114 protein-coding genes, 1 pseudogene and 2 riboswitches (1 of these 117 running past the window's edge) are annotated in these 114752 nt (G+C 51.2%); of the genes and pseudogenes, 84 read left to right on the top strand and 31 right to left on the bottom strand.

Going from position 1 to position 114752, the window contains the following annotated elements:
• On the bottom strand, nucleotides 1-212 hold the 5' portion of the coding sequence (locus tag GQS10_RS17495) for an Hsp20/alpha crystallin family protein (protein WP_166244558.1). Its footprint begins 214 nt before the window's first position; 212 of the gene's 426 nt are visible here — the first part of the coding sequence; the start codon lies at nucleotides 210-212; the stop codon falls past the left edge of the window.
• A 100-nt stretch (nucleotides 213-312) separates the two neighbouring features.
• Here GQS10_RS17495 and GQS10_RS17490 point away from each other — a divergent pair, with 100 nt between their 5' ends.
• The 3 genes from GQS10_RS17490 to GQS10_RS17480 all read left to right on the top strand — a co-directional run bounded on the left by GQS10_RS17490 (nucleotide 313) and on the right by GQS10_RS17480 (nucleotide 1836).
• A complete protein-coding gene (locus GQS10_RS17490) occupies nucleotides 313-819 on the top strand; it encodes a mismatch-specific DNA-glycosylase (protein WP_166244556.1) in 507 nt (168 codons plus the stop codon).
• 18 nt (nucleotides 820-837) lie between these two features.
• The gene (locus tag GQS10_RS17485; RefSeq protein WP_166244554.1) at nucleotides 838-1563 is read left to right on the top strand and encodes a thermonuclease family protein; all 726 of its coding nucleotides are present in this window, start codon (nucleotides 838-840) and stop codon (nucleotides 1561-1563) included.
• An 84-nt stretch (nucleotides 1564-1647) separates the two neighbouring features.
• Nucleotides 1648-1836 carry a hypothetical protein gene (locus GQS10_RS17480; RefSeq protein ID WP_166244552.1) on the top strand — a complete coding sequence of 63 codons (189 nt, stop codon included), beginning with the start codon at nucleotides 1648-1650 and terminating at the stop codon, nucleotides 1834-1836.
• Nucleotides 1837-1891: 55 nt separating this feature from the next.
• Here GQS10_RS17480 and GQS10_RS17475 read toward each other — a convergent pair whose 3' ends face one another.
• Complete coding sequence (locus tag GQS10_RS17475) at nucleotides 1892-2287, bottom strand: hypothetical protein (protein WP_166244550.1); 396 nt, start codon at nucleotides 2285-2287, stop codon at nucleotides 1892-1894.
• A gap of 133 nt (nucleotides 2288-2420) precedes the next feature.
• On the opposite strand from GQS10_RS17475, the gene GQS10_RS17470 reads away from it, so the two are divergent.
• The 4 genes from GQS10_RS17470 (at nucleotide 2421) to GQS10_RS17455 (ending at nucleotide 7357) form a co-directional block, all read left to right on the top strand.
• A complete protein-coding gene (locus tag GQS10_RS17470) occupies nucleotides 2421-4484 on the top strand; it encodes a sensor domain-containing protein (protein ID WP_166244548.1) in 2064 nt (687 codons plus the stop codon).
• Nucleotides 4485-4607: 123 nt separating this feature from the next.
• Nucleotides 4608-5648: an ABC transporter substrate-binding protein gene (locus GQS10_RS17465; protein ID WP_166244546.1), complete on the top strand. Its 1041-nt coding sequence runs from the start codon at nucleotides 4608-4610 to the stop codon at nucleotides 5646-5648.
• Between the two features lie 21 nt (nucleotides 5649-5669).
• A complete protein-coding gene (locus GQS10_RS17460; protein ID WP_166244544.1) occupies nucleotides 5670-6563 on the top strand; it encodes an ABC transporter permease in 894 nt (297 codons plus the stop codon).
• Nucleotides 6563-7357 carry an ABC transporter ATP-binding protein gene (locus GQS10_RS17455; protein ID WP_166244542.1) on the top strand — a complete coding sequence of 265 codons (795 nt, stop codon included), beginning with the start codon at nucleotides 6563-6565 and terminating at the stop codon, nucleotides 7355-7357. Before GQS10_RS17460 ends, GQS10_RS17455 begins: the two co-directional genes overlap by 1 nt.
• Nucleotides 7358-7390: 33 nt before the next feature.
• On the opposite strand, the gene GQS10_RS17450 is transcribed toward GQS10_RS17455, so the two are convergent.
• Nucleotides 7391-8338: an alpha/beta hydrolase gene (locus GQS10_RS17450; RefSeq protein ID WP_166244540.1), complete on the bottom strand. Its 948-nt coding sequence runs from the start codon at nucleotides 8336-8338 to the stop codon at nucleotides 7391-7393.
• 194 nt (nucleotides 8339-8532) lie between these two features.
• Between GQS10_RS17450 and yhfH the strand changes: the two genes are divergently transcribed.
• The 4 genes from yhfH (at nucleotide 8533) to GQS10_RS17430 (ending at nucleotide 12571) form a co-directional block, all read left to right on the top strand.
• Nucleotides 8533-8700, top strand: a complete 168-nt coding sequence (gene yhfH / locus GQS10_RS17445; protein WP_166244538.1) for a protein YhfH — start codon at nucleotides 8533-8535, stop codon at nucleotides 8698-8700.
• A 160-nt stretch (nucleotides 8701-8860) separates the two neighbouring features.
• Nucleotides 8861-9877, top strand: a complete 1017-nt coding sequence (locus GQS10_RS17440; RefSeq protein ID WP_166244536.1) for a 2-oxoacid:acceptor oxidoreductase family protein — start codon at nucleotides 8861-8863, stop codon at nucleotides 9875-9877.
• A gap of 19 nt (nucleotides 9878-9896) precedes the next feature.
• Nucleotides 9897-12200, top strand: a complete 2304-nt coding sequence (locus GQS10_RS17435; RefSeq protein ID WP_166244534.1) for a thiamine pyrophosphate-dependent enzyme — start codon at nucleotides 9897-9899, stop codon at nucleotides 12198-12200.
• A gap of 89 nt (nucleotides 12201-12289) precedes the next feature.
• Complete coding sequence (locus GQS10_RS17430) at nucleotides 12290-12571, top strand: hypothetical protein (protein WP_166244532.1); 282 nt, start codon at nucleotides 12290-12292, stop codon at nucleotides 12569-12571.
• Here GQS10_RS17430 and GQS10_RS17425 read toward each other — a convergent pair.
• The 5 genes from GQS10_RS17425 to GQS10_RS17405 form a co-directional block, all read right to left on the bottom strand.
• Nucleotides 12498-12986 carry a cobalamin B12-binding domain-containing protein gene (locus tag GQS10_RS17425; RefSeq protein ID WP_166244530.1) on the bottom strand — a complete coding sequence of 163 codons (489 nt, stop codon included), beginning with the start codon at nucleotides 12984-12986 and terminating at the stop codon, nucleotides 12498-12500. The genes GQS10_RS17430 and GQS10_RS17425 overlap by 74 nt on opposite strands.
• A complete protein-coding gene (locus tag GQS10_RS17420; protein WP_207952326.1) occupies nucleotides 12964-14589 on the bottom strand; it encodes an acyl-CoA mutase large subunit family protein in 1626 nt (541 codons plus the stop codon). The genes GQS10_RS17425 and GQS10_RS17420 overlap by 23 nt, the downstream gene beginning before the upstream one ends.
• Nucleotides 14573-15130, bottom strand: coding sequence for an isoprenylcysteine carboxyl methyltransferase family protein (locus tag GQS10_RS17415; RefSeq protein WP_166244528.1), 558 nt, complete (start codon nucleotides 15128-15130; stop codon nucleotides 14573-14575). Before GQS10_RS17415 ends, GQS10_RS17420 begins: the two co-directional genes overlap by 17 nt.
• A gap of 26 nt (nucleotides 15131-15156) precedes the next feature.
• The gene (locus GQS10_RS17410) at nucleotides 15157-16251 is read right to left on the bottom strand and encodes a type III polyketide synthase (RefSeq protein WP_243735234.1); all 1095 of its coding nucleotides are present in this window, start codon (nucleotides 16249-16251) and stop codon (nucleotides 15157-15159) included.
• A gap of 132 nt (nucleotides 16252-16383) precedes the next feature.
• Nucleotides 16384-16887 carry a hypothetical protein gene (locus tag GQS10_RS17405; protein ID WP_166244526.1) on the bottom strand — a complete coding sequence of 168 codons (504 nt, stop codon included), beginning with the start codon at nucleotides 16885-16887 and terminating at the stop codon, nucleotides 16384-16386.
• Nucleotides 16888-17005: 118 nt separating this feature from the next.
• On the opposite strand from GQS10_RS17405, the gene GQS10_RS17400 reads away from it, so the two are divergent.
• The 3 genes from GQS10_RS17400 to GQS10_RS17390 are packed head-to-tail and all read left to right on the top strand — an operon-like array spanning nucleotide 17006 to nucleotide 18624.
• On the top strand, nucleotides 17006-17662 hold the full coding sequence (locus GQS10_RS17400; RefSeq protein WP_243735233.1) for an alpha/beta hydrolase: 657 nt from the start codon (nucleotides 17006-17008) through the stop codon (nucleotides 17660-17662).
• Nucleotides 17663-17713: 51 nt separating this feature from the next.
• The gene (locus GQS10_RS17395; protein ID WP_166244524.1) at nucleotides 17714-18073 is read left to right on the top strand and encodes a Lin0512 family protein; all 360 of its coding nucleotides are present in this window, start codon (nucleotides 17714-17716) and stop codon (nucleotides 18071-18073) included.
• Between the two features lie 23 nt (nucleotides 18074-18096).
• Entirely contained in the window at nucleotides 18097-18624 is a 528-nt protein-coding gene (locus GQS10_RS17390) for an ADP-heptose synthase (RefSeq protein WP_166244523.1), read from the top strand.
• 67 nt (nucleotides 18625-18691) lie between these two features.
• Here the strand turns inward: GQS10_RS17390 and GQS10_RS17385 are convergent, their stop codons facing one another.
• Nucleotides 18692-18904: a hypothetical protein gene (locus GQS10_RS17385; protein ID WP_166244521.1), complete on the bottom strand. Its 213-nt coding sequence runs from the start codon at nucleotides 18902-18904 to the stop codon at nucleotides 18692-18694.
• A gap of 147 nt (nucleotides 18905-19051) precedes the next feature.
• Here GQS10_RS17385 and GQS10_RS17380 point away from each other — a divergent pair, with 147 nt between their 5' ends.
• Nucleotides 19052-20413 (top strand): RluA family pseudouridine synthase, encoded by a 1362-nt coding sequence (locus tag GQS10_RS17380; protein WP_166244519.1) that lies wholly within the window; start codon nucleotides 19052-19054, stop codon nucleotides 20411-20413.
• 1 nt (nucleotide 20414) lies between these two features.
• Here the strand turns inward: GQS10_RS17380 and GQS10_RS17375 are convergent, their stop codons facing one another.
• Entirely contained in the window at nucleotides 20415-22172 is a 1758-nt protein-coding gene (locus GQS10_RS17375; RefSeq protein ID WP_166244517.1) for a DEAD/DEAH box helicase, read from the bottom strand.
• A 45-nt stretch (nucleotides 22173-22217) separates the two neighbouring features.
• Nucleotides 22218-22511, bottom strand: a complete 294-nt coding sequence (locus GQS10_RS17370; protein WP_166244515.1) for a hypothetical protein — start codon at nucleotides 22509-22511, stop codon at nucleotides 22218-22220.
• A gap of 112 nt (nucleotides 22512-22623) precedes the next feature.
• Between GQS10_RS17370 and GQS10_RS17365 the strand changes: the two genes are divergently transcribed.
• Nucleotides 22624-23730: a nitric oxide synthase oxygenase gene (locus GQS10_RS17365; RefSeq protein ID WP_166244513.1), complete on the top strand. Its 1107-nt coding sequence runs from the start codon at nucleotides 22624-22626 to the stop codon at nucleotides 23728-23730.
• A 33-nt stretch (nucleotides 23731-23763) separates the two neighbouring features.
• Here GQS10_RS17365 and GQS10_RS17360 read toward each other — a convergent pair whose 3' ends face one another.
• Nucleotides 23764-24027: a YpbS family protein gene (locus GQS10_RS17360; protein ID WP_166244511.1), complete on the bottom strand. Its 264-nt coding sequence runs from the start codon at nucleotides 24025-24027 to the stop codon at nucleotides 23764-23766.
• 159 nt (nucleotides 24028-24186) lie between these two features.
• Here GQS10_RS17360 and GQS10_RS17355 point away from each other — a divergent pair, with 159 nt between their 5' ends.
• The 4 genes from GQS10_RS17355 to GQS10_RS17340 all read left to right on the top strand — a co-directional run bounded on the left by GQS10_RS17355 (nucleotide 24187) and on the right by GQS10_RS17340 (nucleotide 29621).
• Nucleotides 24187-25719, top strand: coding sequence for a tagaturonate reductase (locus tag GQS10_RS17355; protein ID WP_166244494.1), 1533 nt, complete (start codon nucleotides 24187-24189; stop codon nucleotides 25717-25719).
• Entirely contained in the window at nucleotides 25685-27220 is a 1536-nt protein-coding gene (locus GQS10_RS17350; RefSeq protein WP_166244492.1) for a UxaA family hydrolase, read from the top strand. Before GQS10_RS17355 ends, GQS10_RS17350 begins: the two co-directional genes overlap by 35 nt.
• A 174-nt stretch (nucleotides 27221-27394) precedes the next feature.
• Complete coding sequence (locus GQS10_RS17345) at nucleotides 27395-27664, top strand: hypothetical protein (RefSeq protein ID WP_166244490.1); 270 nt, start codon at nucleotides 27395-27397, stop codon at nucleotides 27662-27664.
• Nucleotides 27657-29621 carry a dihydroorotate dehydrogenase gene (locus tag GQS10_RS17340; RefSeq protein ID WP_166244489.1) on the top strand — a complete coding sequence of 655 codons (1965 nt, stop codon included), beginning with the start codon at nucleotides 27657-27659 and terminating at the stop codon, nucleotides 29619-29621. The genes GQS10_RS17345 and GQS10_RS17340 overlap by 8 nt, the downstream gene beginning before the upstream one ends.
• A gap of 60 nt (nucleotides 29622-29681) precedes the next feature.
• Here the strand turns inward: GQS10_RS17340 and GQS10_RS17335 are convergent, their stop codons facing one another.
• Nucleotides 29682-30839: an alpha-hydroxy-acid oxidizing protein gene (locus GQS10_RS17335; RefSeq protein WP_166244487.1), complete on the bottom strand. Its 1158-nt coding sequence runs from the start codon at nucleotides 30837-30839 to the stop codon at nucleotides 29682-29684.
• Between the two features lie 246 nt (nucleotides 30840-31085).
• Between GQS10_RS17335 and GQS10_RS17330 the strand changes: the two genes are divergently transcribed.
• The 12 genes and pseudogenes from GQS10_RS17330 to GQS10_RS17280 all read left to right on the top strand — a co-directional run bounded on the left by GQS10_RS17330 (nucleotide 31086) and on the right by GQS10_RS17280 (nucleotide 40280).
• Nucleotides 31086-31328 (top strand): YozQ family protein, encoded by a 243-nt coding sequence (locus tag GQS10_RS17330; protein WP_243735232.1) that lies wholly within the window; start codon nucleotides 31086-31088, stop codon nucleotides 31326-31328.
• 123 nt (nucleotides 31329-31451) lie between these two features.
• Nucleotides 31452-31844, top strand: a complete 393-nt coding sequence (locus GQS10_RS17325) for a DnaJ family domain-containing protein (RefSeq protein WP_166244485.1) — start codon at nucleotides 31452-31454, stop codon at nucleotides 31842-31844.
• 1 nt (nucleotide 31845) lies between these two features.
• A riboswitch (TPP riboswitch) is annotated at nucleotides 31846-31956 on the top strand.
• Nucleotides 31957-32050: 94 nt separating this feature from the next.
• A complete protein-coding gene (gene thiE, locus GQS10_RS17320) occupies nucleotides 32051-32695 on the top strand; it encodes a thiamine phosphate synthase (protein WP_166244483.1) in 645 nt (214 codons plus the stop codon).
• A gap of 12 nt (nucleotides 32696-32707) precedes the next feature.
• Nucleotides 32708-32911 (top strand): sulfur carrier protein ThiS, encoded by a 204-nt coding sequence (thiS, locus tag GQS10_RS17315; protein WP_166244481.1) that lies wholly within the window; start codon nucleotides 32708-32710, stop codon nucleotides 32909-32911.
• A gap of 5 nt (nucleotides 32912-32916) precedes the next feature.
• Nucleotides 32917-33699, top strand: a complete 783-nt coding sequence (locus tag GQS10_RS17310; RefSeq protein WP_166244479.1) for a thiazole synthase — start codon at nucleotides 32917-32919, stop codon at nucleotides 33697-33699.
• Complete coding sequence (thiO, locus tag GQS10_RS17305) at nucleotides 33696-34826, top strand: glycine oxidase ThiO (RefSeq protein WP_166244477.1); 1131 nt, start codon at nucleotides 33696-33698, stop codon at nucleotides 34824-34826. Before GQS10_RS17310 ends, thiO begins: the two co-directional genes overlap by 4 nt.
• Before the next feature lie 208 nt (nucleotides 34827-35034).
• Entirely contained in the window at nucleotides 35035-37194 is a 2160-nt protein-coding gene (locus tag GQS10_RS17300) for an ATP-binding protein (RefSeq protein WP_166244475.1), read from the top strand.
• Nucleotides 37191-37628, top strand: a complete 438-nt coding sequence (locus GQS10_RS17295; RefSeq protein ID WP_166244473.1) for a response regulator — start codon at nucleotides 37191-37193, stop codon at nucleotides 37626-37628. The genes GQS10_RS17300 and GQS10_RS17295 overlap by 4 nt, the downstream gene beginning before the upstream one ends.
• A gap of 4 nt (nucleotides 37629-37632) precedes the next feature.
• Entirely contained in the window at nucleotides 37633-38511 is an 879-nt protein-coding gene (locus tag GQS10_RS17290) for a GGDEF domain-containing response regulator (RefSeq protein WP_166244471.1), read from the top strand.
• 165 nt (nucleotides 38512-38676) lie between these two features.
• A pseudogene (locus GQS10_RS23275) lies at nucleotides 38677-38808 on the top strand (HIT family hydrolase); the annotation flags it as partial.
• Nucleotides 38809-38842: 34 nt separating this feature from the next.
• Nucleotides 38843-39460, top strand: coding sequence for an NUDIX hydrolase (locus GQS10_RS17285; RefSeq protein ID WP_166244570.1), 618 nt, complete (start codon nucleotides 38843-38845; stop codon nucleotides 39458-39460).
• Nucleotides 39461-39737: 277 nt separating this feature from the next.
• The gene (locus tag GQS10_RS17280; protein WP_166244469.1) at nucleotides 39738-40280 is read left to right on the top strand and encodes a hypothetical protein; all 543 of its coding nucleotides are present in this window, start codon (nucleotides 39738-39740) and stop codon (nucleotides 40278-40280) included.
• Between the two features lie 111 nt (nucleotides 40281-40391).
• Here the strand turns inward: GQS10_RS17280 and GQS10_RS17275 are convergent, their stop codons facing one another.
• Complete coding sequence (locus tag GQS10_RS17275) at nucleotides 40392-41948, bottom strand: ABC-F family ATP-binding cassette domain-containing protein (RefSeq protein WP_166244467.1); 1557 nt, start codon at nucleotides 41946-41948, stop codon at nucleotides 40392-40394.
• A gap of 131 nt (nucleotides 41949-42079) precedes the next feature.
• Between GQS10_RS17275 and GQS10_RS17270 the strand changes: the two genes are divergently transcribed.
• From GQS10_RS17270 to GQS10_RS17240, 7 genes are all read left to right on the top strand, one after another.
• Nucleotides 42080-42304: a hypothetical protein gene (locus GQS10_RS17270; RefSeq protein WP_166244465.1), complete on the top strand. Its 225-nt coding sequence runs from the start codon at nucleotides 42080-42082 to the stop codon at nucleotides 42302-42304.
• Nucleotides 42305-42385: 81 nt separating this feature from the next.
• Complete coding sequence (locus tag GQS10_RS17265; RefSeq protein ID WP_166244463.1) at nucleotides 42386-42706, top strand: YbjQ family protein; 321 nt, start codon at nucleotides 42386-42388, stop codon at nucleotides 42704-42706.
• On the top strand, nucleotides 42706-42945 hold the full coding sequence (locus GQS10_RS17260; protein WP_166244461.1) for a hypothetical protein: 240 nt from the start codon (nucleotides 42706-42708) through the stop codon (nucleotides 42943-42945). The genes GQS10_RS17265 and GQS10_RS17260 overlap by 1 nt, the downstream gene beginning before the upstream one ends.
• 190 nt (nucleotides 42946-43135) lie before the next feature.
• On the top strand, nucleotides 43136-43894 hold the full coding sequence (locus GQS10_RS17255; RefSeq protein WP_166244459.1) for an IS1 family transposase: 759 nt from the start codon (nucleotides 43136-43138) through the stop codon (nucleotides 43892-43894).
• Nucleotides 43895-44105: 211 nt separating this feature from the next.
• Nucleotides 44106-45395, top strand: coding sequence for an IS110 family RNA-guided transposase (locus GQS10_RS17250; RefSeq protein WP_166244457.1), 1290 nt, complete (start codon nucleotides 44106-44108; stop codon nucleotides 45393-45395).
• A 406-nt stretch (nucleotides 45396-45801) separates the two neighbouring features.
• Nucleotides 45802-46167 (top strand): RidA family protein, encoded by a 366-nt coding sequence (locus GQS10_RS17245; RefSeq protein ID WP_166244455.1) that lies wholly within the window; start codon nucleotides 45802-45804, stop codon nucleotides 46165-46167.
• Between the two features lie 146 nt (nucleotides 46168-46313).
• Complete coding sequence (locus GQS10_RS17240) at nucleotides 46314-46895, top strand: GNAT family N-acetyltransferase (protein WP_166244453.1); 582 nt, start codon at nucleotides 46314-46316, stop codon at nucleotides 46893-46895.
• Nucleotides 46896-46960: 65 nt separating this feature from the next.
• Here GQS10_RS17240 and GQS10_RS17235 read toward each other — a convergent pair whose 3' ends face one another.
• From GQS10_RS17235 to GQS10_RS17225, 3 genes are read right to left on the bottom strand one after another with little or no spacing between them, the layout of a single operon-like run.
• Nucleotides 46961-47947: an electron transfer flavoprotein subunit alpha/FixB family protein gene (locus GQS10_RS17235; protein ID WP_166244451.1), complete on the bottom strand. Its 987-nt coding sequence runs from the start codon at nucleotides 47945-47947 to the stop codon at nucleotides 46961-46963.
• 15 nt (nucleotides 47948-47962) lie between these two features.
• On the bottom strand, nucleotides 47963-48724 hold the full coding sequence (locus GQS10_RS17230; protein WP_166244449.1) for an electron transfer flavoprotein subunit beta/FixA family protein: 762 nt from the start codon (nucleotides 48722-48724) through the stop codon (nucleotides 47963-47965).
• Between the two features lie 14 nt (nucleotides 48725-48738).
• The gene (locus GQS10_RS17225) at nucleotides 48739-49335 is read right to left on the bottom strand and encodes a TetR/AcrR family transcriptional regulator (RefSeq protein ID WP_166244448.1); all 597 of its coding nucleotides are present in this window, start codon (nucleotides 49333-49335) and stop codon (nucleotides 48739-48741) included.
• 514 nt (nucleotides 49336-49849) lie between these two features.
• Between GQS10_RS17225 and GQS10_RS17220 the strand changes: the two genes are divergently transcribed.
• The 10 genes from GQS10_RS17220 (at nucleotide 49850) to lpdD (ending at nucleotide 62795) form a co-directional block, all read left to right on the top strand.
• Entirely contained in the window at nucleotides 49850-52024 is a 2175-nt protein-coding gene (locus tag GQS10_RS17220; protein WP_341805092.1) for a (Fe-S)-binding protein, read from the top strand.
• A gap of 14 nt (nucleotides 52025-52038) precedes the next feature.
• Nucleotides 52039-54444, top strand: a complete 2406-nt coding sequence (locus tag GQS10_RS17215; protein WP_166244444.1) for a 3-hydroxyacyl-CoA dehydrogenase/enoyl-CoA hydratase family protein — start codon at nucleotides 52039-52041, stop codon at nucleotides 54442-54444.
• Nucleotides 54445-54465: 21 nt separating this feature from the next.
• Nucleotides 54466-55650 carry an acetyl-CoA C-acyltransferase gene (locus tag GQS10_RS17210; protein ID WP_166244442.1) on the top strand — a complete coding sequence of 395 codons (1185 nt, stop codon included), beginning with the start codon at nucleotides 54466-54468 and terminating at the stop codon, nucleotides 55648-55650.
• Between the two features lie 319 nt (nucleotides 55651-55969).
• Nucleotides 55970-57778 carry an acyl-CoA dehydrogenase family protein gene (locus GQS10_RS17205; RefSeq protein ID WP_166244440.1) on the top strand — a complete coding sequence of 603 codons (1809 nt, stop codon included), beginning with the start codon at nucleotides 55970-55972 and terminating at the stop codon, nucleotides 57776-57778.
• A 32-nt stretch (nucleotides 57779-57810) separates the two neighbouring features.
• Entirely contained in the window at nucleotides 57811-59556 is a 1746-nt protein-coding gene (locus GQS10_RS17200) for a long-chain-fatty-acid--CoA ligase (protein ID WP_166244438.1), read from the top strand.
• 143 nt (nucleotides 59557-59699) lie between these two features.
• A complete protein-coding gene (locus GQS10_RS17195; protein ID WP_243735231.1) occupies nucleotides 59700-60146 on the top strand; it encodes a PaaI family thioesterase in 447 nt (148 codons plus the stop codon).
• Nucleotides 60147-60331: 185 nt separating this feature from the next.
• Nucleotides 60332-60808 (top strand): GNAT family N-acetyltransferase, encoded by a 477-nt coding sequence (locus tag GQS10_RS17190; RefSeq protein WP_166244434.1) that lies wholly within the window; start codon nucleotides 60332-60334, stop codon nucleotides 60806-60808.
• Between the two features lie 149 nt (nucleotides 60809-60957).
• Nucleotides 60958-61710 (top strand): GNAT family N-acetyltransferase, encoded by a 753-nt coding sequence (locus GQS10_RS17185; RefSeq protein ID WP_166244432.1) that lies wholly within the window; start codon nucleotides 60958-60960, stop codon nucleotides 61708-61710.
• A gap of 43 nt (nucleotides 61711-61753) precedes the next feature.
• On the top strand, nucleotides 61754-62365 hold the full coding sequence (locus GQS10_RS17180) for a GNAT family N-acetyltransferase (protein WP_207952325.1): 612 nt from the start codon (nucleotides 61754-61756) through the stop codon (nucleotides 62363-62365).
• A 43-nt stretch (nucleotides 62366-62408) separates the two neighbouring features.
• The gene (lpdD, locus tag GQS10_RS17175; protein WP_166244428.1) at nucleotides 62409-62795 is read left to right on the top strand and encodes a prenylated flavin chaperone LpdD; all 387 of its coding nucleotides are present in this window, start codon (nucleotides 62409-62411) and stop codon (nucleotides 62793-62795) included.
• Between the two features lie 145 nt (nucleotides 62796-62940).
• On the opposite strand, the gene GQS10_RS17170 is transcribed toward lpdD, so the two are convergent.
• A complete protein-coding gene (locus tag GQS10_RS17170; RefSeq protein ID WP_166244426.1) occupies nucleotides 62941-63933 on the bottom strand; it encodes a multicopper oxidase domain-containing protein in 993 nt (330 codons plus the stop codon).
• A gap of 191 nt (nucleotides 63934-64124) precedes the next feature.
• Between GQS10_RS17170 and GQS10_RS17165 the strand changes: the two genes are divergently transcribed.
• Entirely contained in the window at nucleotides 64125-65024 is a 900-nt protein-coding gene (locus GQS10_RS17165; protein ID WP_166244424.1) for a CPBP family intramembrane glutamic endopeptidase, read from the top strand.
• A 117-nt stretch (nucleotides 65025-65141) separates the two neighbouring features.
• Here GQS10_RS17165 and GQS10_RS17160 read toward each other — a convergent pair whose 3' ends face one another.
• The 3 genes from GQS10_RS17160 to GQS10_RS17150 all read right to left on the bottom strand — a co-directional run bounded on the left by GQS10_RS17160 (nucleotide 65142) and on the right by GQS10_RS17150 (nucleotide 67762).
• Nucleotides 65142-66344: an MGH1-like glycoside hydrolase domain-containing protein gene (locus GQS10_RS17160; protein WP_166244422.1), complete on the bottom strand. Its 1203-nt coding sequence runs from the start codon at nucleotides 66342-66344 to the stop codon at nucleotides 65142-65144.
• Between the two features lie 139 nt (nucleotides 66345-66483).
• Nucleotides 66484-66828: a hypothetical protein gene (locus GQS10_RS17155; RefSeq protein ID WP_166244420.1), complete on the bottom strand. Its 345-nt coding sequence runs from the start codon at nucleotides 66826-66828 to the stop codon at nucleotides 66484-66486.
• 58 nt (nucleotides 66829-66886) lie between these two features.
• Nucleotides 66887-67762, bottom strand: a complete 876-nt coding sequence (locus tag GQS10_RS17150; RefSeq protein WP_166244418.1) for an EamA family transporter — start codon at nucleotides 67760-67762, stop codon at nucleotides 66887-66889.
• 243 nt (nucleotides 67763-68005) lie between these two features.
• Here GQS10_RS17150 and GQS10_RS17145 point away from each other — a divergent pair, with 243 nt between their 5' ends.
• From GQS10_RS17145 to GQS10_RS17125, 5 genes are all read left to right on the top strand, one after another.
• Complete coding sequence (locus GQS10_RS17145; RefSeq protein ID WP_166244416.1) at nucleotides 68006-68503, top strand: divergent PAP2 family protein; 498 nt, start codon at nucleotides 68006-68008, stop codon at nucleotides 68501-68503.
• A gap of 94 nt (nucleotides 68504-68597) precedes the next feature.
• Nucleotides 68598-71771 (top strand): efflux RND transporter permease subunit, encoded by a 3174-nt coding sequence (locus tag GQS10_RS17140; protein ID WP_166244414.1) that lies wholly within the window; start codon nucleotides 68598-68600, stop codon nucleotides 71769-71771.
• Between the two features lie 51 nt (nucleotides 71772-71822).
• On the top strand, nucleotides 71823-72785 hold the full coding sequence (locus tag GQS10_RS17135; protein ID WP_166244412.1) for an RluA family pseudouridine synthase: 963 nt from the start codon (nucleotides 71823-71825) through the stop codon (nucleotides 72783-72785).
• Between the two features lie 54 nt (nucleotides 72786-72839).
• Nucleotides 72840-73367 carry a hypothetical protein gene (locus GQS10_RS17130; protein ID WP_166244410.1) on the top strand — a complete coding sequence of 176 codons (528 nt, stop codon included), beginning with the start codon at nucleotides 72840-72842 and terminating at the stop codon, nucleotides 73365-73367.
• Nucleotides 73368-73615: 248 nt separating this feature from the next.
• Complete coding sequence (locus tag GQS10_RS17125; RefSeq protein WP_166244408.1) at nucleotides 73616-74857, top strand: MFS transporter; 1242 nt, start codon at nucleotides 73616-73618, stop codon at nucleotides 74855-74857.
• A 117-nt stretch (nucleotides 74858-74974) separates the two neighbouring features.
• Here GQS10_RS17125 and GQS10_RS17120 read toward each other — a convergent pair whose 3' ends face one another.
• The gene (locus tag GQS10_RS17120) at nucleotides 74975-75880 is read right to left on the bottom strand and encodes an SDR family oxidoreductase (RefSeq protein ID WP_166244406.1); all 906 of its coding nucleotides are present in this window, start codon (nucleotides 75878-75880) and stop codon (nucleotides 74975-74977) included.
• 147 nt (nucleotides 75881-76027) lie between these two features.
• On the opposite strand from GQS10_RS17120, the gene GQS10_RS17115 reads away from it, so the two are divergent.
• The 9 genes from GQS10_RS17115 to GQS10_RS17075 all read left to right on the top strand — a co-directional run bounded on the left by GQS10_RS17115 (nucleotide 76028) and on the right by GQS10_RS17075 (nucleotide 83048).
• The gene (locus GQS10_RS17115) at nucleotides 76028-76318 is read left to right on the top strand and encodes a magnetosome magnetite crystal formation protein family (protein WP_166244405.1); all 291 of its coding nucleotides are present in this window, start codon (nucleotides 76028-76030) and stop codon (nucleotides 76316-76318) included.
• A 63-nt stretch (nucleotides 76319-76381) separates the two neighbouring features.
• Nucleotides 76382-77014, top strand: coding sequence for a hypothetical protein (locus GQS10_RS17110; RefSeq protein ID WP_166244403.1), 633 nt, complete (start codon nucleotides 76382-76384; stop codon nucleotides 77012-77014).
• A 285-nt stretch (nucleotides 77015-77299) separates the two neighbouring features.
• Entirely contained in the window at nucleotides 77300-78436 is a 1137-nt protein-coding gene (locus GQS10_RS17105) for a zinc-dependent alcohol dehydrogenase (RefSeq protein WP_166244401.1), read from the top strand.
• A 140-nt stretch (nucleotides 78437-78576) separates the two neighbouring features.
• Nucleotides 78577-78744: a hypothetical protein gene (locus GQS10_RS17100; RefSeq protein WP_166244399.1), complete on the top strand. Its 168-nt coding sequence runs from the start codon at nucleotides 78577-78579 to the stop codon at nucleotides 78742-78744.
• Nucleotides 78745-79129: 385 nt separating this feature from the next.
• Nucleotides 79130-79243, top strand: a riboswitch (SAM riboswitch).
• Between the two features lie 82 nt (nucleotides 79244-79325).
• Complete coding sequence (locus GQS10_RS17095) at nucleotides 79326-80351, top strand: methionine ABC transporter ATP-binding protein (RefSeq protein WP_341805091.1); 1026 nt, start codon at nucleotides 79326-79328, stop codon at nucleotides 80349-80351.
• A gap of 43 nt (nucleotides 80352-80394) precedes the next feature.
• Complete coding sequence (locus GQS10_RS17090) at nucleotides 80395-81069, top strand: methionine ABC transporter permease (protein WP_166244568.1); 675 nt, start codon at nucleotides 80395-80397, stop codon at nucleotides 81067-81069.
• A 46-nt stretch (nucleotides 81070-81115) separates the two neighbouring features.
• On the top strand, nucleotides 81116-81964 hold the full coding sequence (locus GQS10_RS17085) for a MetQ/NlpA family ABC transporter substrate-binding protein (RefSeq protein WP_166244395.1): 849 nt from the start codon (nucleotides 81116-81118) through the stop codon (nucleotides 81962-81964).
• Between the two features lie 156 nt (nucleotides 81965-82120).
• Nucleotides 82121-82735 carry a DUF3990 domain-containing protein gene (locus GQS10_RS17080; RefSeq protein WP_166244393.1) on the top strand — a complete coding sequence of 205 codons (615 nt, stop codon included), beginning with the start codon at nucleotides 82121-82123 and terminating at the stop codon, nucleotides 82733-82735.
• Nucleotides 82704-83048, top strand: coding sequence for a hypothetical protein (locus tag GQS10_RS17075; protein WP_166244391.1), 345 nt, complete (start codon nucleotides 82704-82706; stop codon nucleotides 83046-83048). The genes GQS10_RS17080 and GQS10_RS17075 overlap by 32 nt, the downstream gene beginning before the upstream one ends.
• A gap of 109 nt (nucleotides 83049-83157) precedes the next feature.
• On the opposite strand, the gene GQS10_RS17070 is transcribed toward GQS10_RS17075, so the two are convergent.
• The 4 genes from GQS10_RS17070 to GQS10_RS23710 all read right to left on the bottom strand — a co-directional run bounded on the left by GQS10_RS17070 (nucleotide 83158) and on the right by GQS10_RS23710 (nucleotide 86138).
• Nucleotides 83158-84435: a glycosyl hydrolase family 28-related protein gene (locus GQS10_RS17070; RefSeq protein ID WP_166244389.1), complete on the bottom strand. Its 1278-nt coding sequence runs from the start codon at nucleotides 84433-84435 to the stop codon at nucleotides 83158-83160.
• Nucleotides 84436-84572: 137 nt separating this feature from the next.
• On the bottom strand, nucleotides 84573-85457 hold the full coding sequence (locus GQS10_RS17065; RefSeq protein ID WP_166244387.1) for a polysaccharide deacetylase family protein: 885 nt from the start codon (nucleotides 85455-85457) through the stop codon (nucleotides 84573-84575).
• A 46-nt stretch (nucleotides 85458-85503) separates the two neighbouring features.
• Nucleotides 85504-85755 (bottom strand): hypothetical protein, encoded by a 252-nt coding sequence (locus GQS10_RS17060; protein ID WP_166244385.1) that lies wholly within the window; start codon nucleotides 85753-85755, stop codon nucleotides 85504-85506.
• Nucleotides 85752-86138 carry a DUF1540 domain-containing protein gene (locus GQS10_RS23710; RefSeq protein ID WP_341805090.1) on the bottom strand — a complete coding sequence of 129 codons (387 nt, stop codon included), beginning with the start codon at nucleotides 86136-86138 and terminating at the stop codon, nucleotides 85752-85754. The genes GQS10_RS17060 and GQS10_RS23710 overlap by 4 nt, the downstream gene beginning before the upstream one ends.
• A 158-nt stretch (nucleotides 86139-86296) precedes the next feature.
• Between GQS10_RS23710 and GQS10_RS17050 the strand changes: the two genes are divergently transcribed.
• Genes GQS10_RS17050 through GQS10_RS17040 form a run of 3 tightly spaced genes read left to right on the top strand, consistent with a single transcriptional unit; the run spans nucleotide 86297 to nucleotide 88696 of the window.
• A complete protein-coding gene (locus GQS10_RS17050) occupies nucleotides 86297-86767 on the top strand; it encodes a hypothetical protein (RefSeq protein ID WP_166244383.1) in 471 nt (156 codons plus the stop codon).
• 52 nt (nucleotides 86768-86819) lie between these two features.
• Complete coding sequence (locus tag GQS10_RS17045) at nucleotides 86820-87332, top strand: MEKHLA domain-containing protein (RefSeq protein WP_243735229.1); 513 nt, start codon at nucleotides 86820-86822, stop codon at nucleotides 87330-87332.
• Between the two features lie 47 nt (nucleotides 87333-87379).
• The gene (locus GQS10_RS17040; RefSeq protein ID WP_166244381.1) at nucleotides 87380-88696 is read left to right on the top strand and encodes a deoxyguanosinetriphosphate triphosphohydrolase family protein; all 1317 of its coding nucleotides are present in this window, start codon (nucleotides 87380-87382) and stop codon (nucleotides 88694-88696) included.
• A gap of 100 nt (nucleotides 88697-88796) precedes the next feature.
• On the opposite strand, the gene GQS10_RS17035 is transcribed toward GQS10_RS17040, so the two are convergent.
• Nucleotides 88797-89264, bottom strand: coding sequence for a type II toxin-antitoxin system VapC family toxin (locus GQS10_RS17035; protein ID WP_166244379.1), 468 nt, complete (start codon nucleotides 89262-89264; stop codon nucleotides 88797-88799).
• The gene (locus GQS10_RS17030; protein WP_166244377.1) at nucleotides 89239-89592 is read right to left on the bottom strand and encodes a hypothetical protein; all 354 of its coding nucleotides are present in this window, start codon (nucleotides 89590-89592) and stop codon (nucleotides 89239-89241) included. The genes GQS10_RS17035 and GQS10_RS17030 overlap by 26 nt, the downstream gene beginning before the upstream one ends.
• Nucleotides 89593-89844: 252 nt before the next feature.
• Here GQS10_RS17030 and GQS10_RS17025 point away from each other — a divergent pair, with 252 nt between their 5' ends.
• The 4 genes from GQS10_RS17025 to GQS10_RS17010 all read left to right on the top strand — a co-directional run bounded on the left by GQS10_RS17025 (nucleotide 89845) and on the right by GQS10_RS17010 (nucleotide 93920).
• The gene (locus tag GQS10_RS17025; protein ID WP_166244375.1) at nucleotides 89845-90315 is read left to right on the top strand and encodes a hypothetical protein; all 471 of its coding nucleotides are present in this window, start codon (nucleotides 89845-89847) and stop codon (nucleotides 90313-90315) included.
• 167 nt (nucleotides 90316-90482) lie between these two features.
• The gene (locus GQS10_RS17020) at nucleotides 90483-91190 is read left to right on the top strand and encodes a response regulator transcription factor (RefSeq protein ID WP_166244373.1); all 708 of its coding nucleotides are present in this window, start codon (nucleotides 90483-90485) and stop codon (nucleotides 91188-91190) included.
• A complete protein-coding gene (locus tag GQS10_RS17015) occupies nucleotides 91187-92641 on the top strand; it encodes a sensor histidine kinase (protein ID WP_166244371.1) in 1455 nt (484 codons plus the stop codon). Before GQS10_RS17020 ends, GQS10_RS17015 begins: the two co-directional genes overlap by 4 nt.
• A gap of 85 nt (nucleotides 92642-92726) precedes the next feature.
• Complete coding sequence (locus GQS10_RS17010) at nucleotides 92727-93920, top strand: DHH family phosphoesterase (RefSeq protein ID WP_166244370.1); 1194 nt, start codon at nucleotides 92727-92729, stop codon at nucleotides 93918-93920.
• A gap of 132 nt (nucleotides 93921-94052) precedes the next feature.
• On the opposite strand, the gene GQS10_RS17005 is transcribed toward GQS10_RS17010, so the two are convergent.
• Complete coding sequence (locus GQS10_RS17005) at nucleotides 94053-95381, bottom strand: TrkH family potassium uptake protein (RefSeq protein WP_243735228.1); 1329 nt, start codon at nucleotides 95379-95381, stop codon at nucleotides 94053-94055.
• Nucleotides 95382-95633: 252 nt separating this feature from the next.
• On the opposite strand from GQS10_RS17005, the gene GQS10_RS17000 reads away from it, so the two are divergent.
• The 3 genes from GQS10_RS17000 (at nucleotide 95634) to GQS10_RS16990 (ending at nucleotide 101558) form a co-directional block, all read left to right on the top strand.
• Nucleotides 95634-97238: a hypothetical protein gene (locus GQS10_RS17000; RefSeq protein ID WP_166244367.1), complete on the top strand. Its 1605-nt coding sequence runs from the start codon at nucleotides 95634-95636 to the stop codon at nucleotides 97236-97238.
• 217 nt (nucleotides 97239-97455) lie between these two features.
• The gene (locus GQS10_RS16995) at nucleotides 97456-98508 is read left to right on the top strand and encodes an efflux RND transporter periplasmic adaptor subunit (RefSeq protein WP_166244365.1); all 1053 of its coding nucleotides are present in this window, start codon (nucleotides 97456-97458) and stop codon (nucleotides 98506-98508) included.
• Nucleotides 98505-101558, top strand: coding sequence for an efflux RND transporter permease subunit (locus tag GQS10_RS16990; protein ID WP_166244363.1), 3054 nt, complete (start codon nucleotides 98505-98507; stop codon nucleotides 101556-101558). Before GQS10_RS16995 ends, GQS10_RS16990 begins: the two co-directional genes overlap by 4 nt.
• Nucleotides 101559-101623: 65 nt before the next feature.
• On the opposite strand, the gene GQS10_RS16985 is transcribed toward GQS10_RS16990, so the two are convergent.
• Complete coding sequence (locus tag GQS10_RS16985) at nucleotides 101624-102448, bottom strand: phosphatase PAP2 family protein (protein ID WP_166244361.1); 825 nt, start codon at nucleotides 102446-102448, stop codon at nucleotides 101624-101626.
• A gap of 192 nt (nucleotides 102449-102640) precedes the next feature.
• On the opposite strand from GQS10_RS16985, the gene ymzB reads away from it, so the two are divergent.
• From ymzB to yicI, 10 genes are all read left to right on the top strand, one after another.
• Nucleotides 102641-103000 carry a protein YmzB gene (ymzB, locus tag GQS10_RS16980; RefSeq protein WP_166244359.1) on the top strand — a complete coding sequence of 120 codons (360 nt, stop codon included), beginning with the start codon at nucleotides 102641-102643 and terminating at the stop codon, nucleotides 102998-103000.
• 28 nt (nucleotides 103001-103028) lie between these two features.
• Nucleotides 103029-103736: a YqjF family protein gene (locus tag GQS10_RS16975; RefSeq protein ID WP_243735227.1), complete on the top strand. Its 708-nt coding sequence runs from the start codon at nucleotides 103029-103031 to the stop codon at nucleotides 103734-103736.
• Nucleotides 103737-103932: 196 nt separating this feature from the next.
• Entirely contained in the window at nucleotides 103933-104637 is a 705-nt protein-coding gene (locus GQS10_RS23705) for an FCD domain-containing protein (protein ID WP_166244564.1), read from the top strand.
• A 22-nt stretch (nucleotides 104638-104659) separates the two neighbouring features.
• Nucleotides 104660-105874: an enolase C-terminal domain-like protein gene (locus GQS10_RS16965; RefSeq protein ID WP_166244356.1), complete on the top strand. Its 1215-nt coding sequence runs from the start codon at nucleotides 104660-104662 to the stop codon at nucleotides 105872-105874.
• Nucleotides 105875-105892: 18 nt separating this feature from the next.
• Entirely contained in the window at nucleotides 105893-106660 is a 768-nt protein-coding gene (locus GQS10_RS16960; RefSeq protein WP_166244354.1) for an SDR family NAD(P)-dependent oxidoreductase, read from the top strand.
• A 27-nt stretch (nucleotides 106661-106687) separates the two neighbouring features.
• Nucleotides 106688-107437: a sulfite exporter TauE/SafE family protein gene (locus tag GQS10_RS16955; RefSeq protein ID WP_166244352.1), complete on the top strand. Its 750-nt coding sequence runs from the start codon at nucleotides 106688-106690 to the stop codon at nucleotides 107435-107437.
• 550 nt (nucleotides 107438-107987) lie between these two features.
• Nucleotides 107988-108866: a glycosyl hydrolase family 18 protein gene (locus GQS10_RS16950; RefSeq protein ID WP_424991801.1), complete on the top strand. Its 879-nt coding sequence runs from the start codon at nucleotides 107988-107990 to the stop codon at nucleotides 108864-108866.
• Nucleotides 108867-108986: 120 nt separating this feature from the next.
• Nucleotides 108987-109346 carry an aminoacyl-tRNA hydrolase gene (locus tag GQS10_RS16945; RefSeq protein WP_166244348.1) on the top strand — a complete coding sequence of 120 codons (360 nt, stop codon included), beginning with the start codon at nucleotides 108987-108989 and terminating at the stop codon, nucleotides 109344-109346.
• A gap of 406 nt (nucleotides 109347-109752) precedes the next feature.
• Nucleotides 109753-111417: a sensor histidine kinase gene (locus GQS10_RS16940; RefSeq protein ID WP_166244346.1), complete on the top strand. Its 1665-nt coding sequence runs from the start codon at nucleotides 109753-109755 to the stop codon at nucleotides 111415-111417.
• A 112-nt stretch (nucleotides 111418-111529) separates the two neighbouring features.
• Nucleotides 111530-113860: an alpha-xylosidase gene (gene yicI / locus GQS10_RS16935; RefSeq protein ID WP_166244344.1), complete on the top strand. Its 2331-nt coding sequence runs from the start codon at nucleotides 111530-111532 to the stop codon at nucleotides 113858-113860.
• Nucleotides 113861-113919: 59 nt separating this feature from the next.
• Here yicI and GQS10_RS16930 read toward each other — a convergent pair whose 3' ends face one another.
• Entirely contained in the window at nucleotides 113920-114462 is a 543-nt protein-coding gene (locus GQS10_RS16930) for a hypothetical protein (protein WP_166244342.1), read from the bottom strand.
• Between the last annotated feature and the right edge of the window lie 290 nt (nucleotides 114463-114752).

Below are 114752 nucleotides of genomic sequence, written 5' to 3'. Positions count from 1 at the left end.
CGTATGAGCACCGTACTGCCGGACACACGCATCGACCAGTCCTGAAGCAGGCGCTTGGAGGTGCCGGGAGCCTCAATAATAATCTTGATCGTATTGTTCTGATCATAGACAACCGCTCGCGGACCTTGGCCCCAAGCGCCTTCAAACATCTCCATAATTTGGGACTGGGCATGCACGACCATTTTCATAAATCGGTTCAATTCGTTTAGCATGGGCACACCTCATTGCATTGTTCTCTTGTCATTAGCCTATGTAATTGGATTACGGCCTGTGTGGGCAAATCCCCATTCCATTTCAAAAGGAGGCTGTCACATGGACGTAATACCGGACCATATTCGCCAAGGGCTGAATGTGCTTTTTGTCGGGTACAATCCGAGTCTGCGCTCCGGGGAAACGGGGCATCATTACGCCAACCCTAACAACCGTTTTTATCGGCTATTAGCTGAATCGGGGTTAACCGCAAGGCGGTACCGCCCGGAAGAGGATCAGCAGCTTCTTGCCGATTATGGGTACGGCTTCACGAACATCGTAGCAAGGCCGACGAGGACAGCAGAGGAAATCTCCCCTGATGAATACGCAGAGGGACGTATTTTATTGAAGCAAAAGATCGAAAAACACCGCCCGAGACTCGTATGTTTTGTCGGTAAGGGTGTTTATGAGCAGTACAGCGGAAGAAAGAATGTGCCGTGGGGAGCTCAGGAAAACCCGGTTGTTTCCGGGACGATCGAATATGTGGTCCCTTCTTCAAGCGGACTGGTTCGGATCCCGATGGACGAAATGATCGAGCATTTTCGCGGAATACGCACACAACTAGAATAGACATAAGGGCAGGTAGACATGACGAAAGCTAAACGTTTGGCATATGCGCTGTTTATTGGTGCTCTGCTTCTTGTAAGCAGTACCGGCTGTTCTTCGCTATCGTTTTCTCTTCCTTGGGAAAAAGAGCAGCAATCGGCAGTGCAAACGGATAGACAGACCTACGAGGCTGTGGTTGCAAAAGTAGTGGATGGCGACACGATTCATATTGAGCAGCCTGTGATGGGGACGAAGAAAATTAGACTGCTTTCCATTGACACTCCTGAAAAAAATTACAATGGAAAATCACAGGGGAAGTATGCCGAGCAAGCAACCGAGGCACTAAAGGAGCTTCTGCCGTCAGGCACATCCATCATTGTCGAACCGGGGGAGGACCCCATTGATTCGTACGGGCGTCTGCTGGCACATATACATAAAGAGGGAATGAATGTTAACGAAGAAATGGTCCGGCTCGGATGGGCGGTTCCGTTTCTCATTTATCCTAATTTTTCTTACGCGGATTCGTATCTAGCTGCAGCGACTACAGCCAAAACACAAGGTGCAGGAATATGGAACCCGAAGGAGCCAATCAAGCTTCTCCCTTATGAATTTCGGATGAAAAATCCCGAGATTAGCAATAAAATCGTTGGTAGCTACAAGACCAAGCGGTATGTGCCGAAAAATCAATGGAGGAGCGTCCCTGTAGAGGAACGCGTCTTCTTCTTTACGCTGAAGGATGCGGAAAAAGCAGGCTTTCGCAAGCAATAAGGATGTATAATTCCCTCGCCGGATAGAAAGGATAGGAGGTAAACGTTTTGCCAAACCTATCTCGGAAAGGCGGGAAGCATTGCAATGCTGAAATGGCTGTTGAATGTAAGCCTCATCGGCTTGTTTTTGTTTATGCTGGCAGCACATGCTCTGATGTATTATTTATATGGAACTGAAAACTTTTTTATGGTGGCTCTCTCGGCATCTCTGGTATGGACGGTGGTTGTAGGCATTATTCAGCTGTCCGTACGTCGTAACACTAGGGCCCGATAAATGAAAAAAAGGCTGCGGCACCGAACAAGAATCGGCTGCTGCGGCCTTTTTACGTCTATAGAGATTGAAGCTGAGCATATTGGGTGATGGTCTTTAGCAGCCGCTCATGGATCGGGATAATGAAATCCATGGACCCGAGCTGGAAGATGCCGCTTCGATTGTGCATGGTTCCGCCGGTCACCAAAATTTTGTAGTGCTGACTTCCGGCTGACGCAAAGCTGCCGATTTCACGGACCTGGGAATGCTGAGGATGCTCCAGGCGAATCTTAGCTAATGACCGAATATCAAACGGAACAATACTAATGATATTTTCTAATTTGACGATATAGTTAACATGAGGCTTATGCAGAACGAATTCTTTCGTGGAAACGGTAAGCCCGTAGTCGCGCTTTTTATGAGAAATTTTGAGCTCGCCTTCAAGTGATTTAATCTGAATGAAATTTTCGTTCATGATGACGCCTCCTTTTCCGACAAGAATATCATAGAAACAGCGAAAAAACGACAGAAAACGATGATTTTCTTTTGGACTATGACTGGAAATTCGTTTATAGTAGAAGTATAGACTTTAGCTGGGAGTGGACATGTTGCAGCCTTTCGTGAATGAATTCTCGATGGACGACCAATACAAATTTGCGATAAATCTAGTAGAGACGTTGTCCCAATATGGAGATATTTCATTTATGCTCTGCGAGCCGGGCGGGGGCATATTACATGTCAATTCTACGTTTGAACGCACGTTTGGCTGGACGGCTCAAGAAGCAATCGCATATAATCCAGCGCTCTGTGACGAAGAAGAGGCGGCGCGTTTTCTAAACATATTATCGGAACAACGATATTCCGTTGCAAATGTCGAAATTATTCGGAAGCGTAAGGACGGATCCTGTTTTCAGGCGAAAGAATCGGTAACTCCAATTCGTAATGAAAAGGGAGAAGTGCTTGCTTACGCTTGCTTTACACTCGATCTTTCTGAGAATACCCTCAATGTTTTAAGTAAATCCGACGACGAAGAATCTTTTCGAGCTTTGTTTGATTCCAATCCAGATGCGGTGTTTTCGCTTGGGCTTGATTGCTGTTTAACCAGTGCTAACTCTGCGCTGGAGAAGATGACAGGGTATAAACAGGACCAGCTGATTGGGAAAACGCTGGATCACTTTGTTGTTCCACGGGCCCGAGAAGTCGTGATTGACCGGTATCAGGATGCATTGAAAGGGATCTCCTCCCAATTCGAAACGATGATGTACAGCAAGGATGGCGAGCATTTGCTGGTACAGCTTGTCACCCTGCCGATTACAATCGAAGGCCAAGTGAAAGGTGTTTATTGTATCGCCAGAAATGTAACCGAACAGAAGAAAACGGAAGATAAGGTTACCCATATGGCTTACCATGACGCTCTTACCAATTTGCCCAATCGCAGGAAGTTTCATGAGCACACGCAGCAGATCTTGTTTTTTGCTGCCAAAAATAATGAAAAAGCGGCTGTCCTGATGATTGATTTGGACGGGTTTAGCGCGATAAACGATGCGTACGGGCATACCATCGGGGATACGGTGCTGCAAATCGCGGCCAAACGCATGCAAAACTGTATTCGCGATATAGATATGATTGCCCGAATCGGCGGAGACGAATTTACGATTACGCTGCCTCATATCACTGAAGCGGACCATGCGGTAAAGGTTGCGGATCGGATATTATATGAATTGAACAAGCCTTTTTATGTACGAGGCTTGAAATTTGAGGTGTCCGGAAGCGTAGGAATCGCAATCTTCCCAGACGACGGGCATACCACTGACATCCTGCTTCGACATGCCGATACGGCGATGTATCGCGTGAAAGAAAACGGGAAAAACAGCTTTGGCTTATACTCGGGGGAAATGCGGCAAACGGCAACCTTCCGTCAGAGAATCGAAAGGGAGCTGTTAAATGCAATCAAATACAATCAATTTGTTCTGCATTATCAGCCTCAGTTTGACGTAACCTCCGGGAAGATCGTCGGTGTGGAATCTTTGATTCGATGGATCCATCCGGAGAGAGGCATTGTATATCCCGGAGAATTTATTCCTATCGCCGAACAGTCGGATTTGATTGTTCCGATTGGGGAATGGGTGCTTCGTACGGCTTGCATGCAGGGTAAAATGTGGTACGACTCCGGCCACCACAATTTGCGGATGGCTGTGAATTTGTCGGCGAGGCAGCTGCAGCAGGACTGCCTTGTTGAACGAATTTCCGCCATATTGCAGGAAACAGGGCTGCCTCCAAGCTCACTTGATTTGGAAATCACGGAAAGTGTAGCGATACAAAATCCCGAAACCGTCATTCAGAAGCTGAAGGCGTTGGCTGATTTAGGCATTCAAATTTCCGTTGACGATTTTGGCACGGGCTTTTCATCGCTCAGCTATTTAAAGCTTCTCCCGATTCATAAATTGAAAATTGACCGGACCTTTATTTCCGATATTGCCAACCAAACGGACGCGGCCATTGTCTCTTCGATCGTTGCGCTGGCGCATAATCTTAACCTAGAGGTTGTCGTAGAAGGTGTCGAAACGACATTCCAGAGAGAGTGGCTTCCGAAGCTAGGCTGTTCCATGATGCAGGGCTTTTTCTTCAGCAAACCGGTACCTCCGGACCATATTTCCAATTTATTAAAATGACACTTTGCGGAGTGTCATTTTTCGTCGCTTCTTATTGACGGTCGGTTAAATATGAGGTTACAATGTCAGTACTGCTTTAAAATTTTTATGCTTTTATGCACTAAAGAAAATGGGGGATTCGGGATGAAGAGAAAAGCACTTGTTAGTGCTGTGTTGGCACTTGGCTTATTGACTGCGGCAGGCTGCGGCGCGAAGACGGAAACAGGAACGAACGGCTCGGCTACTAACGGCTCCGCTGAGGCTCCGTCCGAGACGAAGGTTTACAAGATCGGGATTTCACAAATCGTGGAGCATCCGGCATTGGACGCGACTCGCAATGGATTTTTGGCGGCTCTTAAGGACAGCGGTCTTGTCGAAAAGCAAAACCTTGAAGTCGATATTCAAATTGCGCAGGGCGATCCGACCAATAACATGTCTATTGCTCAAAAGTTTGCAGGGGACAAGAAGGATCTGGTTCTGGCGATTGCAACACCATCGGCTCAAGCGGCTGTACAAGCAATCAAAGACACACCGGTATTGTTTTCAGCAGTTACCGATCCGCTCGGGGCGAAGCTTGTTGCCGACATGAAGAAGCCCGGCTCCAACGTAACCGGTGTATCCGACACGCACCCGGATGAGATTGCGAAGCTGATGGAGTTTGTGAACAAGCAGTTCCCAAACATTAAGACGATCGGCACAATTGCAAATGAAGGCGAGCAAAACTCTGTCGTACAAATTCAGAAGGCTGAAGAAGCGCTTAACAAGCTCGGAATTAAGGTAATTAGAACAGCGATTAGCAACGGTTCCGAAGTGAAGCAGGCAGCAGAGTCGCTCGTAGGCCGCGTCGATGCAATCTATATTCCGAAGGATAACACGGTCATCTCCACCTTTGAATCTGTACTTTCCGTAGCGGAAAAGAACAAGAAGCCTTTATTTGTAGGTGATATCGATTCCGTGAAGCGCGGCGGCTTTGCGACGTTTGGTTATGAATTTTTCGATATCGGTTATACAACAGGCAAAATGGCTGTAGAAATTTTGAAGGAAGGCAAGAAGCCGGCCGACCTCGCGGTTCGATTCCCGGAAAAGCTTGAGCTCTACATGAATTTGAAGGCTGCAAAAAATCAGGGCATCGAAGTGACGCCTGAGCTGAAGAAGCTCGCAGACGCGAAAAACATCATCGAATAACACAATGGAGGGGCACGCCCAATGCCGATAGCGATTACCGGAGCGATCGAGCTCGGTTTACTTTACGCCATTATGGCGTTAGGCGTTTACTTGACGTTTCGTATTTTGGATTTTCCGGATCTTACGGTTGACGGCAGCTTTACGACCGGCGCGGGCATTGCCGCTGTGCTGATCGTGGGCGGCGTCTCCCCGGCTCTTGCGACCCTTGCTGCTTTCGGCGGGGGACTTGCTGCCGGGGCCGTAACCGGCTTGCTGCATACGAAAGGGAAAATTAACGCACTGCTTTCCGGAATTCTCATGATGATTGCACTGTATTCGATTAACCTGAGAATTATGGGGAAAGCGAACATATCCGTATACAACCTAGACACTCTTTTGCCTGAAGGATCCGTTCTTTTGATTATGCCATTCGTGGTGCTGGCCATTAAGCTTGCCGTCGATTGGTTCTTGAAGACGGATGTAGGATTAGCACTGCGTGCGACAGGAGATAATGCGCGCATGATCCGAAGCTTCGGCGTGCATACAGACAATACCATCATACTTGGTGTGAGCTTGTCGAACGGTCTTGTGGCCGTCTCCGGCGCACTGATCGCCCAATATCAATTTTCTGCAGACATCCAAATGGGTGTCGGCATGATCGTAATTGGTCTTGCATCGGTTATTATCGGCGAAGTGATCTTTGGCGCTCGTTCCATCGTTCGAGCTACTATCGCAGTTGTGCTCGGAGCCATCGTTTACCGCTTGGTTGTTGCCATGGCGCTGCAAATCGGCTTGAATCCAACGGATATGAAGCTGATGACTGCACTTATCGTTATTATTGCTTTGATCGCGCCGATGCTTCGCAAAGCGGTTTCGCAAAAACGGGCGGGTCGCAGAAGGATTGCGGAATTGGCGAGAAAAGGGGAGGTGCGCTGATGCTGCGGATTGAAAATGTATCCAAGCTGTTTAACGCGTCCTCGCCTGATGAAAAGATTGCTTTATCCTCAATTAATCTTCAGCTGAAGCCTGGCGATTTTGTAACCGTGATCGGAAGTAACGGGGCGGGCAAATCGACCTTAATGAATATCATTTCTGGTGTAATGACCCCGGACCTCGGGGAAGTGCATATTGAAAACAGCAATGTGACGAATATGCCGGAGTATCAGCGATCCAAGTGGATCGGCCGTGTGTTTCAGGATCCGATGGCGGGGACCGCTCCGTCGATGACGATCGAGGAAAACCTTGCCCTGGCTTATTCCCGCGGTAAGACAAGAGGTCTTGTAATGGGTGTCAGCCGTGCGCGCCGTAAGTTATTTCGCGAGCAGTTGTCGCGGCTGGGCATTGGTCTGGAAAACCGGCTTTCGGCAAAGGTAGGCTTGCTGTCCGGCGGCGAGCGGCAAGCATTGAGCTTATTGATGGCGACGTTTACGAAGCCAAGCATATTGCTCTTGGATGAACATACGGCTGCCCTCGATCCAGCGCGGGCGGATCTCATTACGAAGATTACGAAGGAGATCGTTGCCGAGCTTAAGCTGACAACGCTGATGGTTACTCATAACATGGAGCAGGCCATTACCTTGGGGAATCGACTTATTATGATGGACAAAGGTAAAATTATTATCGATATGGCGGAAGAAGAGAAGAAGCAGGTAACGGTTGAAAAGCTGCTTGAAGCCTTCCAGCAAATTAGCGGGCATAAATTGGCCGACGACCGCGTCGTTCTTGGATAACGGTTTACATGCAAAAAGCGCAGTGCAGAGTGATTACTCTGCCTGCGCTTTTTGCAGCTGTGGCTTGATTACACCGATTCCTTCGAGGAATTGCCCAACGATCTGGTTATACTCCTCTTTATTTTTCCAATAGGCCTCTGCGTGATCTGCATTCGGCGCCAAATACAGCCCCTTGACGCCTTCTTTCTTTTCGTACAAATCGACCGACATTTCTTTAGGGATATACGTATCCTCGGTTCCATGAATAAATAAAACCGGGACTTCAACCTTATGCAAAGTGCGTATTGGGGAAGCGGCCCCGAACCGGAAGCCGCTGCGGAGCCATGCCACGAAGCTTACGATCGGAATAAGCGGAAAAGCAGGCAGCCGATATTCGATTCGAAGTCTGTACTTCAGCTGCTCCGTAAAGTCTGAATATGGACAATCCGCGATATAAAAGGCAGCACGGCTATCGATTGCCGCATGCTGCAGTGCGGTTGCGGCTCCCATCGATTCCCCGAAAATGCCGATGACACTCTCTGGACCTGTTTTCTCGAAAACCCAGTCGACACATGCCTTGAGATCCAGCTTCTCATAAAGACCATAGGTAGTCGTGGTGCCGCCGCTTTTTCCATGTCTGCGGTGATCATAGGCAAGTACATTAAAGCCTCGGGGCAAAAATAGATCCATATATTTGATCATCCCGGAATGGGAGGAGGTTACGCCATGTGCCAAAATGACGGTTTTCCGAGAAGAGGCTGGACCCGGCGCCGGAATAAATACAGCGTGGAGGGGGTAACCCATAGGGGAGTCAATTCGGACCTCCTGCTTCGTAAGCCGCTCATATACATCCTTGTCGAATTTCCTGGCCTCCGCCTCGGCAAGAAAAATGTCGAGATCGTTATGCGTCCTCATATAAAGGACGATCTTTGAAAAATAAACTGCAGCAATGAAGATCAAAGCTGTAAGAAAAGCGAAAAAGGCGATAACGTAAGGCAGCATGATGTTTCCTCCATTCGGTCCTTGTTATTGTCCTTTTATTCTTCTTATATTTTGCTCAAATTATAGGAAAAGGTCAAAAAAAGTAATGCTGTTTTTCAGTTCAGAGCAACTGTTATACAATAAATAAAACTGTTGCACAACAATAATTGTTATAGTACACTATACAACAGAATAAGGCAGAAGGAGTGATTGGAATGCAGCAACCGGAATTCAGAAGTTCGTTGTCGCCGATCGTGTTTTTTGATAAGCTTCCGCCGAAGGTTTGCCGCAGCTGCGGGCAACAAATTCAAGAGCAGGCCGACTGCTATACCCCAGATTGTCATGACTGTCAGAATCCAACACCTCATTTAAAGCGCGCATAATCGGTGAAAATGCACCTGCTTTATAAGCCTTCCTTTTAGGGTGGCTTATTTTTTTTATCTTTAAACCTATATACGTGAAGATGCATAAGCTGTTATACTATTTTTTAATAACTGTTTCATTCAACTACATAGTCCATTACTTTAGAGGGGGAGTGGAGGTATGTCAGTAGTACCGAAATCACTGCCGAAGAAGAACGAGCTTGGGTTTTTCGAAATTCGCCTGGAATCCATCGGCGGACTTGGAGCAAACCTTGCAGGCAAAATGCTCGCTGAGGCAGGTGTAAATGGAAGCGGTTTCAACGGAGTTAGTTTTTCGTCTTACGGCTCGGAGAAGAAGGGATCGCCAGTTAAGGCGCATATCCGCTTCTGTGATTTGGAAACGAATATCCGCGATACTACACCGGTAGAACGTCCTCATGTGGTAGGCATTTTCCATGAGAATTTATCGAAAACGGTCAATGTGATCAGCGGCATTTATGAAGACAGCGTCGTACTCGTCAACTCCGCAAAAACACCGGAGCAGCTGAAGGAAAAAATGAAGCTTCTCGGCGGGACAATCGCTGTTGTCGATGCAACGGGAATCGCACTGGAAGAAAAGAACCGCGCAAACATGGCGATGCTTGGTGCGCTGTTCCGGCTTTGTGAGTTCCTCGATGTCGAGCATATGAAGCTGGTCATCCGCAAGTCGCTCGAGAAGAAATATCCGCAAGCGGTTGAGCCTGCTCTGCGCACCTTTGACCGAGGCTATAATGAAGTGAATTTCCAAACGTTTTCGCTGCCGGAAGGCGTGTCGATGCCGCTTCCGACCCGGTGGGATATTCCGGTGCTCGGTTATGAAACCCAGCCGATGGGTGGTATGATTGTCAACCCAGGCAACAGCATTCTTAAAGATTTGAGTATCTCCCGTGCCGGCATGATGCCGCATTTCGATGAAGAAAAATGCATTCACTGTGCGGCCTGTGACACGGCCTGCCCGGATTTCTGCTTTGTGTGGGACGAACAGCCGGATAAAAAGGGCCGTCCGCAAATGTTCCTGCAGGGAATCGATTACCAGTATTGTAAGGGCTGCTTAAAATGCGTTATCGCCTGTCCGACCGAAGCACTCAGCTCCGAGCGCGAGACGGAAGGGTACCACGAAGAGCATCGCGTCCCTCACCGATTTACCTTAGCGAACTAAAGGAGAGTGAAATTCCGATATGGCTATGGATATTGAAAAGGAAGTTCCGCAAGGAACCGTTGAACAGCGGATCGTATACGAATCCGGCAATGAAATGGCTGCTTATGCGGCGCACCAAATCAATTATCACGTAATGGGCTATTTTCCAATCTCGCCTTCTACCGAAGTGGCGCAATTCCTCGATTTAATGAAGGCGAATGGACAGCATGACATCAAATTGATTCCTGCTGACGGAGAGCATGGATCCGCAGGGATATGCTATGGTGCTTCCGCTGCTGGCGGACGCGTATTTAACGCAACGAGCGCAAACGGATATTTGTATATGCTGGAGCAAATGCCGGTGCAATCCGGTACACGCTTCCCGATGGTAATGAACCTGGTTTGCCGTTCGGTATCCGGACCTCTAAACATACACGGCGACCACTCTGATCTGTATTATGCTTTGAATACCGGCTGGCCGATTCTTATGGCTCGAGATCCGCAAGCGGTATACGATATGAATATTATAGCAATTAAGCTGGCCGAGCATGAAGATGTTCGCCTACCAGTCATCGTCGCTTCGGACGGCTACTTTACGTCGCACCAAAAGCGCCGCGTGCAGACGTTTGCAAACAAGAGCGACGTACATGCCTTCATCGGTGAGCAGCCGACGCAATACAAGCATGTGCTCGACCGCAACAATCCGATTACGGTCGGCCCGTACATGAACGAGCCGGATTACATTAACAACTGCTATCAGCAGTCGGTGGCGATGTACAATGCAGGTGAAGTGTTTGACAAGATCCGTGCGGAATACAAGCAGCTGACGGGACGCGATTATCCGATTCTTGATTTGTACCGGATGGAGGATGCCGAGGTTGCCGTCTTCCTGATGAACTCCGCATCGGAAATTATTAAGGACGTTGTTGACCAACTGCGCGCCCAAGGGATCAAGGCCGGCTCCATTGCTCCGAATATGATTCGCCCGTTCCCGCAGAAGGAAATCGCCGAAGCATTGAAAAACGTGAAGGCAATCACGGTTGGCGACCGCGCCGATTCTTACGGCGGTCATGGCGGCAACATGGTGAACGAAATTAAAGCGGCGCTGTTCACCCATGGGAATACGACAACAAAGGTGATTTCTCGTATTTATGGCCTCGGCGGCAAAGACTTCTATGCGGAGGACGGACATCAGTTTTTCCAATTCGCCATCGATGCGATGGAATCGGGCGTTATCGAAAAACCGTTTGAGTATTACGGAATTACGGCAGGCGATCCGGCGAAGGCGCCGAAGCGCGTGCTCGAGCCGATGAAATATGAAGACCTGAAAACCGGTCTAATCCAGGTCAATAAAGATCCGGATACCGGCAAGCTGAAGGTTAAGGTTCCGCCGCTCCGTCAGCTGACGAAGAAGCCAAAGCGCTTGGCTCCGGGTCACGGAGCATGTCCGGGCTGCGGTATTTTCTCCGGCCTGGAGCTGTTCTTTAAAGGCATTGAAGGAGACATCGTAGCGCTGTATCATACGGGCTGTGCGATGGTTGTAACAACCGGCTTCCCGTATTCGGCCCATAAAGCAACGTATATTCATAACCTGTTCCAAAACGGTGCGGCCACGCTTTCTGGCGTCGTCGAAATGTTCTGGGAGCGTAAACGCCGCGGAGAGCTGGACCATCTCGGTCTGCAGGACGACTTTACGTTCGTCATGGTAACCGGTGACGGCGGTATGGATATCGGGATGGGTCCGGCGATCGGTGCGGCGCTGCGTAACCATAAGATGATTATCCTTGAATACGATAACGAAGGATATATGAATACAGGAGCACAGCTGTCGTATTCGACTCCGCTCGGCCACCGCACATCAACGTCCAACGTTGGTAAGGCGCAGGGCGGCAAGCTGTTCCATCATAAGGATACAGCGCAAATTATGGCGTCCACGCATATCCCATATGTGTTCACGGGCTCGGAAGCCAATCCTCAGGACCTGCTGCGTAAAGCGGCGAAAGCCCAATACTATGCGCAGAACGAGGGTATGGTGTACGGCAAAATTTTGATTACATGTCCGCTCAACTGGCTTTCAGAAGAAAAGGATGGTCAGGTGATCATCGACGATGCGGTAAACAGCTGCTTTTTCCCGCTCTATGAAGTGGAAAGCGGCGTAACAACGATTACGTATGATCCGGAAGAGAAGGGCAAGCGTGTTCCGGTCGCGGAATGGCTGAAAAAGATGGGCAAAACAAAGCATATGACGAAGCCTGAATATGCGGAAGCGCTCAAATCGTTTGAAGAAGAAGTGGAGCGCCGCTGGCGCCGTCTGAAAGCGAAGCACGAAAATCCGTATTTATAATATTTGTTGTTTGAGAGATGGAAAGGCGCAGCCTGCGTGCGGGACTGCGCCTTTTTCTACCTAGTAGACGGCGAAAGGAGGGAATGACGATGGCTTTTGTACTGAAGCATAAAGAGAGTGGACAAATTGCGGCAGCTGTGCAAAAGAACAGCTACGACCTCGGCTATTACGGGGTGGGCTGGTGGCATTCCGAAGAGGAGGCCGCTGAGGCGAAGGAGCGCTTTCTACAGTCTGCCGGGTGTTCCGATCCGGAGAGCTGGCTGTTTGAACAAGTGGATGAGCATAAACTGAAAATGTTTAATGTGAAGCTGAAAAATGATCCGCAGCGAAAGGTGTTTCTAACGGAAGCGGGGCAAATCGCTGTGGAGTAAAGGGTGAGGCTTCGGAGAGCTGCACGCGATCTTGAATAAAGCGGGCGATTGATGCGATGCTTGCCCCCGGCGTAAATACGCCGGAGACGCCCATCTCCAGAAGCCGGTGGATATCGGCGGAAGGGATGATCCCTCCGGCAAGCAGAAGCGGCACGTGCAGCCCGCGTGCTTCCAGCGTCCGCAGCACCCGGGGCATCTGCTCAAGATGTGTGCCGGAATGAAACGACACACCGATGCAGTGCGCTTCCACTTTCGCTGCGATTTCCGCAATTTCTTCCGGGGTTCGGCGAATGCCGGTGAACCATGCGTTCATACCGAGCTCCCGCAAGCCTTTTACAATGGAAACGGCACCGCGTGTATGTCCGTCCAGCCCGGTCTTCGCAATCACTACATTATAGGTCTGGGATTGTAACATCACTTCGTTCCTCCCGGTGTTCCCCGAATTCCTCCCGCAGTACCCCGCAAATTTCTCCTATGGTTGCATAGAGCTTTACTGCCTCTACAATCGGCTCCATCAAATTATCGGATGACTTGGCCGTAGCACGTATATTCTCGAGAGCTTTCAGCACTTTGCCGGTATTCCGGTTTTGTTTTACCGTTTGAAGGCGGTTGAATTGTTCGGTGACATGGGTGTTGCTGTTCTGCTGCGAAGCAAAGTGACCTTCGGAGAAGGAGGCGTTATCCTCCTGAAAGCAATTTATCCCGACGATCGGCTGTGCGCCGGATTGGATGCGGGTAAAGGTCGCATAGGCGGAGCTTTCAATTTGCCGCTGCATCCAACCCAGCCGAATGGCGTTTAAGCTCCCGCCCATACGGTCAATGCGTTCTAGGAGCCGCAGAGCTTCCGCTTCCAGCCGATCCGTAAGCTCCTCGACATAGTAGGAGCCGGCTAACGGGTCTACCGTATCCGCCGCACCGCTCTCCAAGGCGAGAATTTGCTGAATGCGCAGAGCGGTAACCGCATTTTCCTCGGTTGGAAGACCGATTGCTTCATCGGGCGCATTCGTATGCAGGCTTTGCGCACCGCCAAGGACGGCAGCTAACGCTTGCAGGGTGACCCGCGCTACATTGTTGTCCGGCTGCTGCGCCGTTAAGGTGACGCCGCCGGTCTGTGCGTGAAACCGCAGCCGCAGCAGCTCCGCATCGGCTACGCCGTAGCGGTCGCGCACAAGCCTAGCCCACAGCCTGCGTGCGGCACGGAACTTGGCCGCTTCCTCGAACAGCAAATTATGCGCCGCGAAGAAAAACGACATTCTGCGAAGCAGAGCACCGGCATTGATGCCGCGCCGCCTGCCTTCATCAAGATAAGCGAGCGCATTGGCAAAGGTAAAGGCAAGCTCCTGTGCGGCAGTAGCGCCGGCTTCGCGGATATGATAACCGCTGACTGAAATGGAGTTCCATTTCGGCAGCCTATGGGCCGCATATTCCATCACATCAACGGCCAGCCGAAGAGAAGGGGCGGCAGGGAAAATGTACAAGCCGCGGGCGCAGTACTCCTTTAAAATATCGTTCTGCACGGTACCGCTTAAGGTATCGGCAGGGACGCCCTGCTTCTCAGCGACAGCAATCACCATGGCCAGCAGCACTGCAGCGGGGGCGTTTATGGTCATGGAGCAGCTGACCCGATCCAGCGGGATCCCGTCCAGTGCTTGCTCCAGATCAGCCAAAGTGCTCACAGCCAGTCCAACCTTTCCGACCTCTCCGTCAGCGAGCGGGTGGTCCGCATCATAGCCAAGCTGAGTAGGCAAATCGAAGGCAAGCGAGAGACCGGTCTGCCCATTGTCCAGCAAACGCTTTAACCGCGAATTGGTGGACTCCGAATCGCCGAAGCCGGAATACTGGCGCATCGTCCACAGCTTTTCACGATACATATCGGGATATATTCCTCTCGTGAATGGAAAGCTTCCCGGATCGCCGATGTTTTGAGCAAAGTGCTCGTCCGGATTTTTGGTCTTATATATAGAAGCAATGGGCGAGCCGTCGGAATGGATAAAAGGGCGGTTACGATAACGAGACATGGTCTTGAACTCCCTTATGCTGGGCCGCCGCTGATTCCAATGCGTCCTCTTCCACTGCAATTCTCTTTCGCAGGAGGATGATATTGGCTGCCGAGGCCCATAAAGCGGTATATGTTGCCCCGAAGATGAGAGGGAGGCTCACGAGCTCTAACGCGACTACCAAATAATTCGGGTGACGGAGAAGGCGGTAAGGACCTCGTCGGATCGGTTGGGTACCGGGCAGGACTATAATTTTCGTATTCCAAAACATCCCAAGCGTGCGAATGCACCACACGCGAAGCGATTGTGCAGAAAGAAAAACCGCAAACGGAACCGTCCACCATACCGGCATCGAAAATCCCTTGGCCGCAGTCTCAATCGTTACACTGATCAGGAATATGCTGTGAAGAATGAAAAACCAATGGTAATGGTCGGCGCCCGCCTCATACCCCCCGAGCTTGGTCACTCTCGCCTCATTGCTTTTCGCAATGCGCAGCTCAATCATCCGCTGGAGGACAACAATGGCAAGGACGATCAGAAAAAATAAGCTCTGGCTGTTCATTTTTCGTTCAAGGCTCCTTTACTGAGTTATTGATATTGATCGACCCCAGGGCTTTTCGCTGCATGGAAGAGCACCAGCTCGGAGCTGAAGCCCGGACCTAGCGCCCCCAAAATCCCGTGACCTTCCTGAAACCTTCCTTCCGAAAGCATGCGCTCCATAACAAAAAACACCGTACAGGAAGACATATTTCCATATTCCCGCAAAATGTCGGCGGAAGCATCAAGCGCGCCGTCCGGAGCCTGCAGCGCTTCGCGGTACGCCTGGAGCACCTTCATCCCTCCCGGATGAAGCACGTAATTACGGATCTGGGAACCTTCCACTCCGAAGGAATGCACCAGCTCCTCGACATTCGGATGAATTTCCTTACGTACAAGAGAAGGGATATCTCGCGAGAAAACGACCTTCATTCCTTCATCGACGATGTCCCATCCCATGATATCCAGTGAATCCTTCCACGTCGTGCTTTGCGAGCCGAGCAGCTCGAGTCGCAGAGGTGAGCTCCGCTTCGGCTCCGTTTCGTCGCCGCACACCAAAACGGCTGCCGCACCGTCTCCAAATAAGCAGGTAGCGACAATGTTGCTTTTAGACCGGTCATTCGGCAGAAAGGTGAGACTGCAAAGCTCGACAGCGACGACGAGGCAGCGGTGCGTTGGAAAAGCCTTTACATACTCCAAGGCGCGTGACAGACCTGCGGCTCCCCCGGCACAGCCGAGCCCCCAGATCGGAGTACGTTTAAGATTTCGCTTGAAGCTTAGACGGTTGAATAGATGCGCGTCGATGCTTGGCGTGGCTGTTCCTGTTGTGGATACAAAAATCAAATGATCAATGTGTTCCGGCTCGAGCGATGCTTTTTGCAGGCAGCGGCGCGCGGCCTCTTCCGCGAGCTGGCAGGCGTGCTCCACATACATCCGGTGCTTCTGCTCCGGGGAATGCGGCTCGGGATACCAATCCAAAGGGGCGCAAAAATAACGCTGTTCAATTTCACTGTGATCAAAAACGGAGATCAGTTTTTCAATACCCGGATAGTGGGGGCGGAACATACGCAGCACGAGCTCCTTCACATCGCTCTGCGCTATAGGATGGGAAGGGACGGCGCTGGCCGCTTCGGAAACATAAGGCAAATGAGGACCTCCTTGCTAGGTTTACCCTAGTTTGCTATGGAGGAATTCAATTTATGCGATAGAGGGGAACTGCAGGGGATACTTAAAAAAGCGGCCTGCCGGAGTGGCGAGCCGCTTATGGGTGACGTGAAACTATGGATTTTGCTCCGAGCCGAATTCGACTACGGCATGAGTTACCTTTTGCATGCGAATGTATTCGTTATTTTCCAGGGTCGGCCGGAAGTATCCGAATAAGTATGCGGCTTCCAGAAAGGAAAGGCTTGGATAGCAGGCGACCTGCTGGTTCGTATAAGGGTTATCCATGACGATTTGCCATTCGCCCTCACGATCGGAAGCCGGGATTTGAGAAAGCACCCGGTTTTTGTGGCCGGTCATCGCTGTATATTCATCCCAAATGTGCGCCCAAGCAGGGCTGTATTGACTAGGCTCCGGGAACAGCTTTCTCGCTCTGATGAGAAGCTCCTCTATTTCCCCAATTTGATGGTCGTCATAACGCTTGATGTAATCCTTAAAATCCTCTATAAATTGAAAAAACGCGGAATACCCGGTTTGCTCCAGCTTGATTTTGCATTGGTCTTGGCTTTGGTCGTCCTGCGCGTTCTTAAAGAGCTCAAAATAGGTCGTCGTCATCGTCAAGCGCTTCATCTCCCCGCAAAAGCTTTGCACATTACTGTATCATATTTTGGGAACGGAAAAAAGGCAGGAATTGGGTTATACTGGGTATATCGAAATGCTGCTGAAGGCTGGGAAGAGAATGGAACAAAAAGCTTGTTTATTGATTCACGGCTTTACCGGGGGCCCTTATGAGCTTCATCCGCTCGCGTCTTATCTGGGACAAAAAGGGCACCGCTGTCAATCGGTTACGCTGCCTGGACATGAAGGGGATCTTCGGGCGCTGCGAAAGGTTCACCGCACGGAGTGGATTCAATGTGTGGAAGAAGCGGGAAAGGAGCTTGCCGATCAACATGGAGAATTCGACTTGATCGGCTTCTCTATGGGAGGCCTGCTCGCCGCTTACGCCGCCAACCGGCTTCCTGTGCGTCGGCTGGTGCTGGTGAATACGGCTGTGTATTATGTCAGTCCCGGCAGATTTGTGCGTGAAGCCGTACGGCAATTCCGCGATGGAAATCTGCGCTCGCTTAGCGTCAAGCAAGCGACACCGCTGCGGGCGGTTCTGCAATTTACACAGCTGGTGCGTGAGTTGAAGCCGGAATTTCCGCAGATCCGGATTCCGACCTTAGTCGTCCAGGGTGAACAGGATCAAATTGTACACCCTTACAGTGCGAACTACATATACGGACGGCTTGCAGGGAAAAAGCAGCTGATCTGGTACCCTCGTTCCCGCCATATGATTTGTCTGGATGAGGAGGCAGAACGCCTTTTTACAGATATAGAGCGCTTTCTGGATTGATTTTTTCCAGGGAAACCGATAAGATAAGCAAAAGATAAGGAGGCTGTCCGTGTGGATACATTATTTTTTGTGCAGCTTGGAATGGGTACGGATCTTCATGGCCAGGATGTGACCAAGGCATCCGTCCGTGCGGTTAAGAACGCCATTCACCATAACTCAATGCCGGGTCTTCGCAGTGTTCTGCCGGGGAATGAAATTCGGAATATGAAGGTTCGGGTCAAGCTGGCCGTGCCTTGCGATAAGCATTTGGTGGATATCGAACAGGTCAAGGCTGCTTTTCCATATGGCGAGGTTGAAGTGGAGATAACGGACGGCGGCATGCTGACCACGAGCGGTGTAGTTCTGCCCGACAAGGATGATAAGAACGACTTGATTTATGTGGTGGTTGCAGCGGTCGAAGTCGGCTATTAGAAAGAAAGCATGGGGGAAAGAGGATGCAGCGTCGCTTTGTCATAGAGGCGGTTTTGGTGGCGATCTACGGGCAGCTGCTCGTACCGGGCCGACCGGTGGAATATGTCATCCCGTACTCGACGATTATGGAGCTATATGAATTGAAGGAAGGCGCTGAGCCGGTGATGCCGAACAGTGCGGAGGATCAGTTTGTCCGCGAAAAGATCGGAGAGCTGATCGGATTTTTTGAAGCGCCGTTTACGAAAAAAAAGGTGGAGCGTGCACTGCAGGCGCCTTGGCGGACCAGCCCACCGATCCCAGTTAATGAGGATGTAACCTTTACGATTGTAAATTCCTTAGAGAGTGCCCAGTACGGAGAGCAGCTCGACCCGGTAGAAACGGAAATTGTGCTGACGGCATTGCGCACGCAGGTGCCCGTATTAACGGATCAGGTCGAATTTATAGATAAAGTGATTGAGCTGGAAATTCCCGTTGAGGTTTTCGATATCGAGGACTATGAATTTGCGCTGGAGGGACATTCTCCGGAAGAGGATTTTAACACGGGGCTGTAAAAAAAGAAGACCCGGCTGAACGAAAGAGTTTATCTTCGTTTAGCGGGTCTTTGTGTTTGGTTCAAGCCTACTTGAATTCGTACACAAGCACATTTGCGATAACCATATAAAACACCATTCCGACGATCACAGACCATAAAATGCTCAGCCAGCCTCTACGGATTTTTTGCTGGAAGAAGGAAACGAGGGCGAAGCTGAGAAGCGAGAATATTCCGAGTATAAACAGCATGCTGACGGCAATAAATGTGCCGGTCACATTGGTTATATCTACTAAACCCATAGGTCATGTACATCCTTTCCGTTGGTTGCAGCTTCAATATGCGTATACATACTGCACTAACCGAAATGATAGCATGAACCTACCTGGGGTTCAACTTAAGGTATGGCTTGTTCACATTTTCTTCATATTGGACTGGAGTGCATAACGATGGCAGGACGTCAAGGAACGAGATCAAATCGCGGGAACGGATCAGGCGGCGGAGGGCGAGCTTCCGGAAAAAGACGGGAGGAGACAGGACGCGGAGCAGGGCCGAGTGGAAAACCGGGGCTTGTGGAATATGGCAAGCCGGCGGGGAGGCGCGGCGGAGCGCCGGTTTCGAAGCCGGAAGGGAAGCGCTCGGCGGACCGCTATGACGCGGACAAAGGAGGACGGCAGCGCGCCGGTGCTGGAGCGGCCGGACGAACGGGCGGCGGCGGCCGAGAGGATACACGAGGCGGCCGAAAGCGCGGCGATGCTGCGCCGGGAGGGGCCGCTTTTGGCGGTAACGGCGGCACGGGTGGCCGCCGTGGAGGCGCCGGTGCCGCGCATGGGCGCGGAGCGGACGCTAGCCGGAGCGCGGGACGCGGCGGGCAGGGTCGCCCGGCCGCAGGGGGGCGTGCGCCGGAGCAGCCTGTCCTTGCCGCGCTTGCGCGGGGAGGCAGACGCAAAGGCGAATGGCTGGAGCTGCGCCTGCCGGATCAGCTGGCCGGCGTGCCGGTCAATCAACTCCTGAAGCAGCTGCCGCTTCCGGCGAAAATTGCCGGGAAGCTGATGGCGGCCAAAGGCGTTGATAAGCAGGGCAAGCAGCTTCGCTTAAAGCTGTTCCGCGAGGAGCAGCCGGAGTTTCCGCCGGACTGGATGGAACTTAACATTTTGTATGAGGATGATTTCTCGCTCGTCGTCAATAAGCCGGCCGGCTACGAGGTTCACCCGAGCGTTCACGGACAGCGCGGCACGCTTGCGCATGGCGTTGCGTCGTACTACGAAATGTCAGGACAGCGGATTCGCATTCGTCATATTCACAGATTGGATAAAGAAACGACCGGACCGGTGCTTTATGCCAAAAACGAGCTCGCTCATTATGTTTTTGATGAGGCGATGCGGTCGAAGCAGATTGAACGGATTTATATCGCGGTTGCGGAAGGGCGGATTGCTCAGGATAAAGGAGTAATTGATTTGCCGATCGGACAGGACAGGCATCATCCGACACGGCGAAGAGTGAGTGAAACCGGCGAACCGGCATTAACGAGGTATGAAGTGCTGGAGAGGTTTGATAATTATACGCTCGTCCGGCTCCAATTGGAAACCGGACGGACGCATCAAATTCGTGTGCATTTATCGCATATCGGGCATCCGCTCGCCGGAGATGGAATGTACGGCGGAGGCCGTCAAATGATATCCAGACAAGCGCTTCATGGAGAAAAGCTTGTCTGGCATCATCCGTGGACCGGCGAGAGGCTGACCGTACGCGCTCCGCTTCCGGACGATATGAACCGGATGCTTCAGGAGCTGCGTGGGGTGTCGCCGTAAATTAACGGCCCCGGCCGGCACCCCGGCCGCCCGGCTTGCCGCCGCCGCGGGAGGAGCCGCCTCGGCCAGCCCCCTTCGCTCCGGCGAAGGCGGGCTTTTTTGCCGTGCCGCCACCGGCCCCGCCGCCGCGCGATGCGCCGAAGCGGCTCTCGCCGCCGCGTCCGCCGCCTGCGCCAGGCGCAGCGGCGGCCTTCATCCGCGCAGCGCCGAACGGGCTCTGCGGCGCTGCGCCATCGCGCTTGCCGCCGCCCCGGCGGTCCGCGCCAAAGCTCTTGCCGCCGCTCGCGGCACCGAACTCGGCCCCGCCGCGCCCAGCGCCATCGCGCTTGCCGCCGCCCCGGCGGTCCGCGCCAAAGCTCTTGCCGCCGCTCGCGGCACCGAACTCGGCCCCGCCGCGCCCAGCGCCATCGCGCTTGCCGCCGCCCCGGCGGTCCGCGCCAAAGCTCTTGCCGCCGCTCGCCGCGCCAAAGTCGGCCTCGCCGCGCCCAGCGCCGCGGCGCTCGCGTCCGCCCGAGCGGCCGAGCTTCTCGCCGCGCGCACCGCCACCGCGCTGCTGCGATCCGCCGCGACGGCCATCGCCGTCACGCTCGCGGCGCGCGCCTTCCTTACGGCCGGAGGGAGCCTTGCGCTGCAGCCCGCCGATTTCATCATCGACGTACAGCTCGATCTTTTGGTCAATGCCTTTTTCAATCAAATTGAGGTACATGCGATCGCGCGGCGTAGCGAGCGTAATCGCCATCCCCTTTTGCCCGGCGCGTCCGGTCCGGCCGATGCGGTGAATGTAGCTTTCCGCGTCATGCGGGATGTCATAGTTGAACACATGCGTGACCCCTTCGACATCGATCCCGCGTGCGGCTACGTCCGTCGCCACGAGAAACTGCAGCTTCGCCTCGCGGAACCGCTTCATGACCGCTTCGCGTTTCGCTTGTGACAAATCCCCGTGAAGCTCGTCCACACTAAGGCCGAGCTCCTGCAGCTCCTCGGTAAGCTTTTTCGCACGAACCTTCGTACGGCAGAACAGCACAGCCAAATAAGGCTGGTACGTATGTAATAAGTCAACTAAGGTTTTTTGCTTGTTGCGGTCCGTCGTTTCGACGACAATTTGCTTAATGTCTTTGACCGTGACCTGCTCGGCTTCAATTTTGACATTTTCCGGATTTTTCATATAACGCGAAGCGAGCTTTCGCACATTTACCGGCATCGTCGCGGAGAACAGCATTGACTGGCGGTCTTCCGGCAGCCGAGACAAAATTTCTTCGACCTCGTTCAGGAAGCCCATATGCAGCATTTGATCGGCTTCGTCCAGCACCAGCATGCTGACGCGGGAAAGCCGTACCGTTCCGCGATGCAGATGATCAAGCAGACGTCCCGGTGTTGCAATGATCAGTTGAGGCTGTCCGCCCTTCAGCTTGCGCACCTGCGCATCCACATCCTGCCCGCCATATACCGGCAGTACACTTGCGCCGACAGTCGGCGCCATCGCCTTGGCGTAGCTCGTAATTTGCAGTGCGAGCTCGCGCGTCGGCGTCAGGATCAGCGCCTGTACCTCTTGGCGGTTCGTATCGATTTGCTCCAGCATCGGCAGCAAAAACGCATACGTTTTACCGGTACCCGTTTGGGCTTGGGCAATCAAATCCTTCCCGCTCAGCAGGAGGGGGATCGATCTTGCCTGTACAGGAGTAGGCTTCGTAATCCCTTCGGCGTGCAAAGCGTCGCTAATCGTTTTTCGTAATCCCAATGCTTCAAAGGCTGTACTCATGCTCTTCGTTTTCCTCTTTTCTTTATGTGTGATCGTCAGCTCCGTTTACACGAGCCGGACCACATGCACGATTTTGTGTTCGGTGATTACCTGCAGTACATGCCGGGAAGCGTCATGCTTCACCTCGCCTGAACCGACGGGAATGGAGGGCTCTGAGCCTAATCCGAAAAACAGGTCATCCGCAAGCGTACGCAGCATTTCCTGCTTTTCCTCCTGGCCCAGCTCCGCCCAGTCCTCTGCTTCCATTTCAAAAAATGTATACGAATCGCCAATTTCCTGCAGTGCTGCGGTAAAATCGACGATAATGTCAGCGTACTCTCTTCCGAAGCGAACGCCCATCGGTAATCACAACCTTTATTTATAGAGTATCCCTAGCATACCAAAAGTTCATGCGACCGTCATTTTATATCCCAAGTGGGAACCGATATAATGATGGGAGAGGTGCTTGCAGATGAAGCTTAGGACAGCAAACGAACTGGTTCAAGAAGCAGAACAATTTATCGCTATCTGTTATAACGAGCTCGGAAAGCCGGAAGAAACGGAAGGAAGGCTCCGGCAAATCTTTGAGCAAATCGACGCAACGGGCAGCTATGAGCATACTCCGGAAGAATTGGCTCATGGCGCGAGAATGGCTTGGCGCAACAGCAACCGCTGCATCGGGAGGCTGTTTTGGAGCTCGCTGCATGTGCTTGACGCACGGGGCGTTCGCACCGGGCAAGGCATGCTTGAGGCATGCTTGGAGCATATCCGCTTTGCGACGAATGGTGGCAGGATCCGGCCTGCCATCACGATCTTTCCGCAGGAAAGCAGCGAGGGGGCGTTCCGAATATGGAACCGGCAGCTGATCCGTTACGCCGGCTATCCAAGAAAAGACGCAGCCGGCCGAACAATTCGCTTCATCGGAGACCCGGTATCAGCCGCTTTTACGTCGGTTTGTCACTCACTTGGCTGGAAGGGAGACGGAACGGCTTTTGACGTGCTCCCTTTAGTCGTACAAGCATGCGGGGAGGAACCGGTTTGGGCGGAGCTTCCGACCAATCTCATTAAAGAGGTGCCGATCCGGCACTCGGAATTGGAGTGGTTTTCCGAGCTGGGAGTGAAGTGGTACGCCGTCCCTATCATATCGGATATGCTGCTGGAAATCGGTGGCATTCGATATACAGCGGCGCCTTTTAACGGCTGGTATATGGGAACCGAAATTGGCGCAAGAAACTTGGCCGATACCGAGAGATACAACCTGCTGCCGGAGATCGCACAAAGAATGGGGCTGAACACGGAGAGCAACACCTCATTATGGAAAGACCGCGCGCTGGTCGAGCTGAATGCCGCCGTTCTTCATTCCTATAAGGAAGCGGGGGTCAGTATTGTCGATCACCATACCGCTGCCGAGCAGTTCGCCCGATTTGAACAGCTGGAGAGGGAGCAGGGCCGCGAGGTTACCGGCGACTGGACCTGGCTGATTCCGCCAATGTCTCCTGCAGCAACGCCGATTTTTCATAGCGGATACGACAACCGCATCGTAACTCCGAATTATTTTCCGCAAAACGAACCTTATTAAAAGCCAAAGGGCTGTCCTCCGGGATTGGGAAGGTCAGCCCTTGTTTAGCTGTTCCGCATAGTCGCGGACCATTTGCTCCGTTACATATACTCTCGTCGGCGAAATGCCGTGATGGGCATGATCGTTAATCCGGCGCGTCGTTTCATTAATTGCTTCTACAGTAAACGGCTTTCCGGCCAAGCAATCTGCAACGGCAAGCTGGATGGCTTGCTCGCGAAGAGCGTCGAGCTCAAGGAATCGCTGCAAATGCTCGTGCTGCTTACGGGAATGCTCGGAAATCGCCTCATGGACACTCATTTTATACACCTCGGCCTACGTTTTTCGTACCTCTCATCCTACATCATCATTACTCCAAGAGCAACAAAAAACAGAAGTTTATACTTTGTGACGATTCTCACAAAGATTTTTGGCAGCGTCGAGTATGATGAAATCAGAAAAAAGAGAGGGAGATGGGCCATGAACACAAATGTGAACGTGTGCGAAGCTTTTCCGGGTCCAAACACGGAGCTTCCGGTAAAAATGCTGCAATTCGGAGAAGGCAATTTTTTGCGGGGGTTCGTTGACTGGATGGTAAATCGAATGAATGAACAGGGGCTGTTTAACGGCAGCATCGCCGTCGTTCAACCGATTGAACAGGGTATGGTTAACGTCTTAAATGAGCAAAACGGACAATATACATTGATGATGAGAGGCTTGCGCGCGGGCGCGGTAACGGAGGAGATCGAGAAGATTCGTTCGATCCGTGTTGGTGTGAATCCATACACGGATTATGACGCATACATTGCTCTTGCCAAGGAGCCGCAGTTGTCCGTAGTCGTCTCCAATACAACGGAATCCGGAATTGTGTATCGGGAGGAGGACCGCTTGGAGGATCGTCCTCAGCATACCTTTCCCGGAAAACTAACCGCCTTCCTGTACCGCAGGTATCAAGCATTTCATGGTGATATGAGCAAGGGACTCCTTATCCTTCCTTGCGAGCTGATTGACCGAAACGGTGAGAAGCTGCTGGATGCAGTGCTCCGTCACGCGGCGGCATGGGGCCTGGAAGCGGAATTTATCGATTGGTTGAAGCGCGCCAACCGGTTCTGCTGCACCCTGGTGGACCGCATCGTAACCGGATATCCGAAGGCGGAAGTGGACGAGCTGGCGGCACGGCTTGGATATGAAGACAAGCTGCTGAATACATCCGAGCTGTTCCACCTTTGGGTAATTGAAGGGGCGGGACCCTTGAAAGCTCTGTTCCCAGCAGACGAAGCCGGATTGCAGGTTGTATGGACTGAAGATATGACCCCTTTCCGCTCACGTAAGGTGCGGATCTTGAACGGTGCTCATACGATGACGGCATTAGCGGCTTATTTGGCCGGTGTAGATACGGTTCGGGAATGTGTTGAAGACGAATCCATTTCTCTATATATGAATAAAGGAATTTTTGACGAAATTATTCCTGCCTCGGGCATGCCGGAAGAAGCGATGCATGAATATGCGGAAGAGGTATTAGAACGGTTCGGCAATCCGTTCATCCGTCACGAGCTGCTCAGCATTTCGTTAAACTCGGTATCCAAGTTTAAAGCGAGAGTACTTCCTTCTATCGAGGATTATGTTCGCCGATTCGGAAAGCTTCCAAGGGTGTTGACGTTTTCGCTTGCTGCTTTAATCGCCTTCTACCGTGGAACGCAGGCGAATGGCCGGTATCAGGGGCTGCGCAATGGTGAAGTATATGCGATTCAGGATGACGCTGCAATTCTTGCATGGTTTGCCGAAGCTTGGGCTAAGTTTGATGGGACCGCGCAAAGCGCGCAAGTGCTGGCGGCTCGCGTGCTTCAGAATGAAGCGTTCTGGGGCGAGAATTTAACCCGGATTGAAGGCTTGGAAGAAGCGATTGCCAGACATCTATTGTTTATCAATGAGCAAGGAATGCAAAAGGCGCTTCGCGCCGCAGCTAGGAGGGAGCAGCATGGTGAGAACAGACCGGATCATGAGACTGAATGAGAAGGATAACGTAGCGGTTGCGCTGCACGATTTGGAGCCGGGAACACGACTTGGATTCGGGGTGCTGCAGCTAATCACCGACCAGCGCATTCCGAAAGGGCATAAAATTGCACTGCAGGACATCGCCGCCGGGAATAATGTAATGAAATACGGGTATTCGATCGGGCTGGCGAAAACGGATATCGCTGCCGGGCAGTGGGTGCATACGCATAACATGCACACTGGGCTTGAAGGAGAGCTGGAATACACTTATGTCCAAACAACCGACGGTGCAGATCGTCTTCAACAGCAGAAGGCAGATCAGCTGCCGACCTTCCTCGGCTACGAGCGTGAAAACGGGGAGGTGGGTATCCGCAACGAGGTTTGGATCATAAATACGGTAGGCTGCGTCAACAAAACGGCGGAGATTCTTGCCAAAGAAGCGAACCGTATAAACGGATTCACCGGCGTTGTGGGTACGGCAGACTCCTTCGGCGGAGTGTTTACATTCCCTCATCCGTATGGCTGCTCGCAGCTGGGAGATGACCACCAGATGACCCAGCTTATTCTGGCTGGGCTGGCCCGCCATCCGAACGCGGCAGGCGTCCTTGTGCTCGGCCTAGGATGTGAGAATAACAACATCCCGGAGTTTAAGAAGGTTTTGGGCGAATACGACCCGAACCGGATTAAGTTTTTGAGTACGCAAGAGGCGGACGATGAAATCGAGGCGGGGCTTGAGCTGTTGAATGAGCTGATCGAGCATGCCCGCACGTACCGCCGTACGCCTTGTCCGGCAGAAAAGCTGCGGATCGGCTTGAAATGCGGCGGATCGGACGCTTTCTCCGGCATTACTGCGAACCCGCTTGTCGGCGCTATTGCCGACCGGTTAACGAATGCAGGAGGTACTGCGATTTTAACTGAGGTTCCTGAAATGTTCGGCGCAGAAACGATTTTGATGGAACGCTGTGCAAGCCGAGATGTTTTTGATAAGACGGTGAACTTGATTAATGACTTTAAGCAATATTATGTGCGTCACGGTCAAGTGATTTACGAAAATCCGTCGCCCGGCAATAAAAATGGCGGCATCACGACCTTAGAAGAGAAATCGCTTGGCTGCACCCAGAAGGGCGGCACAAGCGAGGTTACAGATGTGCTTCCGTATGGCGGAAGAGCACAGAAAACGGGCTTGAACCTGCTGCAAGGGCCGGGCAACGATATTGTGGCGGTAACGGCACTGACGGCTGCAGGCGCTCATATGGTTTTGTTTACAACGGGTAGAGGAACCCCTCTTGGTGCTCCGGTGCCGACGGTGAAAATTTCGACGAACAGCGATTTAGCGGGCCGGAAATCGCGTTGGATCGACTTCAATGCAGGGGTGCTGCTTGAAGGTGAAACGATGGATGCGACGGCGGATCGGCTGATGAACCAGCTGCTGGACCTTGCTTCCGGGCGCGGTTTTACGAAAAACGAGGAAAATGGATACCGCGAAATCGCGATTTTCAAAAACGGTGTGACGTTGTAGGTCGCTTAATTTAAGCCTCATGCGTCTTGCTCTGAAAATATAACCTGCTTAACAATGTAATGGAAATCTCTTGAGTAGGGAACCCTTATACGGCCTTGTGCCGCATAAGGGTTTTCTGTATTTTCGTTGGCAGGATGTGGTATAAAGAAGAGTAGAAGTAAAGGAGGGGATATCATGAACATACAGATTACGAACGCATCGATGAAGCATTCCGCTGAAGATGGTTACGTCGGACTGGTTGAATTTACGGTGGAAGGCCATCCGCTGCCGTATGAAGCGACGTTTCACAGCACGAACGGCAAAAGCTGGAGCTACGGCCTGCGCTTTTCGAAGGAATCGGGCAGCGAGGAGCTGATTGAAGCCGTGGAGGAATACTTGGATGAAGACGACGCAGCCTTTGATTCGCTGGTGGAGGCGGCCAAGGCTCAATTGAACCATGCCTGATTGGTCGTATCAGACCCTCTTTCGTCCGCTGCTGTTCCGAATGCCGGCGAGCAAAGCCCGAGAAGTAACGCTGAAAGCGTTCGGAACGCTGGGGCGGCTTCCGTTCGGCTCGTTTGTCATCCGGACGATGGGGCATATGGAGCTTTCCCCGCTGCTGCACAGCCGGATTGGACCGATTGACGTTCGCTTCCCCGTGGGGATCGGCGGCGAGGTCGACCCGTCAGGCGCTGCGGAAGAGGGACTGGGCCAAATCGGCAGCGGCTTTATCGAGGTCGGGCCGGTGACGCCCCAACCGATCCGCGCCCAAGGCGAGGTGAGCCTTCTCCCTGAGGAGCAGGCCGTTGTGTTTCCCAGCCTCGTCACGAATGAGGGGCTGGAGGCGACGGTTCGCAGGCTGTCGAGCCGCAAAGCGGCCGTACCCCGCTTTCTATGGATTCGCGCGATGCCTGGGAGCGGGGAGGAGGAAACGGCTGGGCAGCTGCTGGAGGCGGCCGGGAAGCTGGCGGGGCTTGCTTCGGGCTTTGTGCTTGATTGGTATCGTTTGGGAATTCATAACGAAAGCATTCCTTTTGAAGGTTTATATAGCGTTGCTTCCACGTTAAAGAAGCGGTTTCCCGAATGTGCGCTGCTCATAAAAATTCCTCTGGAAGCAGCGGGTGAGGATGTCATTCGTCTTCTGCAGGGGGGCGGGACAGCAGTCGGCAGGTCGGAACCGCCAGCGCGAAGCTTGCTGGAGCGGTTCGATGGCATCGTCGTCGGCAGCAGCGTTCGTACCGCGGAAGGGGATGTCACCGGACGGGGCAATCTTGTCCGGTCAAAGCAGATGCTGCAGCGGCTTGAAGGGCTTGTGCCCGGCGGGAAAGCGCTGATCGTTTCCGGCGGAGTTCATGAGCCGGCCGACGCGCTGGAGCTTGCCGCCTGCGGAGCGACCCATTTTATGCTGAACAGCGGCATGGTATACTCCGGCCCCGGACTTCCGAAGCGTATCAATGAAGCAATTCTTTATGAGAAGCTTCCGGAAGATGAGCGAAGGGTGAGTGCGCCGTTTTGGCGCTACTGGGGCTGGATGTGCCTGCTGGGAGCAGGGATGGTGATCGGCGGTGTGCTGGCGTGGCTCGTTGCCGCCACATCGGTGCTTCTGCCATACGACGAAGCTTTCCTTGGAATGAGCGTCGATCAGATCCGGGCCGTGTATCCAAGGCTGGCCGCGTTTATCTCGCATGACCGTATTACGCTTGCCGGTACGATGATTTCCATTGGCATTCTCTATTATCATTTGGGCAAGTACGGAATGAAGCATGAGCTGCATTGGGCCAAAACAGCCGTAACGGTTTCGGCGATTGCCGGCTTCGGCAGCTTTTTTCTGTATATCGGTTACGGTTACTTTGATCAAATGCATGCGGTTTTGTCGGGCGGCCTCCTGCCTTTTTTCTTGATCTCTCTTTTTGGAAAAGGGGATCGCGCCTTAGACGGCCGACCCAATCTGCGGAATACGTCGGCATGGAAATGCGCCCAATGGGGGCAGCTGTGCTTTGTTATCATTGGCTTCGGCTTTTGTATCGGGGGATTGGTCATCTCCACTGTTGGTATTACCGGAGTGTTCGTGCCGGAGGATCTTGCCTTTCTAGGATTAAGTCCACAAGAGATTAATCAGATAAATGAGCGGCTTATTCCTGTTATTGCGCATGACCGGGCAGGGTTCGGAGGCGCGTTGTTTTCCGACGCCTTGGCCATATTGGCAGCTGCCTTGTGGGGGATTCAAGAGGGGCGGGCCTGGCTGTGGCGTATGTATTTATGGGGAGGCATCCCCGGCTTTGCCGCCGGCTTTAGCGTGCACATGCATATTGGTTATACCGACTTTATTCATTTGCTGCCGTTATATGCCATGCTAGTATTGTATATGGCGGGCTTAATTTTGCTTTATCCGTATTTGTGCATTTCCCGGGCAAGCGCATAAAGCGAGTCGCTTCCACCGGTTTCGACATGCGAACAGGGGCTTTTGTCAAGCCCCTGTCGATTACATCTTACAAAGGATGTCCGAATCGAGATGCTGCAGCGACTTCTTGCCGGAAATGGCGAGCTGAAGCTCGGTTTCAGCCGCTATATTTTTGATTACAGCTTCGACGCCCTGTTGGCCTGCTACCGCGAGTCCGTATGCATAAGGCCGTCCGATTAGCACAGCGGTTGCGCCAAGGGCCATTGCTTTAATAATGTCGGCTCCGCGGCGAATTCCGCTGTCCAGCAGTACGGGAATACGGCCCCGGACATGCTCGACAATGTCCGGCAGCGCCTCCAGCGTTCCAATTGCTCCGTCCAGCTGCCTTCCTCCATGATTGGACACGACAATGCCATCGGCTCCGTGTTCCACCGCAAGCCTTGCATCCTCGGGATGCGTTAACCCCTTAATGAGCAGCGGGAGCTTCGTATGTTCCCGGATAAAGGCAAATTCCTTCCATGTAAAGCACGTATTATTGCCCTCATCCAGCGCTTTCAGCACCGCATCGCGAAGATTTTTATCCGGCGGTTCCTTAAGGCCGTTAAGAAAAACCGGATCAGAAAAATAATTTCCCATTCCATGGCCCGTTAAAAAAGGCAGGTACGCGTTGGTCAAATCCGTTTCCCGCCAACCGAGCATGGTGGAGTCGACCGTTACGACGATTGCAGAAAAGCCGGCCTTTTCCGCGCGCTGCAAGAAGCTTACGGTGAGCTCGTGATTTTTCGGCGGGTACAGCTGGAACCAGCGCAGCGAATCACCCATGGCTTCAGCAACGTCTTCCATCGATTTGGACGATACGTTGCTCAGGACGTAGGGAACTCCACAAGAGGCGGCAGCTTTGCAGGCAGCGAGCTCCCCTTCAGTGTGGAAGATCGTATTCACTCCAACAGGTGCCAGTAAAAATGGGACAGGAACCTTTTGCCCGAATAAGATGACAGAAATATCGCGGTCGGTAATGTCACAGCAAATTCGCGGTGTCAGGCGGTATCTGTAAAACGCCTCGCGGTTTGCGCGCATCGTATCTCCCGCGCCGGCCCCGCCATGCAGGTAGCCAAACTCGCCGGACCCAAGCTTTTGTCTCGCCGCTTCCTCCCAATCCGCGATGGAAACGGGAAGCAGCGTAGCGTTCGTGTCCGCCTTATAAAAATCCATTTGAATCGTGGACGTGTTGAGCTTCATTACATGCGTACACCTCGTTTTGACACTTATGATTTGGCCTAGCACATGCCCATTAATCTAAACGGAATCAAATCGTATGGAAGTTAAATTTTCAACAGACAAAGGTTGCGACAAAGCGAAGGAAAACATGCGCGGGAACTACTTGGAAACGGCTTCTTTTTTGTAAAATGGGATATGATTTCGGTTGGATATTTTCAGCGGTTTTGGACATTCTTTAACTGACTACGCAAGTCAAGGAGGATTTCCATGAATAGCAATGGCAATCAAAACAATGACCGTCTGGCCACGGAAGGATTAATGGCAAACTACAGTGAGGTGGCCGAGGAGCATTTTGAAGCGGACGATTATAACAAGCAGGACTTTATCAATAAAGGAATCGCGGAAACGCATGAGCAGTTTTCCGACGATTATTTTTCGGGGAACAATGACGTAACGTTTTTACGTGACGGGCAGGACATGGTTGACGATGCCCCGGATCAAAGAGATTAATGCTGTTAAAAGTAAATGATCTATCGTTTGTGAGGTCGGCGCCGAGAGGGATTCAGCGCCGGCTTTTTTTGCTATAATAAAGGGAGTTTGATGGCAGAGGCTCGGTAGCGGAGGTGTCGGGGGTTGGATTTCTATCAGCGGTTAGCGGAGGACCGGATTCGCGAGGCGATGGAGCGAGGCGAATTCGACAATTTGCCGGGAAAGGGCAAGCCCCTTGATCTGGACGATTTGTCGCATGTGCCGGAGGAGCTGCGAGTCGGCTATAAGCTGCTGAAAAATGCCGGTGTACTGCCGGAAGAAATGCAGCTGCGTAAAGATATGGTCACGCTGACGGACTTAATTCGCAGCTGTACCCAGCAGGAGGAGCGAAACCGGCTGCAGCGCCAATTGACAGAAAAACAATTGAGGTTTAAGATGCTTTTAGAGAGTCGCGGAATTTATGAAACGTCGGCTTTTGTCGATTACGAGGAAAAGCTGCGGGACAAGATGGCGGAGTCTCCGAAACAGTCAAAATGAATAGCAAACTCGTGGGTGCTTGCGTGAAGCAGGCTGAGATGGCGCCTAGTCTGGTGCGGACCATTGGAACCTGATTTGGGTAATGCCAGCGCAGGGAGTTAGATCATTCGCGTTTTCGATCGCTCTGCGGCTGCAGGGCGATTTTCTTTTGCCCAAAATGATGTTTGTACGAGGATATGGAAAAAGGATCGGGGAGGAAGTTGCACATGGGAAACGGTAAAGATTTTACGCTGTATGCAATTACGGGAGAGGAGTTCCACCCAGGGCGCCCGCTGCTTGAGGTGATGGAAGAAGCGATTGTGGGCGGCGTAGACATTATTCAGCTGCGCGACAAGTCGGGGGACCGCGAGGCGATTTTGCGGAAAGCGAAGGAGCTGCGGCAGCTGACCCGCAAGCATGGCGTGACGTTTATCGTCAACGATTACATAGACATTGCCTTGGAATCGGAAGCAGACGGCGTTCACCTCGGGCAGGGGGATATCCCGCTGGCCGAAGCGAGGAAGCGCATGGGCGACCGCATCATCGGCATTTCTACGCATGAAATTGAAGAAGCGCGGACGGCGGAGCGCGAAGGCGCGGATTATATCGGTGTCGGGCCGGTATTCCCGACGAAGAGCAAGGTCGACGCGGTTGCGCCGGTAACAACCGCTTATGTGCGCCAAGTGGCGGGCGAGATCCGCATCCCATGGGTGGCGATCGGCGGTATTAAGCTGCACAATGTCGATGAGGTGCTGGCCGCAGGGGCTGCACGGATTTGCGCAATCAGCGAAATTGTCGGCGCGCAGGATGTGGCTGGCGTGTGCCGCGAATTTCGCCGCAAAATTGAGCAATCCCGCAGTACGGGAGCGTAGGGGGAGAACGGCGTGCAGGTAACGATTACGGTAAACGGGGAACAAAAACAGCTGCAGGCAGCGACGCTGGCCGATGTCATTACGCTGTATGAGCTGGAAAATCAGCTTGTGGTGCTGGAAGCGGACGGCGTCATTGTGCCGAAGGATCAGTGGGTGCAGACGGAAGTGCGGGACGGCATGGTACTGGAGATCGTTCATTTTGTCGGGGGAGGCTGAGGGGTATGACACATGATCCGTTAATTATTGGGGGCAAGACGTTAACGTCCCGTTTTTTTCTAGGAACCGGAAGATATCCGAACCCATTCGTGCAAAATGAGGCGATAAAGGTATCCGGCGCCGAGGTGCTGACGTTCGCGATCCGCAGGGTGAATCTAGAAGCGCCTGAGGATGACGCGATTTTGCATCATCTGCAGTTTCGTGAATTTACGTTTCTGCCGAATACGTCGGGGGCGAAAACGGCTGACGAGGCTATTCGGATCGCTCGCATGGCGAAGGCGTCGGGGCTGAGCGATTGGATCAAGATTGAAATCAGCGTAAATGAGCGGACGCTGCTGCCGGACCCGTTGGAGACGCTGAAGGCGACGGAAACGCTGGTGAAGGAAGGCTTTACGGTGCTTCCGTATACCTCCGATGATCCGGTGCTGTGTAAGCGGCTGGAGGAAGCCGGAGCGGCGGCGGTGATGCCGGGCGGCGCGCCAATCGGCACAGGGCTGGGTATCCTGAACCCGTACAATATCGGGATGATCGTTGAAGAAGCGAAGGTGCCGATTATCGTCGATGCCGGACTGGGTTCGGCGATGGACGTGGTGCAGGCGATGGAGCTTGGCGTTGACGGCGTGCTCATGAACACGCCGGTGGCCAAGGCGACCGATCCGGTGCGCATGGCGAAAGCGATGAGCATGGCCATCGAAGCGGGCCGCCTGTCGTATTTGGCGGGGCGGATTCCGAAGAAGCGCTACGCGACGGCGAGCAGCGGCTACGAGGAATGGAAGGTGACGCCATGAGCCAGCGGATCATTGTCATTGGCGGCGGTGTTATTGGGTTATCCGTTGCGTTCGAGTGCTCGCGGAGAGGTCACCAGGTGACGGTGCTGGAAAAAGGCGGCTTCGGCGGGCAGGCGTCAGGCGCAGCGGCAGGCATGCTGGCGCCTTTCTCTGAAAATGGAGAGGGGGCCGACCCGTTTTTCCGGCTTTGCCTCGAGAGCTTGAAGCTTTACGGAGACTGGCAGTCGGATGTGAAGAAGGCATCGGGTCTTGATTTTGAATACGAAAATACAGGCTCGTTGTATGCCGCTTATCACGATGCCGATTTGCTTGCGCTGGAGACGCGGCGTCAATGGCAGAAGCCGTTCGGCAGCGAGCCGGAAATTATTGAGGGCGAGCGGCTGTTCCGGCTGGAGCCGAGCTTGTCCCGCGAGGTGCGGGCGGCGCTGTTCCACCCGGACGAGACGCATATTTATGCGCCGGACTACGTCAAGGCGCTGGAGGCGGCGTGCCTGCGCGGCGGCGTGCAGCTGATCGGCAACGTGGTGCAGCTCGCCGCTGAGGTGGCCGGGGGCCGCGTGCATCTGAAGGATGCGGCGGGCCGCACCTACGAAGCCGACCGTTATGTTGTCAGCAACGGGGCCTGGTCGGGCGAGTGGCAGCAGGCGCTCGGGCTGAACATTCCGGTGTATCCGATCCGCGGTCAAATTTGCGCGTATCATTTAAATGAAGAGCTGGCGGTAAGCCACATGGTGTTCGCCAGCCAAGGGTATGTAGTGCCGAAGGCGAATGGCTCGCTCGTATGCGGCGCATCCGAGGATATCGCCGGCTTCGACACGAGCGTAACGGAGCGCGGCATCCAGCGTTTGCAAAATTGGAACAAGCGCCTCTACCCGGCGCTTGAGCGGATGGAGCCGTTTCACCGCTGGGCGGGGCTCCGTCCGGCTACGCAGGACGGCTACCCGCTGCTGGGCGAATTGTCGCGGCATCCCGAGGTCGTCATGGCGACTGGGCATTACCGCAACGGGATCCTGCTCAGCCCGGTAACGGCGCATGCCGCGGCCGATGTGATCGACGGCCGTCAGCCGCCGGTCGATATTGCGCGGTTTGCCCCGGAGCGCTTCGGGGCTTCGACGGTTGCAGTATAATTAAACGGCAACAAGATACAGGAAGGCTTTCTTCAGGGTTCAACGTTAGTTGAACAGAGGGAAGCCTTTTTTTGTTGTCATCGAGGGAAGATAATGGTTATCGAAAAATAAAGGATAATGACGATTTATGTCGAATTGTGGGGAGAACCACAGCGGGCCACGCGAGAGGAGTCCATTCGTCGATATGAAACGCTTTCCCTTTTTGCATTTGAAAACATTAAAAGGACGTCTTTGGTTATTAGGCTGCGCTCTATTTACTCTTGCGGGTTCGATTAGTATTTTGTATTACAGCTGGGTCGAGATGCGTGTATTAAAAGAGGAAGCCGTAGAACAGATCCGATTCAGTACAGAGCAGCACCATGCGTTCATTGATCATTGGTATGAGCATCGGATGGCGGATATCCGCTCCTTAGCCAAGCTCGATTGGTTAAACAACCCGAATGAGGTTAGCCAGTTTCTTCGGTCCTATTCGCGAGAAAAATCGGAATTTGAATTTATTACTTTTTTTGATCAGAACGGGGAAGGGTTCATTTCGACATTCGAAGCAGCACAATATAGAGGAAAGCATGTGCGGGACCGCGATTATTTTAAAGCGGCGATTAAAGGAGAGGATTATTCCTCCGACGTTGTTATGAATCGGGTTACGAATGCGCCTGTCATGATTTTTGCCACGCCGCTTCGCGATCCATCGGGAGACATTCGGGGAATCGTTTCCGGTGGAATAAAGATGGAATTTGTAAACGAACTGATTAATCATTTTCAGCTTGGTCAAACCGGTGAAATGCTGTTGGTTAATAAACACGGGCAGTTGCTCACGATTCCAAGACTGTCCGGCGAACTGAGCGAACGTCCCCGAATTTTAGAAACGAAGGTTAGCGATAGCTTTTTGTCCAGCGTAGTTAGTGCTCAGGCTTATTCCCATACTGATTATCGAGGGAAAGAGGTTTATGGAATTGGCGACTGGACGAATGATAAAAAATGGATTGTGATCGGTAAAATTGACCGCAGTGAGGTAATGAAGCCTTTCTTGACGAGAATGATCTATATGACGCTTGGCCTTCTCGTTTTTTTAATTATTTTCATCATTCTCATTTTTCGAGTATCTAAAACGGTGGAAAGACCATTGCAGAAGCTGGTCACGGGAACAGGCTATATAAGCGGAGGCGATTACTCGTATCGGATTCTGAGTCAGGCTCTGAAGTCAGCGCCTATAGAAATGGTTAGGCTGGTTGAGCATTTTAATATGATGGCGGCTGCACTGGAGTCCAAAGAAAGCTTGCTGGAACAAAGCAGGCAGCGTATTTATTCTCTAGTCGATTACAACCGGGATGCGGTTTATGCGCTTGATACACAGGGCAGATTTACGGATTTAAATCAAGCTTGCTCACAGCTTACTGGTTATTCTATGGAAGAGCTGAACATGACTGTGTTCTCAGCATTGATGGTAAAATCGGAATTGCCCAACGCAAACCGTATTTTTCAAAGAACGCTGGAAGGCAGCTCGATGGATTTTGAAACAACGATCCTCCACAAAGAAGGTCATAAGCTTAACCTGCATGTTACCTCCATCCCGATCAAGGTGAATGGAGAGGTTGTGGGTGTCTATGGGATCGCTAAGGATATTACTGCCGTAAAGCATGCACAATCAAAGCTCGCTTATCAGGCCAAAGAGCTTGAACGGTCCAATCGCGATTTGCAGCAGTTTGCCTATATTGCCTCACATGATTTGCAGGAGCCGCTTCGTATGATTTCGAGCTACCTGCAGCTCCTTGAAAAGCGGTACAAGGATCAGCTGGATCAAGACGCGATCGATTTCATTTGGTACGCCGTTGACGGTTCCAAACGTATGCAAACTCTTATCAATGATTTACTGGCCTACTCCCGTGTTGAAACGAAGGGCAAGAGCTTTGATAAGGTCGATATGGGCGAAGTGGTGAAAAAAGCCTCGCAAAATTTACAGAAGAGTGTTGAAGAAAAGAGTGCTTCAATCCATTATTCGAATCTACCGTTGATCTGCGCGGATCACACACAGATGCTGCAGCTGCTGCAAAACCTGATTTCCAATGGGATTAAATTTACAACTGTGTCTCAGCCGGAAATTCGTATTTCAGCGATCGAGCATGAAGGCGCTTGGGAATTTGCTGTGCAGGACAATGGAATCGGAATTGCAGAAGAGCATGTTTCAAGAATCTTTGAAATCTTTCAGCGGCTCCACACAAGAGCAGAGTATCCGGGAACCGGCATCGGACTGGCAATCTGTAAAAAAATAGTGGAGCGGCATAACGGGACCATATGGGTTGAATCCGTGGAAGGTGCCGGGACAACTTTCCGATTTACGATATCGAAACAGGGAGAGAACAAACGATGATCGGCAGACCCATCGAGCTACTTATGATCGAGGACAATCCAGGCGATGTCCGTTTAACGATAGAAGTGTTAAAAGATTCCAAGCTTAAAAATAATGTGACGGTTATGAAGGACGGTTATGAAGCGATACAGTATTTGCGCGGTGCGCTGAACGATTCATCCGTCTCCTTACCAGATCTTATCTTATTAGATTGGAATCTTCCGCGTAAAAACGGCAGCGAGGTTTTGGCCGAGGTGAAATCCGACCCGAAGCTAAAACGTATTCCGGTTGTCGTGCTTACGACTTCAGAAGCGGAAGAGGATATTGTAAAAGCTTATGATTCGCACGCAAATTGTTTTATTACGAAACCGATCAATTTAGATCAATTTATTACGGTTATCAAATCGATCGAAGATTTTTGGTTTACCATTGTTAAAATGCCACGAGGTGAATAGTCCTATGGTCGCGAAAAAGTTTTCCGTTTTAGTCATAGAAGATAATGCAGGGGATGCAAGACTGCTTCAAGAAATGATGAAGGGTCCGAATTCGCCTTACAAGCTGAATTTTACCGATACCTTGACTAAAGCTCTGGAGCTGCTGATAGAGCGGGATTTTGATATTGTGCTGCTGGACTTAGGGCTGCCGGACAGCCGCGGGATTGAGACGTATCATACGCTGCATCGGCAAATGCCAAAGGTGCCTGTAATTGTGCTATCCGGTTTGAACGATGAAGCCATATCCATTGAGGCTGTACAAGAGGGCGCCCAAGATTACCTTATTAAAGGAGAGGTGAGCGGGAGCATGCTGTCCCGTTCCATTCGGTATGCGATTGAGCGAAACGAGCTGAAGGAAAAGACCTATCATCTCTCTTTAATGGATCAGTTGACGGGGCTTTACAACCGGCGCGGTTTTCAAGGTCAAGCCGAACGAGAAATGCTGCTGGCCGACCGAATAAATCGACGGATGCATCTCTTGTTTGCCGATTTGGATAATATGAAGCGGATCAACGACGAGCTTGGTCATCATGAAGGGGATAGTGCGTTAATAAGAACTGCGCAGCTGCTTCGGGACACATTTCGTTCCTCCGATATAGTGGCGCGTCTAGGCGGAGATGAATTTGTTGTGCTGATGACCAGTGAAACGGACTCCATCGAACCGATTCTTGAGCGGTTAAACCAAAAAATCGATGAATGCAATCGGGAAAATAACGTCTATACGATATCGTTAAGCTTCGGAATCGCTGAATATATTCCTCAACAGTCAGGTAATATAGACGAGCTGTTGAAAACAGCAGATGCGAATATGTATAAGGCGAAAAAGTCCAAGAAAGCGCAATAACAATTTGACAATGGGTGAACAAGGCTTGATTCTACGTATGGCGGTAGAGTCAGGCCTATTTTGTATATATAAAACTCGGGGGCAGAGCCAATTTCCAAATGTTGTTATTCATGCTATGCTTGGATTGTTTATATTCAGATTTGATAGTAGGAGATAGGGAATACGCTGACCGAGGATTTTTACGGCGATGAGGTGTTAAGCGGCCGTACTGCAATTCAAAAGGTCATCGTGACGGGAAATGTAATTGTTTATCATCACACCCGGCCCTTTTACCCTGTACATATTGTCGTTATTCCGAATGCAGAAAGGATGAAACGAAATGGAATCGAAGCTGGAGCTTCAATGGCTGGAATGGGCGAAGCAAATTCAGGCGATCGCGCAGACAGGCTTAACGTACACGAAGGACGTCTACGATCAAGAACGTTACGAGCAGCTCAGACAGCTGAGTGTTGACATTTTAGCAAATTATTCGAATGTAGGTAAGGAGAAAATCGTTTTGGCCTTTGCCGGCGATACCGGGTATGCTACTCCGAAAGTAGATATACGAGGAGTAGTGTTTCGGGATGGGAAGATTTTAATGGTCCGCGAAAAAATCGACGGCGGCTGGTCATTGCCTGGGGGCTGGGCGGACATCGGGCTATCGCCTTTTGAAATCGCAGTGAAGGAAACGAAAGAAGAGGCCGGTTTTGAGGTGAGGCCGATTCGTTTGCTTGCTGTGCTTGATAAAAATGTACATAACCATCCACCGGATCCTTACCATATATATAAAATGTTCATTGCGTGTGAAATTGTAGGCGGGGAAGCAGCGGGCGGAGTGGAAACGAGTGATGTCGGCTTTTTCGAGGAAAATGATTTGCCGCCGTTGTCCGTTGGAAGAAATACAGAAGCGCAAATCAGGCTAATGTTCGAGTATCTTCGAGATCCTCAAAAAAGTGTGATTTGCGATTAAGCTTTAAAACGAAACGGCGAGGTGATTGACATGTGGGGATGGAGCATTGAATTCCGAGATGATGCAGGGCAGAAAACTCGAAAAACCTTTACTGATCAGACGAACCTCCATAGTTATCTACTCTCTTTTCAGGAAGAAGAGCTCCGAAGCGCTAAGGTCTATGATCCCGATGAAAGAAATATGGAGGCGGAAACTTACATTAAGCTTTATGTGAAGCAGAATAGGAACTGAGGCCAATGAACTGATGTTCTATAATTAGAGTAATAGGAGGAGGAAGATGGTTACAAATAAGAAATTTGCATTGGTAACATTAACAATTATACCCTTTCTGGTAATTATAATTTTTTATTTTAACGGTACAGAACAGGTATATGGAAATGATAAAGAATCCATAGCCAAAGTAATACACTCAATAGATGGATACGAAAATGAATCGATTGAAATTTTGGAAATTAGGGATTTTAACGATTTACGGATGGTAGGATTTTTATCAAACAATAGTCCAGGATATATTCAATTTGCTAAAAATGAAGATGGCAACTATGAGTGGAGACATATAGAAGTTCAGAATGATGAAAGCTTTAGTTCTTTCCTTCCAGACTTTCGAAAACCGCCAAAGAAATTTATGCTTGTCACGAATCATAGCAATAAAATAGCTAAGATGCAGGTTAGTGTAAATGGGCAGAAATTGGAACAAGTGTTTACTCCTAATAATGCATCAGTGACTTGGGTGAAATTACCTCGAACAGATAAAAATGAATATGAATTTCGTAATTATAAATTTTATGATAAAGATGGAAAACTTATTGAAGAATACTGATTAGAGTTGAACTGTAACGGAAAACGATTAGCATAAATAAAACCGCCTTATTTTACCAAGGCGGTTTTATTATGCTCAAATATCAACATTAGAATATAACAAAGCCATTTCTTAAAACGTCTTCGTCGTCCACGATTCGCAGTTCCACACATCGGTGACGACATCGTGGTAAAATTCCGGTTCATGGCAAATGATAAGCACGCTGCCTTTGTACGTCTGGATCGCACGCTTAAGCTCATCCTTCGCATCGACGTCCAAGTGGTTCGTCGGCTCGTCGAGCACGAGCAGGTTCGATTCGCGGTTAATCAGCTTGCACAGCCGCACCTTCGCTTTTTCCCCGCCGCTCAGCACCTCGACCTTGCTTTCGATATGCTTCGTGGTAAGTCCGCATTTCGCCAGCGCGGCACGTACCTCGAACTGCGTTAAGGAAGGGAACTCCTTCCACAGCTCCTCGATGCAGGTGTTATAATTGGAGCCTTTAATTTCCTGCTCAAAATATCCGATATGCAAATATTCGCCAAGCTCAACAGAGCCGCCTACCGGCTTAATCTCACCGAGTATGCTGCGGAGCAGCGTTGTTTTGCCGATGCCGTTGGCCCCGGTTAAGGCGATTTTTTGGCCGCGCTCCATACGCAGGTTGAGCGCTCTCGACAACGGCTCGTCATAGCCGATTACGAGGTCCTTCGCTTCAAAAACCAGCTTCCCGGAGGCGCGCGCTTCTTTGAAGTTGAACTGCGGCTTCGGCTTTTCCTTCGCCAGCTCGATTACTTCCATCTTGTCGAGCTTTTTTTGGCGGGACATGGCCATGTTACGTGTCGATACCCGCGCTTTATTACGGGCAACGAAATCCTTCAGCTCGGAAATTTCCTGCTGCTGGCGCTTGTAGGCGGATTCGAGCTGTTGCTTTTTCGCTTCATGCACCTGCTTAAAATATTCGTAATCGCCGGTATAGCGGTTCAGCTCCTGATTTTCCATATGGTAAATCAGGTTGATGACGCTGTTCAGGAATGGAATATCGTGGGAAATGAGAATAAAGGCATTCTCATACTCTTGCAAGTAACGCTTCAGCCACTCAATATGCTGCTCATCCAAGTAGTTGGTCGGCTCATCCAGCAGCAAAATATCCGGCTTTTCCAGCAGCAGCTTGGCTAGAAGCACCTTCGTGCGCTGACCGCCGCTCAGGTCGTGCACATCACGATCCAAACCGATGTCGGTTAAGCCCAGACCGCGCGCCACTTCCTCGACTTTGGCGTCAATAATATAGTAGTCATTATTCGTTAGAAGGTCTTGAATGTTTCCGACTTCCTCCAGCATTTCTTCCATCTGCTCGGAAGTCGCCTCGGCCATTTGCTCGTAAAGGCTTGTCATTTGCTGCTCCATATCGAGCAAATATTGAAAAGCGCCTTTAAGGGCGTCGCGAATCGTCATGCCTTTTTCCAATACGGAATGCTGATCCAAGTAACCGACGCGTACATTTCGCGCCCATTCGATTTTGCCGGCATCGGGCTCCAGCTTACGGGTAATAATGTTCATAAAGGTCGATTTGCCTTCGCCGTTGGCGCCGATTAAGCCGATATGCTCACCCTTTAGTAGACGGAAGGATACATCGTTAAAAATCGCCCGGTCACCGAAGCCGTGGCTTAAATTTTGCACGTTTAATATGCTCATGGGATACCCCTTCTATTTTCGTATTCGCTAGTGTTCGCTCGTTTTCCGCCTATGATTATATCATAAGTTGCGGGTTGTGATGTGCTATGATATTTTGGAGATTATGAAAATCGGACGTGGAGGAAAATCGCATGAACGAAGAACGGAACGGCGGGGCCGATCAGATCGAAGGTCATCTGCGGCAGTTGTTTCAGGATGCTGGATACGAAAGCAAGGAGCTGCTGGATTGGGCGAAGCAGTATGGCCGATTGCTTCAGGAGAATGAACGGCTCAAGCAAGAGCTGCGGAAGCTGGCTGCACCGAAGAAAGGGAGCGATCCATTTTCGACCCGGTTGCGCGATGCGTTGCGGGAGTAAGATCATATGGATAGTTTTTCTGCACGGAGAGTAATAATAAAAGGAAAGATGGTATGAACATGTCGGAAAGGAGCGGGGTCCATGCTGGTAGCGACTACAGAGGGGATAGCCGGTCATGAGGTAACGGAGGTGCTCGGAGCTGCTTTTGGCGTAGTGGTGCGGGCCAGAGGTCTGGGCGGCGATATTATGGCCTCCTTAAAAGGGCTTGTCGGCGGCGAAATCAAGGAGTACACCCAAATGATTGAGGATGCAAGAAGGCAGGCGCTTGACCGGATGGTGCAAAACGCCCATGCGATGGGGGCGGATGCCGTGATTATGATGCGCTTTGACAGCGGGGATATCGGCAGCAATATGAGCGAAATTGTCGCTTACGGAACGGCTGTCCGAATTAGGAAGGTATAATGGAATTTGTGGCCGGCTGGATTTTAGTGCAGGTCGTTTTTTTCTTAGGCGTGCTGTGGGTGAGCTGGAGATACTTCGATCACCGTTATAAGCGCCGGAAGCAGGGAAGAGCGGAGCCCGGCCTACTGAGCGGAAGCCTGGTTCGGACGGCCGAAGTATTCGTTGACCCGAAGGACGGCTTGACTTACCGGGTGTATTATAATCCGTCCACCGGTGAACGGGAGTATGTGCAGGAGTAGGTAGTTAGCTTTAGGAAAAATGTATTGTATACAACCTTTGGATTGGATATAATTAACAAAACTTGTCTCTTCATTGGAGGGACGAGTTTTTTTTATTTTAGGCTATGTTAAATTACATTGTTTATATTTGAAGTTTATGAACATTTGTTCTCACATTATAGGTGACATCTATTACGGAGATGACTCACCTATGAATTTAAAGGATCTGAAAAAACTTGCCGAGGCTCTGGACGATAGTGGCAAGCGAGAACTTATCTACTATTTGCAATCCCGTACTAAGGGATTGGCGGAACCTATTCGTGCAATTGATGAAATTAATGAGCAGAAGCACAAGGATGGGCTTGTTTGTCCACATTGTAATAATCATTCGGTCGTACGGTTTGGGAAGTACGTTGTAAAAACACGTACTGGAGAGGTCAAACGTCAACGTTACCGTTGTAAGTCCTGCCGTCAAACGTTTAACGATCTTACGAACACACCTCTCCAACGGACACGCAGACCTCATCTTTGGGTTCGATTCATTGAATGTATGATTGAAGGCTTTTCTCTTCGCAAGTGTGCTGTAATACTGCACGATGAAGTTACTCATGTGACCTTGTTCTACTGGCGACATAAAATTCTTGTCGCTTTGAAGCAAATTCCAACCGAAGATTTTCAGGGTATCGTCGAAATGGACGAAACTTATTTCTTGTTTTCTGAAAAAGGTAAACGGAACATCTATCATATTCAAAACGTCAACAGTTACCATAGCCGTTTGAAGAAGTGGATGGACCGTTTTAATGGCATTGCGACAAAATATTTAGAGCATTACCTGGCTTGGTTCCGCTATTTAGATAGTAAGGAATATGAGAATACTGCGTCTAATAAGAAACAAATGTTGATCAAATCTTGCCTGTTTACAGTAAAGGATGCAAATACAAGACATCGGAGTAGAGATTTTTCTTACTGAACACAAGTGGGCAGAAAAATGGAATAATCTTGGATTTTTTGTTATTATCAAAAGGAACGTATGTTCTAAGTATATTCTCAGTAATGACCATTTGTTTATAGGAGCCATTCCTGTAATGAATGAATTCAAGGTTTGAATGAAAAAAGCGCCTTCTGTATACTGGGGAACGTTCCGTCCAAAGAACAAATCCCAGCGCAGGAGGCACTCTACAATGAAGTATAAACATTCGAAAAAGCAGAATCAACGAATTCAACAAATTACCGATTCAACCCTTGTTGTCGGAGCCGACATTGCCAAGACAAAGCACGTAGCCAGAGCTGTAGATTTCCGCGGAATCGAGCTCGGCAAAGACTGCGTGTTTAGCAACGACCACCATGGCCTAACGAAACTTGTAACGTGGATGAGGGAGCTCCAGCAACAACATCACAAGACGGACATCGTCTTTGGGATTGAGCCTACCGGACACTACTGGTTTCCACTGGCTGAGTTTCTTGGACGAGAGGGAGTCAAGGTAGTTGTCGTTAATCCGCATCATGTCAACAAGAGTAAAGAACTCGAGGACAACTCGCCGACGAAGAACGACTACAAGGATGCCAAGGTTATCGCTGATCTGGTACGCAATGGGAAGTACAGCGAGCCTAAACTGCCAGTCAACGTCTATGCCGACCTTCGGATCCTAATGAATCTTCGGGAGAAGGTCATGGAGAACTTCGGCCAAGTCCAGCGCCGCATTCAGAACTGGTTGGATCGCTTCTTTCCGGAGTATGGCCAGGTATTTAAGGACTGGGAGGGTAAGGCCTCGATCATAACGCTGAGCGAGTTCCCGACTCCGAGCGAGATTGTGGTGCTTGGTGCTAGGGCAATTGTGCAGCGATGGAAGGAAGACGTCAAACGCGCTGTTGGAACCAAGCGAGCCACGCAGTTAGTAGAGGCAGCAAATACTTCAATCGGGCTTACACAAGGCCTTGCAGCAGCGAAAATCGAGTTAAAAACACTTCTTGAGCAGTACGAGCTGTTCGCCAAACAGCTTGAAGAAATCATGATGGAAGTGGAGCGAATGCTCGCTCAAATCCCGGGAACAAAAGAAATGCTGACGATCCCCGGCATCGGTGTCGTGACGCTCGCTGGCTTTCTAGCAGAAGTCGGAGACCTAAGTGGATATGACCACGGCCAGCAGATTATCCGACTCGCCGGTTTTAACCTCAAAGAAAACAGTTCCGGCAAGAAGAAAGGTAAGTCGACGATTACAAAACGTGGCAGATCCAGGCTTCGAGCACTGTTGTTCCGAGCGGTGATACCGATGGTGGCGAAGAAGTTCAAGTCGTTGCATCACTACTTCACGAAGAGGAGCCACAACCCGCTGAAAAAGAAGCAATCCCTTGTGGCACTCTGCGGGAAACTGATTCGCGTCCTGTACACACTCGGCACCAAATGTATCTCCTATCAAGCAAGCGACGTTCTAGGGCCAGTACGACAAGCCCAACTACAGATGGCAGCTTAATTTAAACCGTTCTTACGTTTCTTACCAGAACTTGATATAGACCAACGACAATTGAAGCACGGAGCAGCCGAAGGATCTCATTCCATAAGGGCAACGACCCAGTAAAGGAGCAAAAAACGGCGTCCACACCTCGAGAGGCAGAACGAAGGAATGTAAGGGCTAAGACTTAGCGTGACATGGGAGGGTAAGCCATCGGGGGAATGACGTGGATATCCAGAGTGCGGTCATATGACTCACCCACAGATTGGAAATTGCATCCCAATCTCTATTCCCGCAACTGGCCCCACCAGAAAATTATGTAATAGCTACATGAATTCTCCATCTCTCGGAATGGTCAATGGTTGAAAATCTAAGAACGAGTGAGAAAACGAAAGAATTCAATAAATCATAGTGGGAGGAAAGTTTCATGAGGGAAATTGTCAGAAGTGATATTAATGAAGATTGGGTACATTCTGGAATTGTTGAGGCTGGTGATTTTGCATTCATAAATTATTGTGTCGGAAATATTGGTCAGCCAATCGAAAATCAGATAAATGGTGCATTTAACCACTTGGAGAACCGACTGAGATCAATCGGTTTAACTTTAGAATCTGTCGTTAAGATTGATTGTATGTTTAGAGATATTTGGAACATCCCTGCGTTGGAAAAGGTAATCAAAGAAAGATTTAATGGTAAGTATCCTGCACGAAAATCAATACAAACTGAATTCGCACATCGTGGTGGACGAGACGGACTTCAATTTCAACTTGATGCAATTGCGTTTAGAGGTTAACTTTTTCAAGAGCGGAATGTTGACGGGATAAGTTAAGCTAAATAGTAACATTAGTTTTCTTGACCGTCCTCCTATGGGCGGTTTTCCTTTGTCGATAAATCAACATCAAGATTTAACATAGCCTTATTTTAAGGAGGGAATTGGATTTGAACGAATCTCCATTTATAAAAGGGCAAAGGCTGATTCTGAGAAAACCGAAAGAGGGTGATGTTCAGGATTATTTACACTGCGAAAGAAGTATCGAGCTTGTGAGAATGTATGGCGGGGATACAAGGAAGATGAAGCCCAAAACGATGGATGAGGCCCAGAAAATGATAGAGAGAATCCTTTCTAACAAATATGAATGGTGTATCGAATACGAAGGACGTTTTATTGGGCAAGCAAGATTGACCGTTCAAGAGCAGGATCGTCGAGCTAGGTATGCGGTGGGGCTGTTCGATAGCTCGGTCTGGGGAATGGGATTAGGAACGGAAATAACTCAATTCGTTCTGCAGTTTGCTTTTGAAAAGCTTGGGCTGCATCGAGTGGATTTAAGGGTTCTTGACTACAATCACAGGGCAATTTCTTGTTATGAAAAATGTGGCTTTATAAAGGAGGGGGTGGAGCGTGAAGGCGCATGGATCGAAGACAAGTATGAAACGGATGTAATGATGAGTATTCTAGAAAGGGAGTATCACGCAATCAAACCTCATTTTGTAAGGATGAAAATCATAGACGATCATTCATAAGTCATAAAATAACAGCGGCAGTTCCGGACTTTTTTCTTCCCGGAGCTGCCGCCTCTGTCTAAAAATTATCGGGAAGCGAGCAATGTGCGGAACTCCTTCGTCAGGAGCGGGACAATCTCAAACAAATCGCCGACGATGCCGTAATCGGCGACTTTGAAAATCGGCGCCTCCGGGTCCTTGTTGATCGCGACGATCACTCGCGATTGGCTCATCCCGGCGAGATGCTGGATTGCGCCGCTGATGCCGCAGGCGATGTACAGCTCCGGCGTGACCACCTTGCCGGTCTGCCCGATTTGCAGCGCGTAATCGCAGTAACCGGCGTCGCATGCGCCGCGGGAAGCGCCGACTGCGCCGCCGAGTACAGCCGCCAGCTCCTCCAGCGGCTGGAAGCCTTCGGCGCTGCGGACCCCCCGGCCGCCGGAGATAACGACCTTGGCTTCGGAGAGGTCGATTTTGCCGGAGGTTTTCTGTACGACGTCGCGTATGACCGCCCGCAGGGAAGGGGAGGGGTAATCGACGTTGACGGATGGAGCCTGTCGTGAGGAATCCGCCTCTCCGGCTTTGATGTTATTCGGGCGAAGGGTAACGACCCAAGGCGTACCGCTCTCGGTAAAGGCTTTTGTTTCAAAAGCCTTGCCTGCATAAATCGGACGGGTGAAAGTAACGCGGCCGTCCTGGATGTCGATGCCGGTGACATCGGCCATTTGCCCCGCGCCAAGGCGTGCGGCGATGGCAGGCGCTAGGTCACGGCCGACGGCCGTATGGCCAAGCAGCAGCACGTCAGGCTTCGCCTGCTGCATGACGGCTTCCAGCGCTGCGGCGAATGCCTCCGGCTGGTAATGCTCTAGATCGGCGTGCTCAACAATATATACGGTGTCTGCACCGTGCTGTGCGAGCACACCCGAGTAAGCGCTTACTTCACTGCCGATCAAGACGGCAGCTGTTCTTCCCGTTCCGCCATGGATGACGGCTGCTGCCGATAAAGCCTCCAGTGTGACCTGACGAACGGCGCCTCCACGAATTTCGGCAACAACAAGAATCGTTTTGCTCATCGGTTCAGCCTCCTCTTAGACAATTTTTGCTTCGCTGTGCAGCAGCTTTACCAGCTCAGCCGCCTGCTCTGCCGGCTCTCCGGCGATCAGCTTCCCGGCGTTCCGTTCCGGCGGAAGGGAGAGAGCGGTCCGCTCGGTGCGCGGGGCAGGGACATCGAGGCCAAGGTCCTCTACTGAGAGCTGGCGGAACGGCTTCTTCTTGGCTTTCATAATTCCCTGCAGCGAAGGGTAGCGCGGTTCATTCAAGCCCTGCTGTGCTGTGAAAAGGGCAGGGAGGGGGACCTCCACCGTTTCCAGATCGCCTTCGGCATCGCGTTCGGCGGACGCTTTCCCATCCGCGATCGTAAGCTTGGTGATCGAGCCGACATGAGGGAGGTTAAGTAGCTGTGCTAGCCGGATCGCGACTTGGCCAGCTCCGTTGTCAACGGAAAAATTGCCGCCGATAATGAAGTCGTACGTATGCGCTTTCAGAAAAGCGTGAAGCGCGAGAGCTACGGCATATTCATCGCCGGACAACGGCTCGCCGCTGATGAGAACGGCCTCATCCGCCCCCATCGCGAGCGCGGTCCGCAGCGCTTCGGCTGCGCGGTCCGGTCCGACGCTGACGACCGTAACCGAGCCGCCATGCTCGTCGCGCAGCCGGATCGCTTCCTCCACCGCATACTCGTCGTACGGGTTCACGACGAATTTAACGCCGTCCTCCGCAATCGCGCCATTTTCCAGCACGATTTTTTCCTCCGTATCAAAGGTTTGTTTTAGCAGCACGACAATGTTCATACCGATTCTCCTCTCTAATTAGGGGAATGAATGGATAGGCCGCGTGTCAAGAAATCGACGGTACCGTCTACTTGGGCGGTAAGCGAGTATTTGCGTCCTGAGATAAGCCACGAGGTGACCACCTCATCCATCGCACCAAAAATAAGCAGACGGGTCAGCTTCACATCGAGGTCGGGGCGAAAAATACCTTGCTCCATCCCGCTGCACACCACTTGCTCGATTAATTTAATGTATGGCTTGAGGCTTTGGCCTATTTCTCTGCGCAGCTCCAGCGAGCTCTGCCGAAGCTCGATTTGAGTGACATAGGCCAGATCAACATTGCTTTCCAGCTCGGAATAATGGATCGAGCAAATGTTGCGCAGCGCGTCGCGGGCATCCTTCGTTTCCGAAAGACTTTCATCGAACTTAGCGACGAGGCGGCCGAGCTGCTCCTCGAACAGCTTAACTAAGATTTCCTCCTTGCTTTTGAAGTACAAATAAATGGTTCCGTCAGCCACGCCAGCCGCCCGGGCAATCTTAGACACCTGACAGCCGTGATAGCCGTATTCGGCGAATGCTTTGAGTGCTCCGTTTAAAATCGCATCGTATTTTTCAATTTTTCGACTTGTCATTTGCTCACCCCGGTGATAAAATACAGTCAATCGGTGAATGAATACTCATTCATTTTTAACAACATCATAAGCTACCCGATCTTTATTGTCAACCGTATAGGGGAAAACAAAACCTCGATTGCGAAAGGAGCGGACGTACATTTTTCGAGGGCCGGCGACATACACCGTAAAAGCAGAGGAAATTCCGTATGAGCCAGATTTGTAAACATCCCATCCCACTCTGTCTGAAGCATTTTTACAACGCCAAAGGCACCTCTACCGTCGAAGCGCATTCATCAACACCTGCAGCTGAGAGTCTTCTGCACGCCGCATCAAACCGTCGATTCATCCTACCTCAATCCACTGAACACACAAATGATCCAACTGTATGAGTTTTCCGATTGATTGAAAGCGTTTTATCGCCCTGATATGGAAATGGATTTCCGCTTTGTTCGTCCTACACCAGTTTTGTATGCGCTTACTTTTGTCTCGTCCGGTTCGAAAGTTTCACCAAGAAGGAAAGGGAGGATGCGGAGTGTGGGGAACCGCGATTCAATTTATCTTGTTTTCGCTTGTAACCGGTTACGCGCTGTACTTATTTTATCTCACGGTTTATCACCGGCTGCTCTATATCCGTTTAGGGAGACCTGCGAATGTGCCCCAGATTGCTAAACAACGGATCAAATCCTTTGCGGCGCAGACTTTTGGGCAGACAAAGCTGCTGAAGGACCGAAAGAGCGGGATGATGCACATTGTTATTTTTTACGGTTTTATTGTTTTGCAGGTTGGGGCGCTGGACCTTATTGTGCGCGGGCTGATCGGAAGGGGACTGCCGATTCCGGGCTACGCCGCTTTTGAGCTTACGCAAGAATTGACCGTTGTTCTGATTCTGCTTGCTATGGGTTATGCGACGTACCGCCGTTACGGCGAAAAGCTCAAGAGGTTAAAACGCGGCTGGAAGCCGAGTATCGTTACCTTTTTCATTTATGGCTTAATGCTGTCGGTACTGTTGACATTGGCGTTTGACCGGTTGCGGGAAGGGGCGCATTTTGCTGCGTATGCTCCCGTATCGTCGGCACTTGCCTTGGCGATGAGCGGGCTGCCCGAGCTCGGGGCGCAAATTGGTTTTTATGCGGCATGGTGGGCGCATCTGCTTATATTGCTAGCGTTTCTTGTATATGTGCCGCAGTCAAAGCATTTTCACATTTTAACTGCGCCGGTGAATTTGCTGCTGGCGCGGCAGGAGCCGGTTGGCAGACTGAGCAAGCTCGATTTGGAGGATGAGGAAGCAGAAGCATTCGGCGTCGGCAAGGTCGAGGATTTTACGCAAAAGCAGCTGCTGGACCTATACGCTTGTGTGGAATGCGGACGCTGCACCAACGTGTGTCCTGCCTCTAACACGGGGAAATTTTTGTCCCCGATGCATATGATCGTGAAGCTGCGCGACCATCTCACCGAGAAGGGGGCGGCCATTACGGCGAAATCGCCGTGGATTCCGGCCTTCGCGTTTGGCGGCCAGGGGCACGCGAAGACAGGTGATCAGGCCGTGCGCACAGCGCATCTGGCCGATGCGGATGCGGCCCCGGGAGCTTGGGCTGGTGTTGGGGCCGCCGACATCGGACCGACGATGTCGGCGCAGAAGAGCGCGTGGGCCGCGGCAGAGCGCGATCCCCGCGAGGTAGCGCTGATCGGCGAGGTCATGACGGAGGCGGAGCTGTGGTCGTGCACGACCTGCCGCAACTGCGAGGACCAGTGCCCGGTCGGGAACGAGCATGTCGATAAGATCGTCGACATGCGCCGCTACCTCGTGCTGACCGAGGGCAGCATGCCGCATGACGCGCAGCGGGCGCTGTTAAATATCGAGCGGCAGGGCAATCCGTGGGGCATTTCGCGAAGCGATCGAGTGAAATGGGTCAACGAAATCGACCCGGATGGTGAGCTTCACGTGCCGACGGTGAAAGAAAACCCGGACTTTGAGCTGCTGTTTTTCGTCGGATCGATGGGCTCCTACGATAACCGCTCGCGGAAAATTACGAAGGCGCTCGTGAGACTCATGAACGAGGCTGGGGTCAATTTTGCCATCCTCGGTAATGAGGAGCGTAGTTCCGGTGATACGCCGAGAAGGATGGGCAATGAGTTTTTGTTCCAGCAGCTTTGCATGGAGAATATCGAAACGATGAGCAAGTACAAGGTGCGGAAAATCGTCACGGCCTGCCCGCATACGTACAACACGCTGAAAAATGAATATCCCGAATTCGGGCTGGAGGCCGAGGTGCTGCACCATACCGAGCTGCTTGCCGAGCTCGTTCGCAGCGGCCGCCTAAAGCCGGAGCATGCGATCGAGGAACGTATCGTATACCACGATTCCTGCTATTTAGGCCGGTATAACGATGTGTATGAGCAGCCGCGAGAGGTGCTGCGGGCGATTCCCGGCGTGAAGCTTCTGGAAATGGAGCGCTCCGGCGCGAACGGGATGTGCTGCGGCGCCGGCGGGGGCCTCATGTGGATGGAAGAGACGGCGGGCAAGCGGGTTAATGTGGCCCGTGTGGAGCAGGCGCTTGAGGTGTCGCCGACGATGATCGGATCGGCGTGCCCGTACTGCCTCACGATGATGGAGGACGGCACGAAGCTGAAGGAAGCGGATGAACGCGTAAAAGCGCGTGATATAGCCGAATTACTTGAACTCTCGGTCTTCGGACCGAATTTATAGGAGGGTGAAGCGGTATGAAATTTAGCATTCGCAAAGCAGCCGTCATCGGCTCGGGAGTGATGGGCTCCGCCATTGCGGCGCATTTGGCCAATGCAGGCATTCCGTCGCTGCTGCTGGATATTGTGCCGGGAGCGCTGACGCCCGAGGAGGAGGCAACAGGGCTGAGCCTTTCGCATCCGCAGGTACGAAATCGGCTCGCCGCCGCAGCCGTGCGGAAGCTGAGTCAAACGAAGCCGGCACCGCTCTACAGCGATGCCTTCGCCTCCCTGATCACACCGGGCAATCTTGAGGACGATGTAACGAAGCTGTCCGAGGTGGATTGGATTATCGAGGTTGTGGTCGAACGGCTCGAGGTGAAACGGGAGCTTTTACGGCGCATCGAATCGGTGTGGACGCCGGGCACGATCGTCAGCACAAACACATCGGGGATATCGGTTAATGCGATGTCGCAGAATTGCGGCGAGGCGTTTCGCCAGCACTTCCTCGGCACCCATTTCTTTAATCCGCCGCGTTACATGAAGCTGCTGGAGCTGATTCCGGGAGATGAGACGCTGCCTGAGCTGGTCGCTTTTATGAAAGCCTTTTGCACGAAGACGCTGGGAAAAGGGGTTGTGGCCGCGAAGGATACGCCGAACTTTATTGCGAACCGGATCGGCACGTACGGTCTGCTGGTGACCTTGGAGGAGATGGCGCACAGCGGGTTCACCGTGGAGGAGGCAGACGCAGTTACGGGGCCCGCAATGGGGCGCCCGAAAAGCGCAACGTTCCGCACACTCGACTTGGTCGGACTCGATACGTTTGTTCATGTGGCTTCCAATGTGTTCAACGGCGTAGAGGATGAAGCGGAAAAGGCGGTATTTCAAACGCCCGCAGTGCTTCGCGAGCTGGTGGAGCGCGGCTGGATCGGGGAGAAGGCAGGGCAGGGCTTTTATAAAAAGGTGAAGGGTGACAGCGGCGGTTCGGTGATCGAGGCGCTGAACCTGCAGACGATGGAGTATGCACCGAGCCGCAAAATCGGAAGCGCTTCCTTGGAAGCGGCGAAAGCGGCCAAAGGAGCGAAGGGGCGTATCCGGGCACTGCTCGGGACGAAGGACCGGTACTCGGAATTTGCGTGGAAGGTGCTGAAGCGGGTGCTGCTCTATTCGGCGGAGGTGCTCGGGGAAATCGCCGATACGGTGTCGGACGTCGATATGGCGATGAAATGGGGCTTCAACTGGGATTTGGGACCGTTCGAAACTTGGGATGCCATCGGGCTTCGCGAATCGGCGCGCCGCATGGAGGAGGAAGGCCATACGCTGCCGGAATGGGTGAAGGATTTGCTCGACGCGGGACACGAGTCGTTTTATCAGCAGGATGCCGGCGGTACGCTGCTTGAATGGAGCTGGGGGCGGTACCGCGGAGTGGAGCGTGAGCCGCAGGCAATTTCGCTGCGCGGGCTGAAGCAGCAAAACCGCGTCATCCGCAGCAATGCGGGAGCGAGCTTAATGGATATCGCCGACGGGGTGGCGTGTCTGGAGTTCCATTCTCCGAACAATGCGATCGGCGCGGATATTTTGACGATGATCTCCCAGAGCGTCGATGAGGTGGAGGCGAATTGGCGCGGGCTGGTCATCGCCAATGAGGGAAAAAACTTTTGTGTCGGCGCGAACTTGATGCTGCTGCTGATGGAGGCGCAGGACGAGGAATGGGATGAGGTGGACAGCATTATTCGCCTGTTCCAGGACACGATGATGAAGCTGAAGCGCAGCGGGAAGCCGGTGGTCGCGGCACCGCATCGAATGACGCTGGGCGGCGGGGTTGAGGTTTGCCTGCCGGCCGATCAGGTGGTGTTTTCGGCGGAGACGTATTTTGGCCTTGTGGAAACCGGCGTCGGCTTGATTCCGGCGGGCGGAGGCTGTAAGGAGCTGGCGCTGCGCGCCGCTCGGCGGATCGATGGTGTGGCAGAGGCGGAGCTGCAGCCGTATTTGAACCATGTGTTTGAAACGATCGCGATGGCGAAGGTATCGACAAGCGGTCATGACACGCAGCGGCTTGGCTTCCGCAGGGAGCAGGATGCGGTGGTGATCAACGGCGACCATTTGATTTATGAAGCGAAGCAGGCAGTGCTCCGGATGGAGCAGGCAGGTTATACGGTGCCGAGGGAGGAGCTGTTCGCTGCCGGCGGCGAGGAGGCGAAGGCGGTGATGCTGCTTGGTGCGTATTCGATGCGGCAGTCCGGATATATCAGCGATCACGATCTGAAAATCGCCGGAAAGCTAGCTCATGTGCTGGCGGGCGGGAATGTGCCGGCCGGAACACGGGTATCGGAGCAGTATATGCTCGATCTTGAGCGCGAAGCGTTCCTAAGCTTATGCGGCGAGCCGAAGACGCAGGCACGGATGCAACACATGCTGGCCAAAGGCAAGCCGCTGCGCAATTAATGGAGGGGAGAGGTGAGAGCGATGAATGAGGCAGTCATTGTTTCGATCGCCCGGACGGCGGTGGGCAAAGCGAAGAAGGGAAGCCTTGCGCAAACCCGGGTGGAGGATCTCGGCAAAGCGGTGTTAGAGGGAGTGATCGAGCGCGCGCCGGGTGTCGGCAAGGATCAGGTCGAGGACATTATCCTTGGCTGTGCAATGCCGGAAGGGGAGCAGGGGCTCAATGCGGCGCGTATTATCTCGCTGTATTCCGGCTTTCCGGTTACGGTGCCGGCGCTGACGATCAACCGGTTTTGTTCGTCGGGTTTGCAGGCGATTGCCTTTGCCGCGGAACGGGTCATGCTCGGCCATGCCGAGGTGGTTATCGCCGGGGGCTTTGAAAGCATGAGCCATGTGCCGATGACCGGCTTTAAGCTCTCCCCGCACCTCGGCATCGTGGAGTCGATGCCCGAGGTGTACATGGGCATGGGCCACACGGCGGAGGAGGTCGCGCGCCGCTTTAAGGTGACGCGGGAGGACCAGGACGCGTTTGCAGTGCGCTCGCATCAGCGGGCGGCGGCGGCGATTGCGGCCGGCCGGTTCGCTGAAGAAATTGTGCCGGTGCGCGCCGAGCGCAAAGGCGTCGATGCCGGCGTGCGGGCGTTTCGCGAGCCGTTCGTGTTCGACACGGACGAAGGCGTGCGTCCGGACACGAGCCTGGCGGGGCTCGCGAAGCTGAAGCCGGCGTTCGCGGCGGGCGGCACGGTGACGGCGGGCAACGCCTCGCAAACGAGCGACGGCGCAGCCGCTGCGCTGGTGATGAGCCGCGCGAAGGCGGAGGCGCTTGGGCTGAAGCCGCTCGCGGCGTTCCGCTCGTTTGCGCTGGCCGGCGTCGAGCCGGAAATTATGGGCGTCGGCCCAGTGGAGGCGATCCCGAAGGCGCTGCGGATGGCCGGAATTACGGCGGCGGATGTGGATTTGTATGAGATTAACGAGGCGTTTGCTTCGCAATGTGTGCATATTATCCGGGCGCTCGAGCTTGACGAGGAGAGGGTGAACGTAAACGGCGGCGCGATTGCGCTTGGGCATCCGCTTGGCTGTACCGGCGCGAAGCTGACGGCGTCCTTGATTTACGAGCTGCGCCGCCGCGGTGGCGGTATGGGCGTGGTGTCAATGTGCATCGGCGGCGGTATGGGGGCGGCCGGGGTGATCGAGGTGTTTGGAGTCTGAAAGGGGACTGGGAGTGGGCTGCAGGATTTGCGAAGGACTGCGTGTTCACGTGGTGCGGTAAAGGTCTTGCACACGACTGACAGTTCAGCGGTGCGGAAAAAGGCTTGCGCAGTACTGACGGATCACGCAGTAGCGGTAAAGGTCCTTGCGCAGAGCTGACGGTTCAGGCATGCGGGTAATGATCTCGCGCAGACTGACTGTTCACGCACAGTACGAGTTTCGGTCTCGCACAGGATTATTAGCTCCTTCAGGACTTACGACTTGCGGCACTAGGCCGCTGAAGGTTTGTAACCAAAATAAGCAAAAGGGAGAGGATCACATGGATCAAGCAAAAAACGTCCAAGAGGCGCAGCAGCAAAAGGATTATGTCGTGGGCGGAAGCTTTGTCATTGGAGAGGCGGAGCTTTCCCGAGTGATGACGCCGGAGGATTTCAGCGAAGAGCAGCGCATGTTCGCCGACACGACGCGGGATTTTGTCGAAGGAGAGGTTGTGCCGAACGACGAGCAGCTGGAGAAGCTGGACTACGAGCTGACGGTCCAGCTCATGCGCAAGGCAGGCGAGCTGGGCCTGCTCGGAGCCGATGTTCCCGAGGCGTACGGCGGCCTTGGCCTCGACAAAGTGAGCTCGACGATTATCAATGAGACGCTCGCCAAAGCTTCCTCCTTCGCGCTGTCGATTGGCGCCCACGTCGGAATCGGCACGCTGCCGATTGTGTTCTTCGGCACAACGGCGCAAAAGGAAAAGTACCTGCCGCAGCTCGCCACCGGTGAAAAGATCGCCGCCTACTGCTTGACCGAGCCGACGTCCGGCTCCGACGCGCTCGGCGCCAAAACGACCGCCAAGCTGAGCGAGGACGGCTCGCATTATGTGCTGAACGGCTCCAAACTTTATATCACGAACGCCGGCTTTGCCGACATTTTTATTGTGTATGCGAAGATCGACGGCCAGCATTTCTCCGCCTTCATCGTGGAAAGAGGCACACCGGGCTTCACGATCGGGCCGGAGGAGAAGAAAATGGGCATTAAGGGCTCCTCCACCTGTCCGCTTTTCTTCGAGGATGTGCGCGTCCCGGCGGAAAACCTGCTTGGCGAAGCGGGCAAAGGCCATCTAATCGCCTTTAACATCTTAAATATCGGCCGTTTCAAGCTGGGTGCGGGCTGCCTCGGCGCCGCCAAGGAAGCGATCGCGCTTTCTGCTCAATATGCAAATACGCGTCAGCAGTTCGGCACGCCGATTTCACGCTTCCCGCTGATCGGCAAAAAGCTCGCTGAGATGAATGTGCGTACGTATGCGATGGAAAGCGTCGTTTACCGGACGGCCGGCTTGATCGACGATATTTTAAAGGATATCGATCCGACGGACGCGCAAGCGGGGGTAGCGGCAGCCAAAGGGATCTCCGAGTACGCGCTGGAATGCTCGATCAACAAGGTATTCGCGTCCGAGGCGCTCGACTTCGTTGCTGACGAAGGCGTACAAATCCACGGGGGCTACGGCTATATTCAGGAATATAAAATCGAACGCATCTACCGCGACTCGCGCATAAACCGCATTTTTGAAGGAACGAATGAAATTAACCGTCTTTTGATTCCGGGCACCCTGCTGAAAAAAGCAATGAAGGGCGAGCTTCCGCTCATGCAAAAAACGCAAGCGCTGCAAAGCGAGCTGCTGTCCCTCGTTCCGGGCCAGACGTTCGAAGGAACGCTGGAACAGGAAGGGCATCTTGTGTCCATGGCGAAAAAACTGTTCCTTTTGATTGGCGGGCTGGCGGTGCAGAAGTACGGAATGTCGCTGGAAAAAGAGCAGGAGACGCTCGGTGCGCTTGCCGACATGATGATTCAAATTTATGCCATGGAAAGCACGCTTCTTCGGACTCAAAAGCTGATTGCCAAGGCGGGCGAGGAAAAGTCTCTGAACGCGATCCAAATGACGACCGTATTTGTGCATGAAGCCTTCACGCAGCTGGAAACAATCGCAAAGCAGACGCTTTCCTCCATGGAAACCGGCGATATGCTGCGGACGCAGCTGTCGATGGTCAAGAAGCTGACGCGGACCACCCCAGTGAACCTGACAGCCGTAAAGCGGGACATTGCAGCTCGTGTGAGCAAGCAGGAAAAGTACGTCGTGTGATTTCAGATTATGAGCGAAGGGAGCGGTTCCCGATGACCTTTGAAGACAAACCGTGGCTAATCCATTACCCGCAAGAGGTCGCTCCGACGTACAACTATCCGAAGCATAATGCCGCGCAGCTGCTGGTTCAATCCGCCCATCGATACCCGGGACATTGCGCCGTCTATTTTATGGGCAAACGATTGACATACGCACAGCTGCTTGAACAGAGCACCCGATTTGCGCATGCACTGAAGCAGCTTGGCATTCAAAAAGGGGAACGGGTAGCGATTATGCTGCCCAATTCCCCGCAGTATTTGATCGCTTTTTACGGCACCCTGCTCATGGGCGGGATTGTTGTACAGACGAATCCGCTGTACATGGAGGGGGAGCTCACCTATCAGCTGAAGGACTCCGGCGCGGCCGTCATTGTTACGCTTGATCTGCTTTTTGCCAAGGTGGAAAAGGTGTTTCCACGAACGGAGCTGCGGCATGCGCTTGTTACATCCATTCAGGATTACCTGCCGTTTCCCAAAAATCTTCTCTATCCGATAAAGCTGAGAAAAGAAGGGCAGATGCCTCACATTCGTTACAGCAGTCAGGTTCATTCCTTCAAAAAGCTGCTGGCGGGCGCACCGGCATCCCGATTATTTGAGGAGGTCGATGCGGAGCGGGATGTTGCCGTCCTGCAGTACACCGGAGGGACAACGGGCGTGTCGAAGGGTGTCATGCTGACGCATTACAATCTAACCGCAAACACGTATCAAAATATTCACTGGGGCTACAAAAATAAGGACGGCGAAGAGCGATTTTTGGCAGCGCTTCCATGCTTTCATGTGTTTGCCTTAACTGTGCTGATGCTGCAATCCGCGCTTCGGGCGGGGACACTCATTTTACTCCCAAGGTTTGAAGTGAAGCAGGTGCTGGAGGCGATTCATAAGCATAAGCCGACAATTTTTCCTGGGGCACCGACGATGTATATCGCTCTTATTAATCATTCAGAGCTGTCCAGCTATGATCTTTCTTCCATTCAGGTTTGCATCAGCGGCTCGGCTCCGCTTCCGCTGGAGGTACAGGAACGATTCGAGGAGCTGACCGGCGGGCGCTTAATCGAGGGCTACGGGTTAACCGAGGCCTCACCGGTAACCCATGCGAACCCCATTTGGGGGCGTAGAAAAATCGGCTCGGTCGGGGTACCCTTTCCGGATACGGAGGCACGGATTGTCGATGCGGACAGCGGAGAGGATGTCCCCGTTGGGGCAATTGGCGAGCTGCTGGTCCGTGGACCGCAGGTCATGCTCGGCTATTGGAACCGTCCGGATGAAACGGCGAAGGTGCTGCGCGACGGCTGGTTATATACGGGCGATATGGCGATAATGGATGAGGACGGATATTTTTCCATCGTTGACCGCAAGAAGGATATGATTATTGCGAGCGGGTATAACATCTATCCGCGCGAAATTGAAGAGGTGCTGTTCGAGCACCCTGGTATCAAAGAAGCCGCGGTAGCGGGGGTGCCCGATCAATACCGCGGCGAAACGGTAAAAGCATTTATCGTGCTGAAGGAAGGCGAGTATGTGACGGAAGCGGAGCTTGATGCGTGGTGCCGAGGAATGCTGGCCGCGTACAAGGTGCCCCGCCTTTATGAATTCCGCGAGACGCTTCCCAAAACGATGGTCGGTAAAGTGCTTCGCCGCAAGCTGCTGGAGGAAGAGCTGGGGCGCAGGGAGTCGGCTCAGGCCTCAGCAGAGGATGATGGAAGACAGCGAGAAGCGTCCGATAAGGAACATGAGGCATAGGAGACCCACTGGAGTCCATTCGGAAGCGAATTCGGCTGGCCTCTTGGTGCTTCATTCGAAAACCGATTCGTCGAAAATAACGATGGGATCAGCAGAGGTCTATGGTACAAGGCAAAATCGACCTTCTGAAAGGAGGGGAAGTGTTGACGCAATCGAAACTAGACAACGGCCAGCAGCAACCGAATCCTACGGACGTCACCGTCTATCTGGAGCAAATGGAGCAGGCGGCACAGGGAACCTTTTGGACGTATTTGGGCTGTAAAATGGAGCGTTTAACGGATCAAGAGCTTGTTATCTCATTGGATGCCCAGCCGCATCATCTGAATGTCATCGGTATCGTTCACGGCGGCGTCATTTCTTCGCTGCTTGATAATGCAATGGGAGCAGCGGTGATGGCGCTGCGTCCTCACGAAAAGGTCGTCACTACAAATTTAAATGTGCATTTTGTATCACCGCTGAAGGCCGGCAAGCTTATTGTGAAGGCCTCCGTGCTTCATCAAACGCGCAAATCGATTACCGCGCAGGCGACTGTATCCGATCAGGAAGGCACTCTCGGCTCCATTGGGACCGGATCCTTTCGGGTCATCTAGCTTCAGCAGCGCCAGTGCAAAAGCTGTACAGATCGGGACCATATACGATGAAAAAGGGCATTTCTCTCACTTTGGGGGATGCTCTTTTTTGCATGCTGCCTTATTGTCGTTTTATTTGACGGCGGTTTTGATTGGCAGGCGATAGCAGGTGTTTTATGATGGATAGAAAAGGGAGGATATTCCAAATGATTCGGTCATACGCAAATTCTGAGGATACGCAGTATGTCGTCGAATCCCATTGTCGCATTTACTGCGCGGACTATGGGTACGATGACTCTTTTGTCGAGTTTATCGTGCAGGCTGTAGAGGATTTCGAAAAACATCGCGATGCTACCAAAGAAAATATATGGCTTGTAGAGACGGGCGGCTCGCGCAAAGGCTCCATCGCCATTGTCAAATATACGGAGGAAGCCGCTCAGCTGCGCTGGTTTCTACTGGAGCCGGAAGTGAGAAATCAAGGGTACGGGAAGCAGCTGCTGCAGGCTGCGCTGCAATTTTGCCGGGAAAACCAGTATAAGTGCGTCTTTCTCTGGACGAATGATTCACTGACGGCAGCAAGGGCGCTGTATGAAAGCTTCGGCTTTCAGGTTGTGAAAAGGAAGACACGCAGCCTGCCCGATCAAACACTGAATGAAGAAAAGTGGGAGCTTATTTTGGATTAGAGTAGTGAACCCATGAAGAACCCAGAATCAGTTTTAGGTATTTTCAATTGTTAAAGCATCCTGCCCATGGATCGATACTATACAGATGATTCAAAACGAATTAATATACATAAATATGTATTAATATTAAAAAATATGGGGGGATTGTATTGAACAACAAGGGAATTGAACAGCTTTCTTTGAACGCATGGCCGGCTCAGTATCATCTTTTTCATGATGGGTGGGTGCTGCGGTTTGCACAGGGGTACACCAAGCGCTCCAATTCCGTACAAGCTTTTGATTCGGGGGGAGAGGAAGAAGGGCTTGAAGCCAAGATCGACTACTGCGAACGAATGTATGCACAGGCGGGGTTAGATCCCATTTTTAAGATTACGCCCTTCATCACTGAGGGGTTAGAATTGGCTTTGATGGATCGAGGCTATGAGCTGCTTGAGCCGTCGCATGTTCGAATCCTTGAGGATCTGCAAACAATCAAGAAACCGACATGCTCTGAAGTCCATGTGGAAAAGGAGGTGACGGAAACTTGGTCAGCGACAATGTGCAGCTTTGGGGCACTAACACCTGCTCGTGCAGACCTTTCTCGAAACATGCTGAGCTGCTCACCGCTGACGAAGGGTTTTTTCACTCTTTTTGTTGATGCTGCACCGGTTGCGTGTGGCCTGGGGATTGTGGAGAAGGGCTATTTGGGACTGTATGATATCGTAACGCATCCCGAGCACCGCGGCAGGGGATATGGAGAACAGATGATTTTACACATGCTTGTGTGGGCCAAGTCTCAAGGAGCGGAGAAAAGCTATTTGCAGGTGGTTCAAAACAATGTAGCGGCAAACAAGCTATATGACAAGCTGAATTATAAAATCCTTTATGCTTATTGGTACCGCAGAAAAGGCCTCCATACATAATTAAAGGAAAAAGGTCATGTTCTCGAACGGTTTACTTCATGTTATGGTGAATATTAAACCAGACAGAAAGAGTGAGGTTCCGGTGAAAATCGAAGATATTTTTGGAGAGCTGCCGGTGTTAGAGACGGAAAGGATGAGGCTGCGGAAAATCGTGGTTGAGGATGCCCGGGATCTATTCGCGTACTGTTCGGATGAAGAGGTGTCCAGGTATACGACGTGGGATACGCATCAAACGATAGAGCATAGTCTCGGTTTTATTCGTTATATCCGCCAATTGTATGGGACGAAGCAGGTTGCTCCTTGGGGGATTGAGGATAAGCGAACAAACCGGTTGATCGGGACTGTCGGTTTTGTGTATTGGCATCCTTCCCACTCGAGGGCCGAACTCGGCTATGCGCTGGCTCGTCCTTATTGGAATCAGGGAGTGGGAACGGAAGTGGTCCGTCGCACGATTCTTTTTGGTTTTGAGCAGATGAAGCTCGTGCGTTTGGAAGCACGCTGCCATCCGGATAATATCGCTTCCTTTCGTGTCATGGAAAAAGCAGGAATGAGCTACGAAGGTATTCTGCGCAAGCATACTGCGGTGAAGCGGGTCAACCAAGATGTGAAGCTGTATTCGATCCTCAAAGAGGAGTTTGATGCGCAGTATAAATAATAGGTTGCATGGTGAGATGGAGCGACAAAGGAGGAGCCCCGTGATGAAAGACGATCAAATTGCACAACCGAACATATATGGAATATCGATTCAAGCTGTAATCATGGGTAAAGATGTGTTGTTCTCGGTTACGGGGGGAGAGGCTCATATCGGGGCGGCTGCGACGGCGTTTTATTCGGAGGAAGGTACGGTTCATTCGGATGTGTTGATCCTTCCGGGTCACCGCGAAGGAGAGCTTGCGGTGGAGCTGGCACGCATGGCTGCGCTGGCTCTTTCGTGTACGGTGGTGGTAGTGGCCGGAATTCATTTGCATCAACCAACCAAGCAAGATATCGAGGAGGTTGTTGCAGAGACGAAGCGGGAAATGGCTCTCATGTTGAGCCGATGGGATCGTGTGAAGCCAGCATGCATGGAATCATTCTCGTCCTAAGCTGAAGGATCACAGTGTGGGAATGAACGTGTTGGTTATTTTATCGAGGGCAGTGATTCTTCGGAACACAACAGTGAAAAAAGAGGAGAGTCGGGTCAGGAACGGCTCTCCTGCTAGGGTTTCGCGAATGCAATGCAATTCACACTCAATGGCCAGAAGCCTGGCCTCCGTGATCCAATCCGTCATGCGTGACCCGTAATATACCTACCGCTCCCTTGGAGGCATGATCAAATTGATGAGTAACGATCGGATAATCGCCTTCCTCGGTGACTGTAAATTCAACCACAGCGCCGCCGCTTGCCGGCAGCAGGACGGTTTGCAGGCCTTTGAGCACATTGCTCGGATTGCCGTCGATATACACCGCATCCATCGTCGTGCCAACGACATGGAAAGAGGAGACTTCGTTAGGACCGGCGTTGCTGATGTAGAGACGCACGATATCCCCGACTTTTGCCAGAAGGGGCTTTTCCATGAGTTCGAAATCGGTTCCGTTGAATACAACGTACTCCGGCTCGCCGTTTAGAAACTGCTCATAATCATGCTCCTCGTACCATTCGCTTTGAACGAGGGTATATTCTCTGTCAACCATAGGGTCTGTGGGATATCCATTCTTGGGCTCGACAATGATCATCCCGTACATTCCATTCGCGATATGCGCTAAAACCGGCTTTGTCCCGCAGTGATACATAAATACGCCAGGAGTATTAGCCGGATAAGTGAACGTCCCTTGCTCATTCGGCTGCACATCGATAAATTTAGCGCTGGGCGCGGCGTGGACAGCGTGAAAATCCATCGAATGCGCGAGATTAGGGTCTTTATTTTTCAACGTAAAGGTAAGAACATCGCCTTCCTTAATGCGCAGGACCGGGCCCGGTACGGTACCGTTAAACGTCCAAGCGTTATACGTTTCTCCCTTCGATATTTCGATATTGGTTATTTGCGCTGTCATTTCGATCGACACTTGATTTCCGTTTCGTTTCATAATTGGAGGCACCGCCGGCTGATTCAGACGGGTCTCTTTCGGGGGATTCGTTGTTGCTGCTGTTTCAGAGGTTTTCGTTGTATCAAAAATACAACCGGACAGCAGGACTGCTATTACAGAGCAGAGGAGCAAGGCTTGAGAGTATCGTTTAGGCATGGCGACCCTTCCTTTGCAGTGATTTTGGAGATTTCCATGCAAGTATATCCTTAGAATACAGCGTTGAACGTGACTGGAAGCACATCGCCTTAGAAGTGCGGAAAAAACCATGGTTCTGTCACAGGTTTGACAAACTTGGACATTACATGAGGGATGTGTACTTGAGGAAGGTTTGAACAGAGGAGGGCTTCATGGACGTACACAGGCAGTGCGACAGGAACAAACAGAATAGTCTGCAATCCCTCGCGAATATCACAGAATACGAAGAAACCAAGGTGACCACGGACTTAAGCGAGAATTCTTTGCTCTGGAAGCCTGCATTTTCTTTTTGGTTTCCCGGATTATTGTTTGCGATTGCCGTGATCGGTCTGCAAGTTCTGCCTTGGTGGGGCGGGGCTGTTTTCGGATTGCTGTACGGGCTGATCGGTTTGGGGTGGAAGCGGTATCGAGAGTTTTTGGGTACTGTACTTCTCTATATTGTCGGATTTACGTTATACACGCTGCTGCGCTCTTGGATGATGGAGCTGCCGCTGGATCGAGAATGGGGGGTCATCTTGTCGCGGTTCGGATTGCTCGGCCTGCTGCTTCCTTTTGTTTGGGATGCTGTCATACGGCGATCAAAGCCGTCTTATTTACGTTTAGGGAGCTTCCGGCAAACGATTTATTTTCCATTTATTTGGAAGGGTTTTATTGCAGATCCGATCTGGAGATTTCTCTTGATTTCCTTAAGTATAATCACGATTACGTTTCTCCCTTTTATTGACTTTCACCGAGAGCAGCTTTTTCTGCTGCTTAGCTTTGGAGTTTTGTTTGGAATCGTCAACGGAATATTGGAAGAGCTTGTGTGGCGGGGATTCGTGTTAAGCCGTATGGCGGCCGCGCTTGGGCAATTACATGGATTATTGGTGACAAGCCTTGCCTTCGGACTTTATCACTATTCATTAGGGATTTCGTGGCCGATATGTATTCTGTTTGCTGGATTTGGGGTGATGATGGGAGGGCTTACGCTTCGTTCGGGCGGGATCGGACCTGTCACTGTCATGCATATCATGATGAATATCTTTTTTGTGCTTAGCGGCATGATTTTTTGAACGGCTTCTATTTATCTGTTCCAGTGGAAATGAAGAAGCCTGATCGAATAAGACCGGTAAGATCAAAGATCAGGCTTGATACATTTTTTCGGAAGTCTATGGACTTGCTAGGCTCTGTTACCCTGAAATCGAATTTGCCGCACGTTCCCACAAATGCGCCATGGCGATGAGAGGGTTATGCCCTAAATAATCCTGGCATGGCTGATTGAAGGGGGTATACGGCTTTCGCTGCACTGTTGTTTGATCGCCCAGCATCGGATGATAAAATTCCCAAATGGTTCCGGTTCGCTTGAACTGTTCAGCGGTAGCATCGAGTGCACGCTCCAGCAGAGCTTTCGCAGCATCCATTCGCCCATACCGCATACAGCCCCGCGAGGCCCAATACGTCATGCTGTTCCATGAAGGGCCGCGCCACATGCGGAGCTCAAAGCCAGGATCGTTCAGAGCAACCGTCGGCATCGGATGGGGGGCGAAAAACCGTTCCGGGTTTAGCACATTTTCATCGATTACCCTTTGTGCCTGCTCGTTGGAGGCCGCTCCTGTAATGACCGCCCAAATGCCCTCAAAGGCAAGATGGCGCTGCTCCGGGCGATCTACTGCCCAAATGTCGTGAAAGAAGCCGGTTTCCTCATCAAAGAGCTTGTTCTGGATAAACTGCTTCAGATCATCCGCACGGGCTTTACACTGGCTGCTTTCATCCAAGTGGCCCAGCTCTTTTGCCCAAGCGGACGCTATATCGTGCAGCTCATAGACATGGGAGGTTGCATCGATACAAGCATATTTGCCGGTGCTGATCTGATCGAAACGAATTCCGTCGTCGACGCCGCTTTCCCATAAATGATTAAGAATGTCTGTGTAAAAATACCCCTCTTGCTCCGCTTTACGGTTTGCTTCAAACCATCCGATTTGCCGTACCAAAGCCTCGTAAGCAATGTGCAGCAGAGAACGGTCCCCGGTTGCTGCGATATACTCGTTCACAGCGGCAGGCCATACCGGAGGATGGGTTTGTGTTCGGTTCCAGCGCACCTCGTTATTCGTCATATAGATCACACCAGGCAGGAAGCCATCCGCGGACATGTTATGTAAATTGTTTACTAGCTGCAGTTTTGCATGCTCTTGTCTGGTATGAATCGCATCCATTACCGCGTGCACGATATCCCAATGACCGAACGCAGGTCCGTAACAGTATCCGCTTCCGATATTTTCCCAAGGGTGGGGAAAGGGAGATTGCGCAGGATATGTACATTTTTGATGAAGCTCCTCTACATACTGCAGGACGGGCAGCCATTCGGCTTTACCGGGAAATGAGTTAGAATTCATAGCGAGATCCTCTCCTTTTCGGTATGCGCTTCCACTTCAAGGTAAACGATTTCGTAGTCAATTACAAGTAGTGAATGGCAAAAAGCCGCTCTCCCGAGAATATCAAGGCTGCGGCTTTTAACGCTAAAGTTGGATGTTATTATTGTGCGGGCTGAATGACGCCTTTTTCGAGCAGCAGCCGCTCAAGCTCCTGCTTCCTTGCCGGTGCCACCTTCTCACTGCGCTGTACATGAAGCAGCAAAGGCCGAAGGGCGTTCCGATTGTCCTCGGTATCCTTCGGACGCTTCATACGGCTGGCCAATTCGATCGCTTTTTGTACGAGCTGGTCATCGGGTTCACCGTTTAATTGATGCTGCAGATCCAGCAGCTCGCGAAACGGTTTGTTTTGCTGATAGAAGAATAAGTAGAAAAATCCGTTAACCAGCACGAGCAAAACAAAGCCGTATAATGGAATCCAAAACTTTAGCAGTTCGTTTACGTCCACGTCCTGCTCCTCCTCAACTGCGGGTGATCTTTTACCCTATATATTATCGAAAATGACGCTATTCCGCCAATTTGAGCACCAGAAGTCCGACAAGCGAGCATAACACTCCGGCAAATTCCTTACGGTTTACCGGCTCCTTCGCAATAATCCATGCGTAGGCTAGGATTAATACGACGTTCATGGCGATGACCGCTGAAACAAGACCTGTCGTCCCCAGCTTAAAGGCAGGGAGAATGAAGATCATACCGGAGATATTTGTCGTGCCTGCGAGCAGGCCTTTTCGAAACGTTTTGGTTCTCGATATTTGCTGCTCCGATTCCGCCGATTCCGCCGCCTGCTCCGCTTTACCCCGAGTACTCCACACATAGGAAACGAAAAAAAGCAGCGCCCCGGTAGCGTACATTATGGTAAGTGTCGGCAGCACATGCGCACCCAGCAGAGTCGATTGCTTGGCAGCCAAATCAGTGATGGCAAAAGTAATCATGGCCAGAAGACCCCAGCCTGCGCCTTTGGCCGGTCCGGAAACGACATCGCTCTGATAACGGATCATTATGATTCCAAGCAAAATGATGCCGATTGCCGCCATTTGCGACCCGGTCAATGTCTCGCCCCACATCAAATAAGCTAACAGCGCTACAACGACGGCTGGCAAGCCGGTCAGCATCGCAACGAGCGATGTTTTTCCGACGGCAAAGCCTTTATACATGGAAGCATTCGACCCGAAGGAGAAGACCCCCATAATTATACCGACAAGAGTCGGTACGGACCAGGTTTGCCCCATGATGAATGTTCCGGCTAAAGCAACGATCGTGCCGCAAACATAAACCCCGAATAGGAAAAGACTTCGGTTCATCGGCGTCTTTGACATGCGCTGGTATACAATGCCGCGTAAACCAAAGCAAACCGCCGCGCAAATCGCATAGACAAGCCACATTTCCGTTTCCCTCCTCTAGTTGACAATGTCCCCAGAATACGCCCGAAGGGGGAATCTGTCAACTGTTACGCGGACCATTACAATTAGGCAGGAGTCGAGGTTCTAACATTATGGAAAAGCTGTTGGATTGCGAAGGTTTTTCGTTGAGTTGACGTAATATTGGTTCGCATTGGCAGAGCGGCAGGTCCCTTCGCGTGCATATTCACTTCGCGGCCGTCAGATGCTATGGTCGAGGTGATTTCCTTGAACAAAGGCATAACAACGGGCTTAACAGGGATTTTAGTGGCGCAAGGACTGAAGCTGCCGCTTACGTATATGCGTACGGGAAAATGGAATTGGTCCGCACTGGTGCAAACCGGCGGAATGCCAAGCTCTCATTCGGCGGGCGTTGCGTCCTTGGCTTCTTATGTTGCTTTGAAAAAAGGAGTTCGCGCTGTTGACTTCGCGATCAGCACGATCTTCGGTCTAATCGTCATGTACGATGCGATGGGTATCCGCAGGCACGCCGGAGAAATGGCGGTGGAGCTCAATCAATTGGATGAATCCGTGGAAAGGCTGGCCGACCAGCATCCAGGCATCTATCACGAGCGCAAAGAAAAAGCGCTTAAGGAGCAGCTGGGTCATATGCCGGAGGAAGTAGCGGCCGGAGCATTGCTCGGAACAGTAATCGGCATCGCAAGCTATTTGCTTGAACCGAAAAAGAAAAGATTTGCGGCATCACGCTGGTTATCACCCCGATGAAAATCGGGGCTTTTTTCATTGAATCGGTTCCTGCTGTTATATATTCTTTTTTCCAGCCAAATACTAAGGACATCAACATTTTGGGAGTGTCCTTATGAAACAGACGATATTATTTTCCCTTCATAACAAATTTGCCTTGCTGCTGTTAACACTAATGGTAACTTTCGCTGGAATATATGCCGGGACAACGATGAAGCTTGAGTCGATTCCGAACATTAATGTTCCGATCGTCACCCTGACGACGATATACCCTGGTGCAGCACCGGAAACGGTGGCCGAAGATATCACGCTTCCATTGGAGCGTCGGCTCAAAAGCATGAACGGGGTAAGCACGTATACATCAACCTCTGCAGACAATGTCTCAAGCATACTTGTTGAATTTGCTTACGATCGGGATATGGATGAAGCCGAGCGGGAAATAAGGGATATGGCTGCAGCTATGCCGAAACCGAATGGGGCGGGCGAGACGGATGTATCCCGGTTTAATATCAACGATATTCCTATTGTAACCCTGAGCATAGCAAGTGAGAGATTGAATCTGGAACAGCTTAGCGAGCTTGCGGATAAGCAGCTGCTGCCCGAGCTTAGCGGAGTTGAAGGGGCGGCCCGGGTACAAGCTAGCGGTCTTCTTCGGCGTGAAGCGACGGTCACGCTTATTCCGGATCAGCTAAAACAGCTTGGATTGACTCCCGAGACGGTTACTGGGGTCATTCAAGGCTCCACGGCAAAGCTGCCGTTAGGCTTGTTCGAGCTTGGCGCCAAAGAAGCGTCCATAGTCGTGGACGGCCAGCTGCAGACACTTGACCAGCTCAAAGCGCTGCGGATTCCTGTCGTTCCGCAAGGGGCGGGGTTCGGAGCGGCCGCAGCGGGGGCAGCGGGGACGGGGGTCAAGCCTTCGGGCGGGCCAGCGGCGCTTGCTGCACTGCCAACGGTAACACTTGATCAGATCGCGGAAATTGCGCTGGTAGAGCAGAGAGATTCGATTTCCCGCACGAATGGACAGCCTTCAATCGGGGTCACGATAACGAAAACGACGGATGCCAATACAGTTGCCGTGGTCAACCAAGTGAAGCAGATTGCGGAGGACATGCAGGAGCGTCACACCGGTCTGCGAGTCACGATCTTGAATGACCAGGGCAAGCCAATCGAGGAATCCGTACATACGATGGTAAGCAAGGCGATTTTTGGAGCCGGCTTTGCGATCCTTGTCATCCTGCTGTTCTTACGAAATATCCGTACGACTCTGATTTCCGTCGTTTCGATTCCGTTATCGCTTTTGATTGCGCTTCTGGTGCTAAAGGAAATGGATATTTCCCTTAATATTATGACGCTCGGTGCGATGACGGTGGCGATCGGGCGGGTAGTCGACGATTCGATTGTCGTGATTGAAAATAATTACCGCCGTCTTTCGCTTCAAACAGAAGCCCTGCGGGGCAAAGAGCTCATTGTAGATGCCACCAAAGAGATGTTTATGCCGATTTTTTCATCTACACTGGTAACGGTTGCCGTTTTTTTACCGTTAGGGCTTGTCAGCGGACCGGTTGGGCAGCTGTTTATGCCGTTTGCCTTGACGATGGTTTTCGCGCTGCTCGCTTCGCTGCTTGTGGCCGTGACCGTAGTGCCGATGCTGGCGCATGTTTTTTTATCCGGCTCCGGCCGGAGGAAGGCGCATCGGGAGGAAAAGCCGGGAAAGCTTTCTTTGTGGTATCAGCATGCGCTTCGCTGGTCCTTAAATCATAAATGGACCGCCTTTGGCGGGTCTTCTCTGCTGCTGGCCGGAAGCTTGCTGCTGCTTCCTGCTATAGGGTTTAGCTTCTTGCCAGAGGAAGAGCAGAGCTCACTCACCATCACCTATACTCCACCTGCCGGAGCGCTGCTTGAGCAAACGGAGCAGGTCGCTTTAAAGACGGAGCAAATGCTGTTATCCCGCAAAAATGTAAACGGTGTACAATATTCGATCGGCTCCGCGAGTCCGTATGGCGCCGCTGCTGGGGGCGGCGGGAAATCGTCGGCCGTGTTTCAGATTCAGTACGATGAGGATAGCGAGCAGCTAGCCTGGGAGAAAGAGGATATGCTTCAGGATGTGAAGCACATTGACCCGGCAGGTGTTTGGAAGCAGCTGGACAGCTCCGGCGGGATCGGAGGCAACACCCTGCAGCTCTTTATTTACGGAGATCGAATGGAGGATATCCGGACCGCTGCAGATCAAGTGCTGGAGGAGCTTCGCAGACGCGAGGAAGACTTCCAGCAGCCGAAGTCGAGCTTGTCTCAAACGCTGCCGCAGTATACGTTCCGGGTAGATTCATCGTCGCTAAGCGGGTACGGCTTAACGGCCGCGCAGCTTGCTGTAAGCCTGCGTCCGGCTCTGGGGCGTCCGCAGCTCTCCGTGTTAACAACGGAAAGCGGGAAACAGCTGCCGGTTTATATGCAAACCGAGGAGAGGACTTATAAGGACATTTCCGATCTGCAAAATGAAATCGTACCCGCTCCGCTTGGGCCTGTTCCGCTGCGGAATGTCGTTGAGCTGGTTCAAGGAGAAGCGCCGAGTGAGGTCACGCGAAAAGACGGGCAGCTGTACGCGCAGATTTCAGCCTCCATCGAGGCCAAGGATGTTGGGAAAGCATCATCCGAGCTAGGCAAAGCCTTAGACAAGCTGAAGCTCCCGGCTGGAGTTACGGTCGATTTTGGCGGAGTGACTGAGCAAATGAACGACACCTTTCGCCAGATGGGGCTCGCCATTCTTGCAGCGGTCGCCATCGTTTATTTATTGCTCGTATTGTTTTTCGGCGGGGCGCTTACGCCGTTTGCGATTTTATTTTCACTGCCGTTCACGGTCATCGGCGGTCTCGTTGCTCTTTATGCGGCGGATGAAACGATCAGCGCCTCGGCGATGATGGGCGCGCTTATGCTGATCGGTATCGTGGTAACCAACGCGATCGTCCTGCTGGATCGCGTCCGATGGAAAGAGAAGGAGGGGCTCTCCGTACGGGAGGCACTGCTGGAAGCGGCTGCGACGCGGCTCCGTCCAATATTAATGACGGCACTCGCAACCATTGGCGCGCTTCTGCCGCTTGCTTTAGGTTGGGAATCGACGAGCGGCAGCTTGATATCCAAAGGGCTGGGCGTTACGGTGATCGGCGGCTTGGTCAGCTCAACACTGCTTACACTCATTATTGTGCCGATCGTATATGAGGCACTGTCCCCGCGGCGAAAGCTGCGCCGGTTTCGAAAGCTGCCTTTAGGTGATGGGGCATCAGATGTGGTATGATGGAAGCATTGACCATAATGAAAAGTTTCCATATGCTGGGAGTGTAGACGAGTGATTACCCGCACTATAGCCCCGTCGGAAAGCGGCAAACGGCTCCATCGTTATTTACGGACACTTATGCCGAATTTTCCGCTCGGACAAATTTATAAAATGATCGATTCTGGAAAAGTGAAAGTGAACGGCAAGCGTAAGAAACAAAATTACGAGCTGGCGGCTGGTGACGAGCTGACCATTTTTATGGACGAGGATTCCTTTAAACAGACGAACGGGGCCGAGAAAAAAGTCAAGTTCGCCGGTGTCAACACGATGATTGACATTGTATATGAGGATGAGGAGCTCATGGTCGTCAACAAACCTGCGGGACTGCTCACGCATCCGGATCAAACGGAGCAGAAAAATACGCTGATTACGCGAGTGCACGCTTATTTGTACAAGCATAACAAGCTGGACAGCGCCTTGTTTTTACCCGCTACGGCGAACCGCCTGGATCGAAACACCAGCGGTTTGGTCCTTGTAGGTAAAACGGCTGGAAAGCTCCACGAGCTGAATCAAATCATTCAAAGCCGAGAGCTCGAAAAATATTACATTACCGTTGTCGAAGGCACGGTAACCGGCAGCGGAACGATTTCAGGCACTCTTGTGCGGGACACAGATAAGAATAAAACACTGATCGGCGGAACGCGGGAAGCCGCGCGTCCAGGAGCAGCGCTTGCCGGTGAGAAAGAGGCGGAAACGAGGTACCGCAGTCTAGCGTCAGGGGGCGGTTATTCGCTGGTGGAGGTAGAGCTGATCAGCGGTCGCACGCATCAGATTCGCGCGCATTTCAAGAGCATCGGTCATCCGCTGCTGGGGGATATCAAGTATGGAGGCAGACGGTTTGAGGATGTGAATTATCAGCTGCTGCATGCTTGGCGGATTGTGCTTCCGGACGGTACTGTCTTTAAGGCTCCTCTGCCGCCGGACTTTAAACGGATTTTAAAGCAAACGGGCATTCCGCTGCCGGATAACGGATAATTTATACGTACGGATCAACGGGCTATAGCTCGTCACGTCAGGAGGCTGGAAGTGATGGAACGTACCAATACGATCGTTCCTTTCGGTTATGAACCGCAAATGTCCACGAAAAAAGGAACGCTGTTCTATTATGATACGTTTGAACGTGCAGATGTCCATGCGCTTTCCTCGGCAATAGCGTTAGCAGAGTCGCGTTCCTTTTCCAAAATGGTCTTTTACCCGCTGCACGAGGAGACCGTTAAACGAATGACGAAGGAGGCGCCGATCTCTTTTTATAAAAGAGAGCGTTTGCTGCTTGAGTTTATGGAGGAGCTGGGTGAAACGCGGGGAATCACCGTGGAAGGCTGGGAAGGGAAGCGCAAAAAGTATACGCCTATGGATACGGCACTGCGGTTCTTGACGGAGAAGTATCCAGGCCCTCACTTCTTCATGCTCCCAGGAGCGTTTGCGAATTTGTTTGCCACCTATGCTACGTTCGAGGAATGGATTCGTACGATTCGGCTTGTTATTGTTGATCCGGTCCAGCCTGTGCACCCGAATTTGCTTCGTTTTGAAAGCCGCTGGGAACGGTTTAATCCATAACGAATGCACAGTTGAACGCGCGGAATTCCTTAATAATTTACGTTTAAACGGTCAATTGGTCAGCCGGCGCAGTGGTGTGCTCCTATCGGTTAACAGAACATGTTAGCTAGGAGCATATCCGTTGGCTGGCTTTTTTGCTGTTGTTTTTTGTTTTATTCGGGTGGTAACATAAGGAGCGGCGGCCGGCAAGCCGATTTGGTTGATTCGGCTGCTTCTTCTTTCTTACTTTCAACTTGGAGTGATGATACATGTCCAGCCAGAAGGCAGCCGCACCAGCGGGGGACACAGGAGCCGCTTTGGTGCATGCGACAAGGCGAGACCACGTGATTTTCGGCTTGGTTACGATTTTATACTGGTGCTCACTGTATACATACGTGCCGATTTTATCGCCTTATTTGTTGGAGGAGCTTGGGATCGGGGCTGCGATGACTGGCGTTATTCTGGGCAGCTACGGACTTGTGCAAATTGCGCTAAGGCTTCCCGCAGGTATACTCTCCGACCGGGTCGGCAGGAGGAAGCCGTTTATGGCGATCGGCTTGCTGTGCGGCGCATTGTCCTGCCTGCTGTTTGCGCTTGGCGCGAGTCCAGGCGGAGCGCTTGCCGGCCGGATCGTAAGCGGGCTCTGCTCCTCCGTCTGGGCCGCGTATACGGTGCTGTACGCGGCCTATTATCCAGCTCGGGAAGCCCCGCGGGCGATGGGGACGATCAGCTTTCTGATCGTCGCAGGCCAGCTTCTTGGCATGGGAGTGAGCGGCTGGCTGGCGGATCGGTACGGTTACACCGCGACCTTCTATGCGGGCGCAGCGGCCGGGGTGGTTGGTCTGCTTGCCGCAGCGCTGGTGAAGGAGCCGCCGGAGGGTGTGAAACGCCAGCCGATTGGCGTAGCTTCGCTGCTGTCCGGCATCCGTTCGCCGCAGCTGTGGAAGGTTTCGCTGCTTTCCATTATGGCCCACAGCGTTTTGTTTATCACGATGTTCGGGTTCACGCCGTCTTATGCAACGATTCATTTAGGCGCGTCCCGCTGGGAGCTCAGCTTGCTCAGCTTCGCATTTATGATTCCGCATGCCGCAGCCTCTTGGTTTTCAGGCAGGTGGATCGCGCCGAAAGCAGGCACATGGAAAACAATTTCGGCCGCTTTTTTATTTAGTGCGCTTTGTACGCTGCTCATCCCGTATACGGTTGATCTGAATCAGCTTTACCTTACCCAGATTGTGAATGGCTTTGCTCAGGGACTTCATTTTCCGTTATTTTTATCGTTATGTATCGCGGGGGTGGAACCGGCGCGTCAAGCGACCGCAATGGGGCTTTATCAAGCCGCGTATGCCATCGGCATGTTCGCAGGTCCGTTCGCCGCCGGCTTTGTCAATGATTGGCTGGGCCTTGAGGCAGGCTTCTGGCTGGGCGGGGGGATCGCAGCTGTATCGGTGCTTCTGACCGTATTTGTTGCACAAACATGGCAGAAGGCTTCTGCCGCAAAGACCGGGGCCTGAAACGAAGCCCTTTCTCCTTCACTGAAGTGCTTTTAAACCAAAATCTCCCCTCGAGCCGAGCGTTTCGGTCCGAAAGGGAGATTTTTTTCACCGTCTTCACTTTCATTCCTTGTGTCCCTAGGAGGAAATGTAATCTCCGCCGTTTACATGCAGGGTTTGCCCGGTAACATACCGCGAATCGTCGCTCGCGAGATAAACATAGGTTGGCGCCAGCTCGAACGGCTGTCCAGCCCGTTCCATCGGCGTATCGGCGCCGAACGTCTTCACGCGTTCCGCGGAAAAGCTGGAAGGGATCAGCGGCGTCCAGATCGGGCCGGGAGCAACGGCATTAACCCGGATTCCTTGATCGACAATGGACAAAGCGAGTGAGCGGGTAAATGAGACGATGGCGCCCTTCGTGGCGGAATAATCGATCAGCATTTTTTGTCCGCGATAGGCGGTAATGGAGGCGGTATTAATGATCGATGCGCCATTTTTTAGATAGGGAAGGGCTGCCTGCGTCATGAAAAAATACCCGAAAAAATTCGTGCGGAACGTTTGCTCAAGCTGCTCCTCCGAAATATCGAGAATACTATCCTGCGGATATTGAACCGCCTGGTTGTTGACGACCACGTCCAAACCGCCGAAGGCTTCCACCGTTCGCTGCACCGCCTGCTCATTAGCCGCCTTCGTGCGAAGATCAAGCGGAAGCAGCAGGCAGCCGGCGCCGAGTTCTTCGATGCGGGCCTTCGTTTCGGCGGCGTCCGGGTGCTCATACAGATAGGCAATCGCAACATTCGCGCCTTCCTTGGCGAACGCTACCGCCGTTGCTCGGCCGATCCCGCTGTCTCCGCCGCTGATGATAGCTGTGCGGCCTTTAAGCTTTCCGCTCCCTACATAGGCAGGATTTTCATATATAGGTCGGGGTACCATAATATACTCAAGGCCGGGCTGCTGCGGCTGGTGCTGTGGGGGAAAGGGAATCGGCTGCTGCCTGCACTCGGTCTCATGGCCATAGTATGGGTAAATCGGGTAATGCTGCATGTATGTGACCTCCTGGGGTTGAAAATATGTTCAGCAACAGTGTATTCGCCCAATTCTCCGTCGGTTCCAGGGAAAAACGAAACGAAAAAGTTGTCTTTCTCGTACATACAACATATCAACCGAGTTATTCCGAATGGAGGCATCGCAATGGAAACAAACAAAATTTTGTCCGCCTTAGCTTATTTGAGCATCTTTTTCGCCCCTTTTCTTGTGCCGATTATTATTTACTTTGTAACGAACGATCGAGAGGTGAAGCGCAATTCGTTAGAGGCACTATTGGCGCATTTGCTGCCGCTCGTTTCGATTTTCGGATTTGTGTTCCTCTTGGCGGGTTCTTTCATTGGAACGTTTACAGCAGTGTTTATCCTTCTCGCCATTCTTAGCACGATTTCTTTTATTTGGAGTGTTGTTCGCGGGATTCAAGTATTAATTCGATAGAATTAAAATACACTCATTAGGTCGTTTTTTGTCGGCATATATTTTTGCGGGTGGCGTAATTTCATGTTAAGATGGAAAAACAAGGAGGGAACAGCAATCATGAGCCAAAATGAAGAAATGAGTCATGAAGAGCAAGTGCAAGTATTGTTTCAGCATATTCAGCAAATGCTGTCCGAACGTTTTTCCGAGTATAAAGTGGATGGAGAAACTGCGGAACACCCGCTATACGGTACCTTGTTTGCGTTCCGCCTAAGCGGCGACGGCCGATCCTATTCCTGCGGCTTCTTTCTTTCCGAAATTATTAAAAAGCTGCAGGCTACTCCTGATCCCGAGCGCTGGATTTGCTCCTTTTTCTACGACAAAATTGATAATAATCTTATTCAGGGGTTCCCTGTACCACCTGAAAGTGAAGAGGACGCGAAGCGCCTGCTGGAGGAAAAGATTCTTCCAACCTGTATACAAACTGTAAAACAGGAATTTCCAGAGGAAGCGGTCCATTTTGATGTTGTTAATAACGAAGAGCATGGACCGATGCTTGAGGTTGGGCTCCCGAATATTAAAGAAGGCAACAATACATGCGCATTCCCGCTCACTTACTTGTATGCCCTTCACCATTTGAACCGGGATGCTTCAGAAGCGGTAGTGACCATGATCTACCGTCTGATGGATGAATACGAGGAAAAAGTCAAGGCATAAATGCTTGGAACTGCACCATTTAGCACTGCACCCCAATTGTTAGAAACTCATCTAACATTGGCGGTGCAGTTTTTTATTGGGCAAAACCGGTATTCGGACGTGGACGTACGGAGGCTGCAGCGGGTTTATGGTGGCGGATGGTTCGTCACAGCTATTATTCGTTCCTAGGTCATGCATATTGCGGTAAAGATAGCGAATTCTACAGAGTGAATAGTGCTCTAAGCCGTCTAATCTGTTCTAACCGCTGTTTGGTTCTGCGATCCTGTCCGAGAGGAGATCTTACGAATGAAGGCTGTGACGTATCAAGGGATAAAAGACGTTGTCGTCAAAGAGGTTGACGCTCCTAAAATCGAAAAGCGTGACGATATTATCGTACGAGTGACGAGTACGGCGATTTGCGGATCGGATTTGCATTTAATTCATGGCATGATTCCCAATTTACCGAATGGGGCGGTTATCGGGCATGAGCCGATGGGGATTGTAGAAGAAGCCGGACCCGATGTTACGCATGTGAAAAAAGGCGATCGGGTTGTCATCCCGTTTACCATCGCCTGCGGAACTTGCTTTTACTGCACACACAACCTGGAAAGCCAATGCGATAATTCGAATCCGCACGGAGAAGCAGGGGCCTATTTTGGCTATTCCGAAACCTTTGGCGGCTACGCAGGCGGGCAAGCTGAATATTTGCGGGTGCCATATGCAAATTTTGTACCGTTTCGCATCCCGGAATCGTGCGAGCTGGAGGATGAGAAGCTGCTCTTTTTATCCGATATCGTGCCTACCGCTTATTGGGGCGTAGATAACGCCGGGGTAAAACCGGGGGATACGGTAATCGTCCTTGGCTGCGGACCGGTTGGTCTGCTGGCGCAAAAATTCGCTTGGATGAAAGGGGCGAAGCGGGTCATCGCGGTTGACTATATCGGGTACCGGCTGGAACACGCGAAGCGCACCAATAATGTGGAAATCGTCAACTTTGAAGATGAGAAAAACATCGGCAACCATCTGAAGGAAATGACTAAGGGCGGTGCGGATGTAGTTATTGATTGTGTCGGCATGGACGGCAAGAAAACGTTGATCGAAATGGTGGAAACGGCTCTGCTGCTGCAGGGAGGAACGATGGGTCCGATCCTTATCGCCAGTCAGTGTGTGCGCAAAGGCGGGACAATTCAGCTTGTCGGCGTTTATGGCCTGCGCTACAATGCGTTTCCTTTGGGGGATCTATTTGCACGCAATATTACGTTGAAAATGGGACAGGCTCCGGTCATTCATTACTTGCCGAAGCTGTATGACGATATTGTTCATGAACGCTTTGATCCGACGACGATTATTACCCATCGTCTGCCCTTGTCGGAAGCGCGTGACGGATACGAGAAATTTGATACAAAGACGGATGATTGTATAAAAGTGGTATTGAAGCCTTAATACAAGCGCATATTACAACTGCGAATAGTAACTTAGCGGGATGTGAACGAGACCTTGCAGCGTAGTTCGTTCGAATAGAAGTGTGCTTGCACTGCAGGCTTGATTAAGGTTCCACCGCGATTAAAAAGGAGGGATATACGATGACGAACAGCTTGGACGCAATCCGCGCCGATCAGCAGAACTTCCTTGACAAGACGGATGATGAGGTTAAAGCGGTTCCTGCGACAACCGATGTAGACGAAGCGGTGGAAGCGATGACCGCACATATCAATAAATATGATGTGAACGAAAACGAAGAGCAGCAATAAATCGGGCGGTCGATGCGCGAGCTTGGTAGGAGTGAGGGGGGACGAATGCTTCGTGCCCCGCTTCGCTGCTACCGAGTGATTTCGGCGGGGGTGGAGCGTTAGGCGGAAGCCCCAGCCGGGGCTATCGGCTGACTAATACAAGTAATTTGTATTGTTGAAGCGGCGGGCGTGTTCGAAATGCCGACTAATACAAATTACTTGTATTAATTTTGCACACCCGTGATGCTTCAGCCACGGGGACAAGCCAGACTTGCCGGGAAGCCAATCGCTTTCCCAGCTGGTTCAATTTACCACACAAAAACCGTTGACAACTGATTTTCCATAGGGTAAATTTAGGTATAGTTTTTGACCCGATGTTTATTAATTCCATAAAGTGCTCAAGCACTTCTTATCCAGAGAGGCGGAGGGACAGGCCCGATGAAGCCCGGCAACCGGTATTGCTGCTGCAATACGTCATGGTGCCAATTCCTCAGAACGACAACGTTCTGGCAGATGAGAAGGGGAGTTCGCTGATCGATATAGCTGCCCCTGTTTTCTGCGGAAAACGGGGGCTTTTTATTTTGACAAAAGGAGGGATCCGTGTGAACGAAGTCATTCGACTGAAGCAAGTTTCGAAGCAGTATGTTTCGCGCAAAACGAGCGTAACCGCCCTTCAGCCCATTGATTTAACCGTGCATAAGGGAGAAATTTTTGGGATTATCGGGCATTCCGGCGCCGGAAAAAGTACGCTGCTGCGCTGCATCAATATGCTTGAGCGTCCGACGACCGGCAGTGTATACGTGAACGGCACGGAGCTTATGACGCTGGACAATGCTGGGCTGCAGCAGGCAAGACGGAGCATCGGCATGATTTTTCAGCATTTTGCGCTGTTATCTACGGCTACAGTAGCCGAAAACATAGCGTTTCCGCTGCAGCTGGCAAAGAAGCCGAAGCAGGAAATTGACCGCAAGGTGGATGAAATGCTTGCGTTGGTTGGTCTATCGGAGCATCGTCACCATTACCCCGCGCAGCTTTCCGGAGGCCAAAAGCAGCGGGTCGGTATCGCGAGAGCGCTGGCGAACGATCCGAGTGTACTGCTGTGCGACGAGGCGACCTCTGCGCTCGATCCGCAAACAACGCAGCAGATCCTTCAGCTGCTCCTCAAAATTAATCGTTCGCTTGGGCTCACGATCGTGCTGATTACGCACGAGATGAATGTGATCCGCGAGCTTTGCGATCGGGTCGCCGTCATTGAACGAGGTACGATTGTGGAAGAGGGCGTGGTTGCAGATGTGTTCTTGAACCCACAGCACCCCACGACTAAAGAATTTGTCGAGCAGACCGATGGACGGGCGGAGCTTCTTCGACCGGAGGAATTGCCGGAAGGCGGAAGCTCATCGATGATCCGGCTGACCTTCATTGGCGAGGATACGTACCGGCCGATTCTGCATGACGCGGTCAAACAGACTGATGTGTCTTTTGTCATTTTGCAAGGGACGGTCTCCAAGCTAAAGGATATTCCGTACGGTCAGCTTATTGTGCAGCTGGAAGGGGAGGAAAGCCAGGTAAAGCTGGCTATTCAAAAACTGCAGGAGCATGCAAGGGTGGAGGTGATCGGCAATGCTTGACGTGTTGGTGGGCGGATTGTACATGAAGCTGACAACTGCAGCAATGGCACTGGCCACGGGAACCTTTCAGGATATCGACTGGCCGGAAATCGGGCAGGCGACGACGGATACGCTGCTTATGCTGGGTTTATCAACCTTGTTTACGGTCATTCTTGGTGTGCCGCTCGGAATTTTGCTGTTTATGACCGCGAGAGGACAGGCGCTGCAAAATGCACTTATTCATTCATTCCTATCTTTCGTTGTGAATGTCCTGCGCTCCGTGCCTTTTATCATCCTCTTGATTATGCTGATTCCGGTCACTCGGCTGCTCGTGGGCACTTCGATCGGCGTGAAAGGTGCCATTCCACCGCTGGTGATTGCGGCGGCGCCGTTCTTTGCGCGATTGGTCGAGACGGCGCTGCGTGAGGTCGACCGCGGCGTAATCGAGGCCGCGCAGGCGATGGGTGCGACACGCTGGCAAATTGTGACGCGTGTGCTGCTTCCCGAGGCACGCACTGGAATTATTGCTGCAATTACAGTGACCGCAGTCGCACTGGTTTCCTATACAGCAATGTCCGGAGCCGTCGGTGGTGGCGGATTAGGCGACTTGGCCATCCGTTACGGCTACATGCGCTTCCGCACGGATATCATGTTTGTCACCGTTGTGATTTTGTTTGTTTTGGTGCAAATTCTGCAAATGGCCGGTGACCGGTACGTCCGGAAAATGAGCCGAAAATAAGCAGGGTTTCATATATTCAGAAGTAGAAAAAAGGGAGGAATCATCAATGAAAAAATCTGTTCTAATGCTGTTATCGCTTGTTCTTGCTTTTACGCTTGCGGCATGCGGCGCAAAGGAAGAAACGAAGCCGGCTGATCAGGCGGGCAAAGCGCAGGGCGGAGCCGAGCCGGCGAAGACAGTAAAGCTGACGGTTGGTGCGACGGAAGTTCCGCATTCCAAAATTTTAGAATTCGTAAAGCCAATGCTGAAGGAGCAAGGTGTTGAGCTGGAAATTAAGGTTTTCACCGACTACATCCAGCCGAACGTACAGGTGTTTGAGAAGCAGCTGGACGCAAACTTCTTCCAGCACAGTCCATACCTGGAGCTATTCAACAAAGACAATAAGATGGATTTGGTGAAGGTAGCCGGTGTTCATATCGAACCGTTCGGCGCATACTCCCAGAAAATCAAGACTGTGGATGAGTTGAAGGATGGCGCATCGGTTGCGATCCCGAACGATCCGACAAACGCGGGCCGTGCACTTGCTCTTCTTGAGAAAAACGGGCTTATTAAGCTTAAAGAGGGCGTTGGTGTAAGCGGCACTGTGAAGGACATCGTGGAAAATAAGAAAAACCTGAAAATCCGCGAGCTGGAAGCAGCGATGCTTCCCCGTGTACTTGCGGAGGTAGAGCTTGCTACGATCAACACAAACTACGCGCTGGAAGCGAAGCTGAATCCGACGAAGGACGCTCTTTTCATCGAGGGCAAGGATTCTCCTTATGTAAATATTTTGACTGCGCGTCCGGATAACCAAAATTCCGATGCGATGCAAAAGCTTGCGAAGGCGCTCAATTCCGCAGAAGTAAAAGCTTTTATCGAGAAGGAATACAAAGGTGCAGTAGTGCCGGCATTTTAATCAAATCATTGTAATTTGGAGGCTTCCGTATAAGGTACGGGAGCCTTTTTTCCATACATAGGGCCAAATGTCTTATATACTCACCCTAGGACATCGTATACATTACAGATATGGGGAAAATATTCTCGAAACCATGTATGGAGCGCTCATAAAAAGATGAAACAGGTCGAATTATCGGGTTATATTTATCATGGTACGTTGGATGTGTATGTGCCGAGCTTTCGCAGGAAGCTGCTGAATGCGGCATACTGGAACCCGAGAAGGGACTTCGGGGCCGGCTTGTATACCACCTCGAGCTTAATCCAGGCCAAGAAGTGGGCAAGATCCATGCAGGAAAAATATGCCGGGGTTGAAGCCGTTAATCCGGCCGTTCTTAAAATCCGCATTTTATCGGTTCCGCCGGAAGCCTTCTCCCTTCACTTTGTAACCGCAAATCATACGTGGGCTCATTTTGTCTATTCACATCGTTTGTATGCAACGGACAGCTACGATCCGTGCGGTCGCCATCCGGATATTATCAGCGGTCCGTTAGCTGATGGCAATACTGGAAAGCTGGTAGAGGATGCGATACAATTAAACAAAGACAGCGAATGGTTTTATGACCAAATCGTTCGCAATCAGCACGGAAAACCGATCGATCTTGTTAAATTGGGGGATCAGATCGTATACTGCAATGAAATGCTTGAAGCAAGCCTACGGTTGGATGGGTTCTATATATGGAAGGGAAGAAGGTGGGACTATGCTGAGAATGAGGACGCTAACGAGGCTTGACCGGTACGAACGCGGAATTGTCCGGAATTTGATCGAAGCCTATCATTATTCGGCGCCCGCGGCCCGCGCTTTGTTTATGGCATACCGCCCCGTTTTGAAGCTGATGGACCGCTATGACAGTAGTAAAGATTGGGCGGAACGCTTTCATCATGCGAAGCATAATGGGCTGACCGCTGACCAATGGGTGAAGCGGATTAAGAGGGTTCGCCGGGAGGAGCGGCATGAGAAATACGGCAGCCGGCAGGGAAGGCGTATTGCCGCAAGCACCACTCAAAAGAATAAAAAGGCGAGACGGGCAATTTTAGTCCGATAGTTTGCAATTTTGCAGGTTGAAAAAAGGCTTTTCCTCACTGATGTAGAGGAAAAGCCTTTTATGTTGGGACGCCTGTCAGACGAATGGGGTTAAACCGACCGCAATCATTCTAAAGCAGTATTGTATTCTCCCCTTGATCCGTCACCTCAGACTTGTTGCCGCTGCCCTCAATATGAGCAACGTATTGTTTTCGGCACGATTTTGAGGCGATCAGCACCGCTTGTTTTTTGCAGGAGTGAATGGAATTATGCAGGAGCCGGTTATTTTCGCTGTAGCTGTATGCCGCTTTGCCGTCGGCATCGATTGCGATTCCGATCTCCACCGTTCTAATATCGTTTTGGGAAAAGGTGTTTGTGTCAGTGTGAACGGCATAAATACCGGTCTTGACATCGGAAACAAAGTTTCCTTCTAAGCGATTGCCTGTAGGCTTGCCGACGCCGGGGCTCCCGCTTCCGCTAAGTGTGATGCCGCTTGCCGGTCCTTTTTCGATGAAATTGTCGGCAACCAGATTGCGTGAACACAATCCCTCAAGACGAATGGCATCGCCTTCTCGTATGCTTTGAATCCGGTTGCTGCAAATGGTATTTCCGCTGCAAGACTTCTCTTTGCCAATTAAGCGGATCGCCGCTCCTTTGCATTCGTAGAACATATTATCACTGACAGTAAAACCGTTCGAATCGTTAATTAAATGAACGCCGCTCTGTTGTGTATCTTCAAAACGGTTGGATCGAATTTGAGTGCCGAAACCGCCCTTGCAAAGGAGGGCAATGCCTTCTTCTGCCTGTTCATAAGTATACATCTTCGTAAAGGTACAATCGCTAATACTTGCTTCATTGCAGTTTTCCAGTAAAAGTGCATTGGCGAATTGCTTAAAGCTGCAGTTTGTAATCGAGAGGCGAGAGGACTTGGAGGCCTGCAAGGCTCGCTCAATTTGGTCATAAACAGCGCCGACGCTTAACAAGCCCTCAAACCCGATATCTGAAATACTAATATTCTCACTATTGTCAATAGCGCGAAACATTGTGAGATAAGTTTTACCGGCAATAATCTTCGTAAGATTTTGTCCGTCGCCGACCAAACGGATATTCGAATTGATCATAACAATGGTGTTAATATAGTAGTTTCCCGCTGGAAGATATACGGTTCCTCCACCGTTAGTGGTTGCCGCATAAATTGCTTTTTGAATTGCTTCTGCTCCGTTTTGATGATACCTGTTCCCGTCCGCTGCACCGTAGTCTTTCACATTGTAAACGGAGGAGGAAGGGGAGACTGTACCGGAGGCGCGGGCAGTGCCCTCCAATAAACCTCCTGCGGTTGCGTAGGTTAGCCCAGCAGCGCCTAATGCGGTAAGAAGCTTTCGTCTTGAGATGGGTTTTTCAGTGTCCATATCAATATCCTCCATCTTTCTAGTAATCTATGAGAATATTGTAGCACATTATCTTAGATTTCGGCACGATTCGCTGGAGGTGCCGAATTGAAGGGGAAGCCGAACTTGAAAACTCAAAAAGGCCGCATCGAAGCGGCCTACTTACGTTCGGGGATGCCTAGCATCTGCGGAATGGTGACAAAGCGGAGACCCTTGTTTTTGAGCTGCGGAATCAGCTGGTCCACCGCCTCTACCATATCGGATAAATCCTGCGACCAATGCCCTCCGCTGTGCATAAGGATAATGGCGCCCGGATGCAGCTGTTCCAGCACAGTCTGTTGAACCGTGCCGGCATCCGCTTGTGTCCAGTCGCGTGAATCCACGGACCATCCGATTACACGAAAGTTCATCTTCTCCAGCTCGCGCAGGACGTCTTCATTGAGACCGCCGTATGGCGGACGGAAGAGCCTCGGTGAGTATCCGACCGTGCTTTGGATAATCTTGTCCGTTTGCGCAGCCTCCCAGCGCAGCCTTTGGATATTTTCCTGATACAGCTTCGGATGCCAGTACGTATGATTCCCTAGAGAATGACCCTCACGTACGATCCGTTTCGTGACGCTCGGGTGCCCTTCCACACGCGAGCCCATCACGAAGAAGGTTGCTTTCACCTTATGCTTTTTCAGCACGTCCAGAACCTTTGGGGTATAAATACCGTCCGGACCGTCGTCAAACGTCAAAGCGACCGTCTTGCTATTGGGATCGCCGTGCAGCATAAGAACACCGGGAAACCTGCTCTGCAGTAACGTGTTGCTTGCCGGCTGGGCCGCTCTTCCGTTTTGCTCCGTACCAGCAGTCAGCATGCTCATGTGCGATCCGTTTGTTCCGTCGCCGCTAAATGCGGAGGATAACGTATACGGATCGGTGGAGCGGTGGGTAACAGGGACTCCTGTTGAGCCATGGCTGCCCGAAGCCGACGAACACCCGGCGGCAAGCAGGAGCGACAGCAAAGCAGCGCCAGTTTGAGCCAAAAAACGTTGTGACATGGATTCTACCCTCCTGTAAAAGGTTGGTCGTATAGGGGATGGAATCTTACTTGTCAGGCACTTCCATTGTCGGATAGCTCGAAGACTCGACCTCAACCTTGCTGCCAACCGAGTGCGCCCAGCTGAGGAAGGCTTTACCGTTTACGACGCGTTCGCCCTGCTGATTTTGAATCGGGAAGCACCCTTGGCGTGCCAGATCTTCAATCGTCGCCATGCCAAGTCCCGTCATGCCCGAAAGCACCTCGAGCGGATATTGGGTCGCTTCATCAAGCTCCTTCGTTTTCATTTCGTATATCATGCGTTCGCTCTCCTTGAGAAGGTTTTGCAATTCGTATCCTGGCATTCGTCGCTATGCAGCCCGTTTACCTCGATTGCTTCCGCCACGCATCTTGCGCCTTCGGCCCAATACTCGCAGGACGATACGGTACACGAAATCGAAGGCGACACAAGATATTCCGGATTTACGAGCCCGGCGATGGTTCCTGCCACATTCATATTGTCTGCGGAGCCTAAGTAACTGAACACATTTCGAGCATGGGTGAAAGATTTGCACATCGTCTGCTCGACGACTTGAGACATGGCGGTTTCTTCCTCGTGCATGATGTCGATATTGCCTGCGCTGCAGCGGTCGCCGTACAAATAATGCGTACATGTGTTAACGATACATTTTACAGTGGTCACAAACCGTCACCTGCCTTTTGTGTTGGATACATGTACTTTGCCCTTTGGATAAAGAACCCATACGCTCCATAGACAGGATAAAATGATGGTGTCGGTAGGGATAATGAAAATAGTGTCGAATATGATACCATTGTTATTTTTCTCATCAGGAGGATCCTATGTCGGAAACAAATAAGGAACGGGAGCGGGCATCGTTCGGCGACCAAATCCGCAGCCGTTTCGAGCTGCAAAGCGCGGAAACAAGACACGCCATCGATCAAGCGGAACGGGAGCTCGAGCGGGAGCGTTCGATTCATTTATACATTGAGAATCATAAGGATTCATTTTTTGCCGGTGTAATTGATCCAAGAGAGTGGGACCTGCGGACTCAATTCGAGCAAACGAGAGCGATGCTGAAGGAAGCGCAAACGGTAGAAGAGGTAGACCATTTATATCAAGAGGCGCAGCGGGTACTGAAGCTCATGTCGACTCCGTGGCTTTATGTGCTGTCAGGAGTTCGGAACGGAGGAAGAACGCTTATTTCACTTCATTTGACAGCGGAATATGCGGAACGAAGGCTGAGGGAAGCAGAAGACTTATACACCGGATTGAGAATTGAAAAGTATGAGCTTGAAATAGAGAAGGAATAGATTGTCCTAAAAAATCGGACAGTATAACAAGTTGTTTTGCAGGGAGTGCCGGATGGCACGGAAGCGGGATGGGGGCAAAATGGAGCATTGGCAAAAGGCGATTCGGGCGTCTTCATCAAGCACACGAACAAATGAAGAGCATGCCAGACTTTTGGTCGAAAGCTATGAAAAGCTTTTGGGAAGGCCATTGTTGGAGCCTGGTAACGGAACGCTGGCGGAGCGGCTGTTCCATTCGAAGATGGTGGTTTTGTCTCACGGGACGGAGGCTGACCCGATCTTGAATTACGGGAACGCGGCTGCGCTGAAGCTGTGGGAAATGGATTGGGACCGGTTTACATCCACTCCATCGAGGTACACGGCTGAAGCATTGATTCGGGCAGACCGTGAGCGGTTTATGGCTGCGGTAAGCGAGCAAGGATATGCTGATCATTATACGGGCGTACGAATATCTGCGACGGGGCGTAGATTTACGATTCAACGGGCAGCGGTGTGGAACGTTACGGACGAACTGGGCAACGCGATCGGGCAGGCTGCGGCCTTTCCTGAATATACATATTTACCGTAGATTGGAAGTAGATAAAGCTACAGCGGCAGTGAGTGGAGGACATATTGATGGATATACGAAAAATCCGGCTGGACGATACGGAGCTGATTCAGCCAAGTGAGGATCGCGACGAATACGACAAGGACTATGCCAGACTAATTCAATCGCCCGCGTTTCGCAGACTTCAGGGGAAGTCGCAGGTATTTGGTGCGGGATCAGGCGACTATTACCGGACCCGGCTGACCCATTCCATCGAAGTATCGCAGATTGCCCGCGAGGTTTCGCGACGTTTGGGGCGGATGTATCCGTTTCTAGCCAACAAGGAGCACCCCGGTCTCATGCTGGAGCCCGAGGTGGTGGAATGCGCATCGCTTGCGCATGACCTGGGCCATCCGCCGTTCGGGCATAAAGGGGAAGAGGTGCTGCATCATCTATTGACGGCGGAGCATGGTATTCCGTACGAGGGCAATGCGCAAAACTTTCGAATTCTCATGTTTTTGGAAAAAAGGGCGGGCAGCGAAAGCGGACTTAATTTGTCGGCAGCGGTGCTTCTCGCCGTGAATAAATATCCGTTTAGCCTGGAAGAGCCCGGGCGAAACAAGGGTGTCTATGGTATGGAATGGGAAGGCATCCACCAGCTTCGCCAGCTGTGGAACATGCCTGTCGGCTGTGCGACATTAGAAGCGCAGCTGATGGATTTATGCGATGATATCGCCTATTCCACCCATGATATCGAGGACGGAATTCGTGCCGGCAAAATCCAGATGAATAAAGTGTTTTTCGAGGATGACCGCTTGGTTGACGAGGTCATTCAAGAAATTATTAATGATACGGGGAATATCGGTGTCGGCTGGGAAAAGGCGGACATGAAAGCGCTCGTCAAGCGCGTGCTGGTCGATTACCAAGAGCAGTGGGAATCGATTTATATTCAATGCGGCCGCGAGGCATCCCGCGCACGACGGGAGATGAAGGCCAGATGGGTCAGCCGATTCGCCAACGGCGTTGGGATCATTGACGATCCGTCTACAGGCTGGAAACGGATTACGTTGGTCCGCGACGGGGCCGAGGATACCGAGCTTCTTCGTACGATGGAAATTTTGAAGAAGCTGGCTTGGGTAACGATGATTAAAGATTTTCGGGTACAGCGTCTGCAAAAACGCAGCGAAATTATGCTTCAACGGCTCTGGGACAGCTTTAAGCATTACGATACGGGAAAGCTGATCATCCCGCCGGATTGGCTGGAGAGCTACGAACGGCAAAAAGGAAAATGGACGTGGGAACGCTTGATTGCCGATTATATTTCTGGGATGACGGATTCTTACGCCGAGAAGGTGTATTCCGAGCTGTTCGCCAGTAGAATCGGGTCCATTTACGAGAGAGATTAGGCGGATTATAAAAAAAAGGACCGACTTTCGGGAACGATGCCTCGATCGATAAGGGCATGCCGGGAGTCGGTCTTTTTTATTTGCGTTAGAGCTTTGGGGCCTACAAAACACTGGGAATGACCTTAATTTCTGGGTTTAGGACCGGGAGCTGCTTGTAGGTGCTGTTAAACGTAAAAATTCGTTTAATGCCGTAACGCAGCATAACGACGACGGTAAGAGCTTCGCTTAGGGAAAATTGGAACTGCGGCGCTTCGGCAACGAACTGCTTGGCCTTCTGTTCTAATTCGGTAGGAACCGCGAGCACGCTGAGGGACTCTTTTTCAATCGCTTTGTTCATCACATGGAAAAAGGCATCAGCATGGTCGTAGTCATAATGGTTACGCAGCCATTCGTGAATGTCGAAAATGACGGCGTTCGTCGTTACTAAGTGACGGTCTAAATCATCCAAATCGTACAGCACCGAGCGAGCCTTCCTATACTTTGGATGCACCGGGTCCATGAAAGCTGTAATGACAGATTGATCGATAAATACAGAATCGGCGTTATCCAGTCGTGGGGTGGTTGTCATCGCACTCCTCCTTCTTTTTTTGCAGGTGAATGGTGGTGATCATTGAGTCAAGGGAGAGGAGAGGATTCTGCTTCCAGCGCTGCGTGTCAGGTATAGAGCCAGCGGAGTGCAGCTCCTCTAATGAAGAATGAATCAAGCGTGAAGCGGCCTCCTCAATCGAAATGTGGCAGCGCTCAGCCATTTCTTTGCATTTGTCGTAAGCGTCGGGTTGAAGCTCGATGGATATCGTTTTAGGAATACTCTCATTTTCCTTCATTAAGCCGGCTGCAGAAGTTTTGAGATGATCCCAGGCTTGCTTTACAGCTTCTTGAATTGTTGCTTTGTCCATCACTTCAGCTCCCCTTTCCTAACAAAATCGAACAAGCTTTGTTAAAAGCTTCGTAATGCGAAGCTATTTTGCAGGGGTCGTGATGTCCGGGGGATCAGACAAATCATTTTTTAACTTTTTTTAAAGATTTGATTGCAATTTGATTACGGAATGGTCATTTTTTCCGTGTAAAGTGATAGTTGTCGGGGGGAACAAACGCCTAAGAGAATCTTCGGACCGACAGAGAAGCATATGCTGAAAGGAGAATGATCGATGAAGAATTGGATGAAGGGGATTTTAGGGGCGGTACTTGCGTTTGGATTAATGACAGGCTGTAATAACAATTCCGGAACACCGGCTACGGGCGGCGAACTTGAGGAGCCGTCGGTACCATCCTCCACTACGCTTCCTTCGGAGGGGGGCAGCGATCCGTCGACCGGTTCGCCAAGCAGCTCTCTGCCATCGAGCGGTGCATCGAAGGACTCCGACAAGGAAACCACGAGTTCGCCGAGCAGCAGCACGGATTCTAAAGACTCCGGAGCAGCTGCTACAGACGATAAGGATACAGGAGCAGCAGGTTCCGGCAGCCTCTCGGGAAAGGGTCAGTCGGACTCCAGTAGCTCCAGCAGCTCTAGCAGCTCTAGCAGCTTGAGACCAGGCTCGACCGATGCGAAATCTGATGCGAATTCCGGTTCGGATACGGGCACAGCTGGCGAAAGCAAGTTAACGGAAACGAAAAAATAATCAAAACATCGGATTCCACGTAACGACGAATAGCATGTAAACATACGTAGGCGCTGCTCTCTCCCGGAGCAGCGTTTTTACTATTTTTATATAAAAAATGGATAATACCCCCTAAAACGAAGTGTTAGCTGCGAAAAGGATAAGGATAACGAGAGGAGGAGTACGAAATGAATGGGCTCAAAGTGTTAATTGCTGACGATGATCCCAACGTGCGTGAAATTATCCGACTTTATTTTGCCAAGCAGCAAATTAAACTGATCGAAGCGCACGACGGTGCATCCGCCTTACATAAGTTAGAGGAAGAAAAGCCTGATATTATTATTTTGGACGTCATGATGCCGGGGATGGACGGCTACGAAACATGCCGTGAGATCAACAAACGGGCGGACATCCCGATCATTATGCTTACGGCTAAGGGCGATGAATTCGACCGCGTGCTCGGTTTGGAGCTAGGGGCGGACGATTATGTGACCAAGCCGTTCAGTCCGCGTGAGCTGGTGGCGCGAATAAAGGCGGTCGTCCGCCGGATGGAAAAGGGGAGGCAGTCCGCCGCCAAGGAGGAAACGCCGAGCTGCTTGGAAAGCGGCGGCTTAACGCTGCACCTGGAGCGCCGTGAGGTCACGGCCAACGGAGAGAAAATCGTGCTCCGCCCGAAGGAGTTTGAGCTGCTGGCTTATATGATGAAATCGCCGGGAACCGTGTATACCCGCGAGCAGCTGCTGGAACGGGTATGGGGCTACGATTTCTTAGGCGATATCCGCACCGTGGATGTACATATTAAAAAGCTGCGTGAAAAGCTGGTGATTTGGAAAGTAGATTGCCTGCAGACGGTATGGGGAGTCGGATACAAATTTGACTCGGAGTCTGGCGCATGAATATTAACCGGAGCATTTTTCGCAAGCTGCTGTTCAGCTTTACGGCAACGGTCCTGCTTGGTTTATGCGCAGTAGGTTTACTGCTTTCCTACTATACGAAGGATTACATTACGGAGTCGAAAAAAGCGGAGCTGCTGCGGCAGGCGAAGAAAATCAATTTGTCGCTGCAAAATATGCCGGTGATGGACGAAGATGCGAAGCAGCTGCTCATGTTCTTTGATCAATCCTTCGATACGCGAATTTGGGTGTTTGACGAAATGGGACAAATTGTTGCGACCTCCTCCAAGGAAGAGGTGTATGTCGGCAAATCGGTTGACCCGTCCATCGTCCGCAAAGTATCCAAAGGCGAAGACGCCGTGCTGAATTTGCAGTTTGAAGGGTTAAAGGAAACGATGCTGTCGGTTTCCGTTCCATGGGGCAAGGGCAATGTCGTATACGGAGGGATCGTGCTGCATGCGCCGATTACGGGCATATCTGAAACGATCACCTACCTGCGGGAAACGATTCTTTGGGTTACCCTTTTTGGACTCGTGGTTTCCATCACAATGGCATCCGTCATTTCCTGGACGATCTCGAGGCCGCTTCGGGCAATCGATATGGCGGCAGCCAAGATCGCGCTTGGGGATTACAGCGAACGGCTGGAGATTAAGTCCAAGGATGAGATCGGCGATTTGGCGGAAACGATTAATCATATGGTCGAGAAGCTGGCCAAAATTGATGCGGAAAAACGGAAGCTGGAGAGTGTTCGGAGTGATTTTCTAGCGAATGTCTCTCATGAGCTCCGCACTCCGCTGACCGCCATGCAGGGTTTTCTTGAGGCGCTGCAGGATGACTTGATCGAGGAGACAGGCAGGGCGAAGTATTACGAAATTATGTACAATGAGACCCTGCATATGAATCGGCTCGTTGACGATATGCTGGATCTGATGAAGATGGAAAACAATGAAATTACCCTTTTTAAAACTGGAGCAGATATGGAAGCCCTGATGCAGAAATCGGTGTTTAAATTTGGGCCGGAAGCAAATGAAAGAGGCACGGAGCTTCAGCTTCGGGTGGAGAGGGGACTGCCGAAAGCTTACGCGGATCCCGATCGAGTGGAGCAAATTTTTAACAACCTGATTACGAATGCAGTCAAGTTCACAGAAAACGGCGTGATCACCTTATCGGCTGTAAAAGACGGCAGAGATATCGTTATTCGTGTTGAAGATACAGGGGAAGGAATTTCTGCAGAGGATCAGGAGATGATCTGGGAGCGCTTCTTTAAGGTGGACCGCGGCAGATCCAAAAAATACGGGGGCACCGGTCTTGGTCTGGCCATCGTAAAGCGGCTGGTTGAGCTGCACGACGGTACGATTTCAGTACACAGCGAGTTGGGGCGGGGCACCACGTTCGAAGTACGGATTCCAAGCTTAGAAGGCCGGGAAGGAAGGAAACTTGCCGCATCCGAATAAATCATGGCCTATTCATGCAAAATGAACCCATGGCTTGCTCACAAGTCAGCCTCACGATGACTATGAATCAGGAGACGTTGATGACATGTATCTTATCTTATCGCATAACGACTTGGATGGCGTGAGCTGTGGTATTGTTGCACGATGTGCCTTTGGAGCGAAAGCGGACTTGCGCTACAACTCTGTCGAAGGGCTGGATCATCAAGTGAAGCGTTACCTGGAAACCTTCAAAGAGAAGGGGACCCAGGCAGATTATTTGTTTATTACGGACTTATCCGTGAATGAAGAAAATGAAGCGGGTTTAACCGAATACAGCGAAGCAGGCGGGAAGGTAAAGCTGATTGACCACCATAAGACGGCGCTGCATTTGAACCGGCATCATTGGGGTTCCGTGCAGGTGCAGTACGATGACGGACGTCTTGCTTCCGCTACTTCTTTATTTTATGACTACTTGATTCAGCACGGCTTACTCACCCCGAACGCGGCGCTTGACGAGTATGTTGAGCTGGTGCGGCAGTACGACACTTGGGAGTGGGATGAAAAGGGAAATACGAAAGCGAAGCGGTTGAACGACCTGTTTTATTTGCTTTCCATTGACGAGTTTGAAGAAAAAATGGTGGAGCGTCTGCAGCGTCAAGATTCCTTTGACTTTGATGATTTTGAGCAAAAAGTATTGGATATGGAAGAGGAAAAGATCGAGCGTTATGTCCGCAGGAAGCGCCGCGAGCTGGTGCAAACCTTTATCCAGGAGCGCTGCGTCGGGATTGTACATGCGGAATCGTATCATTCGGAGCTTGGCAACGAGCTTGGGAGAGACAATCCTCATTTCGACTATATTGCGATTATCAATATGGGGGGCAGAAAGATAAGCTTCCGAACGATTCACGATCATATTGATGTATCCGAAATCGCCGGTGTTCATGGAGGCGGGGGCCATGCGAAGGCGGCGGGCTGCTCCTTGACGAAGGACGCCTATAAGCTGTATGTCGGCGAACCGTTTCTGCTGGAGCCCGTGCGGGTGGATGCCTTTCGTAACGTTTACAATGTAAAGGGCTCGCCTTTTGGCTGCTTATATGACAACCGCAAGGGCGATCTCTTCTTCATTTATGCAAACCGCAGCGAATGGGTGGTGGAAATGAACGGAGAGAAGGAGAGCGGTTCCTATGCTTCCTTCGAGGAGGCGGAAATGTACATGAAGCGGAACTATCAAGCGTCGCTTGTTAGAGACGAGCGGTTTGTTAAGCATTTGATGCAGTTTCGAGCGGGGAAAACGCGGTAAATGCGAGGTAAGAACATATATTCTTGAGTTGGAGCGGTCCATGCTCGGGCGCACCTGCTTAACAACAAAGGGCTGGAGACTTCTCCGGCCCTTTTGCATTGGATACGGGCTGTGCCGTAATGGTAAGTGACGTCACCCGATAATCAAATCTTCTTTAGGGTAACGGATTTGCACTTGCTTTCTGTTGGAGCGGAACATAAAGAGCAAGGAAAGTACGCCGATCCGGCCGATAAACATGAGCAGAATCAGAACAATTTTTCCCGCTGAGGACATACCCGGAGTGATGCCGAGCGACAACCCGCTTGTTCCGAAAGCGGAGCATACCTCGAAAATCAGTGCGCTGAACGGAACTTGGCCCGATTCAAATATGTCGAGCAAAACAGCACTGCCTGCCACGAGCAGCGTCGCCACGGTAAATACGACAAAGCTTTTAATAATATCCTCTTGCTTGATTCTGCGATGGAAGGTTCTTACCTCCTGACGCCCCATGGCGTAATTAACGACGGTCAGGACGATGACGGCAAACGTCGTTGTCCGAATGCCGCCGCCGACACTGGAGGGACTTGCTCCGACAAACATGAGGAAGGAGAGCACCATTTGTGTCGGCACGCTGAACTCGGAAATATCCGCTGTGGCCAAGCCGCCGCTTCGCGTCGTCACGGAATTGAACAAGGCGAAGTACATTTTTTGATGCCAGGGAATATCGGCGAAGAACAGGCGATCCTCGATCACTAAAATACTGAGCATTCCGAACGCAATAAGCAAAATAAACATGATGCTTGTCGTTTTCGTATAGAGTGAGAAACGAAAACGTTCATGTTTGCTTATGACATACTCCCGTAGCTCCATCAGTACCGGAAAGCCGATGGCGCCCAGCACAAGCAGCAGGATCGTTATCGTCTGCACGACATAATCATCAGAAAAGCGGTACAGCGAGTCGCCAAATATATCGAAGCCGGCATTCGTAAACGAGGAAATAGAGTGAAACACACCGTGGACAAATGCGGTAGACCAATCCTCGAAGTGACCTGATATCTTAAAATACAGACCCAGCAATAACGCGCCGATTGCTTCGATCACAAGAATCAGCATAATTATTATTTTAGCCAGTTGAACGAGACCGGACAGATTGCTGCGGTTTTGGTCGATCATCATCAACCGGCGGTGGGACAAGCCGATGTTCCGTCCAAGCAGCAGCCATAGAAAGGTGCCCAGCGTCATAATGCCGATTCCGCCTACCTGGAAGGAAAGCAGCAGTACGATTTTTCCGAAGCTGTTGAAGGTTTCCGCTGTGCTTACAACGGTAAGCCCGGTGACACTGATGGCGCTCGTTGCTGTAAACAAGGCGTCTAGCGGGGAAAGACGCACTCCATCGTATAAGCTGATCGGTAAATAAAGCAAAATACTAAATACAAGAGTTGAGGCCAAATAACCAAACACGATCAGTTGAGTAGGTGTCATTTGTTGAAAGAAACGCTTTAAAGACATGAAATCCTCCAATAAGCACATGATTCTTTACCATAATACCGGAAAAAAAGCGGAAACAAAAGAAAACGAAGCGAAAACCTCCCCTTGACTTTTGTCTAACGATGTAGAAAGGGAGTGTTCGGATAATCATCGAATTGCTTTTCGAGCAAACCGGTTGAAAATGTAGAAGAGCGGAACTAAAATGGTGGAAAACGATTTCCATCCATAAGAGGCGGTGTCATAATCATGCAAGGACAGCAGGAGAAGGCAAAAACATATATCGGGATTGCGGCCGACAGCATTGAGCATATGATGGAGCAGGCGAAGGACCGATACGGAGCGAAGCAAACCCCTTTGTTTGCCGATGGGTTTCAGGTCGATACGTTTGAACCGGTTCGGTGGAAGTCGAATGGCGAGGTTTGGACGCTTTCGAACCTGGGTAACCAGCAGAACTGGCTCCGCAGCTTGGCCGGATTAAGCGCTTTAACGGGCGATTCGAAATATAAGCAGCGGGCACTTGAGGCGGTACGGTATGGACTTGATCAGCTGCGTTACGGCGATTTGCTGTATTGGGGCGGCCATCTTGCTTTTGATTTGGAGGAAAAGCGGCCGGTGCATGCTTCCGATAAAGGTCCGCAGCATGAGCTGAAATGCCACTATCCTTTTTATGATTTGATGTATGAAGCAAATCCGCAGCACGCGGTTCGTTATATTGAGGCGTTCTGGGACAGCCATGTGCGAGACTGGGGCAATCTGGAATTTAACCGTCACGGGCAGCCGCGGGAGCGTGAAGCTGGCTACTGCGTGTGGGATAATGTCTACGGCGGCGAAGAAGTATTTTTTACGGCGGAGGGCCTCACCTTTATTAATGCGGGAAGCGATTTGTATTACGCGGCTGCGGAGCTGTACCGGCTGAACGGCAATGAGAAAGCGCTGCTTTGGGCCAAACGTATGGCGCAGCGGTACGCGGATACCCGCCATCCGGAAACGGGGATGGGCGGTTATCAGTTCAGCATTTCCGTGCTTCCTGGTCGCCGGGGGGATCGCGCGATCGATCAGTTTGCCGGCCAGCTGGAGGGGCATCGGGTCATTGAAGCGACGCTGTCGGTTGCTCGCCAGGTGCACACCATTACGGCGGAAGCGGCGCTTTGCCGGCTGGAGCTGGCCGAAGGGCTTGGTGAGGCTGGAGCGGAGTTTCTGCGCTGGGCGGTCGAGGATTTGCTTGCGTATGGGCGCCATTCCTATGATATGGCGGATCACTGCTTTCATCCGGTGCTGACCGACGGCACGCGGTTAACCGGACTGGAGCTGCTGCGGGACGGCTATTACGGCAAGCAGGGGGAGAAGCTGGCAGCGGCGAAAGCCGACTTCATCCAGCTGTGGTCTTACGCGAAGGCGTACCGGCTGTCGCGGGAGCCGGAGCTGTGGCAGCTTGTGCGCAGCATGGCGGCGGGCCGCGGCCTCGGCGAGATCGGTGAGCAGCCGGGCGGGGCCCCGGCGCTCACCGGCTCGGCCTGCGGGGAGCCGGCCGCCATCTTCGCGCTGCTGGAGCTTTACCGCGCCACGGGCGGCGCGGCGTTTCTCGCTGCGGCATGCGAAGCGGCCGATGCGATGGTTGCCGCGCGGCTGCACAAGCGCGTCTTCCTCGCGCAGCCGGACTTCGCTTATGCGAAGCTGGACGCGATTGAGCCGCTGGCGCTGCTGCATTTGGCCGCGGAGCTGGCCGGCCGCCCAGGCAGTGTGCCGGTGTACAGCGGGGGCAAGGCGTTCTTCGGAGCGGCGCATGACGGATACGGACACGAAGTGGATACGCAATTTGTGTACCGCCGCCTTCTCGGTGAAACGGTGTAATTGTGCTATAACGATCTAATCGTCATAACAAGCTAAATCGGAAGATCACGAAAGCGTCGATCAGCTCGGCGCTTTTTGTTTTGGTTAACCGCCTGCTTCAACCTCCTTGTACCTAGACTAAAGTCTAGTCCCAAAACCAACAAAAGTTGGATTACTTTTCCTTTAACTTCTGCTATAACAAATAGAGAGGAAGAATGATGAATGGGGTGGGATGGATTTGAAACGAACGGCAGGGATGATCCTCTTCGCGGGAATGCTCCTGGTAGCGGCATGCTCAAGCAAGCCGGCGAATGCTCCGGCGGAGCAGCAGGAAACCGCGAAACGGGTAAAAACAGCAGAGGTGGCCGCTGTTTCCATGGGGGTGCCCGTGAAAGTTGAGGCGGTTCTCGCACCTTCTTCACGTCTGCAGCTTACGGCAGAAGTAAGCGGGAAGCTTTTGGCTGAGCATATCGAGGTTGGACAAACGGTGGAGCAAGGACAGCTCTTATTTGAGCTGGACCCGTCGGATTATAAGGCTACGCTTGAAAAGGCGCAGCTCAGTAAAGAGCGGGTTTTGATCGATCTCGAAAATTCGAAAGAAAAGCTCAGGGAAGACAAGCCGGAATCGCTAAATTTATTAAAGATTAGCTTGAAGGAAGCGGAGCTCTCCATTCAAGAAGCAGGGCGTAATATTGAAAAAACGAAGATCACCAGCCCAATTGCCGGTATCGTTACCTTAGCTTCAGGCTATTCCGCCGGTCAGCAAGTGAACGCCGGCCAGCAGCTGGCGCAGATTGAGCAGCTAGATCCGCTCTATGTCGAAGCGGCCATTACCGAGAAGGATCTGCTTGTTTTTCGGGAGAAGCAGCAGCTGCAGGTGTACCTTCCGCTTCTTGAGCAGACGCTGAACGCGGACATTTTATACATATCGCCTTCGGTCCAAGACCAAAAGCAAAACGGCTTTTCTCTCCGCGCAAAGCTGCCGAACGCGGACGGCGTCCTCCGGCCGGGGATGAGCGCACAAGTGATCTTGGATGACCGTTTGGCGCAGAAGACGGTTGCGGTGCCGATTAGCGCCGTTCTTACGGAGGACGGGCAATCGTTCGTTTACACCTTATCGGAGCCGACCAAGGTGAAGCGGACAAAAGTTGAGACCGGCAGAAAGAATCAGGATTATACGGAAATCACGGCAGGGCTGAAGGAAGGCGATACAATAGTTGTTGTCGGACAAAGCCTATTATCGGATGGTGACACCGTGGAAATTGTTGGTCAAGGGGAGAAAACGCCGTGATCAAGTGGATGATCCAAAGGCCGATCGCCGTCTTTCTGCTAACTGCCATGGTGCTGGTTTCCGGTGGAATTGCCGGGAAGCTGCTCCCCATAAAGCTTCAGCCGAGTGTTGATGGTCCTTTTCTGGCCGTAGTCGCTCACTCTTCGAAAGATATCGATCTGGACCAGATGGAGAAGGAAGTCACGTTCCCCTTGGAAACGATCGTAAACAGCCGTGATATTGTCAAGGATGCGAATGCGACAACGACCACCAAAAGCGTGCAAATGCAGGTGCTGCTTAAGGATAGCGCCAAGCCGGAGGAAATTAATAAGCTCAAGGAAGAAATCAGTCAAAAGCTGAATTCCTTTTCAATTGAGATGGATCGTACCGATGTTCGACAGTATACGGCGAGCGACGAGGTCATCATGATGATCGCCCTAACTTCTAACGACCCGGATCAGGAAAGGGTTCGTAAGGAATTAAAGGATGCCGTTATTCCGGCCTTACGAGAAATTCAAGGGATTTCTAAGGTTGAGCATACCCTTGATCAATATCAAGAAAATTATGAGTTTGAACTGAAAGCGGATCGCATTCAAAGTCTCCAGCAGGCAAATACGATCATTGATGAGCTGCGAGACGGTTTTGCTTCTCCGCTGCTGGGCACCCTCGATTACGGAAAAGAGCCTTACCGGGTGCGAAGCGAAGCAGCGGTCACCACGGCAGAAGAGCTGGAGCAATTCCGCTTGAGCACAGGGGAACGGCTCATGGATATGGTGAATGTCCGCGTGGATAAGCCGGCAGATCATCGTTATTTAATGATGAGCGGGGAGCCGTTTTACGAAATCAATATATTTGCTTCTGCGCACGCTAGTGAAGTGAAAATTTCAGAGCAGGTACAGGCCGTATTAGCCAAACATCACAGTGAGCAATCAACGGAATGGCAATATTTATTTGCCTGGGATGCTTCTGCGTTTATCGGGTTGGCCGTTAGTGAGCTCGTGGTGAACATATTGTTTGGCGCCGGGATTGCCGCCGTTATTCTCTTGCTTGTGTTCCGCAGCTTCCGTACGACGTTAATCGTAGCCATCAGTATGCCGGTTTGTATCTGTACAACGCTTTTGTCGATGGCTATGTTTAACTATAGCTTGAATATAATTACCCTTCTTGGCATCGGTCTCGGTACCGGTATGATCGTGGACGCGTGTATCGTGGTCATCGAAAATATTTTCCGAAAAATGCAGGAAACCGAGGATCGCATGGATGCAGTCATCAGCGGAACAAAAGAGGTGTTCGCGCCGGTTATGTCTTCGATTTTAACGACGGTCGCCGTATTTTTGCCGATTTCGTTTATGGATGGCATTCTCGGTGTATTTATGAAGCAGCTTGCCCTCACCGTTACGGTTTCGCTGTTATCCTCGCTTGTGGTGGCGCTGACGCTGATTCCGATTTTATCCGATAAGCTGATCCGCACCCCGAAAGCTGACGAAGTCAAAGCAAGCCGCGTGATGATGATGTACGAAAAGCTGCTCGTTCAAGCCGTCAAGCGCCGGCGGATTACGCTGCTTAGTTTTATTTTGGTGCTCTGTTTATCGATTTACGCCCTGGTTGCTTTCGTTCCAACCAACTTTTTGCCGAATATTAGTGACCGCAGCTTATTTATTAATGTGGAAGTCGATGAAAAGCTGGATTACGAGACCAATCTGTCCTTAATGGATCATGCGGCCAAGCAAATGCTCCCGATTGACGGCGTAAAAGAAGTGCTTTATTGGGGGAACGATCAAAGCACCTCCAGAGGGACGTTCATCGTGCTCTTTGAGGACCGCAAGGATATGCAGCAGACGGATGAGCAAATGAAGGAGCAAATCAAAGAGACGATCGATCGAACAATTCCTTATTCCTTTTTAAGTATGGGGGAAGGACAAGGGGATAAATCCGGTCAAATGTCCATTTCGTTATCCGGTTCCTCGATGGGCGAACTGGTTCGAGCCGTCCCAGCCATAAAGGAAGAGCTGATGCTAATTCCGGGAGTAACAGGAACGGAAGCGGCGTTATTGGAAAATAGCAAGGAATGGGTCATCGAGTTTTCCAAAGAGCAGCTTGCCTACCATTCCATTTCGCGTGATGAGGTTGAACGGTATGTAAGTTTGGTGCTGAGCGGAATTCAGGACGTGGACATTAAGGTGGATGGCGAACGGACGGCAGCGTCCATTCAATTTCCGGCCGTATACCGGCAGAGCTCTGATGCGCTGTACCGTTTGCCGATTCGAAGTGATGTAAATCTGACTCTGCAGGACGTTTCGACGATTAAGCAGTTGGATTCTGAATCGAAGCGCATCAGGAAAAATGGTAGCTACGACATGGGTCTGACTATATATTTTGACGCGGCGTCCAAAGAACGGGTCGTTCGTGATGTGACCCAATTTGTAGATCGATACCAAAGCGAAATTCAATTATCGATAGGCGGAGCGCAGCAGCAGGAAGCGGAAGCGTTTCAAAAGCTGTTTATCGCCGTCGGTGTATCATTCGCCGCTGTTTTTATGATTTTGACGATTCAATTTAATCGTTTTCGTTTGCCTTTCTTAATTATGCTTTCGCTTCCTTTTGCCATGATAGGGGTTAGTTTAGGGTTTTTATTGACCGGCCGCGACTTCGATATGATGGCGATGATCGGAATCGTTATGCTGGTTGGAATTATCGTAAATAACGCGATTGTGCTGATTGACTTCATCCATAACCATCGCAAAGATTATCCGGATGTGTTTACTGCCGTTATTGAGGGCTCAAAGCTGCGGGTACGCCCAATCTTGACGACAACTCTTACTACTGTAGGAGGGTTGATCCCGATGTTTATCGGGGGAAGCGAGGCTTCCAGCTTTCAGACTCCGATTGCAACAGCGGTTATGTTCGGACTGACTTTTTCCACCTTTGTAAGCTTGGTGCTTGTCCCGGTTTTATATTACTTTTTTGAGGGCGGGGCGGACCGAAAGCCAACGCAAAAGCAAAGGAAAGGATTCTTTAAGCGTTTTTCCAGAAAAGCGGCGGATGCAGATGTGACGGGTGCGGTGACGTAACCTCATTCACGCAAAACCTGTTGTGCTTTAAAAGCCGGCATGTGATTGGTTGGATTTGCGGGAGATTAATGCTTCTCATATTGGCGCTTGCTGATCAGGCGGGTGTAAACCAAAAATAGTGTGAGGGTGATCAAGCTGCCGGCTAGTACATCGGAGGCATAATGAGCGCCAACGACAATGCGGCTGAGCGCCGTTGCGAAACCGAATGCAATGGCCACTGTCCATACGATGACGCGCAGCGGCGTTTGTGCTAACGGGATGAACCATAGCAGGATGAGCAGAGTCCAGCCATTGGCAGCATGACCTGAAGGGAAGGATCGGCTTCCTGAAAAGAAATCTGGAATGAACCATAAGGTGAAATTGGTTACATCCGGAAGCAAATCGCGAAACCGTACCCTTCCCCAAAAGGTTTTGAGCACAAACACGAGTATCATTTCAAAGAATATAAGTGTTAGGCCATAGGAAATTAATGGGATTAAAGGGGTGAGCTTCTGTTTCGGTACCGAGCTCAAAAGCATATACGTAAGAGCTGATAATACGACGCCGCCGGCAAAGGAAGTAACAAGAATAGACATTGACGACGACAAATCGTAGGCTCGGATCACGGTTAGAGCGATTAGAATCGTGGAACTGCCAAGTGTGCCAATGGCTGCGGCGAAACGAATAAGCATGGAGGCTGCACCCTGTACCAGGAGACTGCTGCCAATAAAGAATAGGAGCCAAGCCGGATGCTCTCCGAACACTTCCAGTCCATGAGCCCAGAGCGAAGTCGGATCGTACAGCGCCCTCGATACGATCAAATCAGTATAGGCAAACAGGATCATTCCTGCCGCGGCCTTAATTCCAAGACCAAGCCCAAGCCAGAGGGCGAGTCGTTTGGATAGGTACATGCGTGAGTCTCTCCGTTCGTGGAATTTCGTTATGTGAGTTTTAATTATTTTACCATGAATGTGAAAATAAAACGCTTCTGTTTGGGTTGTAAGCGGGCCATGGTTTTGCTCGTGTCAAGCAATGATTTGTGCAGGTTTTGGATACACTACAAGGGCAATTATCAATTCACACCTGCAAAGGAGATCTGAGGCATGAGTGGCGTTATTGAGCAAATTACAGAATGGTTGAACGAGTGTGCCGGACAATCGGTGCTGATTGAGAAGGTGGAGCAAGGCGACAGAGACCGAACAAGAATACGAGTCGATCAAGTGTCGATCCAAGCTCAGCCGAAGGATCCGGACGACTATGTGGCGGAGCGGGAAATTATGATTCATGGCGATGGAGCAGTGCTGCTGGAATCGGGGCAGGCACCGCTGCCGGAGCCGTATTATGAAATTGCTTTGATCGGTGTAAGCCATGCTTCCAAAACAAGCCAAACCCTGCATATTGTGACCGATCGGGCGTCCTATCTTATTGAAAAGCAGAATGACGGGGCCGCCTACATACACTAGAACCAAGATCTAGTGAAGGATGATGGGTATGAAAAGGGAACCGAAGATGGCTGCTCCTTGGCTGATGCAGCAAACGTGGCATGACCTGCTTTTTATGCACTGGCCCATTCCGCCGGAGCAGCTTCAGTCCAAGCTTCCAAAGCCGCTTCAATTGGACGTCTGGGACGGGCTGGCCTGGATTTCGGTCGTTCCTTTTCGAATGAGCGGCATCAGGCTCCGCGGACTTCCGCCGATTCCGTTCGCTTCTGCATTTCCAGAATTAAATGTCCGTACATACGTTTATGACGAGGAACGGCCGGGGGTCTACTTCTTTTCGCTTGATGCGGCTCATTCACTTGCAGTATGGGCGGCCCGAACCTTCTTCCACCTTGCGTATGTCCGGGCGGACATGCGTTGTGTGGAAGAGGAAGGCTGGATTCAGTATGAAAGCAGCCGGCGGGAGGGGAAGGCCTTGTTTGTAGGAAAATACCGTCCTGTAGGCGAAGCGTTTACGGCGGAGCAAGGCTCCATGGAAGAGTGGCTGTCTGAACGATATCATTTGTATACGGTATGGAACGGACAAGTGTACCGCGGCGATATTGCCCACCCGCCCTGGCCGCTGCAGCAGGCGGAGGTTTTGCTTGAAACCAATACAATGATTGCAGATACACTGGGGGTTCCGCAGCCCGCAGGCGAACCCATGATGAATTTTGCCAGGGAGCTAACGGTCAACATTGGGCCGCTTGTTAAGCTATAAAGGTTTTGAACAGTGAGTGTTGAAGGGCGAAGCCGGGGTTATTCCCGGCTTTTTGTTTTGTAAACGGCTTACTTGCAGGTGGATTCGGCAAAAAGATCTAAAGATTTCTCATAAAAACCTAAATTCAGTCGGATTACTTGTATACAAGTATTCATGTATACTTTGAGAAAACGAGAGAAGAAGGGAGGGCAAAGCGATCGGTACACAAACTCTCCAAACGAAGCTCCATCCTAGACAGTCGCTAAGTGAACAAGTCTATGAGAGGATCCGCGAGGCCATTGTGACACTTGCGTTCGAACCCGGGCAATTGATTTATGAGAATCAGCTGGCGGAATCGCTAAGTGTCAGCCGTACGCCGGTCCGGGAGGCGATTCGAAGTCTGGTGAACGAATGTCTACTTGAGGTGCTGCCTCAGCGCGGAACACGTGTTGCCTACATTTCTGTAAAAAAGGTGCTGGAAGCAAGATTTATCCGGTCTCTCTTGGAGCAGGGCGCCTTTCGGATTGCGGCTGCCGAGTGGAGTGCAGAGAAGAAGACCGTGTCCAATAAGGCGATTCAGCGAATGTTAGAAGAACAGCGAGAGGCTGCCGCTGACGGGGACATTACAGTGTTTCTTCAGCTGGACGAAGCGTTTCATCGTGTCATTATGGAGGAGGCCGGCAATGCGACGCTGTTGAATGTGGTGTATCAAATGCGTGGCCATTTAAACCGCCTGCGATATATGGCGCTAAGGCAGTACCGGCATATGCCCCAAATTGTGGAAGAACACGAGCGGCTGTTCGAGGCCATTGCGGCGAATGATTCGGAGTTGGCGGGCCGTTTACTGGAGCTGCACTTTGGCAAGCTGAACGACGAAATGTCGGAGCTGCGGGCGCTGACGCCGCATTATTTTATCGATTAAGAATGGAGAGGAGCATTTCGCCATGAAAATTACCGATATTCGGGCAACGACAGTGACTGTTCCGCTTGAGGCGCCTTTGCGTCATAGTAACGGCGCTCATTGGGGGCGCTTTGTCCGTACGATTGTTGAGGTTGACACCGATGAAGGGATTACAGGACTTGGTGAAATGGGCGGCGGAGGCGAGAGCGCGCAGGCTGCTTTTCAAGGCTTAAAGGCTTATTTGGTCGGGCATGATCCGTTTCAGCTGGAGGAGCTCCGCTTTAAAATTTGCAACCCGACGGCCAGCTTGTATAACAATCGCACGCAGCTGCATGCTGCAATAGAGTTTGCCTGCTTAGACATTATCGGCAAGAAGCTGGGCATTTCCGTATCGCAGCTGCTGGGCGGCTCTGTTCGAGAACGTGTCAGCTTTGCAAGTTATTTGTTTTTTCGCCATCCCAACGATCAATCCGGGGAAGGGGAAGTGCGCACGATCGATCAGCTCGTCGAGCACTGCCATCAATTGAAGAAAGATCACGGATTCACCACCCATAAATTAAAAGGCGGGGTGTTTCATCCGGATTACGAGCTGGAATGCTACCGCGCCTTGGCAGACGCATTCCCCGAAGACCGGCTTCGTTACGATCCGAATGGGGCGCTTAGTGTCGAGGAGGCTATCCGGTTCGGGCAGGCCATTGAGGGACTCCGCAATGATTACTTTGAGGATCCGGCCTGGGGGCTTAACGGGATGCGCAGGGTGCGCTCCATGGTGCGGATTCCAACGGCAACAAACACGGTTGTCGTCAATTTCGAGCAGCTTGCCGCCAATGTGCTTGACCCGTCTATAGATGTCATCCTGCTCGATACGACGTTCTGGGGCGGCATTCGGCCATGCATTAAGGCAGCCGGCGTTTGCGAGACTTTCCAGCTTGGAATTGCCGTGCATTCCTCGGGTGAGCTGGGCATACAGCTCGCCACGATGCTTCATCTCGGGGCGGTAGTGCCGAACTTGGCGTTTGCTGCAGATGCCCATTACCATCATCTAACTGACGATATTATTGTTGGGGGCAAGATGCATTATGAAAACGGATCGATCCGTGTCCCGAGTGGACCCGGACTCGGGGTTGAGCTGGATCGCGATAAGCTGGCCCGATACGCTGAGCTCTACCAGGAGCTAGGCGGCTATCCCTATGACCGGGATCCGGTGAGACCGGATTGGTTCCCGCTTGTTCCGAATGAACGTTGGGCCAAACCGTAAGAAAGGTGGAGCTGAATTATGAGATTACGCGGAAAAACGGCGATTGTTACGGGCAGCGGACGTGGAATCGGCGCTGCAATGGCGCGCGGCTTTGCACAGCAAGGAGCAAATGTCGTATTGGTTAGCCGAACGTTGGCGCAGCTGAAGGAGCAGGAAGACTGGATACAGGCCAACACGGGCGTCTCCGTGCTCTCCGTCGAAGCGGATGTCGGGGATGCCGGAGCGGTACAGCGTATGGTAGAGCAAGCGCTGGACGGCTTCGGGCACATCGATATTTTGGCGAACTGTGCGGGTATTACGATGGTATCGCCTTCGGAGACGTTATCGCTGGAAAACTGGCACAAATGCTTGCGCATTAACTTGGACGGAACCTTTTTATGCTGCCAAAAGGTTGGTGCGCATATGATTGAACGGGGGATGGGCGGTAAAATCATCAATATTACGTCCATCGTTGCCCATGCAGCGATTCCCGAACGTGCGGCTTATGCGGCAAGTAAGGGGGGCGTCATGCAGCTGACGCAAAATCTAGCCGTCGAGTGGGCGAAGCATAACATTCAGGTGAATGCGATCAGCCCGGGCTTTATCCGCACCGAAATTGTGCAGGATTTGATCGATAAGGGCGTACATAAGCCTGAACGAATGACCGCACGTATTCCCGCTGGACGGATGGGAGAAGTAGAGGATTTGGTGGGACCGGCTGTTTTTTATGCTTCGTCCGATTCCGATTATGTAACAGGCACGATTCTAAAGGTAGACGGCGGCTGGCTGGCGAACGGTTATGTGTAGCCCCCGAGAAGGGGAGTGATGTAGAGGATGGACATCGCAGTTTGGGTCATTGTACTGCTGTCCGGAATTTGTATAGGCATCTCCAAAACCGGAATTTCTACTCTGGGTATGGTTACCGTCGTATTGCTTACGCTTGTTTATCCGGCCAAAGAAGCGATCGGCATTATGCTTCCTGTGCTCATTGTCAGTGATGTAATCGCGGTTGTTTACTACCGGAGAACCGTCGTATGGCGTCATCTGCTTTCTTTGATCCCGTGGGTTCTAGTAGGGCTTGTTATGGGATACGCCGTTCTGGAATTAGGCAGCAGTGAACAAGTAAGTTTTTTGGTTGGTATTCTGATCCTTCTACTGGTTCTGCTCCAGCTGCGTAAGCTGAGGGGACAAGCCGGGGCGGCAGAGAAGGAACCTTCTGCGCATCCCTTCTGGTTTGGCCCGATCATGGGCGTGCTGGCTGGCTTTGCAACGATGATCGGCAATGTCTCGGGCATTATTATGACGATTTATCTGCTATCCAAAAAACTTCCGAAAAATGAGTTTGTCGGTACGGGGGCTTGGTTTTTTCTGGCGGTCAATGTAATCAAGCTTCCGCTTTATGTTCACTTAGGACTTATTCATGGCGGCTCCATAATACTTAATTTATGGATGGTGCCCATGGCTTTTGCGGGTGCGGCCATCGGAATTAAGCTGCTGTCCGCACTGCCGCAGCGGCATTTTCAAGCGGTGCTGCTCCTCTTTGGCGGAGCCGGGGCGATCCGACTTATCGTCATGGGGCTGTGACCTTTTTATTTAGGGTTTGTGGTAAGGCTGTCTCGGCAACGGGACGGCCTTTTTGTTTTTTTCCACTATTTACATCTCAAAAAATCTCATTTTAGGTCTCCCGCCTTATAGGAAAAACGGAAGGGTCTATTTACAGCATGTTGAGAGTGTAAGCGATTTCCGACTGTGATCCTATTAAATATGACTCTCTTTCCTCCTATAATAGAGTTAATGCAAGCTGTTGGTATACATCCCCACTTCCACTGCCGCATCAGGAACATTACTCTATGAAGGAAGGGAAGATTTAATGAAGCCATTCCGCTTACTTGCCTCGATTGTCCTTTTTTCTCTGGTTGCCTGCTTGCTCCTCCCGTCATTTGCCGTTCATGCCAAGCATCGTACGAAAACGACATTGTCCAGCACAACGACTACGACCACAACAACTTCTTCTTCATCGGAAACGTCGACATCTGCAACAACAGTCTTACCGAAAATGACTCTAGGCTATTACGTAAAATATTGGTCTACCGATAAAAATAGCTATAATAGCTTAAACTCTTATTCCACCTATATGAGTGATTACTCTATGACGACATTTTCGATCGATGCGGATGGGACTGTCAAAGGTGAGCATGTATCGGATGCGCTGCAGCTCGGCCAGAGCAAAGGTGTAGGAGCCTATGCTGCCATTCAGAATTTGGGGAACGGACACTTTGATCCTGCTTTAGCGAGCTCGATTTTGCGCAACGGGGAGCTTCGAAAGAAAGCGGCAGCGAATATGGCGGCCTTTGCCGTTACGCATGGCTTTAAAGGGATTAATCTTGATTTTGAAAATATGTATGCAGCGGACCGTCCGTATTACTCCTTGCTGGTGAAGGAATTGGCAGCGGAGCTTCATGCAGTGCAAAAGAAGCTGATCGTCTCGGTTTCTGCGAAAACGTCCGATTCCTTGACTGCAGCCTGGACCGGTGCTTTTGATTATGCGGAAATCGGAAAATATACGGATTATTTGCAGCTCATGACGTATGACCAGCACGGGCCATGGGGAGCAGCCGGTCCTGTAGCCGGACTGAATTGGGTGGAGAATGTGGTGAAGTACACGCTTTCACTCGTCCCAGCTTCCAAAGTTTTGCTAGGATTAAATGCTTACGGTTACGATTGGAATCAATCAACGGGGGTTGGCAATAAGGCGGTTTCCTGGAAAGCGATGCCTACATTGATTGCGAATACTGGTGCAACTCCCCAGTGGGACACAATTTCCCAATCTCCATATCTGTATTACACTGCAGCCGACGGCTCTAAGCGCATGGTGTGGTACGAAAATGAGAAGAGTATTCAGCTAAAAACAAAGCTCACCGTGACCTACCAGCTGGCAGGCGTAGCGATGTGGCGCATGGGGCTTGAGGACGAAAAGTTTTGGACAGCCGTTAAGGCCGGATACGGAAATTGATAGCTGAGACCGCCGATACGGCGGTCTTATTTTATGTCATAGACTACGTAATTATAGAGTACAATGGGAATAGAATAGAGGACGAGCCTGTGGTCAGGTTCGGATAGGAGGACAAATCCAATGCAAAAGCCAAATGAATCCAATTTGGTCCAATATTATGTCGTTAACCGGGATTTACAAATGTCCGATGGGAAAATAGCCGCACAGGTGGCTCACGCCGCTGTGACGGTAACCCTTCATTGTTTGTTTCAGCAGGAGCAAAACCATGACACATTTCAAGCCTGGCTCAGCTCCGGCCAAAAGAAGATTGTTCTTGGTGGATCGGAAGAACAGGTGAATGAGCTTGCGAATGCAGGCTATCTGTCGATCCGTGATGCTGGTCATACGGAGGTCCCATCCGGTTCTTTAACCGTCGTTGCTCTTCCTCCAATGGAAAAAGAAGAGGCACAGCGAATTGTGTCCGGACTGAAGTTGTTGTAGTGGTATAAGCTGCTTTTCGTGCTGCGAGTCGATTGCGTATAATGGAAGCCGTCCCTAGCGGGGCGGTTTTTTATTTTTTTATTTAAAATTACGGATTTTCTCGAATATATGGTGGAAACAATGTAATAGAATGGAGGTAAATGGAAGAAAATAAGTGATTTTGAAATGATTCATCGATAAATGGGCAAGGGGGCAATGTTATGGGAGTAATGATCCCGGCAAAACAAACCTTTCAGCAGAGTGCGACAGAATCTGTTATAATGAAAGAAAATGCGACAGCTTTCAACAGACTCAAGAGTTAGGTGGTCCGAGTATGCCTTCACGGCGCGCTTTTTTCTTCATTGCCCTCATCGTTACTTTAATTTTAATACTAAATAATACCCTATATTATTTTTCGACTAAAGCGATGCTGACTGACCAGCTCTCCAATGAAACGCAATCGGTAGCGGAACAAATTCGTTTGTCTATCGAACAATCGGAAGAAGGCTCGTTTTACGTAGAGGATCTTGTGGGTCAGCAGCTCCGGGCCGCGGCTATCGCTGCCAAAGGCGAGCTTCCGCCTAAGCTTGAAGACGTTACCAATGAACGGCTTGAAAAGCTTGCGGAGAAGGTTGGGGTCGATGATATCACTTTGCTCCAAAGAGTAGGAGATGACATTGTTGCCCTTCGTTCCTCAGAGCCGAAAGAAATCGGGTTAAGCACGAAAGACTTCGGGTATTGGTTTACTGCGTTTAACCAGCTGCTCGACCATCATAATGTTACGATACCTGAGGGGCAAAAGCTCCCAAACTTCTGGGCCGGCATTTTCGAGGTTGCCGCATCGGATACGGAGAGTATTAATAAATTCGGATATTACCATGATGGAACGACGGATTATATTATTAACCCTTTTGTGAAGGCGGAAACGATCGTACGCTATAAAAAGCTGACGGGACCTGAACGAACGGTCGCGAAAACGTTGAGTACCAATTCTAATATTTTGGAGATTACCGGCTTTAACGGCAATACATTTGGTAAGGAAATCCCGATTTATAATGGGGCCGATGGTTCGGAGTTTATATCCGTTTACGATCAGCCGATTATGTTCGGGTCAAATGAGTTTTACAGTGAAGCTGATCTTCAGTTTGTTATGAAAGCGCTAAAAAATGGATCTACTTATAGTCACGTGGAAAAAGTTGCAGGACGGCATGTCCTTAAAACCTATTTGCCGGTTCCTAACCAGATGAAGCAAGCGCCGGAACAGAGGGAGAAGCCTTTTGTTATCGGTGTTGTATCGGATTACAATGCAATCCAATCGACTTTAAACCGGGAGCTAGTACGAATATCGGTAATGGCGCTCATTGCAACGATATTTAGTGTCATCGTATTTGTTACGACCAGCCGCCTTATTGCTCAAAATCGGGAGAAAGCCGTTCGTACGACTCAAGAGCTGTATATTGAGGATGTCGACAATATGTTTTCGGTTATTCGCGGACAACGGCATGATTTTTTAAACCATGTGCAGACGATATTTTCCTTCGTATCCGCTGGGAAATATGATGCTTTGAAGCGATATGTAGCTGAGCTGGTCGAGGATGTCCAGCAGGTCAATGAAATGATCCAAATCGGGCATCCGGGACTTGCAGCCTTAATTCAAGCCAAAGAGGCAATTGCGCTGCAGCGGAAAATTAAGCTCGATTACGAGTTTCATTCGATGGAAACCTTGTCACTGGGGATTAAATCCGTCGATGTCGTGAAAATCATGGGGAATTTGCTGGATAACGCCTACGACGAGGTGATGAAGCTTCCGCCCGACCAGCGAGTAGTCAGCATTAAAGGCTGGGTTCATCTTAACCAGCTTTGGTTCGTAGTGACCAATCCGCTCTCTCAACCAATGGAGACCTTGCAACGGGAATCGTTATTCCGAAGCGGCTTCTCAACCAAAAGCGGGGACCATCAAGGACTCGGGCTTGCTTTGGTAAAGCAAAGAGTAGAAGCATACAGCGGCTCGATTAACGTGGAAGTGGACGATCAACAAATCGAATTTGAAGTACGGATTCCGATCGAGAAAAAAATGCTGGAAAATTCCTAGCCGAATATCAACTTTTTACCCTGCGTTAGACGCAGGGTTTTATTGTTTTAAGGGATGGAATTCCCTTACAATAAAGGAGAGTTTTTATTCTTTTAAGGCTGGGGTGAACGGCATGAAGTTTACGGATGGCAACTGGTTAGTGCGGCAGGGTTATGAATTTATAAGCTCTGTTCAACCGTTCGATGTACATATTGAAGAGGGTTCGATCATCGGCTATGCTTCTCCAAGGGATTTGACGCAGCGTTGGGCGCAGCTGGATTTGCCGCTTTTAACGGTCCGTTTGTCGTCACCTAGGAAGGATATCATTCGTGTTCAGTTGTACCGGCATAAAGGAGGGCGAAGAAAGCTGCCCGAATTTATGCTTCACTCCTCTGGGGATCATGATGTGAGAACGGAGAGACTGGAACGTGAAGCTCTGCTTACGAGCGGAAGCCTGACTGCACGTGTGCGAACGGAAGGGGCTTGGGGAATCAACTTCGAGTATGACGGCCAAAAGCTCACGGGAACGGGAACGAAAGCGATGGCGCATATCTCTACACCAAATCAAGGCGTGTTTATGAGAGAGCAGCTGGACCTCGCTGTCGGAGAGCAAATTTACGGCTTAGGCGAACGGTTTACTCCATTTGTCAAAAATGGCCAGGTCGTCGATACTTGGAATCGCGATGGGGGAACCAGCACGGAGCAGGCATACAAAAATATCCCCTTTTACTTATCGAGCCGTGGTTACGGCGTGTTTGTAAACCATCCGGAGAACGTATCCTTTGAGGTGGCTTCCGAACGGGTATCCAAGGTACAGTTTAGCGTAGAAGGGGAGCAGCTGGATTATTTCATTATCGGCGGTTCCTCCTTAAAAGAGGTGCTTCAAAATTACACCTCCTTATCCGGCAAGCCGGCGCTACCTCCTTCATGGTCGTTCGGGTTGTGGCTGACGACGTCATTCACCACAAATTACGACGAACAAACGGTCAACCATTTTGTAGATGGAATGAAGGATCGAGATATTCCGCTTCGCGTATTTCATTTTGACTGCTTTTGGATGAAGGCGCTTCATTGGACGGATTTTGAGTGGGATGATGAGGTGTTCCCGGACCCTGAGCCGATGCTGCGCCGCTTGAAGGAAAAGGATTTGGCGGTTTGTGTGTGGATCAATCCGTATATTGCGCAGCAATCCTGCCTATTTGATGAAGCTGTGGAGAAGGGGTATTTGCTGCGGAAAACGAACGGCGATGTATGGCAGTGGGATCGGTGGCAGCCGGGGATGGGCATTGTTGATTTTACAAATCCGAATGCATGCAAATGGTACACGAGTCATCTGGAGCGGTTGATCGACATGGGAGTAGATTCGTTTAAAACGGATTTTGGCGAACGGATCCCAACGGATGTAGTTTATTACGATGGCTCTGACCCGGATCGAATGCATAATTATTATTCCTATCTATATAACAAGGTTGTTTTTGAACTGCTGGAGGCTCGTCTTGGAAAAGGAAAGGCGGCCGTGTTTGCCAGATCGGCGACTGCCGGTGGTCAGCAATTCCCGGTTCATTGGGGAGGGGATTGCTACGCCACTTATGAATCAATGGCGGAAAGCTTGCGCGGCGGACTTTCACTCGGGTTGAGCGGCTTCGGATTTTGGAGCCATGATATTGGCGGTTTCGAAAGCACGGCCCCAGCCGATCTTTATAAAAGATGGACCGCTTTTGGTCTGCTTTCGAGCCATAGCCGTCTTCATGGAAATCAGTCGTACCGGGTTCCTTGGATATATGATGAGGAAGCCGTTGATGTCATGAGATTTTTTGTCAAGCTAAAATGCCGCATCATGCCTTATTTGTTTGCTGCAGCATGCGAAGCTTCGGAAAAGGGGATTCCGATGATGAGGGCCATGCTATTAGAATTTGCTGACGACCCCACTTGCGGTTATTTAGACCGGCAGTATATGCTTGGCGAATCTTTGCTGGTTGCTCCTATTTTTCGTGAGGACGGGGTGGTCCAATATTATTTGCCGAAAGGAACCTGGACGCATTTTATTACGGGTAAGGAAGTTGAAGGCGGGACATGGGTTAAGGAACAGCATGGTTATATGAGCTTGCCTCTTTATGTTCGGCCCAATTCGATCATCGCAGTTGGCGCAGTAGACAGCCGTCCGGATTACGATTATGCTCATCGAGTTGAGCTGCAGCTTTATCGGTTGGAAGATGGAGGAAAGGCGGATTGCTGCGTTTACGATGAAAATGGAGAAAACCAGCTTTCCATCTGTGCATCCCGGGAAGGAAATCAGCTTACCGTGGATGTATCTTTAGACCGCTCAGGCCAACCATGGACCATGCTTTTGCGCAATTGCAGTGGAATTCGCTCTGTCGATGGAGCTGCTTTTGAAAAGACGGTTCATGGAATCCGGCTGGCACCGAATCCGGGGGTTACGGCGATCGTTTGTGTGTTGGCGTAAAAAGATATTGATAAGCGTAAAGCGAAAGGCCTGGTTCCCTGGTGAACTGGGCTATTTTGTTATTTGATTTTTTCACGCTTTCCAAGCTGAACTTCGATTTCAAATGGAGAGGGTGCTGTCGTTCTCTTGATCTCTCGTGAGCTGGGGGGAGTGAAAATTTTACTCTGCCATCGGTGATAAACATAAATGATCATGGAAACGGCATAAATGACGATGAGATACTGCCACGTAGTAATGTTGTTTAAGCTTGCGATTCCGAAATATTGTAAGCCGGGGAATCCAACAAAGCAGAAGAAGCTGTCCAATGCTAAATTTGTTAATGAATAGAGCCAAAACCGTTGAGATGTAAAATAGAACACCCAAAACGTGCCGACTGCAAACAATCCATATGCGAAGCTGACGTCGATCATGTAGCCCCAAGGCACAATATAGCTGTGAATGGTCCACCAATCATAAGTGTATGCAATTTGAAAAACGATCGTCATCAGGAAGGATGTGAAAATTGTAACCGGCATATATCTTCGGACGCTGCCTTTTTTAGCCCAAAATAACGAGATCCATGGGCCGAAAAGCAGGACGTACAGGATGATCTGATTTATCATTTCGTGTCTCCTAGTGTATGTGGGGTTTCATTTAAGCCGTGCAGCATTATTTTTAATTTTGAAGCAGTTAATTATACAATATAGAAGCTTAAGACGAATCAGTGGATTCGTGGTGGCGTGGTTTTTTCCAGTGGTCTCCTATTGAATGCCCCAAGTCGTTATGTTACATTATGAATCCGCCAGCTGAACCAAGCGGGTGGATGTGAGATGATCACATCGAATGTATCGACTGATTTCATAAGCGAGGTTGTGGGAAATATTACAACTTGCTTGAAACGAATAAGCGTGAT

The organism is Paenibacillus turpanensis (genome assembly GCF_011421635.1).
In the GTDB taxonomy this organism is placed as follows: Bacteria; Bacillota; Bacilli; order Paenibacillales; family YIM-B00363; genus Paenibacillus_AK; species Paenibacillus_AK turpanensis.
This window is presented reverse-complemented; position numbering and strand designations above follow the sequence as displayed.

Coding starts and splice junctions, on each gene's coding strand:
- GQS10_RS17490 (WP_166244556.1), top strand. CDS start 313: ATGGACGTAATACCGGACCATATTCGCCAAGGGCTGAATGTGCTTTTT.
- GQS10_RS17485 (WP_166244554.1), top strand. CDS start 838: ATGACGAAAGCTAAACGTTTGGCATATGCGCTGTTTATTGGTGCTCTG.
- GQS10_RS17480 (WP_166244552.1), top strand. CDS start 1,648: ATGCTGAAATGGCTGTTGAATGTAAGCCTCATCGGCTTGTTTTTGTTT.
- GQS10_RS17475 (WP_166244550.1), bottom strand. CDS start 2,287: ATGAACGAAAATTTCATTCAGATTAAATCACTTGAAGGCGAGCTCAAA.
- GQS10_RS17465 (WP_166244546.1), top strand. CDS start 4,608: ATGAAGAGAAAAGCACTTGTTAGTGCTGTGTTGGCACTTGGCTTATTG.
- GQS10_RS17460 (WP_166244544.1), top strand. CDS start 5,670: ATGCCGATAGCGATTACCGGAGCGATCGAGCTCGGTTTACTTTACGCC.
- GQS10_RS17455 (WP_166244542.1), top strand. CDS start 6,563: ATGCTGCGGATTGAAAATGTATCCAAGCTGTTTAACGCGTCCTCGCCT.
- GQS10_RS17450 (WP_166244540.1), bottom strand. CDS start 8,338: ATGCTGCCTTACGTTATCGCCTTTTTCGCTTTTCTTACAGCTTTGATC.
- yhfH (WP_166244538.1), top strand. CDS start 8,533: ATGCAGCAACCGGAATTCAGAAGTTCGTTGTCGCCGATCGTGTTTTTT.
- GQS10_RS17440 (WP_166244536.1), top strand. CDS start 8,861: ATGTCAGTAGTACCGAAATCACTGCCGAAGAAGAACGAGCTTGGGTTT.
- GQS10_RS17435 (WP_166244534.1), top strand. CDS start 9,897: ATGGCTATGGATATTGAAAAGGAAGTTCCGCAAGGAACCGTTGAACAG.
- GQS10_RS17430 (WP_166244532.1), top strand. CDS start 12,290: ATGGCTTTTGTACTGAAGCATAAAGAGAGTGGACAAATTGCGGCAGCT.
- GQS10_RS17425 (WP_166244530.1), bottom strand. CDS start 12,986: ATGTTACAATCCCAGACCTATAATGTAGTGATTGCGAAGACCGGGCTG.
- GQS10_RS17420 (WP_207952326.1), bottom strand. CDS start 14,589: ATGTCTCGTTATCGTAACCGCCCTTTTATCCATTCCGACGGCTCGCCC.
- GQS10_RS17415 (WP_166244528.1), bottom strand. CDS start 15,130: ATGAACAGCCAGAGCTTATTTTTTCTGATCGTCCTTGCCATTGTTGTC.
- GQS10_RS17400 (WP_243735233.1), top strand. CDS start 17,006: ATGGAACAAAAAGCTTGTTTATTGATTCACGGCTTTACCGGGGGCCCT.
- GQS10_RS17390 (WP_166244523.1), top strand. CDS start 18,097: ATGCAGCGTCGCTTTGTCATAGAGGCGGTTTTGGTGGCGATCTACGGG.
- GQS10_RS17385 (WP_166244521.1), bottom strand. CDS start 18,904: ATGGGTTTAGTAGATATAACCAATGTGACCGGCACATTTATTGCCGTC.
- GQS10_RS17380 (WP_166244519.1), top strand. CDS start 19,052: ATGGCAGGACGTCAAGGAACGAGATCAAATCGCGGGAACGGATCAGGC.
- GQS10_RS17375 (WP_166244517.1), bottom strand. CDS start 22,172: ATGAGTACAGCCTTTGAAGCATTGGGATTACGAAAAACGATTAGCGAC.
- GQS10_RS17370 (WP_166244515.1), bottom strand. CDS start 22,511: ATGGGCGTTCGCTTCGGAAGAGAGTACGCTGACATTATCGTCGATTTT.
- GQS10_RS17365 (WP_166244513.1), top strand. CDS start 22,624: ATGAAGCTTAGGACAGCAAACGAACTGGTTCAAGAAGCAGAACAATTT.
- GQS10_RS17360 (WP_166244511.1), bottom strand. CDS start 24,027: ATGAGTGTCCATGAGGCGATTTCCGAGCATTCCCGTAAGCAGCACGAG.
- GQS10_RS17355 (WP_166244494.1), top strand. CDS start 24,187: ATGAACACAAATGTGAACGTGTGCGAAGCTTTTCCGGGTCCAAACACG.
- GQS10_RS17350 (WP_166244492.1), top strand. CDS start 25,685: ATGGTGAGAACAGACCGGATCATGAGACTGAATGAGAAGGATAACGTA.
- GQS10_RS17345 (WP_166244490.1), top strand. CDS start 27,395: ATGAACATACAGATTACGAACGCATCGATGAAGCATTCCGCTGAAGAT.
- GQS10_RS17340 (WP_166244489.1), top strand. CDS start 27,657: ATGCCTGATTGGTCGTATCAGACCCTCTTTCGTCCGCTGCTGTTCCGA.
- GQS10_RS17335 (WP_166244487.1), bottom strand. CDS start 30,839: ATGAAGCTCAACACGTCCACGATTCAAATGGATTTTTATAAGGCGGAC.
- GQS10_RS17330 (WP_243735232.1), top strand. CDS start 31,086: ATGAATAGCAATGGCAATCAAAACAATGACCGTCTGGCCACGGAAGGA.
- thiE (WP_166244483.1), top strand. CDS start 32,051: ATGGGAAACGGTAAAGATTTTACGCTGTATGCAATTACGGGAGAGGAG.
- GQS10_RS17310 (WP_166244479.1), top strand. CDS start 32,917: ATGACACATGATCCGTTAATTATTGGGGGCAAGACGTTAACGTCCCGT.
- thiO (WP_166244477.1), top strand. CDS start 33,696: ATGAGCCAGCGGATCATTGTCATTGGCGGCGGTGTTATTGGGTTATCC.
- GQS10_RS17295 (WP_166244473.1), top strand. CDS start 37,191: ATGATCGGCAGACCCATCGAGCTACTTATGATCGAGGACAATCCAGGC.
- GQS10_RS17290 (WP_166244471.1), top strand. CDS start 37,633: ATGGTCGCGAAAAAGTTTTCCGTTTTAGTCATAGAAGATAATGCAGGG.
- GQS10_RS17280 (WP_166244469.1), top strand. CDS start 39,738: ATGGTTACAAATAAGAAATTTGCATTGGTAACATTAACAATTATACCC.
- GQS10_RS17275 (WP_166244467.1), bottom strand. CDS start 41,948: ATGAGCATATTAAACGTGCAAAATTTAAGCCACGGCTTCGGTGACCGG.
- GQS10_RS17270 (WP_166244465.1), top strand. CDS start 42,080: ATGAACGAAGAACGGAACGGCGGGGCCGATCAGATCGAAGGTCATCTG.
- GQS10_RS17265 (WP_166244463.1), top strand. CDS start 42,386: ATGCTGGTAGCGACTACAGAGGGGATAGCCGGTCATGAGGTAACGGAG.
- GQS10_RS17260 (WP_166244461.1), top strand. CDS start 42,706: ATGGAATTTGTGGCCGGCTGGATTTTAGTGCAGGTCGTTTTTTTCTTA.
- GQS10_RS17255 (WP_166244459.1), top strand. CDS start 43,136: ATGAATTTAAAGGATCTGAAAAAACTTGCCGAGGCTCTGGACGATAGT.
- GQS10_RS17250 (WP_166244457.1), top strand. CDS start 44,106: ATGAAGTATAAACATTCGAAAAAGCAGAATCAACGAATTCAACAAATT.
- GQS10_RS17245 (WP_166244455.1), top strand. CDS start 45,802: ATGAGGGAAATTGTCAGAAGTGATATTAATGAAGATTGGGTACATTCT.
- GQS10_RS17235 (WP_166244451.1), bottom strand. CDS start 47,947: ATGAGCAAAACGATTCTTGTTGTTGCCGAAATTCGTGGAGGCGCCGTT.
- GQS10_RS17230 (WP_166244449.1), bottom strand. CDS start 48,724: ATGAACATTGTCGTGCTGCTAAAACAAACCTTTGATACGGAGGAAAAA.
- GQS10_RS17225 (WP_166244448.1), bottom strand. CDS start 49,335: ATGACAAGTCGAAAAATTGAAAAATACGATGCGATTTTAAACGGAGCA.
- GQS10_RS17215 (WP_166244444.1), top strand. CDS start 52,039: ATGAAATTTAGCATTCGCAAAGCAGCCGTCATCGGCTCGGGAGTGATG.
- GQS10_RS17210 (WP_166244442.1), top strand. CDS start 54,466: ATGAATGAGGCAGTCATTGTTTCGATCGCCCGGACGGCGGTGGGCAAA.
- GQS10_RS17205 (WP_166244440.1), top strand. CDS start 55,970: ATGGATCAAGCAAAAAACGTCCAAGAGGCGCAGCAGCAAAAGGATTAT.
- GQS10_RS17200 (WP_166244438.1), top strand. CDS start 57,811: ATGACCTTTGAAGACAAACCGTGGCTAATCCATTACCCGCAAGAGGTC.
- GQS10_RS17190 (WP_166244434.1), top strand. CDS start 60,332: ATGATTCGGTCATACGCAAATTCTGAGGATACGCAGTATGTCGTCGAA.
- GQS10_RS17180 (WP_207952325.1), top strand. CDS start 61,754: ATGGTGAATATTAAACCAGACAGAAAGAGTGAGGTTCCGGTGAAAATC.
- lpdD (WP_166244428.1), top strand. CDS start 62,409: ATGAAAGACGATCAAATTGCACAACCGAACATATATGGAATATCGATT.
- GQS10_RS17170 (WP_166244426.1), bottom strand. CDS start 63,933: ATGCCTAAACGATACTCTCAAGCCTTGCTCCTCTGCTCTGTAATAGCA.
- GQS10_RS17165 (WP_166244424.1), top strand. CDS start 64,125: ATGGACGTACACAGGCAGTGCGACAGGAACAAACAGAATAGTCTGCAA.
- GQS10_RS17160 (WP_166244422.1), bottom strand. CDS start 66,344: ATGAATTCTAACTCATTTCCCGGTAAAGCCGAATGGCTGCCCGTCCTG.
- GQS10_RS17150 (WP_166244418.1), bottom strand. CDS start 67,762: ATGTGGCTTGTCTATGCGATTTGCGCGGCGGTTTGCTTTGGTTTACGC.
- GQS10_RS17140 (WP_166244414.1), top strand. CDS start 68,598: ATGAAACAGACGATATTATTTTCCCTTCATAACAAATTTGCCTTGCTG.
- GQS10_RS17130 (WP_166244410.1), top strand. CDS start 72,840: ATGGAACGTACCAATACGATCGTTCCTTTCGGTTATGAACCGCAAATG.
- GQS10_RS17125 (WP_166244408.1), top strand. CDS start 73,616: ATGTCCAGCCAGAAGGCAGCCGCACCAGCGGGGGACACAGGAGCCGCT.
- GQS10_RS17120 (WP_166244406.1), bottom strand. CDS start 75,880: ATGCAGCATTACCCGATTTACCCATACTATGGCCATGAGACCGAGTGC.
- GQS10_RS17115 (WP_166244405.1), top strand. CDS start 76,028: ATGGAAACAAACAAAATTTTGTCCGCCTTAGCTTATTTGAGCATCTTT.
- GQS10_RS17110 (WP_166244403.1), top strand. CDS start 76,382: ATGTTAAGATGGAAAAACAAGGAGGGAACAGCAATCATGAGCCAAAAT.
- GQS10_RS17105 (WP_166244401.1), top strand. CDS start 77,300: ATGAAGGCTGTGACGTATCAAGGGATAAAAGACGTTGTCGTCAAAGAG.
- GQS10_RS17100 (WP_166244399.1), top strand. CDS start 78,577: ATGACGAACAGCTTGGACGCAATCCGCGCCGATCAGCAGAACTTCCTT.
- GQS10_RS17090 (WP_166244568.1), top strand. CDS start 80,395: ATGGCACTGGCCACGGGAACCTTTCAGGATATCGACTGGCCGGAAATC.
- GQS10_RS17085 (WP_166244395.1), top strand. CDS start 81,116: ATGAAAAAATCTGTTCTAATGCTGTTATCGCTTGTTCTTGCTTTTACG.
- GQS10_RS17080 (WP_166244393.1), top strand. CDS start 82,121: ATGAAACAGGTCGAATTATCGGGTTATATTTATCATGGTACGTTGGAT.
- GQS10_RS17075 (WP_166244391.1), top strand. CDS start 82,704: ATGCTGAGAATGAGGACGCTAACGAGGCTTGACCGGTACGAACGCGGA.
- GQS10_RS17070 (WP_166244389.1), bottom strand. CDS start 84,435: ATGGACACTGAAAAACCCATCTCAAGACGAAAGCTTCTTACCGCATTA.
- GQS10_RS17065 (WP_166244387.1), bottom strand. CDS start 85,457: ATGTCACAACGTTTTTTGGCTCAAACTGGCGCTGCTTTGCTGTCGCTC.
- GQS10_RS17060 (WP_166244385.1), bottom strand. CDS start 85,755: ATGATATACGAAATGAAAACGAAGGAGCTTGATGAAGCGACCCAATAT.
- GQS10_RS17050 (WP_166244383.1), top strand. CDS start 86,297: ATGTCGGAAACAAATAAGGAACGGGAGCGGGCATCGTTCGGCGACCAA.
- GQS10_RS17045 (WP_243735229.1), top strand. CDS start 86,820: ATGGCACGGAAGCGGGATGGGGGCAAAATGGAGCATTGGCAAAAGGCG.
- GQS10_RS17040 (WP_166244381.1), top strand. CDS start 87,380: ATGGATATACGAAAAATCCGGCTGGACGATACGGAGCTGATTCAGCCA.
- GQS10_RS17035 (WP_166244379.1), bottom strand. CDS start 89,264: ATGACAACCACCCCACGACTGGATAACGCCGATTCTGTATTTATCGAT.
- GQS10_RS17030 (WP_166244377.1), bottom strand. CDS start 89,592: ATGGACAAAGCAACAATTCAAGAAGCTGTAAAGCAAGCCTGGGATCAT.
- GQS10_RS17025 (WP_166244375.1), top strand. CDS start 89,845: ATGAAGAATTGGATGAAGGGGATTTTAGGGGCGGTACTTGCGTTTGGA.
- GQS10_RS17020 (WP_166244373.1), top strand. CDS start 90,483: ATGAATGGGCTCAAAGTGTTAATTGCTGACGATGATCCCAACGTGCGT.
- GQS10_RS17015 (WP_166244371.1), top strand. CDS start 91,187: ATGAATATTAACCGGAGCATTTTTCGCAAGCTGCTGTTCAGCTTTACG.
- GQS10_RS17010 (WP_166244370.1), top strand. CDS start 92,727: ATGTATCTTATCTTATCGCATAACGACTTGGATGGCGTGAGCTGTGGT.
- GQS10_RS17005 (WP_243735228.1), bottom strand. CDS start 95,381: ATGACACCTACTCAACTGATCGTGTTTGGTTATTTGGCCTCAACTCTT.
- GQS10_RS17000 (WP_166244367.1), top strand. CDS start 95,634: ATGCAAGGACAGCAGGAGAAGGCAAAAACATATATCGGGATTGCGGCC.
- GQS10_RS16985 (WP_166244361.1), bottom strand. CDS start 102,448: ATGTACCTATCCAAACGACTCGCCCTCTGGCTTGGGCTTGGTCTTGGA.
- ymzB (WP_166244359.1), top strand. CDS start 102,641: ATGAGTGGCGTTATTGAGCAAATTACAGAATGGTTGAACGAGTGTGCC.
- GQS10_RS16975 (WP_243735227.1), top strand. CDS start 103,029: ATGAAAAGGGAACCGAAGATGGCTGCTCCTTGGCTGATGCAGCAAACG.
- GQS10_RS16965 (WP_166244356.1), top strand. CDS start 104,660: ATGAAAATTACCGATATTCGGGCAACGACAGTGACTGTTCCGCTTGAG.
- GQS10_RS16960 (WP_166244354.1), top strand. CDS start 105,893: ATGAGATTACGCGGAAAAACGGCGATTGTTACGGGCAGCGGACGTGGA.
- GQS10_RS16955 (WP_166244352.1), top strand. CDS start 106,688: ATGGACATCGCAGTTTGGGTCATTGTACTGCTGTCCGGAATTTGTATA.
- GQS10_RS16950 (WP_424991801.1), top strand. CDS start 107,988: ATGAGTGATTACTCTATGACGACATTTTCGATCGATGCGGATGGGACT.
- GQS10_RS16945 (WP_166244348.1), top strand. CDS start 108,987: ATGCAAAAGCCAAATGAATCCAATTTGGTCCAATATTATGTCGTTAAC.
- GQS10_RS16940 (WP_166244346.1), top strand. CDS start 109,753: ATGCTGACTGACCAGCTCTCCAATGAAACGCAATCGGTAGCGGAACAA.
- yicI (WP_166244344.1), top strand. CDS start 111,530: ATGAAGTTTACGGATGGCAACTGGTTAGTGCGGCAGGGTTATGAATTT.
- GQS10_RS16930 (WP_166244342.1), bottom strand. CDS start 114,462: ATGATAAATCAGATCATCCTGTACGTCCTGCTTTTCGGCCCATGGATC.